Consider the following 112,128-nt stretch of genomic DNA (forward strand, 5'->3'; position numbering starts at 1 on the left):
AGCACATGAAGCTCCGGGCGGACAGGTTGATCTTGGTCGACAACCCATCTACCAGGAGCTTCACCCATCTCCGCATCCAGCCCTCACCCCAACCCCGCCTGCCCCCAACCAGGTTGGAAAAGGCCCACTGAGTATCAGGCCTGGCTTCCGAACTCACGGAATCCACACGGGTGGGAACCTGGACCTCGTTTCCGCGAGCAGGGACGCATGCATGGGGGTATGGCGCCGCCTCTGTTCTACCCGCGGGGAAGAGGACTCGCCTATCCGGCGACGCAAGTGCCCGAAAATATTCCACCGGGCTACCTGCCCTGAAGTAGAAGCGAGAAGTAAGTGGCTGAGAGAGATGAAGTCTTGCACATTCTGCAAAGGGCTTATCCGGAAGAGCGCTATGCCGATTCAGTGAGCTATGCGGGCGAGCTAGGTGACCCGGTGCAGGCCCTCATGTACTCGACATTTTTCTGGCCAAAGCTACTCGAAATTGAGGGCGCAGTTTTCGTGGCGCTGTGGGGTGAAGACGAGAAAAATATTTCCGAGCGAATTTATGTGCCCACTCGGAGTGAAAGTGCGCCCTTGACCTGGAAGCAGGCTGTGGATAGTTTCAATATTTTTGAGACTATGTATCTGTTTCGTCAGTCCAGGGGGTCCTTTGACTTGAGCCAAGATGCGGCGTGGGAGTTGGCGCAAGTTTTGGTTGAGACCTGGGGGTGGAGGCTTAAATCCGAATACCCGCAACGAAGTTTTGAGGTGTGCCTTAACGAGAGCGGTGACGCGCTCGGTTCGCATATCCAAGTAGTGCAGACGTATCCACAACTTGCCGTTCCAAGCCGATGGTGTCCAACGCGGCACGCTATTCTTGGCGATGCTGAGGGAGACGTCGTGGAGGATATTAATCCGAAACGGTAATTGTTCTGGCTCGTTGAGCGGTGTGTGAAGGATCTGGTTGGGGATGCGCGGCGGTTGTAGCCGCAGGCGCAGATGCCCTGATGATTCAACCCAAAAGTGTGGTCCGCAAACGATCCACGGCCGAGTACTCACACCTTCTCGAACGGCCGAATCCCCCCACCTGTCACGCCCGACCAGGACACTTCAGCAAGAGCGTGTTACGAGCTCTAAAACTGATCCGGCGAAGCCTTTCCTCGTGAGTGTCGAGGAGGGGTCCTTCACCGTTTGACGGCAACGTCAGTGGACGGCTGGTGTGGCCGATGGGGCATCGCCGTTGTCTGCGGCGCTGAGAGCAGTGCTCAGGGTGTTGATGGCCTGATGTTGGAGGCGGAGCCGGACGTGTGCATAGACGCCGGCCGTGACCCCTATGCCAGCATGTCCGAGGAGTCCTTTGATCACGGCGAGGTCGACGCCTTGTTCGAGGAGGAGGGTGGCGGTGGTGTGGCGTAGGTCCTGGAAGCGGATGCGCCGCAGTCCTGCTCGGTCGAGGAGTCGGTTGAATCGTCGGGTGAGGTTGGTTGGGTCGATGGGGGCGCCGGTCGGTGTGGTGAAGATGAGTCCGTTGACCTGCCTTTGTGTGCCGGCCGCGGAGCGTTCTTCGCTCGGGTGTTCTCGGTGGTTCTTCAGCGTTTGAACGCATTCGGTGGGGAGGGCGATGCGGCGTTCGGAGGCTCGGGTCTTGGTGGGCAGCGTGGTGAGCCCGCCTGCGCTGGTGCGCTGGAGGGTGCGGCGGATGGCGGCGGTGCCTGCGTCGAGGTCGAGGTCTTCCCAGCGCAGGCCGAGGAGTTCGCCTTTGTGGAGTCCGGTGCGTGGGGCGAGTTCGGGCGGTGCGTATAGGCGGTGTGAGGTGGTTGACGGGCCTCTGCCGCCGTGAGTGGTGGGATGGGGCGTGGGCGGGGTGTGGCTGTGTTGACGTTGCGGGGAGGTTGATCTTCTCGCTCGGCGTGCTTCCGTGGTCGCCGCCGCCCGCAGCTGGGCCGATGCCACCAACCTCCCCCCGGGCGCGCAACTGCACACGCCCGACGGCACCACAGCCACGGTGACCGCCACCCGTACCTACCACGCCACCGCCCGCACCTACGACCTCACGGTCGAGGGCACGCATACGTACTATGTGCAGGCGGGCGAGACGCCGGTACTCGTTCACAACGGCAACTGCTCGATCGATAGAGGTTCCCGTCTGGCCCTGCGGGACGTCAGGGCTGGAGGTTTTCCAGGTCGTCGAGGAGGCTGGGGTGGGTCGGCCGCCACCCGAGGGCTTTGCGGGTGTGGTCGCTGGAGGCGGGCTGGTCCATGGCGAAGATCGGGCCGAACGGGCCGAAGGTCTCCTGCGGGACCTGCTCCACCGGCAGGCCAAGGCGCCGGCCGATGACGGTGGCGATGTCCCGCACCGCGTCGCCCTCGTCGGCGACGGCGTGCCAGGACGTGCCGGCCGGCGCAGACTCCAGGACCAGGCGGAAGAGAACCGCCGCGTCCCGCGCGTGCACCGCCGGCCAGCGCTGGGTGCCGTCGCCGGGGTAGCCGGCCACCCCGGTGCGGCGCGCCGCGTCGGCCAGCAGGCCGGCGAACCCGCCCCGGCCCTCGTGGTGGACCGTACGCGGCATGCGGACCGCCATGCTGCGCAGGCCGCGCGAGGCGAGGTCAAGCAGCGTCTGGACCGAGCGGCCTCGGCCGCCCACCGGTCCTTCGGTCGCCGGCGGGTCGGCCTCGGTGGAGGCGCGTCCAGGCACCCAGGGCGTTCCCGAGACGGTGAGGAGCGGGCGGTCGCTTCCGAGGAGTTCCTGCCCCAGCGCGTCCAGGGCGGCGCCCTCCTCGGCGACGGCCCGCGCGAGCGCGTCCGGACTGCCGTAGTCGCGCCCGAACGCCAGACTGATCACGCCGTCGGACTGCGCGGCGCCGGACCGCAGGGCGTCGAGGTCCGCCAGGTCTCCGCGCAGCACCGTGGCACCCGCGCGCTGGAGGGCCTGCGCGGAGCCGTCCGAGCGGGCCAGCGCGAGCACGGTGTGCCCGTTGCCGAGCAGTTCGGCGACGACGGCGGAGCCGATGGTGCCGGTGCCGCCGGTGATGAAGACGTGCATGAGCCCTCCTCGCAAGTGATGGGACGATGGTCCCATCGCTGACTCTGCACGGTGATGGGACAATGGTCCCCTCGCCTATCCTGGTCCTATGGCCAGATGGCAACCAGGTGCCGCCCAGCGACTCGTCGCCGCAGCCGTCGACCTGTTCGCGGAGCAGGGTTACGACGCCACCACGGTGGCGCAGATCGCCGAGCGCGCCGGCGTGACCAAGAGCACCTTCTTCCGGCACTTCCCCGACAAGCGCGAGCTCCTGGTCGCCGGTCAGGAGACGCTCAGCAGGCTGCTTGCCGAGGGCATCGCCGAGGCTCCGGCGGACGCCACCCCGCTGCAGGCGGTGGCCGCCGGCCTCGAGCGGGCATCGAGCGCCATGGGGCCGGCGAACCGCGAACTCGGCCCCCGGCTCAAGGCGGCGGTGGCGGCCAGCACCGAACTTCAGGAGCGCGACGCCCTCAAGAGCGTCGGTCTCTCGGCCGCCATGACAGCCGCGCTCGTCGCCCGCGGTGTCCCGGAGCCGACCGCGCATCTCGCGGGCGAGTTGGGGGTCCTCGCGTTCAAGCGAGGCTATGCCCGGTGGTGCGAGAGCCGGGGTGACGACGCGGAAGGGCTCGCGTCACACGCGCTGGCGGCCCTGGAAGACCTGCGTGCGGCAACCGCATCGCTGGGCTGAGACGAATGCCGCCTGACTGTCGCCGGCCCCGGGCCCGGCGCCGGTGGGCTCTTCACCGCCCGTCCCCCGCGCGGCGCGGATGGCCCGGGTCCGGGGATGCAATCGGTGGTCACGCCCTTCGTCGAGTGAACCCACTGGTCGCCGGGTGAGTGGCGGTGCCCCCCTTGTAGGGGCGTTGAGGACCCGCGTCCGGCCTGCCCCGGCGGCTGTGGGGGCTCTTGGGGGCAGGGCGGCACGGTGCGCGCGCTCACCGGGTCGGTGGCGTCACCAGGGGGAGCGTTGCGGAGTTATCCGAGCGATGTCGGCCGCCGATGACCCGCGGCGGCCGCCCCCTCCCCGCACATGGAGTTCCGATGGACATCGCCGCACTGATCACCTGGGTGATCACCGCTCTCGGCGGCTCCTACCTGTTCGGCACCTGGCTCGCGCGCGGCGCGGCCCGCACCGGCAGCGGCACGCGGCTGCCGGTCCCCGTGGTCTTCGGGCACGTCGTGCTGGCGGTGGCCGGGCTTGCCGTGTGGATCGTCTACCTCGTCGTCGACAAGAGGGGGGTGGCGTGGACCGCCTTCCTCCTCCTCGTGCCCGTCGCCGTGCTCGGATTCGCCATGCTGGCCCGCTGGATTCCGCTGTACCGCGCCGGCACCGCCGCCGCCCCGGCGGAGGACGGGCCGGCCGCTCCGGCCGAGCGGCACTTCCCCGTCGCCGTGGTCGCCGTGCACGGGCTGCTGGCGGTGACCACCCTGACCCTGGTCTTCCTGTCCGCCCTCGGCGTCGGCAGCTGACGGGACAAGGGGCACGCCCGCGAGCGGCCACCCGCGCATGCCTGAGGACGGCTACGCGCGCACGCCCGCGAGCGGCCACCCGCGCATGCCTGAGGACGGCTACGCGCGCACGCCCGCGAGCGGCCACCCGCGTACGCCCGCGAGAGGCTGCGCGCCCACGGATGCCCGCGAGCGGCTGCGCGCCGGCCGCGCGGGAGGCCCGACGGCGATGGCGACGACCACGACGACGGCGGCGGCGACGACGACGGCGACGACGGCGCGGGTGGGCGTGGGGGTGGCGACGGGAGCGATGCGGACCGCGGAATCAGCCTGGGCTCAGGCCGTCGTCAGGTTCCCTCGCGGTGCGGGACCATCGTGAGGTGTCCAAGTCATGTGTGGTGTCCATATCCGCTGACGTCGTCCCCGCGCCGGACCGGTTCGACTGGTGGGCGCAGCTGGTCGGGCGGGAGGTCATGCCCGTGTCCGTCAGCAGTGAGCACCCGGAACGTTTCCGTGGGACGTGCGAGAGCGTCGCCCTTCCCGGCGCCAAGGTGTCGATGTTTGACTTCTCCGCGATGTCGGCGGTTCGGACGCTCGCCCACATCCGCCGCCACGACCCGGAGGACTTCTACCTGTTCGTGGTCCACGAGGGCTCGATCGGGCTGGAGCAGCGGCGCAGTCTCACCTGGCTCGGCGCCGGTGACATGGCGGTGTTCGACACCTCCCGCCCGCTGGAGTGCGCGTTCCGGGAACACCGGGAGCAGGGGCAGCCGATCCGGCTGACCCTGATGCAGTTACCCAGGGCCTCCCTGCCGCTGCCTTCCGACAAGGTGGACCGCCTGCTGGCCAGCCGTTTCTCCGGCCGGGCCGGGTCCGGGGCGCTCCTGACGCAGTATCTGGCCGGCCTGCTGGCGAACGCCGCCCACTGCGGACCGGCGGAGCTGCCCAGGCTGAGCGCCGTCGGGAGGGACCTGGCCGCGACGTTCCTGGCCGGGCGGCTGGACGCGCGGGACGCGCTTTCCCCGGAGACCCGGCGGCAGGCGCTGCTGGCGCGGATCGACGTCTTCATCGAACACCACCTGGGCGACCCGGAGTTGCGGCCGGCCACCATCGCCGCGCATCACCACGTCTCGGTGCGCCTCCTGCACCAGTTGTTCCGGGACCGGCCCGAGACCGTGGGGGCGACGATCCGCAGGCGCCGTCTCGAACGCTGCCGGGCCGACCTCGCCGACCCCCGGCTGCGGCACCGCACGATCGGGGAGATCGCCGCCCGGTGGGGGTTCCGGCACCCGGCGGACTTCAGCCGGGCGTTCCGCGCCGCCTACGGGGCAGCGCCCAGCGAGTTCCGATCCGGGAACGACGCGCGCATGCGCTGATTGTCAAAGATCTCTTCGCTCTGTGCCAACGACGTGACGGTCGTGCCCTGCCACGATGAACGCCCCTGGCACGGAGAGGACATACCGGATGGGGCAGGCTGAGCGGCGGCCTGGGGTGCCGTCGCGCCACCACGTGATCACGCCGAAGGACTGGTTCCGCATCCCGCTGCGGGTTCGGGAGCAACGGGAGCGGTCGTCGGGGCCCGCCGTCCGCTGCCGCCGGCAGGGGACGGCGGAGGACACCAGGGAGCTGGGGCAGGCCGCCGACCGCCCCAGCACCGTGCTCGACTTCTTTGTGCCGGTGCCGCGCTCGGGCGCCTGGCTGGTGCTGACGTTCAGCACGCCGCTGCCGGAAATCGCCGACGCGCAGGTGGAGTTGTTCGACGCCCTCACCCACACGCCGAGGTGGTCGTAGATGGCGGATCTTGTCGTCACGGTGGCCGACGTCCGGGAACTCGGGGACAAGCTGCGTTTCCTCGCGGCCGAGTTCGAGGATGCCGGGGGCACCGCGGAGGACTACGCGGACGAGGTCTGCCACGGCGATCTGAAGCACGAGCTGAATCAGTTCGCGGACAACTGGCGGGTGCACCGCGGCAGGCTGATGGAGAACCTCAGGAAGCTCGCCGAACAGGCGCATGCGGCCGGGGAGACCTACGAAGGGCTGGAGACCGAGCTGGTCAACGCCCTGGAGGGGGAGGGCTGAGCGTGAGCGCACGCCCAGGTGACTGGCATCCGCTGACCGAGGACGGCGACGACCCGTTCGACGGCGACTGGGAGCTGGTGAAGGAGGCGGCGGCCCGGTACCGGCGCACGGCCGACTTCATCCAGCGGGCCCAGGTCCTGCTGCGCGAGGTGACCGACAGCCGGGAGGGCTGGCGGTCGGAAGCGGGCGAGGCGTTCCGGGAGACGGCCGCCGACCTGTCGGGCAACGTCTTCAAGGCGTACGGCCGCTACGACGCCACCGCAGACGCGCTGGCCGGGTACTGGCCGGTGCTGCAGGACGTCCAGGAGGAGAGCCTGGACCTGCTGCGGCAGGCGCGGCAGGTCCAGGACGAGATCGACAGCGTGGGCCCGAGGGCGGAGGCGGCGGAGGACGAGGAGTCCGACACGCACGACCAGCACGCCGCGTTGCAGGGGCAGTTGGAGTCAGCCCGGGGGGAGCTGGAGCGGCTGCGGGCCCGGCTCGCCGAGCTGATCGAGGAGAAGGACGTCGCGGCGCAGCGCGCGGCGGACGCGATCGGGGACTTCATCGGCCACGACGGGCTCAAGGACAGCTGGTGGGACCGGCACGGCCACCTCCTGTCGTTGTCCCACTGGCTGGACGCCGTCGGGGAGGTCGCCGGCCAGATCGCGATGCTCGCGGGCCTGGCCTCGCTGGCGCTGTGCTGGGTCCCCGTCCTGGGGCAGGCCCTGGGCGCCATCGCCACGATCGCGACCGCCCTGTCCCTGATGGTGAACCTGCTCCGGGGCGACTGGCGGGGCGTCCTGCTGGACTCCGTCGGCCTGCTGACCTTCGGCCTCGGCCGCGCCGCCGGGGCCGCGGCCCGCACGGCGCGGGGCCGGGGGGCGTTCAGCGTGTTCCAGAACGCGAGGCGCAGCCTTCCGCCCGGCCTTTCCCCCGCGCAGAAGGTCGCGGAGCTCAGGCGTCTGGGGTTGACGCCGAGCGCCGCGCTTGGCGCCAGGAACGCCGCCCAGGAGGCCGCCGGGCTGGCCGGGCAGTCGGTGAGCATCTTCGGCCGCTCGGTCACGCCGGGGGCCCTGGGCTGGACCAGGTACGCCTTCCGCAATGTCGGCCCCGACCTGGCGAGCAGCCTGCGGGCGCCCTTCGGCGCGGGCAACTGGTCCCTCGCCACCACCCCTCGTCAGATGGCGGGCCTGACCGACATGGGCTCCGCGGCCTCCGCCGCCGCGGGCGCGGCGGGGCAGGCCGCCCAGCGCGCGGCCATGGCCGAGCTGGGCGGCGTGCTCGCGGGCACCGCCTCGACCCTGGCCACGCTGGACGACAACTGGATGCCCGACTTCAACGTGCCGGACAGCATCCCGTTCTCCGAACTGCCCGGCCTCTCCCTGAACATGGAGAGCCCCTGGCCGGCCGAGGCCGCCGAGGTCGGCGCCTTCTCCTACCAGGAGAGCGAGGCGGCCGCCCGGTGACCAGGTGGATTCGTTCGTTCGACCTTCCCGGAACCGGCTGGCTCCAGCTCGCGGTGAACGATCCGGACGGTGCCGAACGCGCCGCGCGGGAGATCGCCGAACGGGACGGCGAGGGCATGCCGGAGTACGCGGAGGCGGTGTACCCGGAGCTGAAGGCAATCCGGGAGAACATGGGCGAACGGGACGCCGCCCCCGTTGCGGTGTACGTGCCGCCCGTGCCGCCGGCCACCAGGCCCCTGATACCGGTCAGCGCCTATGTCGAGGGGCGCCGCTGGTCCCCGGCGGAGCGCTCGATGGAGACGGTCCTCGCCGAGGTGGGCCGCCCGCAGCCCTACCGGTTCGGCGAGCCGGGGATCACGGTCGTGGAGCTGCCCGCGGGTCCGGCCTGCCGGCTGCACGAGGTGGTGCTCCACGACCGGGGCGACGACGGACGGCGGTTCATGACCGAGCACCTCGACCACTTCGTCCTGCCTCCCGAGTGCCCCGAGGGTATCTTCATGTTCTCCGTGACCTGGTCCAGCCTGGCCATCGGCGCCGACATGGCGGCCACGGCCGACGCGATGGCCGCCTCGTTGCGGATCACAAGGGAGCCGAGATGACCGAGTGGGTGCCCACGTTCGACTACCCCGGCGGCGGGGAGTGGCAGTGGCTGGACGTGCGCGACCTGCCGGAGGCGGCCGAGCGGATCGCCCGGCGGGTGGCGGACCGGGGCGGCCGGCGGGGCAGACGGTACGCGCGGGAGATCTACCGGGAGCTGACGGACAGCTGGGCGCAGGCGGCGGAGGCCGGGACCGAGCCGGTGGTGGCGTATGTGCCGCAGGTGCGGCGCGAGGCGCCGCCGGCGGTGCCCGCCAGCATCCAGGTCCAGCGGTACGCCCCCGACCACGCACGCACGGTGGCGGCGGTGATGGAGCGGCAGCGGGTGCCGGTGGAAGGGCCGGGCATCTCCTACCTCCAGGCGGATCACCTCGCCGCCGTCGAACTGCCCGCGGGCCGCGCCTGCCGGCTGCACCAGGCCATCCTGGCCGACACGGGCTTCGGGGGGCAGACGGCGCTGGAGTCCGTGAACTACTGGGTGCTGCCCGGGGAGTTGGGCGAGGACATCCTCATGCTGACCGCCCTGTGGGCGCAGGACTCCGTGCCCGGGATGGTGGAGCTGGCCGATGCCGTGGCCGCGTCGCTGACGCTGGTGCCGCGCGGCTCGGGCGAGGAGGCACCGCGGCCGGTCCTGGACCCCGGGCGGCGCTGACCGCCCGCGGCACCTTCGCCGGCCCGCGCCGGCCTGCTCAGGCACGGCGGCAGCACGGCGGCGCCGAAACGTGGCCGCGCTCGCCGCCGGCCCCGTCGGAAACCAGCCGGGGTACGCCGCGGTCGCGGCCCGGGCGGGGGAGCCGTGGGCCGCACGGCGAGGGCGGCGCCGAGGCAGGCGCCCCGGCCCGGGCGGACGGGCCGGGGCTTGCGCCGCGCCGCAAGGGGCGTGCCCCTCAACGCGGCAGGCTGAGGGCGGGCTCGGGCCGGTGCACGCCTCGGGGACGGTAGCCGAGCGAGTCGGCCATGCCCAGGATGTCGGCCAGGTACCACAGAACGGCCAGCCACATCTCCGTGCCCTGCAGGCCGGGGCGCTGATCCTGGTGATCGGGGCCGCCCGGGGAGGGGAAGCGAAAGGGGAAGCCCTGCCCGTCGACCCACTGTTCGAGGATGCCGGCCAGCTGCGCCCGCGCCCACTCCTCCGCCTCGGCGCGCCGGTGGCCGGTCTGACGGCCGGCCAGCCACAGCGGGTGGGCGACGTCGAGCGCGTTGCAGGCCGTGGTCAGGCCAGGCCCGAAGTGCCGGACGTCCGCGGCGTGTTCCAGCACCGTGTCGATGGCCTGCTCGGGATGGGGGACGGGCAGGCCGAACTGCGCGAACGAGCCGCGGACCGCGCGGTAGTACCCGTTGACGACCTGGAGCAGCCCGTCCTGGGGGCGGGGACCCGTCCACATCGCGTTGTCGGGGCGGCAGTGGGTGTGGAGCCAGCCGAAGAGGGTGTCGCACTGGGTGAGCGTGTGCGGGGACGGATGGGGTTCCCGCAGCAGGTTCCACATCAGGGCGGTGCTCAGGGAGTCGACTCCGGCGCCTGCGGCCCAGCCCATGTCCTGCCATGGCTGGCCGTTCAGGGTGTCCACGATCTCCTGCGGGGTCATGTCCGCGACCGCGACGATCGGGTGGGCGAAGCGGGAGCCGAGGAGGTCGAGGGCGTAGCCGAGGCTGAGGATGTGGTAGTGGAGCGCGCCGTCCGCGTATCCGCTGGGCGCGGGGCCGTGGCGTCCTTCCTCGTCGAGGAGGGGCGTGAGCCCGGTGCGGGGGTCCTGGTTCTGGCGCAGGCGGCGGACGTGTTCCCTGGCCGGGAGTTCGGCGGGCGGCTCCCCGAGGAGCAGCTGGGAAATCTCGACGGCGTCCGCGTGGGCACGCAGCGTGGGACGCGCGCCGGGGGCGTCGACGTATCTGCCGGACGGGGTTCCGTCGGGGGCGAGGGCGTCCTGCTGCCAGCAGCGGGCGATGAGGGCGCGGGCCTGGGCCGTGGCGCGCCGGGCCAGGTCCGCCAGGCCGCGTGCCGCCTCCACGCTGCCGTCGCCGCGGGCGGCAGGCTTGGGAACGCGCCGGTCGCGCAGGACGCGCGCGGGATTCCCGCCGACCACCGCCCAGTCCGGCACGTCCCTGGTCACCACGGAGCCCGCCCCGATGACCGCGTGCGAACCCACGGTGACCCCGTCGAGGAGTACGGCGTTGGAGCCTATCCACACGTCGTCCCCGATGGTGATGCCGCGTTCGGTGCCCGCCTGCCGGAAGACGGGGCGGTCCGGGGCCATCGAGTGGTTGAAACCGAGGATGGAGGTGTGGGCGCCGATACGGACCGCGTTGCCCATGGTGACGGTGCCGCGGACCACGGAGAAGGCGTTGATGGTGCAGTCGTCGCCCGTGTGGACGGTGCCGGTGACGTAGGCGTGGGCGGCGATGTAGGAGTCGGCTCCCAGCCGCAGGCTGGTCGGAGCGACCATCGCGAGCTCCGAGATGAACGTGCGGGGGCCGATGGTCGCCTGGCACCGCCGCACGAGCGCATCCTGGCGTTCGCGCTGCGCCTGCCGTTGGCTCTCGTCGGCGTGTTCCTGGAACAGCCAGGCGTTGTAGTCGAGGAGTTTCGGGTCGTCGTCGGGATGGTGCATGTCGCTTCCTGGTGGGCAAAGGGGGAGTCAGGCGCTCGGCCGCCGGGCGGCCGGGGCCCGCCGGCCGGCGAGCGAGGCACGGGCCTGGGAGCAGGAATGGGGACGCGCCGGTCCCCACGCCGGGCTTCGACGCGGCGTGCGAGTGCGGAGTTCGCCTCTGTCCAGGGTCTTCGAACTTGAGCGGTGCGCCTGGTCGGGGCCTCTGGGATGCGTCACGTTCGGTGAGGGTATCCGGTGGCCGCTGCCGGGGCACGGGCGTTTTGAAGCCCGGCTCGGCACGCGGCCTAGGGGCGCAGCTTCTCGCCCTTCGCCAGCATCGCCACGTACTTCTCGATCCGGCGCGCCCGGGTATCGGCCTTCTTGGCATCCTGGACCCGGTACAGGATGGCGTAGCGGTTCTGCCGGTCCAGCGTCTCGAAGAACGCCGCCGCGGCCGGGTCGGCTGCCAGGGCAGCCGCGAGGTCGTCCGGCACCGTGGCGGTCTTCGCGCCGTCGTAGGCCGCCTCCCAGCGGCCGTCCGCCATGGCGCGGTCGACCTCGGCCTGCCCCGCTGGGCGCATCCGGCCCTGTTCCATCAGGGCAACCGCCTTGTCCCGGTTGATCTTTGACCACTTGCTGCGCGGCCTGCGCGGGGTGAACCGCTGGAGCCACCACCGGTCATCGAACGCGGCCTTCCGGCCGTCGATCCAGCCGTAGCAGAGGGCCACGTCGAGCGCCTGGGCGTAGTCCAGCGCGACGATTCCGGGAGCCTTTTTGCGGAGCTTGAGCCAGACGCCGGGCGAGACAGCATGGTTCTCGCCGAGCCACGCCTCGAAGGCCCCGGCGGTTTCGAATGTGACGATCTCCATGTCCTGGGTCACCCCGGCATCGAACCACACCCGGCCGATTGCCGGGCCCCTGAGCTCCGCGACGGTGAGTGGCGGCGGCGTTCCCGGGCTCGGCGGGGGCGACGCGGCCGGTGCGCGGGCGTCTTGACGGGGCCCGTCTTGACGGGGCCCGCCGGGGCTGCGAGCCTGGCGGCCTTCGCAAGGAGTCACCGGTTCAGGCCCGTTGGCGCCCCGGCGCCCCAGCCCACGAAGAAAGGCATGGAGCACATGGGCGACGTGCGCGTCTCGGTCACCGGCGGGTTTCCGCCCGCCGCCTTCGTCGGCGCCCTCACCGACTTCGGCCAGGACCGGGCGAAGGTCTGGGGCAACAGCACCGGGCGGGTGGTGGTCCACGACAGGGGCGACTCCTGGGCCGACGTCACGGAGGGAACCAGGGCCTCGGGGATCTGGCAGCGCTACCGGTACGAGTGGTCGCCGGAAGAGGTCCGCCTGGACGTGACCGACAGCAACGCGTTCGGCGCGGGGAGCTACTGGCTGTACCGGCTCACCGCCGAGGCGGACGGCGCACGCACCCGGATCGACCTGCACATCCATCGCGTTCCGACGACGTTCGTGGGCAGGCTCTTCGAGCCGCTGCTGCGCCTCTTCGGCGGCTTCTACTTCGGCCGGGACCTGCGCCGCTCCGTCCGGCGGGTCGAGCAGCTCTCCGCGGAGAAGGACGTGCGGTGACCACCGGCCGGCCGCGGAACCCGGCCGGCGCCGGCGTGCAGGGCTCCTGACGGGCGGGGCCCCGGGCCGGCGCGGTCAGATGTCGAGGAAGCGCACGTCCTTGGCGTTGCGCTGGATGAAGGAGCGCCTGGCCCCGACGTCCTCGCCCATCAGGACGGAGAAGAGGGCGCCGGGCCGACCCGCCCGCGCGCCAGGCGGCGTCAGGCGCGGAGTGCCGGCCCCTCAAGGGGGTGGTCCCGCAGCCAGGTCAGCACCTGCCAGGCGTGCTCGTGCGGCGGGAAGACGGGGTAGAAGACGTGCTCGACCACGCCGTCACGAATGATCAGGGTCAGCCGCTTGTAGAGCGTCAGCCCGCCGGCCTCGAACGTGGGCAGGCCGAGTTCTTGCACCAGGCTCCGCGCCGGGTCGGAGAGCATCTGGAACGGCAGGTGGAGCCGCTCGACGACCTCACGCTGGTAGTCGGTGTCCTGGCTCGACAGGCCGAACACGCCCTGCGCGCCGGCGGCGAGGAGATCCCGGTGGTGGTCGCGGAAGCCGCATGCCTCGGGGGTGCAGCCGCGCGCCCCCGGGATCGAGTCCCAGCCCTCGGGCAGGTCGATGCCCGGGCGCCGGGTGAGCGGGTAGACGTAGACGACCGTCCGGCCGCTGCCGAGCGCGTCGAGGCGGAAGGCCGTGCCGCCGGTGCTCCGGAGCGTCAGCCGCGGCAGCCTCGCGCCGGGCAGGTGAGCCGCGGCGCCGTCGTCCTCGGGGACGGGCAGGCCGGCGGGCACGCTCGTGTCGTCGGTCATCGGTTCTGCTCCTTCGCCGGCCGGTGGGACGTGGCTGCCGCGGTGGGCGGCGTGATGCAGCTGGGCGGCCGGCGCCGCCCGGCGGGCGGTCAGCCCCTCGATCCGCCGGGTGAGTTCGTCGATCGCGTCCCGGTACCCGGCCGGCGAGGCCGGACAGTCGTCCGCGTGCCGATGGCCGGCCGTGAGGCACTCCAGGAAGGGGCGGGTGCGCTCGACGGGAATGCCGAGGCGGCCGGGCGCCCGGATCTCCCGGGTGAGCCGGACGTCGTGCTCGCTGTAGTCCCGGTAGCCGTTGGGCAGCCGCCCGGGCGTGAGCAGGCCCAGCGATTCGCAGGAGCGCACCGCCTTCGTCGTCACGCCCGCCCGGCGCGCAAGCGCACTGATCCGCATGCCTCTCACCCCGGAGAACGCCGGACCTTGCCCTCGGGGGCAGGGTCAAGCCGGGACGGGGACGCCCCGCCGGGGGCGGCCTCTTCGCGGGGCGCGCGCAGGGGAGGGCTGTGGAGGACGAGCCGGACGAGGCGTTCGGCGAGGTCGGCGTCGAGGGGCGCGCCGGTCATCAGCCGCCGGTAGACGATGGTGCCGGCCCAGACGTCCTGGACGAGGTCGGTGTCCAGGTCGTCCGGCAGATCGCCGCGCCGAACCCCGCGGCGCAGCGCCGCGGCGATGTTCTCCCGCTTGCGGGACAGGAAGGACTCCCGGAACCTGGCCAGGAGTTCCGGGTGGTGGAGGAGACCGGCGGCGAGTGCGGGCAGCGAGGCCGCCATGTCCTCGTTGGCGTAGTTGTCGATGGTCATGTCGACGGCGTGGCGCAGTTCGGCGCGCGTATCGCCCAGGTCGGGAATCTCCTCGGCGCGGAAGATCTCGGCGAGTGCGTCGGCGACGAGTGCCTCCTTGCTGGGCCACCAGCGGTAGATGGTCGATTTCCCGACGCCCGCAGCCGCCGCGACGGCCTCGATGGTCAGCGCCGCGTATCCCTGCGCGGACAGGACCTCCCGCGCCGCGCCGAGGATCTGCGGGGCGGAACGCGGCCCGCCGGCCGGTGAGCCGGAGGAGAAGACGAGCGCCATGGGCGAGAACGATACGGACCGTTTCATTCGCGGGTCAAGGCGTGCTACTGTCGCGCGGCGCCGGTGAAACGCTACGTATCGTTTCGTTCTCTTCCGAAGGAGTTCGGACATGCAGGGCTACACCGTCCCGCTGTCTCCCCGCGGCATCGCGAACCTGGCGCCCGCCCCGCCGTGGCACTACGCCGGCACCGTGGTGGGCGTGGAGTTCTTCACCACTCCGGCCGCCGCAGCCGCGACCCTGCCCGAGGGCCTGACACCCGACCCGGACTCCGCCGGCCGCGGCGTCGCGATGTTCGTCGACTGGCAGTACTCCTCCACCGGCCAGGAGTACCTGGACCCGGCCCGCGCGCAGTACCGGGAGTTCCTGGTCAGCCTGGACGCGCGGCACCACGACACGCCGGTGGCCTGGTGCCCCTACATCTACGTCGACAACGACTCCGCCATGGCCCGCGGCTGGGTCCAGGGCTTCCCCAAGAAGTTCGGCGCCGTCCACCAGACCCGCGCCTACTCCGTGGGCGGCCCCGGCACCCCGGTCCTGGGCGCGGGTGGGCAGTTCGCCGCCACCGCCTCCGCCGCCGGGCAGCGCATCGCCGAGGCCAGGATCACCCTGGCGCAGCCCGTCCCCGACCCCGCCGCCCTGATGAACCGCCCCCTGGTCAACCTCCGCCACTTCCCCCGCCTGGCGGCCGGACAGCACGACAAGCCCGCCGTCCACGAGCTGGTCATGGCCGTCCTGGACGACGTCGCCGTCAGCGACGCCTGGGCCGGCATCGCCGACCTGGCCTTCTTCCCCGCCCACGGCGAGGAACTCGCCGATCTGGCCGTCCAGCGCACCGGCAGGGGATTCCACTTCGACCTCGCCTACACCGTCACCGACCTCAAGACCCTCGCCGACCACAGCAGTTGAGCACCGCGGCAGAGCCCAACGGCCGCCTGCCCGCTCGCCCTCCGGCCACCCGCGCCCCTGACGCCGCGCCGCCCGAGGCGACGGATGCGGCGTGGCGGCGTTCTGATGGGTTGACAGCTTCCTCACAGCAAGGCCCCCTACGGTCGTGGCGATCTCGACGGGGGGGACTCAGAGAGGAAGACGATGACGCCTTCGCACGACCGCCGTACGTTTCTGCGACGGGCCGGGCTGACCGCGGGAGCCGCCGTGACGCTGCCCATGGCGGGCTTGACGGGATCTGCCGCGGCGAGCACGGCGCCCACGGAGACCGACCCCGATCAGCTGTTCTGGGAAGGGAGGTTCGCCGAGGCGGATCGGGGCTACGCGGCCCTGCTGCGCGGCAATCCCGACGATGCTCACGCCCTGGCGCGGCGTGGCTGTGTCGCGCTGTTGTCCAACAGGTTCGGGAGCGCCGAGAGTTTCCTGACCCGGGCCCTCGAACTGGCGCCGGACGACGCGTTCTCCGTGCGGCAACTCGTCGACTGCTACGTGCGGCAGGACCAGTACGCCCGCGCGGTGCCGCTGCTGGGGGACGCGCCCACCGCCGTGCAGTACGGGGCGCTGACCGGCACGCCCTTCGAGATTCGGGGTCCTGAGGCGACCCGCATCCCGTTCCTGACCCTCGACCCCCTGCCCCAGATACCGGTTTCCCTCAACGGGGGGACGCCCAAGACGTTCCACGTCGACACCGGGGGATCGTTCGGCCTTTCCGCGGAGACGGCGGAAGAGGCCGGCCTGGAGGCGGTCGCCACCGGCCAGGCCACCCTGGGCGGCCGGGTGGTCACCACCTACCTGGGCGCGGTGGATTCGGTGCGGCTGGGCGAGATCGAACTGCGGAACGTGCCCGTCGCCTGGCACGACACCGGGGCCGGTGAGGACGCGGGCGTCATCGGCACCGCGATCTTCTACCACTTCCTGACCACCCTGGACTACGCGCATCAGGGGCTGGTGCTGCGGCGGAAGACCGGCGCCCAGGTGCGGGAGGTGCAGGCCGCGGCCGAGCGCGCCGGGACCCGCCCCCAGCCGTTGTGGCTCGCCGACGGGCACTTCCCGTTCACCTTGGGCAGCCTGGGCGGCTACGGGCCGCGCGTGGTGGAAATCGACACGGGAGTCCCGGACTTCGGCGTCACCACCACCGAGGAGAAGGCGAGGAAAGCGGGGGTCGCGATCGACTACGACCATCCCGTGTCGTTTCTCGGCGTCACGGGCTACTCCATCACCCCGGACACCGTGAGCATCGGCGATGCGGTCCGCGAAGACGTTCCGGGGGTCGTCGCGCCGGTGTCGCTCGACGAGCGTCTCGGATTCGAGATCCTGGCCAATGTCACCCACCAGTTCCTCAAGCCGTTCAGCTGCACCTTCGACTACGCCGGCATGCGGCTGTACCTGACGGGGGGGCAAGGCTGACCCGCGGGGCCGCCGCCTCCGGGTGCCCGGGGGCGGCGGCCCCGGCCGCCGGGCGAGGCGACCGGGGGGCGCGGAACCGGTTTCGGCGCGCCGGACCCGGCTCTTCTCCCGGCCCGGGGGGCGCTCAGCTCACCCAGATGTTGGAGTGCCCGCTGCTCTGGTAGCCCTCGGTCGCGACGATCATGTAGTAGCGGAAGCTCCCCAGGTTCATCCCGGCGCGCGCCCAGGCGTCGAAGTGCGCGCCCGTGTTGATGCTGCCGCTGGACCGGCGCCCGGTGTTGACGCTCCAGTACTGCGGGAAGGTCTGGGTGCCCTCGACGGAGGGGGCGTTGTACCGCATCGTGCGGTAGATGTCGTAGGTGGCGCCGTTGCTGGAGACCGTGCCGCGGTGGTCGCTCCCGGTGGGCCGGTAGGAGCCGTAGTTGTCGACGATGTAGTACTCGACGAGCGGGTTCGACGTCCACCCGTAGACGGCCAGGTAGCTGTTGCCCGAGGGGCTGTAGTTGCCCGACCAGTTCACGGTTCTGCGGCTGCCGTTGCTCCAGCCCTTGCCGCAGACGAAGTTTCCGCAGTTGGTCCAGTCGACCGTGTAGTTGCCGCCGGAGCCGAGCTGCATGTTGACCGAACCGCCGCCGTCGGTCCAGAACGAGTAGTAGTAGCCGTCGTGGGTGCCGGTCTGGTTCGTGTTGATGGCGTGGGCGGTGCCGGGCAGCATCAGTGAGCCCGCGCCGGCGGCCAGCGCCACGGTGCCGGTGCGGGCGAGGAACTTCCTGCGGCTGAGGCCGGGGAAGGGAAGGTTGTCCTGGGCGGGGGCGTCGTCCCTGTGCATGCGTCCTCCTTCGGTGAGGCTGGCCGGAAGCCAGACAAGCGCGGTGTGACCCGGCGGTCTTGACCGTGGCCGGGGCGCCGGCCACCGAGCGTCGAGCCGTCCCACGAGGCGATGAGGGGTGGCCGTGGTGCGGTCCACGGCCGGAGGATCAGGTCACAGCAGGTGACCGGAGTGACGGTATGAAGTCCCGTCACTGCCGAAAGTATTGGATTGGCTTCCCCGGCTGTCAACGGTTTCCGCAAACATCCCGGAAAGGGATTCTGGATACGCGGACTCGTGACGCGTTAAAGCCGCTGGTCGGTGAGTTATCGGTGCTCCGGCGACTTCCGCCTGACGGTGAAGATCCCGTAGCGGCGACTCAATTCGGGCACGCCTTTCCGAAACTTTTCGGAGTGCTTCCGGATGGTGTGCGCGGGGTGGGAGGAGGCTCCTCGGAAGCGCCGTCGTCGTCGTGGCGATGCCTGGCCAGTTCGCCCAGATGGGCGCGGCCCCAGCGCCGCGCGTGGTCGATGACGGGCAGCAGCGAGCGGCCGAGTTCGCTCAGCTCGTACTCCACGCCCCGGCGCGGCGCGCCCGCGACCGGTCTCCTGTGGACGAACCCGTCGCGTTCCATCGACCGCAGGGTCTCGGCCAGCACCTTGGCGCTGACCGGCGGCAGATGCCGACGCAGGACGCCGAATCGGCACGGCTGCGCTTGCAGGCACAGCAGAATCATCGCGCCCCACCGGCCGCCGATCTGGATCGGATAACCGCTGAGGGGGCACTCGGCGGGGAAGGCGGGAAGATCGTCACCGCGGGCGCTGGTTACGTTGAAGTCACCACCGGGGCTCGTCATAGCGTGACGGTATGCCCTCCTCTGACACACCGGGCCCCGCGGGCCCGGCCGTGCTCGGCGCCGGCGGCCGGGTCGGCTCCGCGGTCGTGAACGCGCTGCTGCGGCGCGGCCACGACGTCACCGCCATCGTCCGTAACCCGTCGCGCCACACGCTCCCCGACGCCCCCGGGCTCCGCATCAGGCAGGGCGACGCACAGCGCCCCGACCTGCTGTCCGAGACGCTGCGCGGCGCCGGCGCCGTCGTCCTGGCCGTCACCCCGTTCAGCGGGCCGCCGCAGACCTTCGACGGATTCGACCGCGACTACTACGCCACGATCGTCTCCGGCCTCGACCGCGCCATGACCGGACGGCGGCTGGTCTGCGTCGGGCTCACCGCCACGGCCCGACTCGACGACGGCACACGCTTCCTGGACCACCCCGATCGGTTCCCGCCGTTTCTCGCCCCCTTCGCCGACGCGCACCTGCGCGCGACCGCGGCACTGCGCGACACCACGCTGGACTGGGCGACGCTCATCCCGCCTGCCGGTTTCGGCACACTCCCACCCGCCGGCCGGCCGGCCGCCTCCGGCTACCGGCTCCGCCGCGAACCGGTCACCCTGGCCGACGCCACCTCGGCGCTCGACCACGCCACGTTCGCCGAAGCCGTCGCCGACGAGATCGCCTCACCCACCGTTCACCGGGAACGGGCGCTCGTCACCTCAGGCCACACCGCAGAAACGGCCGGCCGCCCCGGATGAGACGGGGCGCCGGACGCCACCGGGCGCGGGCGCGCCGGCGCGTGCGCCCGGCACTGCCGCACCCGCCGCGCCCGCCGCGCCCGCCGCGCCCCCAAGGGGGCCTCGTGGGGCAGAGGGTCACTAGGGTGAGCCGGTGATGACCGAACGATGGGCCATGGGCGGCGAGCTGAGCGTCGCGAGGATCGGGTACGGCGCGATGAAGCTGACCGGCTGGCCGCGCGGCGACCGGCCCGGCCGGGAGGCGGCACTGGCCATCCTGCGCCGGGCCGTGGAGCTCGGGGTGAACCACATCGACACCTCGCACTACTACGCCCGCGACGGGGTGGCGGCCAACGAGCTGATCCGGGAGGCCCTGCACCCCTACCCCGACGACCTGGTGATCGTCACCAAGGTGGGCGCCCTGGTCGAGGGTTCCGACCTCGCCCTGCCCGCGGCGCAGAAGACCGGCCTCACCCCCGGCAACCTGCGCCGGGGCGTCGAGGCGAACCTGCGCACCCTCGGCGTGGACCGCCTGGACGTGGTGAACCTGCGGATGGGCGACCTCGACCGGACCGGCACCCCCCTGGCGGAACCCCTGGAGACCCTGCTCGCGCTGCGCGACGAGGGCCTGATCCGCCATCTGGGCGTCTCCAACGTCACGGCCGCCGAGTTCGAAGAGGCCCGCAGGATCGCGCCGATCGCCTGCGTCCAGAACCTCTACAACCTCGCCAGGCGCGACGACGACCCGCTCGTCGACGCCTGCGCGAAGGCCGGCATCGCCTACGTCCCCTTCTTCCCGGTCGGCGGGTTCCAGCCGGTCACCGCCGCGCACCTGGAGGCCGTCGCCGCCCGTCACCGGGCGACCGTGCCGCAGGTCGCCCTGGCCTGGTTGCTGGCCCGGTCGCCGAACATCCTGCCCATCCCCGGCACCGGCTCCCTGGCCCACCTGGAGGAGAACGTCGCCGCGGGCACGCTGCGGCTGAGCGCGGAGGACCTCGCCGAACTCGGGTGAGGCCGAGCGGCCCGCGGCCCGCCTCCGCCGCCGGCGAGGCGCCGGGCTGCCGGCCGGGCGCGAGCGGACCGGGGGCACGGCGCCCTCCCCGTGCGCCGGTTCGCCCCGCGGGGAGCGAACGGCCGCTACCGGGCGGGGCCGTCGAGCCAGGCCGTCACCGCACGCAGGTCGGGTCCCTCCGGGGCGAGGGCGGGCTCGGGGGCGGCCCTCGTCTCACCGGCGGCACGAAGCCAGCGCTCCGCCTCCCGGACCCGGCCGGTGCGCAGCAGCACCTGGGCCAGGTTGAGCATGCCGGTGGCGTTGCCCGCCTGTGCCGACTCGCGGAACAGCTCCTCCGCCCGCGCCCAGTCGCCGCGCTCCGTGCTCAGGGCCCCGAGGCTGGCGAGTGCGTCCCCGTTGCCGGCCTCGGCAGACCGGCGCCACCAGTGCTCGGCGGCCGCCATGTCGCCACGCTGCCGCAGCAGGTTGCCGAGGTTGTTCATGGCGTCGGTGTCCCCGGCCTCGATCGCCTCCCGGCAGCACCGCTCCGCGCCGTCCAGGTCCCCGCGCTGCCGCAGCAGCACGCCCAGGTTGACCAGCGAGTCGGTGTGGCCGGACGCGGCCGCCGCACGGTAGTAGCGCTCCGCCTGGGCCGTTTCCCCGCGCTCGGCGAGCAGGAGCCCCCGTGGTCGTGGTCCCCTTCTGCGGTCGCCGCCGCGGCGGCGCGGGCCAGCCGCACCGCCTCCGTCAAGTCCTCCAGGGCGCCGGTGCGTTCGTGGCGTTCCCGCAACGCCACCCCGAGCGCGGAGACGACGGCCGGCCGGTCCGGGTGGCCGGCTCCGGCCTCGGCCTCGGCCCGGCGCAGCGCGGCGACGGCGTCGTTCAGGTCCCGGAGGCTGCCGGTCCGCTGGTGCCGCAGCCGCAGCGCGAGGCCCAACTGGCTCAGCACCGGGGCCCGTAAGGCGTGCGCCTGCGGCGGCAGGGCGTCAAGCGCCGCGCGGAGCGCGTGAAACGCCCGCTCCAGCAGCGCCGGCTCGGGGTCGCGCTCGGCCTCCTGGAGCCGGGCCAGGGCCCGATCGAGCAGGCCGTCGAGGCGCCGGCCGCTCCCACCGTCCTCCTCGCCCGGCTCCTGGGGGCCGGCGAACCGTTCCAGCGCGTCGGCCACCTCCCGATCCGCCCGGCCCTCCTCGCCCAGGAGCAGCCCGCGGCAGCGATGCAGGTCCGCGAGGGCCAGCACCGCCTCCGGATCGCGCGCCGGATCCGGCACCCGCCGCATCAGCTCCCGCGCCTGCCGCAGCGCCTCGTCGGCCAGCACGGCATCGCGGTCGAACGCCATGCGGAACAACCGCACGCGGGCCTGCAACGCGCGCACCAGTTGGTCACGGACCGGAGCTGTCATACTCATCACCGTACTGATCCGGCATCAGGCAGCGTGGGGGGAAGGCGTGACAGGGGCCGGCGCGGCCGGGCTTGCACGGCTGTGCGAGCAACTCGCCGTCATACGGGGCTTCGTGGACAGCCGGGGGCGGCTCCCGGAGCTGGAGCGGATACTGGAGGCGCTGCGCGCAGGCGGCGACGCGGCGCGGCTGACGGCCGAGGCCGACGAACTGTTGCGCCGCTGCGGGATCGCCCGCGGGCTCGGGGGCCTGCGCGGCGGCCACGCGGCGGCCCTTCCCCGCCTGGGGGCGGGCCACCCGGTGGAGGAGGCGCACGTCTGCCCGGCCGGCGGCTGCGACCGCGTGGAGCTCGACCCGGGAGGCACCTGCGCGATCCACGGCCGGCCGTTGCGCCTGCTGAGGCTCTGACCCGGTGACCGCGCTCCTCACCACGCTCGGCGGCAAGATCCCCGACCGATGGGTCTCGCTGCTGCTCCTTCCCGGCCTGCTCTTCGCCTCGGTGGCCGTCGGCGGCCGGCTGCTCGGCCACGGCCACCCCTTCGATCCCGGCCGGCTGCTCGGCCGGATCGACGACCTGGCCGATGCTCCCGCCGCCCAGGCCCCCGGCACGGCGGCCCTGGCGACGGCCCTGGTGCTGACCGCCTCCCCCGGCATCAGCCTCCTCGCCGCCACCCTCGGCCGTGCGGTCGAACGCCTCTGGCTCGGCGACTGGCCAAGGCCCCTGGCCGGATGCGCCCGGGCCCTGACCCGGCGCCGCGAGCGGCGCTGGGCAGCGGCACAGGAGCGCTACCGCGCGGCCCTGGCCGCCAGGGCACGCCACGCCCTCTCGGGCGACGCCGGCGACCCGCCCGACACCGTCGCCCTGAACGAGGCCCGCAACCGCATCGCGCTCGCCCGGCCGCGTCGCCCCACCTGGATGGGAGACCGGCTCACGGCGGTCGACACCCGGATACACGAGACCTACGACCTCGATCTCGGCTCGGCCTGGCCACGCCTGTGGCTCCTGCTTCCCGACACCCCGCGCGGCGACGTCCACGCCGCCCGCTCCGCCCTGACCGACGCCGCCCGGCGCGCCGCCTGGGGCGTGCTCTACGCGGTCCCCGCCCTGTGGTGGTGGCCGGCCGCCCTGGCCGCCGCCGTCGCCTGCGCCGGGGCCTGGCGCCAAGGCCGCCTCGCCGTCGCCGAGTTCGCCGAACTCGTCGAGGCCACGGTCGACGTCCACGGCCGCGACCTGGCCAGTGCCCTCGGCATCCCCTGCGAGGAGCGCCTGACCCGGGACGTCGGTCTTGAGATCACCCGGGCGTTGCGCAAGGGCACGTGAACGGGCACCCGGGGCCGGTGGCGCCGCCGGGCAGCTGAGTCCCCCGTCCCCGTCCCGGCGGCCCGTCCCGGCCCCTCGGCCCGCCCCGTCCCCACGGCCCGCACCCGGCGCTCGTGTGGTGCGCGTCACCGGAACCGCCCCCGAAGCGCGGACAGGTCATGGGCATGGAAACGAATCTCAGGGCGCGCGTACGGGACGGCGACGAAGAGGCTTTCGCGGAGCTCTTCGACGCGTACGCGCGCTCGGTGTACAACCACGCGTTCCGCCTGACCGGCGACTGGTCGACCGCCGAGGACCTGGTCTCCCTGACGTTCCTTGAGGCGTGGCGGCTGCGAAGGCGGGTGGACGCCGAGGGCGGATCGCTGCGGCCCTGGCTGCTGGGCATCGCGACGAACACCGCCCGCAACTCCCGGCGGGCCGCCCGCCGTCACGCCCAGGCGATGTCCCGGCTCCCGCCCGGGGAGAGCGTACGCGACTTCGCCGACGAGGTCGCGGGCCGGATCGACGACACGGAACTGCTGACGGCCGTCCGCCCGGCCCTGGACACGCTGCGGCACAACGAGCGCGAGGTGCTGGCCCTGTGCGTGTGGTCGGGCCTCGACTACGCGACGGCCGCGGCGGCGCTCGGGGTGCCCGTCGGCACCGTGCGGTCGCGGCTCTCCCGGGCCAGGAAAAAACTCGCGGCGTTCGCCGAAGGCGGGGAACCGGGCCGTCGGCCGCGACAGGTGAGAGGGGGCCGCACCCCGGCGGCCGGACACATGCAGGAGGGAAACCTGTGAACGAAACGTCTTCGCTTCCCGAAAGAGACCTGCCGGCGGACCGGCACGGGCAGCTCAGGGAACATCTCCTGCGGGAGATCCGGCAGAGCCTCGCCCAGGAGGAGTCCCCGTCCCGCGGCAGGCGGTGGCTGCGGCCGGCCGTCGCGATCCCGGCCACGGCCGGCGTGCTGACGCTCGCCGTGCTCGCCGGCGTCGTCCTGACGCCGGAGTCCCGCGGCGGCGGGGAGTCGGGAAGGCCGATCGGCGGGGACGGCACGGCCACCTACGCCTTCGCCCCCCACGTGAACGCGGACACCACCGGCGGCGCCGCGGAACTGCTCGACCGCATCGCGACGGCCACCGCCCGATCCGCCCCCGTGGAGGACATCCGGGACGACCAGTTCGTCTACGTCCGAAAGAGGGTCTCCTCCATGGGGGAGGAAAACGGCGTGGCGACGCCCGTCCCCCTGCACGACCTCGAGTGGTGGCAGTCGGTGGACGGCACCCGGCCGGGGCTGATCCGCGAGCCGGGCGGCGTGAGCGAGGAGGAGAGGCCCACGGGACCGGACCCGGCCCCCGGCGAGCGGGGCTACGAGTTCTCCACCAACTACCGCCACCTGCAGACCCTGCCCACCGACCCCGAGGCGATGCTGGAGTGGCTGCACGCCACCGTCGTGGCCGACGGCATGAGCGAGGACAGCAACCTGGACCAGGACACCTTCGTGCTGATCGGCGATCTGCTCCGGGACTCGCTGATGCCGCCGGAGGTCGGCGCCGCGCTCTACCGGGCGGCCGCCCGGATCCCGGACGTGGTCGTCGTGCCCGACGCGGTGAACGCCGCCGGGGTGCACGGGGTCGCGATCGCCCGCTACGACTCCTACAACCCCGGAATCCGCGACGAGCTGATCTTCGACAAGGACACCCTTGAGTACATCGGGTCGCGCAGCGTGGCGACCGAGGACGGCGGCCACGTCCGGGCGGGGGAGGTCCTGGAGACCTCGGCGGTCATGGAGCGCGCCGTCGTGGACGAGGCGGGCCGGCGCCCGTAGGCGCGCCGCCGGCCACGCGCGTGCCGGGGCGCGGCACGGAGGCCGCATCGGCGCGGCATCCGCGCCGCGCCCGTGCCCGCGCCGCGCCCGCGGTGAATCGGCGCCGCAGCCGTGCGAAATCGGCGCCGCGCCCGTGCCGCAGCCGCGCCGCATCTGCGCCCCGTCGGCGCCGCATCACAAGTACCCCAATGAATCGGAGAAGTTGTTGCGCAACGTCAGGAAAGTGATCACTCTGGCCGCCGCGTTGGCGGCCACGTCCCTGGCGGCCACCCCCGGCCACGCCGGGGAGCCCGCCGCCGCGGCCGCGCCCGGCACCCGGGCGGACGCCCGCCCGGCCGCCGCCCCGCGGCCCGTCACGCTGCCGACCGGCGAGCGCGTGCGGCTCGGCCCCGACGGCGAACTCGCCGGGATCGACTCGCCCCGCGGGCAAGAGGAGGGCGGGGGCGCGGTCATCACCGAGCGGGTCGACGGCCACGTCTACGTCATCCCGCTGGAGGCCGCGGCACGCGTCGAACACGGCGAGTGGGACCGCGAGCAGTTCGATGTGACGAGGCTCAGCGGCCTCGACCCCAGGCGGCCGGCGCCCGCGCAGAGGTACGCGCCGACGGACGAGGAGGCGCACACGCTCACCCTCAGCGCCCTGGACCGGTCGGGTACCCCGGACGCGGAGGCGGTTCTCGACGCCTACAACCTCGACACCGCGGAGCACGTCCACCTCGACTTCTCGGACGAGGGCGTTGCCACGGGCGAGGTACCGGCGGGCCGGTACCTCCTGACCGCGATGACCGGACTCGTCGAGGGCACCACCGCCATTGCCATGCAGGTGGAGGCGCTCGACGTCCACGGCGACGAGGAGGTCGCATTCGACGCCCGCGAGGCCGAGGCGGTGGACGTCTCGGTGTTCGACGCGGAAGCCGAGCCGACGTCCCTCACGATCGGAGTGCAGTACGCGACCGGCGAGAGCCTGGGCCTCTACAGCCACGATCAGAGCCACGTGACCCTGTACACCCAGGGCGAGGGGCTCGAACTCCCGGGCAACGAGCTCACGGCGGCGATCAGCGCCACCTGGGGGCTCGGCAGCACCCCGGCCTACAACGCGGAGTACACGCGCGCCGGCTCCTTCTTCACCGGCTTCGAGCACCGCGTCGAACGGTCGGAGCTGGCCGAGCTGCAGATCCGCCAGGGCAGCCCCGTCGCCGGCCGGCGGCGCGTCTTGCAGATCGATTCCGAGCACTCCGCCTTGGTGGAGGGGCCCGTTGACAGCCTGACTCGCACCGACACCGTGTATGTCACCGGCAACACGGCGTGGCGGTACACGCTGTGGGACATCGCCCCGGACGGCAGCGAGGAGGCGACGTACAGCTCGCCGGTCCAGGTCCACGAGCCCGGCACGGTCACCAGGCGCACCATCAACACCGGAGTGTACGGCCCCGGTTACAGCCGCCCGGCGCACATGCTCGGCCGCCTCGGAGACGAGCTCTACGGCGACGTGTCACTCTTCGCCGACGGCCAGGACCACGCGGGCGGCCCCTACGACACCGAGGGCACGACCATCCTTTACCAGGACGGGGAAGAGCTCGCCGCCCTCGGCAACAGCCTGCAGGACGGCATCCGCGTCCACGGTCTGCCGCCGCAGGAGGAGACGTACCGGCTGGTCACCACCGCCCGCCGACTCGACGGCGCGCCGGTGAGCACCGAGGTCAGCGCGTCGTTCGAGTTCACCTCGGCCGCCGCGGCCGACGGGGCCGCCCACGAGCTGCCCCTGTCGGTGATCAGGTTCACCCCGGACCTCGCCCTGGACAGCACGGCGCCCGCGGGCCGCCGCCTGCGGGTGCCGGTCCTGGTCGACGGGGCCGCCGCCGACGCGGGGGTCGCGTCGCTGTCCGTGGAGGTCTCCTTCGACCGCGGGGAGACCTGGGAGAACGCGCCCGTCGAGAACGGCGCGATCACCGTCCACAATCCGCCCGCCGGGGGCTCGGTGTCCCTGCGCGCCGAACTGACCGACGCCGACGGCCTCACCACCACCGTCACGATCAAGGACGCCTACCTCACCAGGTAGCGCCCCTCGCCGGGGGGCGGCGAGACCGCTCCCCGGCCGGGTGACGGCCCGGCGGCGCAGGCCACCGGGGCCGGCGGAACGGGCCGCCCGCCCTGGCTGCCCCCAGCCGCGCCGTACGCGGCTGCGCGCGGGCTCCCGGTGCGGGACGGGGCGGGTGCCCCTCCCGTGGGCACCCGCCCCGTGGGGCGCGGGGGCAGTGGCGGCCGGGCCCTTCGGGGTCAGCCCGCGGAGGTGGTGGCGATGTCGAGGCCGCGGGCCGCGACCAGGTCCGCGCGGCCGTCCGCCAGGCGGTAGCACAGGCCGACGACGGCGGCCTGCCCGGCGTCGACGCGCTGGGCGAGCAGCCGGGAGCGCTCCAGCAGCAGGTCGACCGTGTGCCGCACGTGCTCGGCGAGGATCTCGTCCGGGGTGAGGTGCCCGGTGGCCCGCGCCGCCAGCACGCTCGGGGTCACCCGCTCGACGACGTCGCGGATGTACCCGGCCGGCACCGTGCCGTCGTCCAGCGCGGCGCACGCGGCGGCGACCGCGCCGCAGGCGTCGTGACCGAGGACGACGACCAGCGGGCAGTCCAGCACGTTCGTCCCGTACTCGACGCTGCCGAGGACCTCGGTGCCCATGACGTGGCCGGCGGTGCGCACCACGAACAGGTCCCCGAGGCCGCGGTCGAAGATGATCTCGGCGGCCAGCCGGGAGTCGGAGCAGCCGAACAGCACGGCGAACGGGCGCTGGAGGGGGGCGATCTCGGCGCGGCGTGCCGCGTCCTGGTTGGGGTGCTCCGGGGCGCCGGCGACGAAGCGCCGGTTGCCGGCGAGAAGCAGCTCGAAGGCTTCTTTGGGAGTCGGGGGCGTCATCTCGGCCATGCCAGGCAGCCTAGGCCAAGCCCCTCGTGCGGCGCTGCCCCGTCCTCCGGGCGCTCCGCGGATGCCCCCGGTCGTGGCCCCGCGGCCGACCGCGGCGAGCCGGAACCGCGCCGGGCGCTCACCGCGGGCGCGGGGCGAACTCCTCCACGACGGCGGCGGTTGCCCTGGCGTACCGCTCCGGCTCGCCCACTCCAGGCCGCCGGCCCCACCGCGCGGCGTATTCCCGCCACCGGTGCCGCGCCTTCCGGCCGTCGGCGGCGCTCGTGGTCCCGAAGTCTGATGCGGCCCCTCCCATGTGCCGACTCAAGGCTGATGCCGGTGCCCCCCGCGGTCGGATGTGGCCGCCTGCCCGTGGGTGACAGCCTTCAGGCGTCTCACCGATTCCGCGCCGAGGAGCCGTCCTCATGGCCATCAGCCCTTCCCTGCCGACAACCTCGCCTCTCCCGACCGCGGCCCCCGTCCCGGCGTGGGCGAGGCGTGCGGCCGCCGCGGCCGTGTGGACGTCCGCGCCCTCCGCGCTGTGGCGGCTGGCCGTCGTCCTCGGAGTCCCGCTGGGGCTGGCGCAGTCCGAGTACGACTCGATGCTCCTGCCCGGCTGGGGGTATCTCGTCCTTCCCCTGCTGTCCGCACTGCAGGAGGGCCTGGCCTTCCTGACGCTGGGTCTGGTGCGGCCCTGGGGCGAGGTGTGGCCCCGCTGGATTCCCTTCCTGAAGGGCCGCCGGATTCCCGTCAACGCCGCGGTCATTCCCGCGGCGCTCGGCGCCCTGGCCTGCACCGTCTACGGAGTGCTCTTCGTCTGGACGACGCTGCACGCCGACATGGAGATCACGCGGTGGGGGGAGTGGGTGATGAACGCCTGCTACGTGCCGCTGGTTGCCTGGGGGCCACTGCTGGCCGTCGTCACCCTCCACTACCGCCGACGCCGCACGCGCCGCTGACCGGTCCCGGCCGGCGGGCCCCCTTCCTCCGGCGGCCGGAGAGGCCCGCTCACTGCCGCTTCAACTCGCCGGCGACGTCCCCGTCCTCGTCGGCGATGGACGCGGTGAAGGGGTCGACGGCCGTGAGCGTGATCTCCTCGTTGCTGCAGTTCTCCCGGCCCTGCGTGATGCGCTCGTACACCCGGATCGCCTCCTCGCCCTCCTCCTCCAGCCGCCAGGTCCCCTCGCACGCGTCCCGGTACCTGACCGTCGCCACGGTGTCGCCGATCCCACCGCCCGCGTAGTCCACCTCCACGTCGTACTCCGCGCCGAAGGCGCCGCCGACCACGATCGTGCCTGCCCACACGCCCTCGAAGTAGCCCTCCTCGCCCGGCTGCGGCACTTCCCCGGCCGTGGGCTCCTCCTCGGTCTCCTCCGCTCCCTCGCCGGTCTCGCCCGTTGCGTCTCCGGCCGGTTCCGTGGGCGGGCCGGACTGCGAGGTGGGCGGCGCGGAACTCCCGCCGGCGCTCCCGTCCTTGACGTCGTCCGCCGGGGAGGCGACGTCGCGCAGGAGGAAGAACGCCACGAGCAGCGCGCCGACCGCCCCCAGGACCCCGGCGGCGAGGGCGAGGGAACGTCCCCGGCGCCCGGCGGAGGGCCCCTGCACAGTCCGGGGTTCCGGCGCCGTCCGGGGTTCCGGCGGCGGGGTGGGATGTGGCGCGGGCGCCGCCGTCATGGTCGGTGCCGAGGAGTGACCGGGGCCAGGAAGAGGGGGCTCGGGGGGAGGCGCGGCGAGCTGCGTGAGGGCCGGCCCCTCAAGGGCGAGGAGTTCGGCGGCGTCCCGGGCCAGCCGGTGCGTCAGCTCCGGCGGCAGCCACGGGCCTTGGCCCGCCGCGTGCCCCGCGGCCAGCCGGGCGATCTCGGCGGGGCCTGGGCGTTCGGCCGGGTCCTTGGCGAGGCAGCGCGCCACCAGCGTGCGCAACGCCCCCTCCAGCGGGCCGAGTTCCGGCTCCTCGGAGACGACCCGGTACAGCAGGGAGTGGGCCGCGCCGTCCTCGGTGTCGAAGGGACCCGCGCCGCCGGCGGCGTACACCAGCACCGAGCCCAGGCTGAACACGTCGCCGGCGGGGCCGACCCGCTCGCCGCGCACCTGCTCGGGCGACATGAAGCCGGGCGAACCGATCACCGCCCCCGTGCGGGTGACGACGCTCGCGTCGGCGGCACGGGCGATGCCGAAGTCGATGACTTTCGGGCCGTCCACGGTGACCAGGACGTTGGACGGCTTGAGGTCGCGGTGGACCAGTCCGGCTTCGTGAACGGCGGTCAGCGCCTCGGCCAGGCCGCTCGTCAGCCGCCACACCGTGGCCTCGGGCAGGGGGCCGTGGAGTTCGTCCACGACCGTCCGGAGCGTCGGCCCGGCCACGTAGCCGGTGGCCACCCAGGGGAGTTCGCCGGTGGTGTCGGCGTCCAGCACGGGCGCCGTCCACCGCCCGCCCACCCGCCGGGCCGCGGCCACCTCCCGCTCGAAGCGGCGCCGGAACTCCGGCTCGGCGGCGAGCTGCGGGTGGACGAGTTTCACCGCGACCATGCGGCCGTGCGGCGACCGCCCCAGGAAGACGCGCCCCATGCCGCCGGCCCCCAGCACCCGCAGCAAGCGGTAGGGGCCGAGCACCTGTGGGTCCCCAGGACCGAGTAACTTCACGACGCTCCGCTCCCCTTCGCGTGGCCGCCGTTCGTCCGCGGCGGACGCCAGTATGTCCGAGGGCCGGGCTGGTGCCGTTTCGGGCGGCGAGCACGGCGCCCGGCTGTCTGGATGACGTGACACGGCGTGGATGCCGGCCGGTTCCCGGCTCGCCGCCGGAGGGCGGCCGGGGGTCAGCCGGTGGCCAACGGCGACCGGCTGTGGGGGGGAGCGGGGGCGCGGGGTGGTGTGGAGGGCGTCCAGCATGAGCTCCATGTGCCGGTGCCAGTGGGCGGGGTCCGCGCTCGCCCCGGCGACTCCGGCGTTGGCCAGGACGAGGAGGGCCAGGTCATCGAGGCCGAAGTCCCGGCGCAGGGCGCCCGCTTCCCGGGCGCGGCGGACGACGCTCGTCATCAGCTCCTGGATGCGGCGCCTGAGCGCCGCGGTGCCGGGGTTCGCGCCGGCCTCGTCGCGGCAGGCGACCTCGTTGAACGCCCTGTCCCGGGACTGGAGTTCGCACATGCTGCGCAGCAGGTGAACGAAGCCGTCCCAGGGGTCTTCCGCCGCCAGGGACCGCGTGCCGGCCGCGGCCCAGGTGCCGAGCTTCTCGGCGACGATGGCGTCGACGAGGGCGGCGCGGGCTCTCGGCGGTCCACCCGTTCCCCCCGCTGGGCAACGTGGGCGTCGCGATCGCCGGCCTGCGCAACTACGCGCTGGCGCTGGGCGAGTCCCTCGCCGGGCGGGGCGTCCCCGTCGGGCACCTGCCGATCGGCGCCCGCATCGAGCCGGGCTCCCCCGCCTCGCTTGAGGCGATCGCGGAGACCCACTGGCGCTTCCACACCGAGCGCGACGCCACGGAGGTGGTGCTCGGCAGCGTCGAGTTGGTGCGGGCCGCCCTCGCGGAGTTCCTGGCCGGGGAAGGCACGGCCGCGGCCCCGTCCGCCGGGCAGTGAGGAGCCCGCCGCGGGCGGGGTGGCGCGGCGGCGCTCCCGCCGCCTCGCCCGCGGCGGTGCGGGGGAGGCGGCGTGCGGGGGAGGGGTGGTGCGGGGCGCCGTGGCGAGGGTGCCGTGCGAGGGGGGGCCGTGGCGAAGGGGGGGCCGGTGCACCGGGCCCGGCCGCGCGGCAGGGCCTCATCCGACGGTCACGACGACCTTGCCGAACGGCCCACGGTCAAGATGGTCGAGGGCGGACGGCAGGTCGGGGAGCGGGTATGCGGCGGCGATGACCGGACTGATGCCGATCCGGTCGACGGCGCGGACGAGGTTCTCCAGGGCGCGGCGATGGCCGACCTGGATGCCTTCGATGGTCAGTTTCTTGCGGGCCAGGTGGGCCACGCCGCCCGAGATCTCCTGGCCGTTCAGAATGCCGATCAGCGAGATCCGGCCACCGACCGCGGCCGCCTGCGCGGTGGCCTCCCTCAGGATCACCGCGGGCCGCGACAGGAACGATCCCGAACTGGCCGAATTGATCGGTGAGCTGTCCCTGAACGGCCGGGTGACGGTGAAGCCCGGTCGCGCGGACGGCGACCGGGCGCGGGCGGGCTGAGGCGGGCGTCTATGCCTGGTCGGCGTTTGCCTCGGCCGGGCCGCCCCGGGGCGCCTCGGCCTTGGAGTAGAGCACCTCGCGGGCCTGTTCCGCGGCGCGGATGATGCTCTCGCCGACGAAGTCGAGGAAGCGGGCGACGTTGTCGAGGCGGGCGGCGGCCGGGGTGTCGCGGCCGAGGACGGCGACGCCCTGGCGCGCGGTCTCGGCGAGCCGGGCGTTGGCCCGGGCGCTGTCGAGCATCGACTGGTACCAGATGTCGTCGTCGACGACGTAGCGTTCGCGGCGCCGTTCGTCGCGTTCCCGGCGCACGAGGGTCATGCTCTCCAGCGTGGCGATCGTCTTGGAGACGGTCGCCGGGCTGACCTGGAGGCGCCGGACGAGCTCCGAGGCGGTGACGCTGCCCGTGTCGCTGGTGTACAGGCAGGTCAGCACCCGGGAGGGCATCTTGGGCAGGCCCGACTGCATCAGCACGGTGGTGAACAGCTCCTCGTACTCGCGCACCGCCTCGGCCTGGCCTCCCCGGCCCTGCGCCGGCGCGTGCGGGCCCCCGGGCGCGGCCTGCCTGCGCCGGTGCGCGCGGCGTTCGGTGGCGCGCTGGGCCAGGTCGGCGCGGTAGGCGGTGGGGCCGCCGTTGCGCATCACCTCGCGCGTAACGGTCGAGGTGGGGCGGTCGAGGCGTCTGGCGATCTCCGCGTAGGCCTCCCCTTCGGCCAGCCCCAGCGCGATCTGCCGACGTTCGGCCTGGGTGAGCCTGCCTTTCGGCATCGCGGCCTCCTTCCTGCTTCGGTGGCGCCTCCACCCTACTGTCCGCCCACCGGCAAGTGCAACGGAAGGCGCGGGGCGATTGCGTTAGCCGTCAGACCATTGCAATGATTCATGGCATTTGACGTGCAGGAATGCTCTTTCGACGCAACAAGCCAGTTGCCTGATCGGTGAACGCAACATAGCGTTTCTGGCGTCGGAAACAACGAGCACAGGAGCGCACGATGCAGAAGTTCGACACCCCCGCCCCGATCTCCGCCGTCCTTGACATCCCCGCCGGGCGCATCCGGTTCCTCGCCGCCGACCGGGCCGACACCACGGTCGAGGTCCTGCCCCTGAACGCCGCCAGGGGCCGCGACGTGAAGGCGGCGGAGCGCACCACGGTCGCGTACTCCGACGGCGTGCTGCGGATCGAGGCCCCCGCCGGGAGGAACCAGTACCTCGGCCCCTCCGGGTCCGTCGAGGTCACGATCCAGCTGCCCGCGGGCTCCGGCGTCGAGGCCACGTCCTCCTGCGCCGGATTCCGGGCCGTCGGCCGCCTCGGCGAGGTCGTCTTCGAGGGCGCGGACGGCGAGGTCAGGATCGACGAGGCCGCGAGCCTGCGGCTCACCGCCTTCGGCGAGGTCTCGGTCGGCCGCCTGGGCGGCCCGGCCCGGATCAGCACGCAGAAGGGCGACATCCGGATCGGCGAGGCGGCGGGCGGCACGGTCGTCCTGACCACGCAGCTGGGCGACGTGTCCATCGCCGCCGCACCCGGAGTCTCCGCCTCCCTGGACGCCGGCACCACCTACGGCCGCGTCCACAACACCCTCAGGAACGCGGACGGCGCCGCCGCGGCACTCACCATCCGCGCGACCACCTCGCACGGCGACATCACCGCCCGCAGCCTGTGACCGCGCAGCCAGGACAAGGAGCCCCCTCATGACCGAACCGGCCATCTCCGCCCGCGGACTGCGCAAGTCCTACGGCGACAAGACGGTCCTCGACGGCGTCGACCTCGCCGTCCCCGCCGGCACCGTCTTCTCCCTGCTCGGCCCCAACGGCGCCGGCAAGACCACCGTCGTCAAGATCCTCTCCACCCTGCTCGGCGCCGACGCGGGCACCGTCCGCGTCGGCGGCCACGACCTGGCCACCGACCCCCAGGCGATCCGCGCCGCGATCGGGGTCACCGGGCAGTTCTCCGCGGTGGACGGGCTGATCACCGGCGAGGAGAACATGCAGCTGATGGCGGATCTGCACCACCTGCCCCGGCGCAAGGGGCGGGAGGTGACCGCGGAACTGCTGGAGCGCTTCGACCTGGTGGAGGCGGCGAAGAAGCCGGCCTCGACCTACTCGGGCGGCATGAAGCGGCGTCTCGACATCGCCATGACGCTGGTCGGCGGCCCGCGGATCATCTTCCTCGACGAGCCGACCACCGGCCTTGACCCCCGCTCGCGGCACGGGATGTGGGAGATCATCCGGGAGCTGGTCTCCGGCGGCGTGACCGTCTTCCTCACCACGCAGTACCTGGAGGAGGCGGATCAGCTCGCCCACCGCATCGCGGTGCTCCACGGCGGCAGGATCGCGGCCGAGGGCACCGCGGAGAAGCTCAAGCGGCTGGTCCCCGGCGGGCACATCCGGCTGCGTTTCGCGCACCCGCAGGCGTACGAGGCCGCCGCCTCCGCCCTGCGCGCGGCCGGCCTCCCCCGTACCCGGCTTCCCGCGCGCGGGAGTTCGCCCGACGAGGAGGCGCTGACCCTGCGCATTCCCAGCGACGGCACGCAGCGCGAACTGCGCGCCCTCCTGGACTGGCTGGATGCCGAGGGCATCGAGGCCGACGAGTTCACCGTGCACACCCCCGACCTCGACGACGTCTTCTTCGCCCTGACCGCGGAAGGCGCCGTCCCCCACCAGCCCGAGGAGGCCGACCGATGAGTGCGATGTCCCTGGCCCTGCGCGATTCCGCCACGATGCTGCGGCGCAACCTGCTGCACGCCAGGCGCTACCCCTCCCTCACCCTGAACCTGCTGCTCACCCCGGTGATGCTGCTGCTGCTGTTCTCCTACGTCTTCGGCGACACCATGAGCGCGGGCATCGGCGGCGCCGACCGCTCGGAGTACCTCGCCTACCTGGTGCCGGGCCTCCTGCTGATGACGATCGGCAGCACCACCATCGGCACCGCGGTGTCGGTGGCCACCGACATGGCCGAGGGCATCATCGCGCGCTTCCGCACGATGGCCATCCACCGCGGGTCGGTGCTGGTGGGACACGTCCTCGGCAGCGTTCTGCAGGCGATCGCCGGCGTGGTGCTGGTGGGGGCGGTGGCCGTGGCCATCGGCTTCCGGTCCACGGAGGCCACCGCCCTGGAGTGGGTCGCCGCCCTCGGCCTGCTGACGCTGTTCGCGCTGGCGCTCACCTGGATCGCGGTCGGGATGGGCATGGTCAGCCCGAACGCCGAGGCGGCGAGCAACACCGCGATGCCGCTGATCTTCCTGCCGCTGATCTCCAGCGCCTTCGTGCCGGTCGACGCGATGCCGGGCTGGTTCCAGCCGATCGCCGAGTACCAGCCCTTCACCCCCGCCATCGAAACCCTGCGCGGCCTGCTGCTGGGCAGCGAGATCGGCCACGACGGCTGGTTCGCGATCGCCTGGAGCCTGGCGCTGACCGTCCTCGGCTACCTCTGGTCGACGGCCTCCTTCCACCGCGACCCCAGGTAGCCGGCGTGGCCACCCACCGGCCGCCCCCGCACCCCTCCCGACCCCCAGGGCGGCGTACCCCGGCCCCACGCCGGCGGAACGCCGCCCTGCCGGCGTTTTTCCGGCCGGTGCCGTCCGCGTGCCGTTTCCGGGCGGCCCGCGTCCGCCACGGCGCCGCACGCTCCCCGACGCGTTCCGCCACCGGCTGAAGGCGCGCGGCGGGCGTGCGCGGCCACCTTGCGGAAGGGGCCGGCCGGAAACGGCGGCGACCCGATCCGCACCTATCGGCGGATCCGTCACCGCCACGGCGTATGGATCTGATCCGCACCGTCCGCGCGCCGCTTCCGGGAGCCCGGGGGAGCGGGCAACTGCCCGGCGTGGTCTGCCAGGCGTGGCCTGCCGGGAGGGCTCAGCGGTGCGGTGGCGGGTCCCGGCGGGCCAGGGCGGCGGCCCGCTCCAGGTCGTCGACGCTGCCGGACATGATCGTGCGCAGGTGCGCGGTGACGAGGGGGAGCGGCCAGTCCCACCAGGCCAGGGCCAGCAGGCGGTCGATGTCGGCCTCGCTGTGGCGGCGCCGGACGAGGCGGGCGGGGTTGCCGCCGACGATGCCGTAGTCGGGGACGTCCTCGACGACCACGGAGGCGGCGGCGACGATCGCCCCGTGGCCGATGCGGACGCCCGGCATCACCATGGCCCGGTAACCGAGCCAGACGTCGTGGCCCACCACGGTGTCCCCCCGTCCCGGCAACCCGGTGATCAGGTCGGCGTGCTCGGCCCAGGAGCCGCCCATGATCGGGAAGGGGAAGGTGGAGAGGCCGTCCATGCGGTGGTTGGCGCCGTTCATGAGGAACCGCACGCCCTCGCCCAGCGCGCAGAACTTCCCGATCACCAGCCGTTCCGGCCCGTAGTGGTACAGCACGTTGCGGGTCTCGAAGGCGGTCGGATCGTCCGGGTCGTCGTAGTAGGAGAACTCGCCTGCCTCGATCAGCGGCGAGGTGATCAGCGGCTTCAGGAGCACCACCCGCGGCTGCCCCGGCACCGGGTGGAGCACGGTCGGGTCGGCGGGGAGGGCGGGAGGGGGCGGGGTCACGGAGTGCTTCCCTTCTGCGGGCGGTGCCGGGCCGGCCGCCCGTGGCGTGGTCCCGGCTCCCCGGCCCACTGTTAGTGCGACGGTTGCTGCTTTAAGATGCTGTCACGCCGTTGTCCCCCTGAGCAATCGGATACGCCAGTGACGACTCCCGCAGACGCCGCATCGGAGCAGGAACCGGAACGGCACCCGGACCAGGAACGGGCCTTCGAACCGTCCCCGGGCCCGGCCTTCGAACCGGCCCCGGAACCGCACGGTGCCCGGCCGGGGGCCAGGCGCCGCCCCGGGGGCCGCACCGCCCGCATCCGCAGGCAGGTGCTCGACGCGGTCCTCGCCGAGTTGGGCGAACACGGCTACGACGGGCTGACCACGGACGCCGTCGCCGCCCGCGCCGGCGTGCACCGCACCACGGTGTACCGGCGCTGGGGGGACGTCGGCGGCCTGCTCGCCGACGTCCTGGACGCGGCGGGCGACGACGACTGGCAGCCCCCGGACACCGGCTCGCTTGAGGGCGACCTCAGGGCGCTGAACGAGGAGATCCAGACGGCCCTGACCGCGCAGCCGCCGGTCGTCGCGGCCCTGATCGCCGCCTCGTTCCGCTCCGAGAAGGCCGCCCACGCCCAACGGCGGCTCTGGGAGGACCGGTACGCCCGCTGCGAGATCGTCGTCACCCGGGCCGTCCGGCGCGGCGAACTGCCGCCGCACACCGAGGCGTTGCCCCTGCTCATCGCCGCCACCGCGCCGCTCTACCACGAACTGCTGCTGCTGCGGACGCCGCCCGACCCGCGGCTGCCGGGCCGCGCGGCCCGCGCCGCCGCCCTGGCCGCGGCGGCCGGCGCCTTCCCCGGGGCCGCCGCGGCGGACGCGACCTGAGCGGGAGTTCCGCCGGGGCTTCGCCCGCGCCCTCGCCCGCGGGGGCGCGGGGGCGCCGGGGCACCGGGGGCGTTCTGGGGGCGCCCACCGGCCGGGGGTTGCCCAGCGGCAAGCGCCCTGCCGGGGGGTGTGACTGCGGTGTTCCGCAGGCCGGGGCGCGGTGGTTCTTACGGCCGGCCCCAGTCCCGGCCTGCGGCCACCCCCAGCGGAATTCGGGGGCTGGCATGATCGAAACCGGGGCCTGCCGCTTCGTAGGTTGGTGAACGCACCGCAGTCGCGAGGTGCACCACCACGAACGAGGAGACGAGCACGGCATGAGACCCGCCACGACAGCCAGGACGACGTCCCGCGTCGCCGCCACCGCGCTCGTGACCCTGCTGGCCGGGGTTGCGCTGGCCGCGACCCCGGCCGTGGCCCGGCCCGCCGGGCAGGACCCGCTGCGGCACCAGGCGGAGGCGATCCGGGACACCGGAGCGGTCGGCGTGGTCGCCGAGTCCGCCACCGCCGGCGGCAGGCGCCACCACGCGGCGGCCGGCCTGGCCGACACGGCCGGCGGGCGGGCGGCCCGCCCGGGAGACGTCTTCCGGATCGGGAGCTCCACCAAGACCTTCACCGCCACGGTGATGCTGCAGCTGGAGGCGGAGGGCCTGCTGTCCCTCGACGACACCGTGGAGAGCCACCTCCCCGGGGTGGTTTCGGGCAACGGCAACGACGGCCGCGCCATCTCCCTGCGCGACCTGCTGCAACGCACCAGCGGGCTCTACGACTACCTGAACGACCTGCCCACCCTCACCGGCCCCGAGGGCTTCGAGGAGAACCGCCTGCGGCACTTCGAGCCGCGGGAGCTCGTGGACATGGCGATGCGGCACGAGTCCACCGGCGAGCCGGGGACCTGGAAGTACTCCAACACCAACTACATCCTCGCCGGAATGATCATCGAGGAGACCACCGGCCGCAGCTGGCAGACGGAGGTGACCGAGCGCATCATCGAGCCGCTGCACCTGGAGCACACCTACGCCCCCGCCGACCAGCCCTTCCTGCCCACCCACCACCTGAACGGCTACTCCGCCTTCCACACCGAAGGCACCCCGCTCGACGTCACCGTCTGGAACCCCAGCGCGGCGGGTGCGGCCGGGGCGATGGTCAGCAACACCGAGGACCTGACCACCTTCTACCAGGCCCTGTTCGGCGGCGACCTGCTCCCCGCCCGGCAGCTCGCCGAGATGACGCGCACGACCCCCGCCCCCGGCACCGACGCGCCGGACCGCAGCTACGGGCTGGGCCTGTACCACGACACCCTTCCCTGCGGCGGCGGTTACTGGAGCCACCCGGGCGACGTCGTCGGCTATGCGACCAGAAACGGCATCAGCGAGGACGGGCAGCGCATCGTCGTCGTGGAGTTCACCGGCGACGGCGACTACCGCAACGACACCACGGAGCAGGCCACCGACGCCCTGATACGCGGACGACTCTGCGCCACGGAAGCGGAGCGCTGGCGGTCTTGACCTGGAGCGCTGTTGACGCGGCCGATGGGCGGTTGGCCGTCAAGTGCGGTATGGCACCGGAGGTGGTTCGCGAGGTGAAGGCGCCTGCCGTGGACGGTCAACCGCGCGTTGGGGTGAGACACGGGCACCTCGTCAGTCCATGACGGCGGCACCGATTCCGCCCCGGGCGGCCACGGCTGCCGATCCTGACGCCCCGTCACCTGAGTCGGCACGGCCCTCGCGCCCCGGGCCGTGGCGAGACGCGCGGCGTCGACGGGGCGCGCGGCGTTGCCGGGGCGCGTGCAGGGTGGCGGGGCGCGTGCCGGGTGGTGGGGGGCGGCACGCGGGGCGGGCGGGCCATGGGGGACCGTGGGGGATCGTGGGGGACTGCACCCACACCCCTGCGAGAAAGGCGGGCAACCGTGGACCGGCCCTCACGCCCGATGCCCGAACGGCGCCTGCGTCCGCCCATGGGCTGGAACAGCTGGGACTGCTACGGCACGACGGTGACGGAACAGGAGGTGCTCGCCAACGCGGAGTTCATGAGCACGCGCCTGCTGCCCCACGGCTGGGACACCGTGGTGGTGGACATCCAGTGGTACGAGCCGACCGCCCGCGCCCACGGCTACAACGCCGGCGCGCCTCTCGTGCTCGACGGGCACGGCCGCCAGCTCCCGGCGGAGAACCGGTTCCCCTCCGCGGCCGGCGGGGCGGGCTTCGGGCCGTTGGCCGACCGGGTGCACGCGCTCGGCCTGCGGTTCGGCCTGCACATCATGCGTGGCATCCCCCGCCGCGCGGTGGCCGCGCGCCTGCCGGTGGCCGGCACCTCGTTCACCGCCGACGAGATCGCCGACACCGCCTCGGTGTGCCCGTGGAACAGCGACAACTACGGCCTGAACCACGACCACCCAGGCGCCCAGGCCTACTACGACGCGCAGGTCGCCCAGTTCGCCGCCTGGGGCGTGGACTTCGTCAAGGCCGACGACATGCTCTTCCCCTACCACGAACGGGAGATCGCCGCCTACGCCCGCGCCCTCAGGCGCAGCGGCCGCCCGATCGAGCTGAGCCTCTCGCCCGGCACCGAGGTCTCCCTCGCCCACCTCGGCCACCTGCGGGCCCACGCCACCATGTGGCGCGTCTGCGACGACCTGTGGGACCGCTGGGAGGACGTCGAGGCGCAGTTCGCCCGCATGGCCCGCTGGGCGCCGTGGCAGGGCGAGGGCGGCTGGGCGGACGCCGACATGCTCCCCCTGGGCCGCATCGGCATCCGCGCCGAACGCGGCGAGGACCGCCTCAGCCGCCTCACCCGCCCCGAGCAGATCAGCCTGCTCACGCTGTGGATCATCTCCCGCTCCCCCCTGATGATGGGCGGCGACCTGCCCACCAGCCCCGCCGAAACCATCGGCCTGCTCACCAACGACGAGGCCCTGTCCGTGCTCCGGCAGGGCACGGAAGCCCGCGAGGTCCTGCGCGAGGACGGGCTCGTCCTGTGGACGGCCCGCGACAACGAGGAGGAACACACCCGCTACGCCGCCGTGTTCTCCCTCGCCGCCACCCCGCGGCACCTCGCGGTCCCGCTCGGCTCGGTGGGCGCCCGCCCCGGCGACCGCATACGGGAGTTGTGGACCCACACCGACATCCCGCACGACGGCCGCCACCTGACCCTCGACCTCCCCGCCCACGGCGCCGCCCTCTACCGCCTCACCCCCTGACGGCCGCATGCTGCTCGGGCCGGGAACGATGACGTGGGAGCCGGGCACCCGGGCCGGCGCCTCCGTCTTCCTTCCGGCCGGGCTGCGGCGGGTCGGCGTCCGAGCGCCCTCCTGGCGCGAAGCCCTGCGGATCAACGGCGGTTCCAGGATCGTCGAGTGCAGCTCCGCCGAAGGCGATGTCCACCGCGCCGTCATGCCGAACGAGTTGCCCCCTCCTGCTCGAAGCCCTGAGCCGGGGCCGGACCGCCCACTGAGCCCCCGCCGGCAGGCGCGGCAGCACCCCCCACCCACCGCGCCGCCCGGCGGCCCCGGCGCCGGCGGAATGCGCGGGGGCGCGCCCCGGGGCGCACATGTCGGCAGGTTCGGAGATTCGAGGGCGCGGAACAGGGGTGGAAGCCGTCCCGGCCTTTGGCCATTCATCGGGTCGTGGATGCACGTCGAGCTCGTTCGGGGTCGGTCGCCCCTTACGGCAGTGCAACCCGGTACCGGCTGGTGAGGCCGGCCTGTCTCTCGCTCAGCACGGCATCGACGTGTACTTCGTCCACGAAGGCTCTGAAGCGGCACAGGCAACGACGCATCCCACTCGTGCTGAAGACGGTGCTGACCAGGGCGAATACGAAAGGGGACCACGGTCTGGCCGCGCCGTTGCTCTCACCGGCGCGGTTGCCTGTGCGGCCTTCCATAGCGTGGGAGTGTGATCGAGCGAGCCCCACTTCCCCTGCGATTCCCAGGTCATATGGGGTGGTGGGGCTCGCCCGCTCGTGTCATCAGCCAGTGGATGGAGAGACACAGTGACCCATGGGAATGACCAAAGTCGCCCTGGTGCCTGGTGGGCGGTGATCCGCGGACTGGGCCGGTGGGTGCTGCGACGGCGTCACACTGCGGCTGACCAGCTTCTGCGCGGGGCCTGTCACGGTGCTGGTACTGCCGTGATCAGCCTCTGCGTGATCTGGGTCCAGACTCACTACTGATACGCACTGTGAAACGGCTCGCATGCCCTGCGCACAAGCGCAGAGCATGCGAGCAGCTCATCGGGGCGCTCAACGACATCGCCAACCTTCACCGTTGAGCCGGGGCGACGGGTTGGACGTCCGGCCACACGGTGGTCGAAGTAAGCACCGGCGATAGGCCCTTCCCGCGTCGGCCAGGAGGTCCGCCGTCGCCGATCACTTCGCCTTCCGTGTCTGGACGGTCAGGGAATACCGACGGCTCCGCCGCTTCATGTCCGGCGAGGTCTTCCGCAAAGCCACCCTGCTGTGCCGCCCCACTGACCATGCGGTGGACTTCATCGCGCTGGTTCACACCGATCCACGGCATCGGGCCGGAGCACGCGTTCAGGATCGGCGCGATCTCCACGGCTTCTCCGGTGCTCGGCGGCTGATTCCCCGCGCGGGGTAGTGGGCCCCGGCGCCCGCCGCCGTGTCCGCGCCTCCCGGGCCGGGGCCGGGGCGAGGCGGCGGGCCGCCTCCGGGAGCGGGCTCCCGGCGCCGGGTCACTCCTTCGCCGGGGAGGACGGACTCGTCCGGGCGCATGCGACGGGGAAATCCCCGGCCGGCCGCCGACCCGGGACGAGACTCCTACGCGGCCGGGGACTTCCCGAGCGGCCCGAAGGCGCCGCCGCCCTCGGCCGAGCCGACGAGAGGAATGCGCCCGATGAGGAAGCCGATGAGGAAACCGATGCGGAAACCGGTGAGGGCAACCAGGAAATCCGCGGCCCTCGCCCTGCTGCCCGCCGCGCTGCTCGCCACGGGCGCCCTGACCGGGCAGGCGGCGGCACAGTCAGGGCTGGTGCTGGAAAACGTCGCCCATCAGGGATTCGTCCTCGACAACGACGCGGGCGGCGGAGAGGATTCCGGCGTCCTGGCCTACGACCGCAACGGCGGCCCGAACCAGCTGTGGAAGGTGAGCCCGGAAGGCGGCAATCCGGTCCAGATCATCCAGCGGGTCGGCGGCCGGGAACTGTGTGCCGCCGCCGTGTTCAACGGCGTTGCCGACGTCTCCATGCAAGATTGTGAGAACAGCGGCGGCGTCACGCACTGGCAGGAAATCCAGGTGGCGGGCAATCGGTGGGTCTACCGGAACTCCGCCACCCAGACCTGCATCGCGGCCACCCGGCCGAATGCGCCCGTCGAACTCGTCGACTGCGTATTCGGGGACCAGGAACAGCAGTGGGTGAAAAGAGCCGGGTGAGAAGCCGGAGAAGCCGGAGAAGGAGGGGTAGCCGGTAGGTCCCGAAGGCGGAGCAAGCCGGTAGGTCCCGAGGCCGGGGAAGGCGGTACGTCCTGCCCGTCCGTGGGAAAAGGGGGGTGGCCGTTCCGGGGGCCCGAGCACGGGCCCCGGGACGGCACGGTCGCCTGAACGCCCTGCTCAGGCGGCCACGAGCAGGCTGCGGACCAGCCGGCAGGTCGTCGTCGACGGCGGGTGGACGTCGATGCGCTCGGCGGTGCGGCGTATGACCTCGTTCCTGGCCTGCTGCCGGGTGTACACGCCCGTGTCGAGAAGGGCGATGGCAAGGCGCATCGCCTTCAGCCGCCGATTGTGCGCGATGTACCACTCGCGCGGCATGCCCGCCGGAAGCGGCTTCCTGGGAAGAGACGTCGTGGAAAGAGACCTCGTGGTGAGTTTCGCTGGCATGGGCGACCTCCTCGACCTGGGATGAGCCCTCAACGCGTACGTCCAGAATACCGCCGGGCACTGACAATCGGCGCGGGCCGCAAGGTATTTCGAGGTGCCGCCCGGGGCGGTGGACGGCCTTTCCCGGGCGAGCGGGAGCGGAAAACCGTGACGGCCTTTTCGGCGCCCCCGGGGACGGGGACGGAAGGGGTCCCTCACGAAGAGGCGTCCCCCGCGTCCGCTCCCGTTCCGGACTCAGCGGGCCGCGGTCATGCCCCCGGCGATCCTCGTGGCGAGTTCGCGGGCGCGGTCGTGGGCGTCGGCCATGGATGCCTCGTGCTTGGGAAGCAGCGCGGCCAGCGCCGGCTCGTGCGGGGCCATGGTCAGCTCGGGGATCACCGTGGTGACGTCGAGGCCGAGCATGTCCTGGTGGCCGAGCAGCACCTGAAGGATGGGTATGACGTAGTCGAAGCCGTGCCGGGGAGCGCCGGGGCCGTAGCTGCCGCCCCGCGCCGAGATCACCACGGCCGGACGCCCGGCAACGCGCGAGGGCCCTTCGTGGCTGACGGTGCGGCCGAAGACGATGATCTGGTCGAGCCAGGCCTTGAACACCGACGGCATCGTCAGGTTGTACATCGGCACCGTGAAGAGGTAGGCGCCCGCGCCGAGGAATTCCTCGATCAGCGCGTCCTGCGTCGCGGCTGCGGCGGCCTGTTCCTCGGTGTACTCGGCGGGGTCGGTTTCGCGTGCCGTGATGCCGGCCGCGCTGATGTGGGGCACGGGCGCGGCGGCGAGGTCGCGGTGCACGACCTTGCCGTCCCAGCCTTCGAGGAAGGACCTGGCGACCTGGCGGGAGACCGAGACCTCGCCGAGCGAGGAGGAGTCGATGTGCAGCAGGTAGGACATGGGCTGGTTCCCTTCACAGTGGAGTGAGAGCGTGCTTCGCCGATCCCGGAGCGGGAGGTGGCCGTGGCCGCGGCCGGGTGGGCGGGCGCCCGTGGGCGTTACATACTGGTAGTGCGGTTGCACCCGGAGGAGAGGAATTCGAGATGGCGTCGGCGCGACGGATAAGCGGCCCGTGCCAGGCCTGGCCGGAGGACAGCGCCTTCATCCGTGAGGTGCTCGATCGCATCGGCGACAAGTGGACGGTGCTGACCATCGGCACCCTGAGCGCCGGCGCGATGCGCTACTCCGACCTGCAGGCGAGCATCCCGGGGATCTCCCAGCGGATGCTGACCCAGACGCTGAAGCATCTTGAGCGCGACGGCCTGATCACCAGGACCGCGTACGCCGAGGTTCCGCCGCGGGTGGAGTACGCGTTGACGGACCTAGGCAGGTCGCTGAGGGACGCGGTGGTGGCGCTGGCCGGCTGGGCCGCCGCCCACCACGGCGAGATCGCCCGCAACCGGGCCGCCAGCGAGCTGACCGGGGTCGGCCGGGGCAAGGCCGCGCTCAGGGCGTCGGCAGACTGAGGCGCCGGTGGCGCTCGTCGGGCCACGGCGCCGGGCGCATCGCCCGCGGCCACCTGCTCCGGCAGCCGGCCGTGAACCGGGACCTCCCGGATGCCCGGGTCGGCCCCCCGGCGGTCCGGTCGCCGCGCGCTCGCGGTCCGGGCTCGCCCGCTCAACCATCGTCCTCACCACCTCACTCGGAGTGCGTAACACCATCATGAGTGAGTAAGGGAGGGCCTGCAAAAGGCACTTTCATGTGCGTGTGCGCCGCCCGGCGGGCACGGCATGCCCTGCCGGGAACCCGTCACGGGCTCTCCGACACCCGAGGGATCGCAGGTGCAGCGGCACCTGTGGCGTCGTCAGCGCCGATCCTGAACCCGTTCTCGAAGTCGTCCGCATACGGGTTGGGGCCGAGCACGCTGTTCGCGTACTGGTTGAGGTTGGTCCACCTGGCGGGGTTGCGCGTCGGGCCGGGACGCCCGTCCGGAGGATCGTCGATGTCCTCGGCTCCGGCGGTGCGCGCGGCATCGGCTATCAGGAGCTTGGCGGGGAGCCGGTCCCAGTTTTTCAAGCCCCTGAGTTCCTCGTCCTGCGCGGCGCTGATCTGTTCTTGCACGTGCCCTGCGTACATCTCGGCCCCGGTCTTGAACGGCCATGTCACGGGGCCGATCGCGTCATGCCACGGAAGCGTCCCCACGAAGTCGAACGTGAGCTTCGCCGCGTTGGCCAAGGCCAGCCGCCCCTCAAGTTCCCCGGTGTCCGCGGAGCTCTGCGCGTGGGCCGCGGTTCCCGCGATGAGCCCGATCCCGTGGAGGTCGGCCCCAATGCCGCCGCCTCGCGCGAAAGCGCTGCGTGCGGTGTCGTATTCCCATTGCGAGAGATTTTGGAAGAAGTTGTCCCTGATGTCTGTCGGCGTGTTGCTCATGAGGGAGAAAAGGCTATTCCGGTCCTCCGACGAGAGATCGAACCCGTAGCGGTAATCCGTGCCGTTAATCCTGTGGCGCTCGCCAGGGTCCCATGGGGTGGTGTCGCTCCCCGACCCTGCCCTTGAAATAAAGTCCTGGTGCCTGGCGATGGTGTCGCCGATGACGCGTTCGAGGTGGGAGTGGGATTCCGAGGGCTCGCCGGTAACGAGGATGCCTCGGATGCCGTCCGGGTTGTCGGCGGCGTACGTCAGTACGTTGTATGCAGCATGGACGTACTTCTCCATCTCCGGACTGTCCTCATCGAGTCCGTCGGGGGGAAGGGTTCCGTTCTCGACCAGGCTTGCCACGCCTCGGCTGTCATCCCAGCGCAGCCCGAGCAGTTCGCCGGGAAACCCGCCGTCGCTCAGCAGTTCCACCGAGGCCGCCCGGTTCAGCGCCGCGGCCATGAGCATGCCGCTGGCGCCGGTGTTGGGCAGATTCGTGTGTTCCTGGAGTTGTTCCTGGCTGAAGACGGCCGCATGGGCCAGGCTCTTGGAGAACTCCTCGCCCGACGCCACTGTGGCCTCTTCCATGAGCCCGCCGAAACCGTTGAACATTTCGACGCTCTTGAGGAACGCCGGGCTGAAGGCCCTGCCCTGCCAGCTCTCCCGGTAGTCCTGTACGAAGAAGCCGATCGAGTCGGGCAGGTCGACCTGCCTGTTTCCCAGGACGGGGGAGTATCCGCCGATGTCCGGGTTGCACATCATCATGACGCCGTTGGCGACGTTCCGTTTCGCGTTCGTGAGCGGCGCCAAGCCGGTCAGCTGCCCCAGCCGGGCCAGGGACGTGTGGTCCAGGGCGCCGTAGAACGCATCCAGGTAGGCGAGTTCCGCGGGCGACAGGTTCCGGTCCGCGTCGCCGCCTGCGACCGGGTCGCCGTAGATTCCCCCGGCGATCGAGGCCAGGCCCTGGGTGTACAGCTCCAGCAGTTCGATGTCCGGGGTCTTCTTCCCGAGTTCTGCCCGGAGTTCCGTGGCGGCGAACCGTGCCATCGCCGGGGTGGCGAACAAGGTGAACGGGCCCTCGCCCAGTTCGTAGCCCAGCTCGGCCAGCTCGGCCGCCTCTGCCGACAGCCGGCGGCGGTAGGCGAGGATCTCCTCGTCGATCTCCGCGCAGGCGCGGTTGGCGTCGTCCGCCGCGTTCCGCAGGTGCGTGGCCCGTATCGACTCGTAGAGGCTCGAAGGGAGCCAGTAGACCGCGGTGCCGGGCGTGCCGTGGGAAACCTCCGCGGCGACGGACCGGTTGCCGTAGTCGACGAACAGCGGGACGCGGCTCGCGGCCGGGTTGTCCTGCCGCGCGGCGACGGCCGTCTCCAGCGCGGAGTTCCACCCCTCATACTCGGCGGCGTACGCCTGAAGGTGCCGGCCGTATTGCCAGTCCAGCCACCGGATGTGCTCCAGGGCCTTCTTGTCTGCGTCGATGGCGAGGTTCATGCCGTTGACGATGTGGCGGACCACGCGGTCGATGTCCGTGCCGCCGCGCCGCAGGCCGCGGTAGGTCTCGTCGATGCGGCCGTTCTCGTCGACGAGGGGCGCGCCGTTCCGGCCTCCCGCGCCGGCGGACGCCCGGGTGGCGGCCTCGGCGAGGTCGCCTGCGCTCTCGGCCTCACCGGCGGCCCGGGCGTAGCGGGCGGCGATGTCGGCCATGTGCTCGGTGTCGAGCTCGGCGGAGAACGCGCGCTGCGTCTCCCAAGGCCGCTTGCCGGCTCTGGCTTCCACCTCGGCCTTGGTAAAGGGGCGATAGGACACCGGGATCACTCCTCCCCGTCGGCTCGCAGGCGCTACATACTGTCCGCGATGGCCCGATCCGCGAGCGTGGACGCCGAGCCCAGCGCCTCGGTGGCCGTCGCGTCCATCTCCTCGCCGGTGGCCGCGACGGCCGAATCCGCGGCCGCCATGGAGTCTCGTCCCTGTGCGGCCTGGGCGAGACTTCTCGCCTGAGTGTCACGCACCGTCGCCAGCGCCGCGGGAAAGGCGCCGGCGCCCGCGTACGCCGCATCGTCGATCCGGACCCTGCGCAGGCTGTCCCCGGCCTCCTCGGCAGCATCGGCGGTGATGCCGTTGCGCCGCGCCCCTTCGCGGAAGCCCTCGGGAAGGTAGTACAGGCCGTCTGCCGACATGGTGCTTGCCCCTTCCCCCGGTGTCCCCCAACACTCCCCGCTCTTACCCGGTTTCCCGGTACCGAGTGCCGATACGACCGTAGCCCCGGACCGGCCGCGGCACACGGTCTTCGTCGCACATCCGCGGCGCGGCCCGGCGGGTTTCGGCCAGGGGCCCGGCGGTGGCCGGGCCGGGCGGGGGCGGGTCAGTGGTGGTGGCCGTGGCGGCCGAGGGTTGCCACCGGGGTGGCGCCGGGGCGGGTCCACTGGGGAACGGGACGGCTGGTCGGGCCCCAGGTGGCGTTGCCCTCGGCGTCCGAGCGCCAGTACCAGCAGGCGTGGCGCCCCTCGGGCCAGCCCTCGGGCTTGTCCTCCCAGTCCTCGCCGCGGCCGTAGGGCGTCATGTCGAGCAGGGCCAGGGCGATGTTGGCCGGCTCGTTGCCGCGGCCCGTCGTGGAGTAGGTGAGGAACACCCGGTCCCCCTCGCGCAGGAAGCAGGTGAGGTAGCCCATCGCCCCGCCGACCGGCTCGTCCAGGCCGCGCACCGAGTACCAGGGCTGGGTGTAGCCCATGAACTCCACGAAGGGGGCGACCTCCGCCCAGGCGCCCGTGGTCAGGATGGCGAACGAGACGCCGCGGGCGTTGAGGTAGACCGCGTCCCGCAGGTGCCAGGCCGCGGTGGTGCAGCCCTCGCACTGGCCCTGGTGGGGCGCGCCGTCGTGCCACATGTGCTTGTAGACCAGCAGCTCGTCCCGGCCCTGGAACAGGTCGAGGAACGGGACCGGTCCTTCGGCCCCGACGACCTCCACCGTTCCGTCGAACTCCACCATCGGCAGCCGGCGGCGGGCCGCGGCGAGGGCGTCGCCCTGGCGGGTGTGGGCCTTCTCGCGGACCAGGAGCTCCTCGCGGGCGGCCCGCCAGGTGGCCAGGTCGACGATGGGCGGGCGGCCGGGCAGCGCGGTGCCGGAAGCCTGCGGCTCCTGCGGCGTCCTCGTCATGATGTTCCTCCGGTGTCTCGGGCCGGGCGGCGTCGTGCGGCGCCCCACGGCGGTCACCAGAGCAGACTCGCGTCCGCGCCGGAACTCATCGCGGCGGGAAACGCCTGGAAACGCCCGCGGCGGTGCCACCGGGCCCGCGCGCCCGGCCGGGCCCGCGCGCCCCGGCCCGGTCCCGCGTCGCCCCGGCCCGGTCCCGCGTCGCCCCGGCCGGGCCCCGCGCCCCGGCCCGGTCTCGCGGCCGGGCGCGGGCGTTGACGGGTCAGGACCAGGCGATCTCGCCCGTTCGGCCGACGAAGCGGCCGGAGCCGGCGCCCGGGGGCTCGGTGGCGAGGGCGACGATCGCGTCCGTTCCCTCGGTGACGGTCTGCGGACCGGTGTGGCCGTTGAGGTCGGTCGCCGTGTAGCCGGGGTCGGCGACGTTGACCCGGATGTCGCGAAGTGCCTTGGCGTACTGGGTGGTCAGCATGGTGAGCGCCGCCTTGGAGGCGGTGTACAGCGGGGCGATGACGGCGGATTCCGGCCGCCCCGGGTCGTGGGTGAAGGCGAGCGAGCCCATGCCGCTGCCGACGTTGACGATGACCGGGTCGGCCGAGCGGCGCAGCAGCGGCAGGAAGGCCGTGGTCGTGCGGACCACGCCGGCGAGGTTGACGTCCAGGACGCGGAGGGCGTCGGCGCCGGTCAGCGAGCCGGGGTCGCCGGTGGGGCCGTGGATGCCGGCGTTGTTGACCAGGACGTCGACCCTGCCCTCGTGTGCGGCGACGTCCGCGGCCGCGGCGGTGACCGACGCCTCGTCCGTCACGTCGATGGGCACGAACCGCGCCCCGAGCGCGGCGGCGGCCTCCGCGCCGCGCTCCGGGCTGCGGGCTCCCAGCAGCACGGTGTGGCCGAGGGCGAGGAGACGACGGGCGGTCTCGCGGCCGAGGCCCTTGTTGGCCCCGGTGATGAAGGTGATCGTCATGCGGTCGATGGTCGTGCGGCCCGGGGCGCCCGGCCAGGGAAGCGCCGGCGGTAGGAACGGCCGTACCACCCTCGCCGCCGTCCGGGCGGAGGCACATGGGGGAGGATGAGGGCATGACGAGCACACCCGGGGCGGGGCTGGGGGCGACGATCCGCGCGTGGCGCGATCGGCTGCCTCCCTCGGCCGCGGGGCTGCCGGTGAGCCGGACGCGCCGCGCGGCCGGGCTGCGCCGCGAGGAACTCGCCGAACTCGCCGGCGTCTCGGTCGACTACGTGGTGCGCCTGGAGCAGGGCCGGGCCACGACGCCCTCGGCCCCGGTGGTGGCGGCTCTGGCGCGCGCCCTGCGCCTGTCCCCGGCGGAGCGGGACCACCTGTACCGGCTGGCCCGCCTCGCCCCGCCGGCGGACGGCGCGATCCCCGGCCACCTCACCCCCGGCGTGCACCGCGTGCTCAGCCGGCTCGGGGACGCCGCGGCGGCCGTGTTCGCCGCGGACTGGGAGCTGATCTGGTGGAACCGCGGCTGGGCCGCGCTGCTCGGCGATCCCTCCGCCTCGCCCCCGCGGCTGCGCAACTTCGCCCGCGACCGGTTCCCGGTGGACGCGGGCCCCGCGCGACTGGCGCGGTGGCCGGTGACCGAACGCGACCCGGGCGCGACCGACGCGGCCGTCGTGTCGGACCTGCGCCGCGCCACCGGCCGCTTCCCCCGGGACCCGCGCCTGGCCGGGCTGATCCGCGAACTGCGCGCGGGCAACCGGCGGTTCGCGGAACTGTGGGCGACCGGGGCGGTGGCCGCCCACCGCGAGGACCACAAGACGATCCGGCATCCGGCCGTGGGTCCTGTCACCGTGGACTGCGACGTGCTGACCGAGGGCGAGGCCGAGCTGAAGATCGTGATCATGACGGCCGTGCCCGGCAGCGCGGACGAGACCAGGCTGCGGCTCGCCGCGCTCGCCGGCCCTCCGGCCGCCCCCGCGGGGCGGGGCGGAGTGCACCCGCCCGCAAGGGGAACTCGTTCCCCCTGAGGCGAGTCACTGCCCGCCTGCGGAGTTCACTCCCCATAGACCGAGTAAGAGGTTTCCGCGTAATCCTGGCCGTCACTTCCGGCGGCGACGATGGATTCCGCATAGGGATAGCCGGGGTCGCTTTCCGCGGGCACCTGGAGGGTGAGCGAGAACCCGCCGGTCTCGTCCACGAGGACCGTCTCCGTGTTCATCTGCAGCCACTCCCCGTACCAGCCGCCACCGGCCTCGTCGTACCGGTTGCTGTACCAGTACACGTCGATCAGTTCTCCCGGGGTGAATCCCGTGGCGGTGAGGGTGGTCAGCGAGCCCGGGCTTCCGTTGCCGGGGGCGAGACTCAACGCGGGAGCGCTCTCGCCCTCGTCCTCCTGGCTGTCCCACTCGCCCACCATGAACGCCCGCTGGGCCCGGTTCGCCCCGTCGTTGTACTGGGCGAACAGCATGTAGGGCTCCGCGCGGACCTCCGCCGAATCCGGCACGGTGGGGCTGAACGACACATTGCCTTCCGCGTCTGCGGTGTCGGTGCCGAGGATGATGTCCTCCGCGGCGCCGCCCGGCCAGTACAGCTCGACCTTTTCCCCGGGCGCGAAGGCGGAGCCGGTGACCTCGAAGGGCTGGCCGGCCTCGCCGGCGCCGGGGTCGACCGATATCTCCGGCGCGTCGGCCGAGTTCTTCTGTTCCCCGGATTCCTGCTGAATGGCGTTCGTCACCCATACCCCGACCGCAGTGGTGATCACCGCGCTGACGACGAGACCCGTCAGCCAGGCCATCAGCCTGCGGAAGGCGGTCCCACCCGAGCCTTCTGAAGCCACCGTGACCTCTCTCGTGCGTGCGTACGGAACAGCCGATGAAACGCGAACTCCCCACCGCCGCCGCGCCGGCCGCTTTCCCGGACCGTTTCCCCACCCGGTTTCCGGTAATGCCGCGAACCCGCCGCGCGGCGGTCGTGCCGGCCTCCGCCGGGCACCGGCGCCGCGCGTTGCCCGCGGTGGAGGACGCCTGGCGCGGCCGCCCGGTTGCGGCCTCGCCCGCGGCCCGGCTGCGGTCTCGCCGGCGGCCCCGCTGCGGTCTCGCCCGCGACCAGAACGCGGGGGCGTTTGGTGAAGACGGTGAAGGCGCCGTGCGGCTTCCGTCCGGATTTTTCCTCCGGAAGGATTCCGATAATTATCGGTCTCGTCCGCTTGGGACGCGACCGTGAGGAGGGGGTTCACGGGCTCGATGCCGGGGCTGGGAGCCGCGGTGGGCGTGTTGAACAGGGACTATGCGAGACAAGGGAGTTGAGGCCCGGAGCGGGGTTCCCGGAATGCTTGCGGAAACTGTTGACACCCGACGGGGCCGGACCCACACTTCCGGCATCGAGAGGCCGTAAGCACCGTTGACTCGGGTCTTCCGCGCGACCCGGTCGGCTCCGGGCGCCGCCCGCCCGGCGTCCTGACCCGGCCTCCCCGTGTCGCACGAGCCGACGCGCGGTCGGCGTCCCCACGGGCACCCACAGGCCCGCCGAGTCGGATCACGCTGCCTGGCCTCCGCCAGCCATCACCAGGAGGAAGCATGAACATGGACGACAGTGCCCCCCACAGCGCGCCCAGGAACGGCATCAGCCGCAGGGGCTTCATCGGCGGCGCCGGCACGCTGGCGCTGGCCTCGTCCGCGCTGATACTGCCCGGCACCGCGCACGCGGACACGACCATCACGAACAACCAGACCGGCACCGACAACGGCTACTACTACTCGTTCTGGACGGCGGGCGGCGGGTCGGTCTCCATGACCCTGCGCTCCGGAGGCAGTTACAGCACCTCCTGGTCGAACTGCAACAACTTCGTCTGCGGGAAGGGCTGGAGCAACGGGAGCCGCCGGACCGTCAGCTACTCGGGCAGCTTCAACCCCTCGGGCAACGGCTACCTGGCGCTGTACGGCTGGACCTCCAACCCGCTGGTCGAGTACTACATCGTCGACAACTGGGGCTCCTACCGGCCCACCGGCACCTACAAGGGCACGGTCTCCAGCGACGGCGGCACGTACGACGTGTACCAGACGACCCGCTACAACGCCCCCTCGGTCGAGGGCACCAGGACGTTCAACCAGTACTGGAGCGTCCGGCAGTCGAAGAAGACCGGCGGCACCATCACCACCGGCAACCACTTCGACGCCTGGTCCAGGTACGGCATGCCCCTGGGCAGCTTCGTCTACTACATGATCCTCGCGACCGAGGGCTACCAGAGCAGCGGCAGCTCCAACCTCACCGTGAGCTGAGCCTCCCCACCCGGCGGGCCCCCGGCCGGGGTGCCGACCCCTCCCCGGCCGGGGCGCCGCCCGCCGCGGGCCGGTTCACGGGCGGGAGCACCGCACCCGGCGCGGCGGCCCCCAGCCGCCGCGCCACGGGCCGCCGGATGCCGCCGGATGCCGCCCGGGCCGCCCGAATGCGGTTGCCCGCCGTTCGGGCGCCGCACTACCGTGCCGCGGTGGAACTCTTCTCACGCTCGTGGACGGCGCTGCGCGCGGCGGTCGGCGCGCTGTCCGGCGAGGACTGGGAGCGGCCCTCGGGCTGCCGCGGCTGGCTGGTGCGGGACCTGGTGTGCCACCTGATCATCGACGCCCAGGACGTCCTGATCACGCTGGTCACCCCCGTCGAGGCGGAACCGACCGCGGACGCGGTCACCTACTGGAAGGTCGTCGAGCCGCCCACCGGCGAAGACCCGCTCGACGCGCTGATTCCCCGGCTCGCCGCCGCCTACGGCGACATGGAACTGCTCAGGTTCCACTTCGACGACGTCGGCTCCGCCGCCGGGCGCGCCGCCGAACTCGCCGACCCGCACGCCCGCGTCGGCACCCAGGAGATGGTGCTGACCGCAGGGGACTACCTGAGGGCGTACGTCCTGGAGTGGACCCTGCACCACCTCGACCTGATCGCGCACCTGCCCGCGGCGGCGGAACCGCCCGCCGAGACCCTCGCCGCGGCCCGCGCGGCGCTGGAGGAGATCGCCGGGGCGCCGATCCCGGCCGCGATCGCCGACCGGGACGCGCTGCTGATCGGCACCGGGCGCCGCGCGCCCACCGGCGAGGAGACGGCCGCGCTGGGCGCGTTCGCCGCGAGACTCCCGCTCCCCCTCGGCTGACCGGCCGCGGCCCGCCCGCCCCGAACGCCGCCTGTCCGGGAGGAAGGGCCCACGCCCGGGCGGGGACGCGGCTGCTAGGCCGGTCCGGTGCCCCCGTCGCCGTCCCTGGCGTCGGCGCCGATGCCGAACGACGCGTCGACGCGGGCCTTTTCCGCCTCAAGCAGGGACCGCACCACCCGGTCCACCGTGCGGTGCGACAACTCGGCGTACCCGCTGAGCCACTCGGCGAGCGACGCGGGCAGGGTCACGGTGATGCGGCGCGTGCCGGGCGGCCGGGTCATGCCGGAAGCGTAGCCGCCGCCGGTGGCCCGCCCGCCCCGAACGCCGCCCGCCGCCCCGGGTGGGCGGGGCGGCGGGGGCCGGGTGCCGGGGCCGCGGTCCTAGCCGCGGTCCGCGGGCCCGGTGCCCGGGTAGGCGCCGAGGGCCGTGACCTCCTCCCTGACGGGGTCGCCGTCCAGGCGGTCCACGAGGGTGCGCTGGAACTCCCCGAATGCGGCCAGCTTCTGCAGGCCCTCGCCGTCGACGACGTGGACGAAGGTGACGCCGTCCGCCAGCCGGAAGGCGCTGTACCGCAGTCCGGCCGGGGCCGTGGCCGCCAGTTCCGCGAAGACCCGCCCGATCAGCCGCTGGTTCTCCTCGGCCGCTTCCGGCCTGGTCCGGTAGCGGATCACCGCCGTGCCCATGAGGCTCTCCTCGCTGTGGTGCCGTCGCCGGCGTCCGCCGCCGGCGTCTGTCGCCGATGCCGACAAGGCGGGAGGCGTTTTCTCATCGCCGATGAATGGGGCGGCCCCCCGCTGTCCGTATCCGTGACAGTGACGCCTCCCGAAGGACCTCTCGTGGGCAGCAAGGAACGGACGACCGCAGAACAGCGCTGGGTGCTGAGCCTGGCCTCGATCGGCGCGGTGATGGTGGCGCTCGACGCGCTGGTGGTGGCGGCGGCGCTCGGCACCGTCAAGGAGGAGCTCGGCGCCTCGATCGAGCAGCTGGAGTGGGCGGTGAACGCGTACACCCTCAGCTTCGCGATGCTGCTGCTGATCGCGGCGGCGCTGGGCGAACGGTGGGGCAGGCGGCGGATCTTCGCGGCGGGCCTCGGGGTGTTCTCGGCCGCCTCGGCCGGCTGCGCGCTGGCCCCTTCCATCCAGTGGCTGATCGCCGCCAGGGCCGCCCAGGGGGTGGGGGCGGCGGCCGTGATGCCGCTGGCGATGAGCCTGCTGGGCGCGGCCTTCCCGCCCGAGCGCCGGGGCTGGGCGACCGGCGTCTTCAGCGGCCTGAGCGGCCTCGGCGTGCTGGGCGGCCCGGTGGTGGGCGGCGCCGTGACCGAGGGGCTCGCCTGGCAGTGGATCTTCTGGATCAACGTGCCCGTGGGGGCGGTGGCGATCTGGCTGGTGCTGCTGCGGATCGGCGAGAGCAGCGGGACGGCCCGCCGCCTCGACCCGGCCGGGGCCGCCCTCGTCTCGCTGGCGGTCCTCGGCCTGGTGTGGGGGGTCGTCCGCGGCGAGCCGGCCGGCTGGGGGAGCGCCGAGGTGCTCGGCGCGTTCCTGGCCGGCGGGCTGCTGCTGGCGGCGTTCTGGGTCTGGGAGAACCACGCGCCGCAGCCGATGGTGCCGCCCGCCTTCTTCAGGTCGCGGGCGTTCTCGGCGGGCAACGCGGCGGGCTTCTTCCTCACCGCCGCGCTGTTCGGCGCCGTGTTCTTCATGGCGCAGTACCTGCAGGTGGCCTTCGGCGCCGGCCCCCTGGAGGCCGGGCTGCGGCTGCTGCCGTGGACCGCGACGCTCTTCGTGGTGGCGCCGGTGGCCGGGCGACTTGTGGACCGGGTCGGCGAACGCCCGCTGATCGTGACGGGCTTGGGGCTGAAGGCCGTCGGCATGTGGTGGATCGGGCAGGCCGCCGGCGGCTCGGTGCGGTACGCCGAGCTCGTGGTGCCGCTGGTCGTGGCCGGGTGCGGCGTCTCGATGGCGCTGCCGGCGACGCAGAGCGCGACCGTCGGGGCGCTGCCCCGCGAGGCCGTCGGCATCGCCTCCGGGGTCTACGGCATGACCAGGCAACTCGGGGGAGCCGTCGGCGTGGCCGTGCTGGGTGCGGTGTTCGCCGCCGCCGGGGGATACGGGGACTTCACGACCGGATTCGGCAGGGCCCTGACCGTCTGCGCCCTGCTGTCCCTGCTCGGGGCGCTCGCCGGGCTGGCCGTCGGGCGCGGGGCGGCAGCGCCCTCGGGCGCCCCGGCCGCGCGCCCCGGGCGGGTGGGGGTGCGGCGGTGAGCCTGGAGGCCGAGTTCGCGCGGTACCGGGGGGAGTTGATCGCGCACTGCTACCGGATGCTGGGCTCGCTGCACGACGCGGAGGACGTGGTGCAGGAGACGTACCTGCGGGCCTGGCGGGGGTTCGCGGACTTCGAGGGGCGTTCCTCGGTCAGGACCTGGCTCTACCGGATCGCCACCCGGCTCAGCCTGAACGCCCTCAAGCACAGCAGCCGCCGGCTTGTGCCCTCCGCGCTGGGCGCGCCGGGCGGCGATCCGGGCGCACTTGAGGCGCCGTTGCTTGAGTCGGGCTGGCTGGAGCCGTTCCCCGACCGGCTGCTCGGCGGCGACCCGGCCCTGGTGGTGGGGGCCAGGCAGAGCCTGCGGCTCGCGCTGATCGCCGCATTGCAGCATCTGCCGCCGCGGCAGCGGGCCGTGCTGATCTTCCGGGACGTGCTGGCCTGGCCGGCCGCCGAGGTGGCCGCGCTGCTCGGCACGACGACCGCGGCGGTCAACAGCTCGCTCCAGCGCGCCCGCTCCCGGCTCGCCGAACTCGCGCCCGCGGAGGAGGAGTTCGGCGAGCCCGAGGAGCCCGGGCGCCGCGCGCTCCTGGACCGGTACGCCAGGGCGTTCGAACGGGCGGACCTGGCGGCCCTGGAGGGCCTGCTGACCGAGGACGTGCGCTGGGAGATGCCGCCCGTGCCCACCTGGTTCCGCGGGCGCCGGGAGGTCATGCGGCTGCTCGCGGCCAAGCTCAGGCCGGGGGAGGGGCTGCGGTTCCTGGTGGAGAGCTCGGCCAACGGGCGGCCCGCCTTCGCCCTGTACGGCCGTGCGGGGGACGGGAGTTACCGCGCGCGCTACCTCCAGGTGCTGACGCTGACCGGGGAGGGGCTGGCCGGGGTGCTCGCCTTCCACCGGCCCGGCCTCTTCCCCTTCTTCGGCCTGCCGGCCGAGCTCCCGGCCCCCGCGCCCGCGTCCCGCCGCGGGGCCGCGCGCTGAACCCGTCCGATGCGGCCGCCCGTTGCGGCGGCCCGCCGAGCCGGTCTGCCGAGCCGGCCCGGTGCGGCCGGGCCCGCGCGTGGCGCGCCGGCCCGGCCCGGAAGACTGCGGGCGGGGCGCGGCGGCCGGTTTGACGCCCCAATGGATAACCGTTAAGTATGGTGGGCGTGCGTGGAGGGGTCGGTCGGGCGTGCAAGACGTGGTGCTGGCGCTGCTGGTCAAGGAGCCGTCACATGGGTACGACCTGCGCAGACGGCTGGCGGCTGCGCTCGGGCCGCTGGGCGGGACGCTGAACGCGGGGCAGATCTACGTGACGCTCACCCGGCTGGAGAAGGCCGGTCTCGTCGTCCGCGAGCGCGAGGAGACGCCGGTGCGCGGCCCGCGGCGCAAGGTGTACGCGCTGACCGCGGCCGGACGGGAACGGGTGGCCGCGTGGCTGGCCGAAAGCCCGGGGCCCGGCGCGGAGGTGACGGCGGTTCACCTGAAGCTGGTGGCCGCCGCCGAGTCGGGCCTGGCCGATCCGCTCGCGCTCGTGGACGCGCGGCGGCGGGAGCTGCTCCGCAGCCTCGCCGAGGCCCAGCGCGCCGCCCTCGCCCACGACACGGACTCGGAGGCCGGACTGCTCCTGGAGGGCATCGCCCTGCGCCTGCAGGCCGATCTGCGCTGGCTGGAGGCGTGCCGGCGGACCTGGTCCGCCCGAACGCCGCGGGGAAGAGGCGGAGGAGACGGATGAGCGGAGAGAGGCGGCGGGCCACGGGCCGGTCGCGGCGCAGGGGCGCGGAGGGGACGCCGGGCCCGGGAGGGCTGCCGCGCGCGGGTGCGGGCCGCCGGGCGGCCGGGACGCCGGGGCCGGTGCTGCGGGCGGTCGGCCTGGCGCGCAGCTTCGGGCAGGACGAGAGCCTGGTGTGGGCCGTCGGCGGGATGGACCTCGACGTTCCCGCCGGGCAGACCCTCGCCGTGACCGGCCCGAGCGGCTGCGGCAAGTCGACGCTGCTGCAACTCCTCGGCGGCCTCGACCGGCCCACCGAGGGCGAGGTGTGGCTCGGCGGGCGGCGCATCGACCGGCTCCGGGAACGGGCGCTGGCGAGGCTGCGGCGCCGCGCGGTGGGCTTCGTCTTCCAGGACTTCCACCTGATGGACGAGTTGAGCGCGGCGCAGAACGTCGAGCTGCCCGCGCTGCTCGCCGGCGCCTCACCGCCCGCCGCCCGCCGCCGCGCCGCCGCGCTCCTGGACCGGGTCGGGCTCGCCGCCCGGGCCCGGCACCTGCCCGCTCAGCTGTCCGGGGGGCAGCGGCAGCGGGTCGCCATCGCCCGCGCCCTGGTCAACGAGCCGCTGGTGGTGCTCGCGGACGAGCCCACGGGAAACCTGGACAGCGCCGCGACCCACGACATCCTCCGGCTCTTCGACGAACTGCGGGCCGCCGGCCAGACCCTGGTCCTGGTCACCCATGACGAGCGCGTCGCCGCCACCGCCGACCGCGTCGTCTCCCTGCGCGACGGGCTGCCGGCCGACGACACCCGCCTGGACGGCGTGGGCAACGGGGGCGGGGCGGGCAACCTGGACGGCCCGGGCGGCCCGGACGGCCCGGACGGCGTGGACGGGATGCCGGACGTGGACGGCGGCGCGGGGCGGGGCAACGGCGCGGGCTTCGGGCTCGACGCGCTGCTGCACTGGGAGGACTGACCGTGGGACACCTGCTGCTGACCTGGCGACTGCTCCTCCACGACCTGCGCCGCCGCCCCGGCGAGACCCTCGTCTTCCTGCTCGCCGTCACCGTGGCCACCGGCTCGCTGACCCTCGGGCTGGCGGTCGGCGACGCGGTGACCACCGCCTACACGAAGACCCGCGAGGCCACCGCAGGCCCCGACCTCACCGCCATCACGACGGCCGATGACCCCTCCGGCCTGGCCGAACGCCTCGCCCACGCGCCCGGGGTGGAGGAGGTGACCGGGCCGGTCCTCGCGTTCGACACCACCGTCCTCGCGCACGGCAGGTCCGCACGCTCCTCGGTCGAGGGCCGGGAGGAGGAGCCGTCCGCCGTGGACCGGCCGCTGGTGACCTCGGGGACCTGGGTGCGTCCCGGCGGCGCGGTCGTGGAACGCGGCTTCGCCCGGGCCCTCGGGGTGCGCGTCGGCGACCGCGTCACCATCGGCGGGCGCGACTACCAGGTCGCCGGGATCGCGATCAGCGCGGCCACCCCGGTGTACCCCCACAGCGACTGGGCCCAGGGACCGGGCCCCTCGGAACGCGGCGGCCGGATCTGGCTCACCACCGCCGACACCCGCGCGGCGGCGGGCGACGCGCCCACCGTCCACCTGATCCACCTGAGGCTGGCCGACCCGGAGGCGGCGGCCTCCTGGAGCGACGCCGTCCTCACCGCGGAGCTCAGGGGCGAGGACTGGGTCAACACCCACCCCTGGCAGGGCGTCCTCCGGTCGGACCGCACCATGATCGGGGCCGTTCAGCCCACCCTGGTGGTCGGCGGCTGGCTGCTGGCCGTCGCCGCGGTCGTGACCCTCGCGGCGCTCGCCGCCGTGCGCGTCACCCGCGACAGCCGGCGCGCCGCCCGGCTCAAGGCCGCCGGCGCCGGCCCGGGCGCCGTCACCCTCGTCCTGCTGGCGCAGCCCCTGCTGCTGACCCTGCTGGCCACCGCGCTCGGGCTGACCGCGGGCACGCTGGCCGCGCCCCACCTGGTCGATCCCGGCGCCGGGCTTCTCCACCCGGTGGTCCCCCCGGGCTCCGGCGCCGTCCTTGCCGCGGTCCTCCTCGCCGCCGTGGTCGCCCTGACGGGCGCGCTCGCCCCCGCCGTGCGCGCCGCCCGCGCGAGCACCGCCCAGGCCCTGGCCGAGCCGGGGCGCGCGTTCACCCACCACCCGCGCCTGAATGCGGCGACGGCGTACCTGCCGACGCCGCTGCTGCTCGGCGTCCGGCTGCTCGCCAGGCGGCCGGGACGCGCCGCCCTGGCCTCCGCCGGCACGGCCGCCACCACGATCATGGTCACCGCGCTGCTCGCCTTCCACGCCGAACTCGGCACCGCCCCGACGGCCCTGACCTCGGGCCCGATGGAGGCGCGGACCGACCAGACCGGCCGGGTACTGCTCGGGGTCACCCTCGTGCTGGTGGCGCTCTCCACGCTCAACACCGTGCTCCTGGGCCGGAGCACCGCCGTGCAGGCCCGGCGTTCCCTGACCGTCGCCCGCACCCTCGGCGCCACCCCGGGACAGGTCGTCGCGGCGCTGTGCGTGGCGCAACTCCTGCCCGCGGCACCCGGGGTGGCGTTCGGCATCCCCACCGGGCTCGGCCTGTACTGGTTCTTCGGCACCCAGGTCACGCCTCCCGGCCTGTGGCTGCTCGCCGCGGCGTGCGCCATCCTGCTCGCCGTCGCGGCGCTGACCGCGCTCCCCGCGTGGCTGCACACCCGCGAGCCCGCCGGGCGCGTGCTCGGCGCCGCCGCCGTCTGACGGCCTCCGCGGCCGGGGCCGAAGGCCGGTTCCCGCCCCGCGCGTTGCCGAGGGGAGGGCGTCCGGTGCGCCAGGCGCGCCTGGCGCGTTCGGTGCGGCTCGGGCGTCCGGTGCCGCCCGGTCTCGTCCGGCGCCGCCCGATGCCGCCCGGCTCCGGCCGGTGCGCCGGGGCGTCACGGCGCCGGGGCGTCACGGCGGCGGGGCGAGCCGCACCTCCCCCGCCCCGGCGTAGTCGCGGGCGAAGTCCACGGCGCGCGGGCCGGGTTCGGCCAGGCCACGCAGGTGCGCCAGGCGCAGTCGCAGCCCGAACTCCCGCTCCGCCGGCTCCGCGGCCTCCCGCGGCAGGTGCAGCAGGCCGAGCAGCCGGTCGGAGAACTCCTGCATCCGCCAGGTCTCCCGCAGCCGCCGCGCCTCGTACCCGTCGAGCGCGGAGGGGTCGCCCCGCCGGAGGGCGCGGATCAGCGCGTCGGCCAGGTCGGCGGCGTCGGCGACCGCGAGGTTGAGCCCCTTGGCCCCCGAGGGGGTGAGCAGGTGCGCCGCGTCCCCGGCCAGGAACACCCGCCCGTGCCGCAGCCGCCCGCGGACCCGGGCGTGCAGCCGAACCACGCCGGTCTCCAGCAGCCGCAGCACCCGCGGGTCGCCGGGGGCGGGCCGCAGGCGGGCGGCCAGCTCCGCCTGGACGCGTTCCGCCGGCCAGCGCGCCGGGTCGTCCTCGGGCGGAACCTGCAGGTAGAGCCGGCCGACCGTGCCCGCCCGCGGCATCATCCCGGCGAAGCCGGACTCGTGCAGGGCGTAGCGCACGCCCTCGACCGGCCGCGACACCTCCGCCAGGACGGTCAGCCAGTCGTAGGGATAACGGCGGCGCACCACCCGGCGCGCCTGCGGGGGAAAGCACTCCGCGACGATTCCGTGCGCCCCGTCGCACCCCACGAGGTACTCGCACCCGTACGTGCGCTCCGCGCCCCCTTCCGCGACGCGCAGCACCGGCCGCCCCGTGCCGTCCCGGCCGACGCCGAGGACGGGGGACTCCAGGCGCGCCGGGCCGCCCGCGCGCGCCAGCTCCGCGAGCAGGTCGCCCACCAGCTCCTGCTGCGGGTACACCCAGTGGCCCGCCCCGCCCGTCAGCGCCCGGTAGTCGACCCTGACCAGCCGGCCGAGGCAGGCGAACTCGCACCAGCCGTGCCGGCTTCCGCGCGCGTCGAGGCCGGTGGCGAGGCCCTGGGCGCGCAGGTAGCCGGCTATCCGGTGCTCCAGCAGGCCCGCCCTGGCGCGCCGTTCGAGGTGGGCGGCGGAGAAGCGTTCCCAGACGGCCACCTCGATGCCGGCCCGGCGCAGGACGTTCGCCAGCACCAGCCCCGCGGGCCCCGCCCCGGCGACGGCCACCTCGACGCGGCGCCCCGCCCCGCTCACCCGGCGTCCCCGGCCGGGCGCGCGGCGAGTTCCGCGGGCACCACCCGCGGGTGGAACAGCTCGCTGATCGCCACCAGCGGCGTCTCGCCGTGCCAGAGCACGTAGGTCTTGTACGCGGCCGGCGCGTCGCCCGCGGCGTCCCAGGGGCGGCGTCCCGCGTCGAGGACGGAACGCCGGTGGCCGGTGCCCGCGGCGTGCAGGGTCTCGCCGAGGAGCGCCGAGGGGTCGGCCAGGCAGCGGTCGGCGGCCCCGAGGAGGCCCGCCCTGGCGACCACCACGTTGCGGGACAGGTCACGCCCGTCCCCGGCCGCGAGCACGGAGCGCCGCACGAGGAACTCGTCGGCTTCGCCCGCGCGCAGCAGGGCCGTCGCCCCGAGCGGCGCCTGGGGGGCGCGGACCAGCCGGTGGTGCGCCCTGCGTACCCGCACGGTCGTGCCCAGCCAGGCGGCGAGCAGCGTGCTGGTCAGGCCGTCGCTGCTCAGCAGCATTCTGGTGGCGGGACAGGCGAATCGGGCGATGCGCGCGGCAGTGACGGCCGAGGGCCGGTCGGCGAAGTCCGCCGCGGCGGCGGACGGCAGGGGCAGCAGCATGGTTCCTCGCGGTCTGCGTCGGTGCCGGCCGGCCGGGCGGCGGCCCGGCCGGGGCACCTCGCGGAAATCGGGGGGCGGTTCAGCAGGGGCTCGGGCGGTGCGCCGAAGGCATGGCCCCAGCGTGACCCGCGGGCCCCGCGGCCGTGGCCGCCCGCCGCCCGCTTCACCCCATCGGGGGAGTTTGCCGCCGGGGAGCCTCAACTGGCCGCCGCTCGCGCCGGGTTGCGTCCGGCGGCCGGACGGGCGCCTTTCCCGGCCGCCCACCGGCCGCGCCGAACCCGGCGGATTCCGGAAGGGGTTCCGGAAAAAAATACACAACTACCGAGAGTTGTCCGAAAGGTTTCGGAGCCTCGCGGACCGCGTCCCGCTCTTCCGGGTGCTTCATGACCGTTTGTGCGGAAAAGGCGCGTCCGGTGTCTGCCGACGGCGGTGGGAGAACGGACAACCTGAGGAGGTTCCTGTCACGCGTGTTGTCATGTCCTCGGCGTGTTCCTACTCTGAAGGCGCTCCCAGGCCGGCTCCGGCACCCCGCAACCCCCCGCACCACCCCCCGGGTCTCCCTCGGTCTCCCGGGGCTCCCCGGTCCTGCCGGTCCTTCCGGTCCTTCCGGGGTTCCGCATGTCCGTGCATCCTCCCCGCCCGCCACCACGCCCGCGGCGCCCACCTCCGCCAGCCGAACCGGCCTGTTTCCCACCATCCTGCGCGCACCGGCAGGTACCCGGCCGACGCCTCGGCAGGGCCGTGCCCGCCGGCCGCGCGCCACCCTCAGGAGGTCCCCCATGCGCTTCCACCGATATCGCCCCCGGGTGTGGCTGGCCACGATCTTCGTGGCCCTGGCGAGCCTGGCCTTCGCGAGCCTCGTGCCCGAGGCGGGCGCCGCAGGCAGCCTCAGGACGGCCGCGGCCACCCCGTTCGCCGACGAGGACGACGGCGCCGACTGCAACGTGCAGCTCCCGGGCTCCACGCCGTCCAGCTCCCTGCTGCCCGACCCCTTCACCAGGATCGACGGCACCCGCATCACCTCGCGTTCCGACTGGCGGTGCCGGCGGGCGGAGATCAGGGAACTCGCCGAGAGGTACGTCTACGGCGAGAAGCACAGCGCGCCGCAGAGCGTCACGGGCACGGTCTCCAGGACCGGCATCACCGTCAACGTGTCGGACCAGGGCCGCAGCGCCACCTTCTCCGCGACGGTCGACCTGCCCAGCGGCACCGGACCCTTCCCGGCCGTCATCGTCTACGGCGGGTTCGGCGCCGACACGGCCGCCATCAAGGCCGCGGGCGCGGCGGTCATCAGCTACGACCCCTACGCGGTCGGGGCGGAGGGCACCCCGCGGACCAGCAAGCAGGGCGCCTACTACAGCATCTACGGCTCCTCGAGCAGCACCGGCCTGCTCATGGCCTGGGCCTGGGGCGTGAGCCGGATCATCGACGTCATCGAGCAGTCGGACGGCAGCATCCTGCGGGCGAACGCCACCGGCGTCACGGGCTGTTCGCGGTTCGGCAAGGGCGCCTTCGTGGCGGGCGCCTTCGACCAGCGCATCGCCCTCACCATGCCGATCGAGTCGGGCACCGGCGGCGCCCCGATCTTCCGCGGGGTTCCCGGGGAGAGCGGCTCCCAGCCCCTGAGCAGCGCCTACAGCGAACAGCCCTGGCTGGGCGACGCGTTCGGCTCGTACACGGGCAACCCGGCCGGGCTGCCGGTGGACACGCACGAGATGGTGGCCATGATCGCGCCACGCGGGCTGTTCATGATGGAGAACCCGCACGTCGACTGGCTGGGCGCCAGGTCGGGGAGCGTGGCCGCGCTCGGCGGCGCCGAGGTCTACAAGGCGCTGGGGGTGCCCTCCAACATCTCCTACTGGTCCGACGTCCAGGACGGAACCCACTGCGCCTCCAGGTCGGAGTGGCGCGCGCCCCTCCAGCAGAGCATCCAGACGTTCCTGCTGGGGACGGGCAACCCGCCCGGCGTCTTCCGGATCTCCTCCGCCAAGGCAGGCAACCTCTCCCAGTGGCGCGACTGGCAGACGCCGACGCTGACCGACGACGGCGGCACGGCCGGCGGCACCGGCGGCGAGGAAGGTGACGACGGCGGCGAGGAAGGTGACGACGGCGGCGACGAGGGCGCCGTCGGAGGCGGGGAGGGCGACAGCGGCGGCGACAGCGGGGGCGAGGGCAACGAGGGCGCCTGCACCGCCAGTTTCCGGACGGTCAGCAGCTGGTCCGGCGGCTATCAGGGCGAGGTGTCGGTACGCAACAACGGCACCAGCGCGCTGCGCAGCTGGACCGTCGGCATGACCCTGGCCTCCTGGCAGTCCCTCACCAACCTCTGGAACGGGGTGAACACCGGAACGGGCGGGGCCGTCACGGTCCGAAACACCGCCTGGAACGGCACGGTCGCGGCCGGCGGCAGCGTCAGCTTCGGGTTCGTCGTCGGCGGCAGCCCCACCACCGCGCCGGGCGACCTGACCTGTACCGCCACCTGATTCCCTCCCGCCGTCCGCGTCCGGACGGTCCCCGCCCCGGCGCCGACCGGCCGCCGGGGCGGGAGCCGGGACAGGAGCCGGGCGCCCGGGGGTTCCCGGTGGCGCGCGGATTCACCCCACCGGGTGGTTTTCGGCATCCGGCCGTGGTCCCCGGGCATCCCGTCCGAGGCGAAGCGTGGTCTTCCGGGTGAGCAGGAAGCCAGCAGGCGAATCGCGAAGGACGGTCGGAATGAAGCAGCAAGCAGCCGGGGGCGAGAGGCAGCCGGGCACGCGCCGCGAGCCCGGGGGGCGTGATCCGGGGGGCCGCGGCCCTGGGGCCACCGGACTGGTGGAGGGGCGCGGTCGGAAGGGGAGCGGTCCGGAGGGACGCGAGCCCGGGGGGCGTGATCCCGGGCGCGAGCCGCCCCTGAGGTCCCGGGCGGAACGGCACCCGCCGGGCGGGGGGTCGGGGAGAGCCGGGCCGCGACGGCCGCGCGCCGCGGCCACCGGGCGCCCGGCCGGGAAGGACCGGGGCCGATGAGCCAGATCCTCGACGCCGGCGGCCCCCGGCCCCCGCTGCGCCGCCGCCTCGCCGCCCGCGCCGCCGTCGCCGCCGCCTGCCTGATCGCCCACCTGCCCCCGCGCCGCATCCGCGCCCTGCTGTGCCTCCTGCGGCGCGGCGCCACCGCCGCCACGTACGCGCAGGCCCTGGCCGCCCGGCAGGACGTCACCGCCACCTCGGTCCGCTGTGCGGGCAACTACTGCCTGCAACGCTCCCTCGCCGCCGCCCTGTTGTGTCGGCTGCGCGGCAGCTGGCCCACCTGGCGCACCGGCGTCCGCATGCCCCCCTTCGCCGCGCACGCCTGGATCGAGGCCGAGGAGAGACCCGTCGGCGAGCCCGAGGACACCATCACCTACCGCCCCCTCATCACCGTCCCGCCCCCACCCGCCGTCTGACTGCCCGGCTCCGGCGGGCGGTTGCGGCCCGAGGACCGACGGGCCGTGCCGATGCCCGGGCGTGGCTCCCCGCGGCGCCGGCCGCCCCGGCGGCTCGGCCCCGTCGGGTGAGATGAGGCGGCAAGAGATACTGGCCTTTGGCCGGAGGCAGAGGAGGAGGACGGCTCGTGACCGAAGACCACCGCACGGGGCCGCCCAGCCGCGGCACCGAACGCGACACGCTGCGGGCCTTCCTCGACTACCACCGCGCGACCCTCGCCATGAAGTGCGAGGGCCTGACCGACGAGGAGCTGCGGCGGCGGTCCATGCCCCCCTCCACGCTGACGCTGCTCGGCCTGGTCCGGCACATGGCAGAGGTGGAACGCGCCTGGTTCCGCCGGGTGTTCGAGGACAACGACGCGCCCTTGGTCTGGTCCGACGAGGTCGACTTCCAGGCCGCGTACGAGGTCGGCGCGTCGACCAGGGCGGAGGCGTTCGCGGCCTGGGAGGCCGAGGTGGAGCACTCGCGGCGCATCGAGCGGGCGGCGGAGTCCCTGGACCGGACCGGGTACCAGCCGCGGTGGGGCGAGGAGGTGTCGCTGCGGATGGTGATGGTGCACGTGCTTCTGGAGTACGGCCGCCACAACGGGCACGCGGATTTCCTGCGCGAGGGCATCGACGGCACCGTGGGCGCCTGAGCCCGCTGAGCCCGTTCGAGCCCGCCGGAGCCGCCGTCCGGGCGCCGCGATCAGCCGGTGGGGGGTTCGGCGAAGCGGAGGCCGAGGCCGAGGTGGTCGGCCTCGAACAGGCGGCCCCGCTCGATGCGTACCGGGGACGGCCCGGCCAGGACGCCGAGGTCGGCGAACCGCGCGTCCTCCACGTCCTCCACCAGCGCGTCGGCCTCCAGCGCGAGCGCCAGCTGCCCGGAGAGTTCGGGCAGCAGGTGCGGGTGCAAGGCGGCGCCGTGCTCGCGGGCGAGCCCGGCGATGCGCAGGAACGGCGTGATCCCGCCGACCCGTACGACGTTCGGCTGGACGACGCGGGCCGCGCCCGCCCGCAGGTACTCGGCGAAGCGGTACTCGGTGTGCAGGTTCTCGCCCACGGCCAGCGGGATGTCGCAGCGCCGGGCGAGTTCCGCGTGGCCCGCCAGGTCCTCGGCCCGCAGCGGTTCCTCCAGCCAGGCCGGCGCGAAGGCGGACAGCGCGGACGCGGCCGCGAGGGCGCGTTCCAGGTCCCAGCGCTGGTTCGCGTCGATCATCAGCCGGCGCGCGGGCCCGATGATCTCGCGTACGGCGGCCACCCGTTCCACGTCCTCGGCCGGCTCCGGCTTGCCCACCTTCACCTTCACGGCGCGGCAGCCCGCCGCCACCCACCGCCGCGCCTGCTCCCGCAACTCGTCGAGGGAGTAGTGCAGGTTGACCCCGCTGCCGTAGACCTCGGCGCTCTTCCGCCGGGCCCCGAGCAGCCCGGTGAGCGAGCGGCCGGCGCGGCGGGCTGCGGCGTCCCAGAGGGCCAGGTCCAGGCCGGCGAGCGCGATGGTGGTCAGGCCGCCGCCGCCCGCCTCGTGCAGGTGCTCCCACAGGGGCCGCCAGACCGCCCGCGGGTCGGCCGGCCGGCCGGCGGCGGCCCCGGCGATGTCGTGTTCGAGCAGCGCGAGCACGGCCCGCGCCCCGATGCTCGGCGTCCAGGACAGGCCGTGTCCCTCGGTGCCGTCCGAGAGGGTCACGGTGGTCGCGATCACGTGGACCTCGGGAACGTCCGGGCCCCACGGCCGGGTGAGCGGCACCCGCACCGGGCGCGCACTCAGCCCGGCGACGACCGGCGAACCGGCGCGGGAGGCCGTGGTGGTGGGGGACACGCGAGCCCCTTCCTCGGCGGGCCGGGCCCGTGGCGCGGGGCGGCCGGCGGTTCGTGAATCGATTCATGAGTCGGTCGGTGCGAGTGTGACAACGCCCCTCCGCCCGGTCAAGACGCCGGTCGCCGCGCCTCCACACGGTGCCGCCTGCGCGCGGTGCCGCCCTCTCCGCCGCCCGCGCCGCCTCCCCGGGGGCGGGGGCGGCGGCGGTCGGCGTGCCCGTGGGTCAGGAGGCCGGCCAGGTGATCCAGGACTCGGGGATCTCCTCGTCGAGCCGCCTGGTGTCCCGGTTGCCGAGGACCCCCTGCGCCAGGAGCTGCCGGGCGACCAGGCGGGCCACCTCGATCGCGCCCGGCGGGTTGAAGTGGGTGTTGTCCTCCTCGGTGTCCGTCCAGTTGAAGTAGCGCTTCGTCGCCTCGGCCCCGAGTTTCTGCCACAGGTCGAGCGAGAGCGCCTGGATGTCGAGCAGCGGCACCCCCTCCGCCGCCGCCAGGGCACGCATCGCCGCCGGGTACTCGCCGTGGGTCGGCTGGGCGTTGCCCTCGGCGTCGAACCTGCGGCGTTCCACCGGGGTCGCGAGCACCGGCACCGCCCCGCGCTCCCGCGCCCCGGCCACGTACCGGCGCAGGTAGTCCTGGTAGGTGCTCCACGGCTCGGTGTAGCGGGTGGGGTCCTCGCTCTTCTCGTCGTTGTGGGCGAACTGGACGAGGAGCAGGTCGCCGCGGCCGATCGACGCCCCGATCTCCGCGAGGTGGCCCTCGTCGGCGAAGCTCTTCGAACTGCGGCCGTTCAGCGCCCGGTTGTCCACGGTCAGGCGAGGGCCGAGGAAGAAGGGCAACGCCATGCCCCAGCCGGTCTCGGGGGCGGCGTCGGCGTACTTCCGGGCGGCGGTCGAGTCGCCGGCGAGGTAGAGGGTGCGGGGCACCGGGGCGGTCTCCTCTCGGTCGTGGGCCAGGGCTGCGGGCGCCGCGGCCAGGCCGAGCGGCAGGCCGGCCAGGGCCGCGAGCAGGAGGCGGCGGCCCGGTAAGGCGGGGGCGCGGGGGCCGGAAGGGGCGGGAGAGGCGGGGGTGCCGGCGGCGTCGGGGGCGGCGGTCATGGGGTGGTGCCTCCGGGTGGGGACGGGGGTGGGGACGGGCGGAAGCGGGGCGCGGAGGGGTGCGCCGGGCGGGGTCAGTTCCGCCGGGCGCGTGCGCGGGGGGCGCGGCGCGCCGCCGCGCGGGAGGGGACGGCCTCGGGCTGGGCGGTGGCCACCGCCGTCTCGGGGGCCGGGGCGCCCGCCCGGTGCGTGGGCCGGCCGGCGTGCCACGGCAGGCCCAGGGTGGGCTGCGGCCCGGAGAACCGGGTCACCAGCGCGGGCACGGCCGCGGCCGGGTCCAGCCGGTAGGCGTAGAAGTCCCGCGGATCGAAGGCGGCGCCCCGGGCGTCGGTGCGGCCCGTCGTGTTCCGCAGGATCGAGCCGCGCTGCACCAACTCCGCCGTCTCGTCGGCCTGGTAGGGGTGCTGGACGTCCTCGTAGTAGCTGTTCTCGATGACCATCCTGGTGTGGCCGCGGGCCCAGTTGCCGTACGTCCACACCGGGTCGCCGTCCGCGACCTGGGCCGAGAGGTAGTTGTTGTACAGGTGCGCGTAGGCGCAGTTGTCGGCCGAGGGGTTGCGCTGCTTGGTGCCGGTGAACCAGTTGTGGTCCATGGTGATCTGCGTGACCACGTTGTCGGTCCAGCCGATGCCCAGCGCCTTGTTGTGGGTGTCGAAGCGGTTGTAGGAGACGGTGAGGTACTGGCTGTCCTTGCGGATGTCGAGGAGCCCGTCGCCCATGTGGGTCAGCCGGTTGTGGTCGATCCACACGTGGTCGGCGGTGTCCAGCTGGATGCCGTCGAAGTCCTGGGTCTTGCCGTCCCAGTCGCCCTCGACGTAGGAGTCGCGGATCGTCAGGTTGCGGATGACGACGTTGTGCGTGCCGGGGGCGAGGTGCAGCTCGCCGTGGACGATCTCGCCCGAGGTGCCCACGCCGATGAGGGTCTTGTCGGAGGCCACCGCGATCTCGGAGCCGAACGGTTCGACGGCGACGCTGCCCTGGACGCGGATGACGTAGGGGCCGGGGGCCGCCGCGTACCTGGCGAGCGCGGCCTGGTCGGTGACGGTGACCACGGGGCCGCCCGCGCCCCCGGTGGTGCCGCCCGCGAGCGAGGCGAAGCCGTGCGGGGTGCCGGACCAGCCGCCGGAGGCAAGGCCGGGCCCGGACGACCCGAGCGGCCCGGACGATTCCAACGGCCCGGACGACCCGGGCGCCCCCGGCGGATCGAGGGAGCCGGAGGGGGCGAACGCGGCGCCGCCCGCGGCGGGTTCGGCCGGGCCGTGCGGCGCGGCGGCCTGGGCGGTGGCGAGGGAGGCGGCGCCGAGGAGCGTCGCCAGGGCGGCGAACAGGGCGGTCAGGCGGGCGCAAAACCGAGCGAGAAAGCGCTTGCTATGCGGGTGTGCTGTCATCACCTGTCCTCGGGGGTTGGGGGAGGCCGATGCGAGGTGGTGCGGGGGTTGGGCGGAGGGCGGCGCGGAGGTGGTGCGGGGGCGGGTCCGGGGGTGGTGCGGGTGGTGCGGGTGGTGCGGCGTGGGGCGGTTGCGGGGGCGCGCGTCGGACGGCCGTGCGGCCGGGCCCTCGGCGGCGCGATCGTATGACGTATGAAGCGCGGTTGAAGGTAGGGGCGGCCGGGCGTTCCGTCAATGCCCCGTGCGGTCCCGGCCGAGGGGCGGCGGAGCGAGCCTCAGCTCTTGAGGTGGGCCAGGACGGCGAGAACGCGGTGGTTGGTCGCCCGGGGTGCCGGGGAGGTTGCGGGGCCGTCCGCATCCTAGGCGACCCCTTTTCCCGCCCGATGCCCTGCCCGGGCAGCCCCAGGGCAGGGCGACCGCCAGGCAGGCCGTGCCGAAGAGCACCATCGGCAGGGCGGCGCCCGTCTCCTCGTCCATGCAGAGCAACATGCCGAGGTTCACCAGGGCGTGGAAGCCTCCCGCCAGCGGCAGCCGCCAGGGCCCCGCCGTGTCGAGGGGCACGCCGAGCACGAGCGACATGGACACCGTCGCCAGGAGGAAGCCCGCCGCGTACGCTGGCGTCTCGGCGAGGACCCCGATGTGCCACAGGCCCCACGGCAGACCGACCGTTGCCGAGGCGGCGAGCGTGCCGAACCGGCCGCGCAGCAGCGGCTGCAGGAAGCAGCGCCAGCCGATCTCCTCGGCTCAGGCGCCGGCCAGCCGGGCCGGGGCGATCAGCGCGAGGGGGTGGTCGAGTGTGCCGGGACGGGTGAGGTGGGCGTCGCCCTCCAGGAGGGCGTACGCGCCCGCGGACGCCGCGATGATCAGCGGGGCGCAGGCCGGCAGCGCCAGGCCGTGCACCGTTCTCCACCCCCGGCCACCGGGAGAAGGGGAGGAGCGGGGGAGGGGGCCACCGGGAGGATCGGATGAACGGCGCGGGGGCAAAATGTGAACGAACGCGACCCGGGGCGCCGGGACGCGCTCGGCCGGGGCCGCGGGGCCCGGGATGGCGGCGGGAAGGGGCGAGGGGAATGGCGGACACGGCGGGGAGGCCGGGGTCGCCGAGCCCGTGGTGGGGCGCGGGACTTGGCCTGCTCCTCCTGCTGGCCGCGGCCTGGGCGTTCGCGCTGCTGCCGGGCAGGCTGGCCGACCGGGACGCGTACGCGAGCGCCGCCCCCTGCCCCGCCGCGGCGCCCTCCGCGGAGTGCCTCGGCACCTCCCCGGCGACGGTTGCGGGCACGGAGGACGACCCGCACGGCAAGTCCGTCCGGTATTGGCTGCTGTTCACCGAGCCCGGCACGGACACCGTGCGGCGCGTCCGGATGACCGGGGACAACGTGGTGTACGACGCCGTGCGCCCCGGCGACGAGGTGACGCTGACCCGCTGGCGGGGCGAGGTCCGCGCGGTGCGGTTCGGCGAGGCCGTGCAGGAGACCGCCGCCGCGCCCTCCGACGACTGGCGGCTGCCGCTGGGCATCGGCCTCGGCCTGCTGCCGTTCGGGCTGCTGGTGTGCGGGCTCGCGGGCTGGTCCTGGTACCGGCGGCGCCACGGGCCGCCGGGGCCGGCCGACGCCCGGTGGGTGACGGTGGGGAGCGCGGCGGGCGCCGTGGAGAGCTGCGTCGGCGTTCCCGCGGGCATGGGCAGCGCGGACGTCGGGCAGGCGTGCGTGGTCATGGCGGCGGCCGTGCCGTTTGCGGTCGCGGTGGGTCTGGCGGCCGGGTGGTGGCTGCGGCGGCGCACGCGGGCCGCCGCCGACGTCGGCGGCCTCGTCCCGGTGACGCCCACGGAGCGGCGGAACGTGCCGGCGACGGTGTACGGGGAGGTGCCCTACAGCGTCGACGGCTACGGCTACCTCGTGGTGGGGGACGGGCCGGTGGCGGCGACGCCCGACCCGCAGGGCGGCTTCGCCGCCAGGCCGCTGCCCGGGACGCTGACCGTGCGGCGGGCGCGGGCACTTGAGCCGGGCGACCCCGCATCCTGGGCCGGCACCTACCGGTTCGACGCCATCGTCCTCGAATGTGGCGACGGCGAACGGCCGGTGCGCGTCGTCTGCCGCCGCCGCGACGCGCCGCTGCTCCTCGGCGCGCTGACGGCCGCCGCCGCGCCGGGCGCCGCGGGCCCCGGCCGGGGCGGGGCGCGGGGGCCGCGGGGAGCGGCCGGGTAGCGGCCAGGGCCGTTGGCGGCCCGGGCACGTGCGGCGTGCGTTGCCTGCGGGGCGTGGCGCGGCGGGGTTGCGCGTGCGGCGGGAGCTGCCGCACGACGGCGGGGGCCTGTGCCGCGGGGCGGTCCCTCGGGCGGCGGCGCGTCGGCGAGATCGGGCGGCGGGGGCGGGGCGGGGATCGCGTTCCTGTGGGACGGCAGGCGGGGGAAGGCAAGCGGGGCCGCCGCGCCCGTGCGCCCGGCTGCCCGCGTTCCGGTGGCCGGCCTCCCGATGCCATCCCCGGCACACCTCCATCGCGCTTGAAGTTAGGTAAGGCTAAGCTAACCTCTGCTCGTTCGTCTCGTCCATCGAGCCGTGCCGCAAAGGAGATTGACGCCCATGCCCTCCCTGATCCGCCGCGCCGCCGCCCTGCCCTGCGCCCTGCTCCTGGCCGCCGGTGGCCTGCTCGCCGCCTCGGACGCGGCGACCGCCGCCCCCGCCGGGCACCGTGCCGGAACCGACCACGGCACCGAAACGACCTCGGCCCCCCTGGTCCCCGGCCTCTACCAGTCCGCCTACTCCGAGCGGAACGACGCCCTGTGGGTGACCTCGGCCGTCGGCAGGCCCCCCGTCACCCAGTCCGCGCTGCTGAGGGTGGACCCCCGCACGCTGGAGATCGAGCAGACGATCGTCCCGCCGGTCACCGACGCGGAGACCGGGGCCGTCGAGGCCGTCTACGGCGTCGCCGTGGACGACGAGCACGACACCGTCTGGACGACCAACACCCGCGACAACAGCGTCGCCGTCTACAGCCAGCGGACCGGCGCGCACCTGGCCACCCTGCCCGGCGTCGCGCACGCGCGGGAGGTCGTCGTGGACGAGCGCCACGACACCGTGTGGGCCAGCGGCTTCTCCGACGGGACGCTGGTGGCGTTCGACAGCCGCACCTTCGAGGAGAAGGACCGCGTCACCGTCGAGGGCGCCGGTCCCACCGGGCTGGCCGTCGACGAGCGCAGCGGCACCGTCTACGCCGCCGACCTCAACAACGACCGCATCATCGCGGCCCACGTGGGGGAGGACGGCGCTCCCCGCCTGATCCCGGCAGGCGAGGGGCCCCTCTCGATCGCCCTGTCCCGCGACGGCCGCACCGCCTACACCGCGAACCAGACCGCGGGCACCGTCTCCGCCGTCGACCTGCGCAGCGGCACGGTCACCGGCACCGTGGCCACCGGCGCGGGCCCGCTCTCGGTGGGTGTGGACCCCGGCACCGGCCTGGTGCTCGTCGCCGATCGCACCGACGCCGAGGTCGCGGTGGTCGACCCGCGCCGCGGCGAGGTCGTCGAGCGCATCGCCACCGGCGCCAACCCGAACCACGTGGAGACGGCGGGCGGCGCGGCGTACGTGGTGGACAAGTCGGGGGCCGGTGCCGCCGACGACCTGCTGCACCGCATCCGCCTCGGTCGCTGACCGGCCCCGCGGCGCGGACCGCGCCGCCGGACCCGGCGGGCCCCTCCCCACCGGCCTGGCCCGCCGGGCCGTTCGGGCCGGCCCGCCGGGCCGCCCGGGAGGAACGCGCCGCTCCCTCGGGGCGCGCCCGGTCGTTGGCGCGGGGGGCGTGAGGCGCGCCCGGTCGTTTGCGCGGGCGCGCCCGGCGTGCGGGGCGCCGGCCTCAGGCCGGGCGGGGGCGGGTGGGGGCGAGTCCCGGGGTGAGGACGGCGTTCTCGGCGGGGGCGATGTCCGGCCGCAGCACGTACCCCGCGCCGCCGCGGATCAGCAGGATCTCGCCCGGCGCGAGGGCGCCGGTGGCCCTGGCCGCCTCCGCGCCGAGCAGGCGGCCCGCCGCGGCGGCGAGTTGGGCGTCCAGGACGACGACCGCGTCCGGCTCGGTCCAGAACGGGGAACGCGGCGGGGCGGTGCTCACGTGCACCACCGTGCGCCAGGGGCCCGCGGCCAGGGCGGCGGCGGGCGGCCGGGGCAGCTCGCTGACCAGCGCCTGCGGGGCGCCACCCGGGCCGGGCGGCGCCGCCGGAAGCGGGGGCCAGTCCCCGTGGCCGCCGGTCACCCGCAGCCGCTCGCCGGCCACGGCCCGCAGGCCCTGCCACGCGGCCGGGGCACGGGTGGCGGCGGTCACGGCGGCGCCGACGGCCAGCAGCCGCAGCGCGAACAGGCGGCCGAAGAGGGTGTCCCCCAGCACGCCGACCCTGGCGCCCCCCGGCCCCGGTCCCGGCAGGGCGAGGGCCTGCCCCGCCCGGTCGGTGCCCAGGTGGATACCGGCGGCGGCGAACCGCAGGGGGCAGGCCGCCGAGGAGGCCCGATCCTCCCAGCGGGCGGCCCGCCAGGACACCCGCTCCGCCGCGCGGCGGCCGCGCCCCCGGCGCCGGGGCGCCGCGGCGGCCCGCCCCGGAGCCTCGGCGCCCGGGCCCGCGCCGGGGAGCGCGCGGAGGCCGAGCGCCAGGGTGCCCCCCGGCCTCCCGGCGCCCGAACCGGCGCTCGCGTCCGTGCTCACGCCCGCGTTCGCGCCCGCCCCCGTGCCCGCGCCCGCCCCCGTGCCCGCGTCGGCGCCCGCCCCCGTGCCCGTGCGGCGGGCGCGTGGCCGCCAGACTCGGCCCCCGGCGTCCCGCACCCCGTTGCGGCTCATCGGCCCGCCCTCCCCTTCCCGTCCCCGCTCGTGTCTTCCCGGCCCGCTCGGAGTTCGCCAAGTCCTCGGAGTCCTCGGAGTTCTCGGAGTTCTCGGCCCTTTCGGCTCTCTCCCGGCTCGCCCACCGGCTGCCTCGCGACGTCCCGGCGGCCACCCGGCGTCGGCGCCGGCGCCCCCCGGCTCCCGCCGCCCGAGGCCCAAGCCCAGGCCCACGACCCGGCCCGGGCCCCGGCCTCGGCGCCCGACCCGGCCCCGGCTCGGGTCCCGGTCCAACGGGGCGGGGCCGCCGCCCGCGGAGCGGTCACCGCTCCGCCGCCAGGACGAAGCCCGCCGCCTCCGCCACCGAACGCACGGGGTGCGCCAGCGGCAGGGTGGCCAGCAGGGCGGCGCGCTGGTCGGGGGCGGGCGGGCCCACGGCGCCCGCCCGCAGCAGCCGGTCCCGTTCGGCCGCCGCCTGCTGGGCGACGGCGCCGACCAGCCGCAGCGCGGCGCGCACCCTGGGCGTTCCCTCCTCCAGGCTGAGGGTGGCCGCGGCGATCGCCCGGTCCGCGGCGCTGGAAGACAGGGCGCCCAGCAGCCGGTACCAGTCGGCCTGGGTGCGCACCTCGGCGGTCAGCGAGCAGTGCGTGGCGGCGCTGCCCGCCCAACTGCCGGGCAGCGCACGGCCCTCGCCGCTGGCGTCCCCCATCTCCCGTAGCAGCGCCCGGAGTTCCACCGCGCCCAGCGTGACGGTCGGCGCGCCCCCGGCGGCCAGCCGGGCGCGCAGGCGCGCGGTGGCGGCGACCACGGCGGCCCGCGCCCCCGCCGCACCACCCCCGCGCCGCTCGGCGGCCTCGGGCGCGTCGAAGGGCTCGTAGCGCGCGACGAGGAAGGCCCGCACGGCGACCGGCCGCCCGGCGGTGGGGAGTTGACGGTAGGCCACGGTCGGCTGGTAGCGGTGCAGGAAGTCCCAGGGCGGCACGCCGAACTGCTCCACGAGGAGCTGTGCGACGGCCGGCCGCGCCGGGTCCCCGGCCAGCCAGTCGGCGACCAGCTCCACCGGCAGCGCGGGCAGGGTCCCGCCGGGGAAGGCGAGCACCGCGGCGTACCCGCGGCCGTCGGCCAGCACCCCGGGCTCCGGGCCGTTCCGGTCGGGGCAGGAGGTGACGTCGAGGGCGGGCAGCAGGCGGTGGACCAGGCCCAAGTCCTCGCCCGGCGGGCGCCCCGCCTCCGTGGCGGCCACCGGGCGCCCGGGTCCGGCCTCCCCCGCCTCGCCGGCGGCGGGGGAGTGCGCCGGGCCGGGCAGGGCACCGGGCGCCAGCGGGTCGGCCGGGGGGCCGAGCCGGCCGGCGAGACGGCGGTCGAGGAACGCGAGGGCGCCCGCCGTGACCGCGGCCCCGGCTCCGGCGAGGGCCCAGCCCCCCGGGCCCTGCCAGGCGGTCCCGGCCGCGAGGCAGCCGAGTCCGGTCTCGGCGACGAGCAGCCGGCCCCTCACCGCTCCACCCCCGCCAGCTCGCGCGCCGCGGCATCCGGATCGAGCACGGGCCCCGCGGGCAGCAGCCCGACGAAGGCCCGCGGCATCGCCGGCGCCTCCCGCGGGTCGTAGCCGAGGCGCTGCACGGCCTCGGCGGACGCGATCGGGTAGGCCATGCCGCTGTCGGTGACCAGGGTGTCCGTGCCGCCGGTGCCGGCGGAGGCGGTGGCGCGGACCAGGGCGCCGCGGCCGGCCGGCACGTAGACCGCGTCGAGCAGGCCCAGGCGCTGCCCGCCCGCGCTGCGCACCGCCGTCACCTCCGCGGGCTCCGGCATGGTGGCGGGCAGGTGGACGGTCGCCCGCCAGGGGGCGTCGCCCGGGTGGCCGCCGGGCCGGGTGCTGACGCACACCGGCTGGTCGCGGTCCGGGTCGTGCACCCGGGGCGGTGCCGCGGGCCAGGCCGGGTCGCCCGGCGGCGTCCCGGCCGAGTGCGGGGCCCGGGCCGCCTGGGTGGCGTCGAGGGCGTGGTCCTCGCCCGCCTCGGCGGTCAGCAGGGCGTACACCAGCGGGGTGACCGCCACCAGGCCGTCGGAACGCACCAGGTAGTAGCGCGGGTTGGGGCCGTCGGTGCCGGTGTGGGCGAGGTCGCCGACGCGGGCGGGAAAGCCGAGCCCCGTCACCTCCGCGCCCTCGTCCCCCGCGCCTTCCCCCTCCTGGTTTCCCTCCCCGCCGGCGTCCGGCAGTGCGAGGGCCGGGGCCTCGGGCACGGTGGCCAGCACCTCGGGCGGCAGGTCCACCGGGCGCGCCCGCTGGAGCCCGAGAAGTTCGGCGACCGCGGGCTCCAGGGCGTACCGCCGCCCCTGGGTCAGCAGCCACAGGCCGCCGTCCGGTTCGCGCACCAGCACGCTCGCCCCGGCCTCGTCCTCGGGCGGCGCCACGCCGGGCACCGACAGGTACAGCGCGGTCTCGGTCGGCGCCCCGCCGGTCTCCGAGGGCGTGGCGCACAGCGTCCAGGCGCCCGTGAGCAGGTCGTCGGCCTCCGGCAGCGCGTCGGGCGCGCCGGGAATGCCGACCGGCAGGCCGCGCGGCGCGTCGTCCAGGACGGACTGCCTGACCTCGGTCAGCCGCCCGCCGCCCACCAGCAGGGCGGAGGCCAGGTTGAGCGCCGGGTGCACCACGCCGTCGGCGACGACGTACCGGTCGCCGCTGCCGCCCGCGACCACGGCGCCCTCCTCCGGCAGGTCGGGGCCGCGCCCGCCGCCGAGCCAGCCCGCGATGCCGAAGCCGGCCATGATCAGGATGCCGAGGGCGAGGCCGCCGCCCAGCGCCCGGTTCAGCCGGCGGCGCGGGTCGCGGCCCGCCTCGTCCGTGCCCCGGAACAGGCTGGTGGTCCGGCGCCGTTGCTCGTAGGCGTACGCCTCGGCCTGCTCACGCGTGGTCGCCATGGGTCGCTCCGCCGCTTGTCGTCGTTGGCCTTTGGTGCATCGGGTGGGGCGCCGGCCCGTCCCGGCCGCCCTGCCGCGGCCCGCCGCCGAGCCAGGCGAGGGCGAGGGCCGCCGGGGCGGGCGGCGCGGGCGGGGGCGCGCCCTCGCCCGGCGCGGGCCCGGCCCGCCAGCGGCGGCGGGCGGCGCGGCGCACGGCGGGCGCGCCGAGCAGGCCGAGCACCACGGCGAGCAGCAGGCCCCCGCTCCAGCCGAGCGCGCGGGCCGCCCGGCCGCCGAGCGGCGGCTCGGCGGCCGGCAGCGGCTGCACGGCGAGACGTCCCCCGGCGCCCGTGGCCGCCCGGTCCTGGGCCTGCCCGCCGGTGCCCGGCAGGTGGGTCAGCGCCGCGAACGGGTCCACGATGCCCGCGCCCGTGTGGTCGTTGCGCCGCCCGCCGACCACGGAGGCCGAGGCGGTGAGCCGTTCGGCCACCTCCTGCGCGGACAGGCCGGGGAAGCGCTCACGGACCAGGGCCGCGGCGCCCGCGACCTGCGCGGCGGCGAAGCTGGTGCCCGACTCCACCCGGTAGCCCGAGCCGCCGGGGGCGATGACGGTCAGCTTGTCGCCGTAGGCGGCGAGGTCGACCCACGGGCCGAAGTTCGACCAGCTCGCCGGCTCGCCCGCCTCGTCGACCGCGGCCACCGCGAGCACCCCCTCGTAGGCGGCCGGGTAACTCGGCCGGCCCGTGCCTCCTTGTCCCTCGCCGCCCTGGAGGTTCCCGGCCGCCGCGACCACCAGGACGTCCTGCTGCTGCGCCCTGCGGATCGCCTCGTGGATCGCGTCGTAGTCGTGGGGGATGTCCAGGGACATGTTGATGACGCGCGCGCCCGAGTCCGCCGCGTCGTCGATGGCGGCGGCCAGGGCCCCGGTGGTGGTCTGGTCCACCGAGTCGGCCATGCGCACGGGATAGATCCGGGCGCCCGGCGCCACCCCGGCGATGCGGTCGCCCTCGCCGCGGGCCGCGGCGATCAGCCCGGCCACGGCGGTGCCGTGCCCCTCGCAGTCCTGGACGGGGCGCGGCCTGGTCAGCTCGTGGTCGCGGGCGTCGGCCACCACCGCGATGTCGCTGCCGCGCCGCACCGCGCCCGCCAGGTCCGGATGGCGGGCGTCCACCCCGGAGTCGATCACCGCCACGTCCACCCCGGCGCCGGTGGCCAGGTCCCAGGCCTGGCGCAGCCCGAGGCGTTCGATCAGCGGGTAGGGGCCGGCGCCGTCCGGCAGTTCCTCGCCGGTCACCTGGGTGCGGCAGGGCTCGGCGGCGGCCTGCGGCCCGCAGGCGAGCCCGGCCACCGTCAGCGCCGCCGTCAGCGCGGCGGCGAGCCCCGCGCGGCGCCGCCCGCCGCCGGTCCCCGGGCCCGCGGCCCGCGGGCGCGTGGTGTGCCCGCGGCTCATGCCCGCAGGTCCAGCAGCGCGGTGTACACCTGGAAGACGGCGAGGACCAGCGGCACCACCGCCAGCAGGAGCAGCGTCTCCAGCACGTCCAGGGAGCGGGCGAGCCGCGGGTTGGCCCGCGTCCGGCCGGCGAACAGCGCGACGGCGCCCGCGACCAGCGCCGCGGTCAGCGCCGCAGGGAGGGTGACGCCGAGCAACGCCAGGGTGTCGCCGTGGTGGTGGGCCACCAGCAGGGCCACGGCGCCCGCCGCGGAGGCGAGGGCCGCCACCAGGGGCACGACGGCCTGCGGCGCCTCCCGGAACAGCCGGACCCGCAGCAGCATCAGCACGATCAGCGCGGCCCCGAGCAGCGACTCCCACGGCGCGTCCGCGGCGAAGAGCAGCAGCGTGCCCCCGGCCGCCACCAGGTGCGCCCCCGTCAGCATCCCCGTCAGCAGGCGGCGGGCGCGGGCCACCCGGGCCCGCAGCCGCTCGTGCGCCGGCTGACTCGGCAGCGCCGCCAGGTCCTCGGCGGTCGCGGCGACCTCGGGGGCGGGCAGCCGCGCGGCGCGCAGGGCCGCGGCGGGCCACAGCGGGGTGAGGGCCAGCGCGAGCGGCGCGGCCACGGCCGCCGCCCGGCCCGGCTCCACCTCCCAGAGCACGCACAGCGCGGCGCCCGGGGCGGCGAGCACGCCCGCGGTGACCAGGCAGGTGAACGTGCCGTCGCCGCCTCCCGCGAGGACCGGGCCCAGCGCCCCGGCCGCCGCGAGCACCGCGCAGGCCAGCAGCAGGTGTTCCGCGCCCCAGCCGTCCCCGGTGCCGAGCAGCCGGACGGCGCCGGTCATCGCGGGCGGGGCGGCCAGCACGCAGGCGAACGTGCCGGCGCGCACGTCCGCGAAGCCGCGGGCGGCGAGCGCCCCCACGGCCAGCGCGAGCACCGCCGTGCCCAGGCCGAGCCAGCCGGGGGTGCGGCCGGGGGCCACGGCAAGGGCGGCGCAGGCCGCGAGGACGGCGAGCGCGGTGAGGGCGGCGGCGGCCCGCCGGGTCCCGGCCGCCGACCAGGGGCTGCGCACGCCCTGCTCGCCGATGACCTCCACCACGTCGTCGTACAGCGGGGGCGTGGCGTCCTGATCGCCGTGGCCGAGGAACAGCAGGTCGCCCTCGCGCACCCCCTGGGCGTGCAGGGAGAGGGCCGGGTCGAGCAGGGTGCCGTCGGTGCGGCGCACCACCCAGCCGCCGTGCCGGGTGCCGCCGTCCTGGCCCGGCTGCTGCCCGGCGTGCCGCAGCAGCGCCGGCAGCAGCCGCGCCAGCGGCACGGCGGCGGGCACGGCGAGGTCGGCGCGGCCGGTGGGGCCGGCCAGGCCGATGCGGAGGAAACCGTCGGCGGCGGAGTCGAGGGCGGCCGGGCCGCCTGCGGTCGCGGTGGCCGGGGCGCCCGCGGCCTGCGCCGCGGTGACCGCGGTGCCGAAGGACGGGCTGCCGGCGGGATCGGTGACGGTCATCAGGCGTCGTTCCCTGGGGATGGGGCGGCTGGGGGAGAGGGGGGCGCGGCCTCGGCGGCGAGCGGCGAGTCGGCGCGGACGAGCTGGAGGGGGACGGTGCCGAGGCGGCGGTGCATCAGCACGCCGCGGCCCTTGGCGCGGCGCGCCGGCCTGACGCCCCAGATCGGCATCTCCTCGTCCGGAACGCTCAACACCACGGCCGGGACGTTGAGTTCCTTCAGGCGGCCGAGCACCGGCTCGGCGACCGCGCGGGCCGCGCCGCCCGCCTGCCGGGTCAGGAACAGGTGCAGGCCGATGGCCCGCGCCTGCGGCAGGAATTCGAGCAGCGGGCGCAGCGGGTTGCCCTGCGAGGTGGTGAGCAGGTCGTAGTCGTCGACGAGGAGGTAGATCTCGGGCCCGTGCCACCAGGAGCGGTCGCGCAGCTGCTCCGGGGTCACATCCGTGCCGGGCAGCCGTTTCCGCAGGCCGGCGGCGACCCCGCCGACGACCTCGACGGACCGTTCGTGGGTGGTCGAGTAGCCCAGCAGGTGCGGCCCGTCGAACTCCCGCAGCAGCGTCATCCGGTGGTCGAGGACCACCAGCCTGGCCTCCTCGGGGCTGCGGGTCTCCACCAGCTGCCTGCCGACGGCCCGCAGCAGCGAGGTCTTGCCGGACTCGGTGTCGCCGATGACGACCAGCCCGGCGTCCTCGCCCGGGGTGAGGAGGACCGGTTCGAGGCGGTTGGCCTCGACGCCGACCACGACGCCCCCGGGCGCGGCGCCCCGCCTCCCGGCCCGCGGCGAACCGCCCTGGCCCGTACCGCCCTGGCCCGTACCGGCCTGGCCCGAACCGCCCTGCCCGGCCGCGGCCTGTTCCGTGCCGCCCTGGCCCGCCGCGGCCTCCCGGAGCGCGGCCAGCGCCTCGGACAGCGGGTAGCTCAGCGGCAGCAGCCGCACCGCCGGCGCGCGCGGGCCCTGCCAGGCGGCGTCGATCCGCTCGGTCAGGTCGGCCACCGCGGCGGCGAGGTTGCTGTCGGAGTGCACCCCGTCCACCCTGGGCACGGCGGTCAGGAAGTGCAGCGTCTCCTCGGTGATGCCGCGGCCCGGGCGCCCGGCCGGGATGGCGCGCTGCGCCTTGCGGTCCATCTCGGAGTCCAGCGAGTCGCCGAGCTTCAGCTCCACCTTGGTGCCGATGAGGTCCCGCAGGCCCATGCGCATGTCCAGCCAGCGGTTGCCGGTGACCACCAGGTGGATGCCGTAGGTGAGCATCCGGCCGGCCAGCGCCATCAGCAGCTGCTCCAGGTCCGGGTAGCTCTGCCGCAGCACCGCCCACCCGTCCACCACGAGGAACACATCCCCCTGGGGCCGGCCCCGGCCGACGGCCCGGTGGGGGCCCTCGCCGGGGGCGCCGGCCCCCTCGCCCCGGGCCTGGGCGGCGGCCCCGGCCGCCCGGTAGTCGGCCATCGACTCCACGCCCAGCTCCCGGAACAACGCCTCCCGGCTCTCCATCACCTCAAGTACCTCGGCGACGGTCCGGTTGACCAGCTCCGGGTCCAGGCGCCCCGCCACCCCGCCGACGTGCGGCAGCCGGGCGAAGGGGAAGAGGGTGCCGCTGAAGTCCAGGCAGTAGAACTGCACCTCGGCCGGGGTGTGGCGCAGCGCAAGCGAGGCGATCAGCGCCCGCACCGCCGTGGACTTGCCGCTGCGCGGCGCGCCGACCACCGCCACGTGGCCGCCGGCCCCCGCCAGGTCCAGCTCCAGCGGATCGCGCCGCTGGTGGAAGGGCCGGTCCACGATCCCGACGACGGCGGTGAGGGGCGGGCGCCGCGGCGAGCAGCCGAAGCCGCGCCCCGGGCGTTCGGCCGGCTTCCCGAGCAGGGCGTCCAGCGGGGCCGGGTTCTCCAGCGGCGGCAGCCACACCTGGTGCGCCCGGGGCCCCAGGTCCGTCATCTGCTCCACCATGACGCCGAGCACCGTGCTGCCCAGGTCCTCCGCCTCCCCGAACTCGTCGGCCTTCGGCTCGGGTTCCGGCTCCGGCGCCCGCTGCTCCGCGGGCACCGGCAGGTAGCCGGCGGGGAAGGGCCGCACGTCGAGGCCGCCGCCGGGCAGCCGCCCGCCGCCCGCCTCGCCGCTGCGGTAGGGCCCGGAGACGTACGCGGCGCGGAAGCGTTTCAGCGTCCTGGTGTCGGTGCGCAGGTAGCCGTGTCCCGGAACGCTGGGCAGGTGGTGGGCGTCGGGCAGGCCGATGGCCGACCTGGACTCGGCCTCCGAGAAGGTCCGCAGGCCGATGCGGTAGGACAGGTGGGCCTCAAGTCCCCGCAGCCGCCCCTCGTCCAGCCGCTGCGAGGCCAGCAGCAGGTGCAGCCCAAGCGAACGCCCCAGCCGCCCGATCTGCACGAACAGCTCCGCGAAGTCCGGCTTCTGCGCGAGGAGTTCGGAGAACTCGTCGACGACGATGAACAGGCTGGGCAGCGGCGGCAGGTCCGCGCCGCGCTGCCTGGCCCGCTCGTAGTCCCGCACCGACACCAGGTTCCCCGCGTCCCGCAGCACCTCCTGGCGGCGGTTGATCTCCCCGGAGAGCGCCTCCTGCATCCGGTCGACCAGGGACAGGTCGTCCTCCAGGTTGGTGATCACGGCCGCCACGTGCGGCAGGGCGGCCATGCCGGCGAACGTCGCGCCGCCCTTGAAGTCCACCAGCACGAAGTTCAGCTGGTCGGGCGGATGGGTGACGGCCATGCCCGCCACCAGGGTCCGCAGCAGCTCCGACTTGCCCGAGCCGGTGGCGCCCACCAGCAGGCCGTGCGGGCCCATCCCGTTCTGCGCCGACTCCTTGATGTCCAGTTCGAGCAGCCCCCCGTCGGCCGCCACCCCGATCGGCACCGCCAGCCGGTCCCGCAGCGGGCGCGGCCGCCACAGCGCCGCCAGGTCCAGGCTGCCCACGTCCCGCAGGCCGAGCAGGGCGGGCAGGGTGTTGACCGCCGTGGTCCTGTCCTCCGAGCCGGCCGCGCCCGCGGTGTCCACCCGGTGCGGCGCGAGCGCCGCCGCCAGCGCCTCCGCCTCGGGCACGGACAGGGCGTCCGCCTCGCCGAGTTCCTCCCGCAGCTCCCCGGCCAGCACCGCGAGCCGGCCCTGCGTCACCTGAAGGCTCACCCCGCGCGCCTCGGCCAGGGCGGCGGCGTGCCCGTCCAGGTCGAGCACCGTCACCCCGTGCAGCCCTGCGGCGTCAAGCAGCGTCTCCGTGCCGGTGACCAGGCCGCCGTCCAGCACGATCAGCAGGTGCGGCACGTCGGGTTCGGGCTCCGCGTCGCGCTGGAAGCGGGCGCGCCGGGCCAGTTCCGCGCCCAGCCACTCCTCCAGCATCGCCAGCCCGGGGAACAGCATCCGCACCGGCCCCGCGTGATCGAACTCCTCCGGATGCCGGGCGTGCGGCAGCCACTTCAGCCACTCCCAGTCCCGGCCCGGCGCCTCCGGCACGCAGGCCGCCACCCGCAGGTCCCGCGGCGAGTGGAAGGTCACGGCCTGGGCGAGCACCGCCCGCAGCAGCGCCCGCGCCGCCTCCCGCTCCCCGGTCAGGCGCACGGCCGCGAACCGGCGCAGCGCCACCTGCACCGGCAGCCCGGGCACCACCGCGTGGGTGTCGATGAAGCGCTTCAGCGCCACGCTGCACAGCGGGTCGAGGTCCTCCACCGGCGCCGAATCCCCGGGCACCAGCCGGGTGGCGAGGTACCGCGGCCCGGTGCCGAACCTGACCGTGCCGAAGTCCTCGTCGCCGCTGCGCCGCTCCCACAGCCGGCGGCTGGCCGCCACCGTCCACAGCGTCCCCGGGGCGGGGAAGTCCCAGCGCAGCGCCTCCCGTTGGGCCTGGGCGGTGCGCCGCACCTCGGCCCTGACCCGCTCCAGGTAGCGCAGGTACTCGCGGCGGTCGGCGCGGGCCGCGCTCTTGGCCGAGCCCCGCTGGCGCACGATCGACCCGGCCATCATCGCCAGGCAGGACACCAGGAACATGCCGCCGACGACGTAGCCGAGCGGGCCGCGGCCCATGGTGAGCATGTAGAGCACCGAGCCGAGGCCGCTGAGCGCGGGCAGGGCGGTCATCCACAGGTTGCCGTCCTCGGGCCGCGGCAGCTCCGGCGGCGCCTTCAGCACCAGCTCCTGGTCCGGAACGGCCGGACGCGCGGCGCGCGGCGGGCGCCGGAAGACGGTCGGGGGGCTGCTCACGGCGGGACCCTTCGTGCGGCGTGCGGGTGGGGGACGGGGAAGTACGCCCGGCGGGGCGGGGCGTCAGGTGTGGTTGGCGTCGTTGTAGGCCTCGGTCAGGTACTTGATGTCGTAGTTGTTCTCCATCGTCTCGACCCGTGCCCTGATGTCGGCCTCGGTCGCGCCGGGGGTGCTGGGGTCGAGCAACGACTGGTGGCCCGGCATCCGCACCCCGGCCATCCGCGCGGCCTGGGCGACGGCGGTCCTGGCGGGCATGTCGCCGTGCTCCAGGGCGACCTGCTGCCTGGCGTCGATCTCGGCGGCCGTCGGAATCTGCGAGCGGATCATCTCGCCCAGCCCGTAACTGCCCGCGGTGAGCGCGAGTTTGGCCGGGGTGGGCGGCACGAACAGGCTGACGGCCGAGGTGGCGGAGGAGACGGAGCTCATGGAGCGGAACGAGGCCCAGCCGGGTCCCTCGGTGTCCGCGACGACGCCCACGTGCTGCACGGTGCCCGCGATGCGCCCGATGTGGTCGAGTGCCGTGTTCAGGTGGGGCCGCCCCGGCTCGGCGAACGCGTTGTAGGCGGTCTTCGTCTCCCAGGTGGTCACCCCGTCGAGGAACTCGTTCCGCACGGTGGAGCCGCTCTCGTTCATCAGCGAGAACAGGGCCTCCCGGTCGGGGGTGGAGAGCTCGAACAGGTTGCGGAAGCCGCCGGGGTGGTCCGGGTCGTGCGGATCGCGCAAGCCGCTGGTCTCGCTGGGCCTGGCGATGAGGTCCATGTACTCCAGTGCGGTGTTGCCGATGGCCCGCTGGAGGGCGGACTGGTCGACGTAGCCCAGCGCCTTGGCGTTCGGCGGCACCAGGTCGCCGGTGATGACGCCCTTGCTGTCGGGGGCGTCGTGCAGCAGGTTGTAGGCGGCCTGCACGTACGGCCTGGCCGCGGCGCTGTTCGGGTCGACGCCCTGCGGGACGTGGGTGCCGCTGTGGATCAGGGCCGCGGCGCCGTTGCTGTTCTCCCAGAAGGTGCCGAGGAAGGTGCTGCGGAAGTCCCCGTCGTTCAGCAGCCCGGCGGACGCCTCGTGGTTCAGCGCGGTGGCGGTCAGCAGGCCGGTGCCGAACCTGTTCGGCGTGTACTCGTGGCTGCCGGTGTACTGCATGTTCGTCTGCCGCTGCACCTCGACGGCGGCGTGCCCCATGTCCGTGGCGAAGCGGTCGCCCGGCGCGATGCTCGCGGTGGCCATCAGGTCGCCGAAGCCGTTGAACCGCTCCATCTCGTGCCGGAACGGCGAGGTGCCGAAGGGCTGCTGGGCGAAGAGGTCCGTGTGCTCGTAGTCGTACACGAAGTGCCGCAGGCTCGCCGGGAGCTGGTTGCCCTGGGTGGCCGGGTCGAAGCCGCCGGCGTCCGGGTTGGTGAGCATCATCAGGCCGTTCGCCACCCGGCGGGCGGCGGCGAGGCCGGGCGAGGCCTGCCCCGGGTGGTCCCGGTCCCCGGCCAGCTCGCCGAGCTCGGCCAGGTCGTCGATGCCCAGCTGCCCGTAGAAGGTCTGGAGGAAGGCCCGCTCCTGCGCGGTCATGGGGCGCGAGGGCGTGCCCCCGTCGCGCATGTCCTCGTAGATGCCGCGGGCGATGGCCTCCAGGCCCTCGGTCCACATGAGGATCAGGTTCTTGTCCGGGTGCGCCTTGGCCAGCTCGGCGGCCAGCTGCCTGCCCTCGTACGCCGCCTGCTGCTGCGTCATGAACAGGCCGAAGGGCCCCTCGGACAGGTCGTAGCCGAGGTCGCCGAGCTCCTGCCCGTACTGCGCCAGCTGGTAACGGTAGGAGTTGATCGCCTCGTTGACGTGGCTGTGGGAGCTCTTCGCCGAGTCGACGACGACCTCCAGGTGCTCCTTGCGGATCTCCTCGGCGATGCTCTCGGGGATCTGGAAGATCGGGCCGCCCTGGGCGTTGGTGCCGCTGGAGGGGATGCTGCGGGTGGTCGGGTTGCTCATGATCTCGCCGTGCACCTCAAGCGGCATGAGGTGGTTGACCTGGTTGCCCGCGGCATTGCGCTCGTTCACGGCGGCCTGGAGGCCCCTGCCCCAGGTCGCCCAGTCGTTCCACGCCCCCTGCTCCTCCTGCCCGCGCACCACCTCGACGCCGGGGTCGCCGGTGGGCAGGTCCACGTTGTAGACGATCTCGTGCACGTTGTGCTCGGTCTCGATCGCCTCGTTCATGGCCCGGACCAGGTAGCGCACCACCCCGTCCATGTCGCGGCCGTTGCCCTGGAGGCCCCGGGCGGTCTCCTTGATCGTGCCGTCCTCGTCCAGCAGGGTCCTGCCGTCCACCCCGCCGGAGCGGGCGCCCAACCGGCTGGCCACCTGGGCGAGTTCGCCGGCGCTCTCGGCCTCGCCGGCCGCCCTGGCGTAGAGGGCGGCGGTGTTCCCCATGTCCTCGGGCTTGATCTCGGCCGTGAACTGCTCCTGGAGCGTCCAGGGCTTCACGCCGGCCTTCGCCTCGACTTCCTGCCTGGTGAACGAGAAGTTCGGCATGTCGGGTCCTTCTGCGGGTGGGTGGTCCTGGCGGGTGCGGGTGCGGACGGGCGGGTGCGGGGCGTGCCGGGTGCGGGTCAGATCCCGTCGGCGACCTGCCGGGAGACGGGCGTCACCGTGACGGCGCCCACCACGGTGTGCGCGGCGCCGTCCATCTCCTCGCCGGTGGCGGCGACATAGCTGCTCGCCGCGGCCATGTTCTCCCGGCCCTCGGCCGCCTTGGCCACGCCCCTGGCCTGGGTGTCGCGGGTGCCGGTGACCGCGGAGACGAACTCGGTGGCGCCCGCGTAGCTGCCGGGGTCGGGGGTGGCCCGGCCCAGGTAGTGCCGGGTGCTCTCGGCCGCGTCCGCGGTCTGGCCGCTGAGCCGGGCCGAGCCGCGGAACCCCTCGGGCAGGTAGTAGAGGCCGTCGTGTCCCATCGCCTTCTCCTTCCTTCGCGTTCCTCGCGGTTCCCTTGTGTTCCTCGCGGTTCCTCTGTGTTCCTCGCGTTCCCCGCGCTGCCCTGGTGCCCCTGGTGCCCCGGGTGCCCCGGGCACGGCCGCCCCGCCGGGTGCGGGGCGGCCGTGCCGCGGCGGTGCGGGTGCCGCACGGCGGCGCCCCGGCCAAGGGGAGAGACGCCGGAACGCCGCCGGTCAGTCGGCCGGCAGGCCGTCGACGGCCCGCCTGGCGGGCGCCCACACGGCCGGGTCCTCGGTCAGCCCGGTGGGGCGCCGGCGCCGCGCCTCCTCCTCGCCGCGGCCGGGGCGGCCCCGGAGTGCGCCGCCTGGCGGCGGCACGGCCGGCGCGGCGCGGCGCGCCCCGGCGAGCTGGTGGCGGGCGGCCGGGTCCTGGCGCCTGCTCTGCCAGATCCCGGAGGTGCGCTCCCGCGGCCTGCCCCGGCCGCCGCCCTGGCCGCGGGCGGCCTGCCCGGCCGCGCCCGGCGGCGGCACGAAGGGCCGTCCGCCCTGTGCCGCCTCGTGCAGGGCGAACCGGGTCGCCACCCTGGCCCGCAGGGCGAGGTTCCGGTTGGCCTGCCCGAGCATCTGGCCGCGCGCGGGACCGGGATAGCCGACGCTCGGCGGCATGATTCCGCCGTAGAGCGCGGCCAGGGAACTGCCGCCGCCCGGCGGGCCGCCGGTGCCGGCCAGGCCCGTGGCGCCCAGGGAGGACACGAGCGTCACCGGCTGGTTCGGGGACGCCACCGAGCCGGGGGAACCCACGGAGCCGGGGCCGCCGCCGAGGCCGGACAGCCTGGTCGCGTACTCGGCCACCTCGCCGAAGGGCCGCCCGGTCACCGGGTCGATCCACCGGCCGGTGGCCGGGTCGAACTCCCGGCCGGTCGCCGGGTCGACCAGGTGGCCGGTGTTCGGGCTCTGCACCCAGCCCGCGAAGTCCCCCTCCTCGGGCCCCAGCACGCTCGCGCCCGGGTACTCGCCCGCGCCGACCCGGCTTCCGTTGGCCGCCGGGACCAGCTCGGCGCCCGGCGGCGCCGTGGCCGCCCCCGCCTCGGCGAAGGAGCCGGTGGCGGCGCCGCCCCCCACGCCGGCGCCGCCCCCGGCGAGGGCCGCCGCGGCGACCCCGCCTCCCGCCGCGGCCCCGGCCCCCGCGGCGCCCGCGGCCCCCGCCCCCGCGGCCCCGGCCGGGCCGCCGCTGTCCGGGGCGGGGGGCGCGTTGCCGCCGATCACCTGGGCGAACACGGCCCCGAGCCCGTCGAGCAGGCCCTCGGCCTGCCCGGCGAGCTGCTGCCGCTGCTGCAGGCCGAGTTCCCCGGCCCGCACCTCGGCCATGCCCGGCTGGATGTGGGCCATCCGCTCGCTCGTCTCGGTCTTGACCCGCTCGTACTCCGCCTGGAGCTGGATGGCGCGCTCGCTGGCCCGCGCGGACTGCTGGGCGGCCCGCGTGAGCTGATCGGAGATCACGCCGGCGACCCGGCCCGCCCCCTCGGCCCAGCCGCCGGCCGCCTCCAGGCGGTCGGCCAGCTCCATCAGGCCCACGCCCGGCTGCCCGGCCGCGGCGCCGGCCGAGCCGGAGAGCGCGGTGCTCTCGGTGCCTGCGGCGCGGGCCAGCGCCAGCCAGGCACCGGCCGCCGCCTGCATCGACAGGTGCTGGGCGCTGAGGATCTTTGCGATCACCGCCGCAAAGTGCCCGTCGGTGTCCGTCACGGACCGGTCACCTCCCCGTGTCGATGGCGGAGACGAACGCCTGCAGATTCGCGACCTGTACCGCCGACAGCGCGCTCCTGGCGTGGGCGTCCGAGTCCTGGCCGATGACCGCCGCGCGGTTCGCGCTGTTCTTGATGTCCTCGACCGTGTGGCCGGCCCGGGCGAGCTCGGTGAGCATCGACTGGGCCGCCGCCTTCAGCGCGGCGGAGGCCGCGTGCGCGTGGGGCACCTGGCCGAACATGGCGGGATCGGAGGCGATCGCGGCGAAGGTGGACTTCATCCCGGCGAGCCCGTTGCGGGCCCCCGCCTCCTGTCCGAGGCGCTGCAGGGCGCCGATGTTCATCGTGACCATGGTTCGGATCTCCGTCCCGGGTCAGCGAGCCCCGCCCGCGGCGGCCCGCACCATGGCCGCGCCGCCCTCGTTGCCGATGTCCTGCACATTGCGCATCGCGAGGTTCTGCGCGGTGACGCTCTCGTCGAAGCCCGCGGCCTCGCGCCGGAACTGCTGGTCGCGCTCGGTCAGCACCTGGCCGATCTGCGGGTCGACCTGCCCGGTCTCGACGAGCTGGCCGAGCTGGGTGCGGACGTTGTTCCAGATCTCGATGTACCGCTCCTGCTGGGCGCGGGTCTGCGACTGGATGGTGTCCAGACCCTCGTTCCTGAACTGGATCAGACCGTCGTAGGTCACGCTGTCTCCTTGGTCGGGTGAGCCCGGCGGGCTCGTCCCCGGGCCGTGCGCGGGGCCGGCCGGCCCGCTCGCGCGGGGCCGCGGGGTGCGGATGGGTGCACGGGTGCCGCCTGGCCGGATCGCGGGAACGCCGGATCTGCGCGGCGGCCGGATCTGCCGGCAGACCTGCGCGGCGAGGTCAGATCTGTGCGGCGATGGTCAGGTCGGCCGGGATGTTCGGGGTGGTGACCTGGTTGAGGGCGCCGTGCGCGTCGGCGTCCGTCTCGCGGCCGGTGTTCGCGGTCAGGCCGAGGTCGCGCGACAGTCCGTCGAGCGCGTGGGCCAGGGCCGCTCCCGCCTTGCCGAGGTCCTCGTAGGTCTCCACCGCGCGGCTGGTGCCCGAGCCGTGGTACGCGGTGCTCACGATCCCGGCGTGGCCGCCGATGCCGGAGGCGACCTCGTCCATCTCCGTGTAGGCGCCGTTGATGACGCCCATCACGCGGTCGACCTCTTCCGGGGCGAGCTTGATCACTTCGGCCATGGAGTCCTCACTCTCACGGTGCGAAAAGGTGGTGCCTGGCGATGCCGTCCGTGGTGCCGTGGTGCCGTGGTGCGCTTGGTGCGGTGGTGCCGTTGGTGCCGTGGGCCGTTTCGGCGACGCGGTGGCCCGCGCCCCCGGGGCCGGCGGGCGGCGCGTCCGCCCCCGGCCCGCCGAGCCTCGCCGCGCCCCCACGTATGTTTGCGGCAGCAATGATGCCGGTGGTGCGCCGGGAGGCTGACGATAGCTCAGCACTTACTGAGATGCCATAGGGTGCAAGAAAAGTTGCATCAATATTGGCGCTACCGTCGGGTAATCGTGAACTCGCGCCGGACGGACGGCTGTTGCCTGCCTGAGGCCACTCTTCTGGTCAGGTGTGCCGGGTTTCCGGCGCCCGTCGCCGGCGAGGGCGCACCGGGGCCGTCCGCGGGCCCCCGGGGCGGGCGGCAGGCGGGGGTGCCGGGGGCCTGCCGCGCCAGGAAGGGCCGCCGAAGAGGGCGGTCCCGCGCCTCCGGCCCCTGAAGGGAACCGGGACGCGATCCTGTCTCTTCGCTTTAGCCAACGAAACGAGGCGACGCGGGACGGCCCGCCGCGGCGGTGCTGTTTCCCCCTGTTTCCCCCCTGTCTCCCGCGGTTCCCCCCTGTAGCCCCGATCCCGCCCGGGGCTACACTCGCCGCCCATGACCCGACTGGACGCACAGGGCCGCCCGGAGCCGCCCCTCGCCGAAGACGAGGCGAGCACGCTGCTCGGCTTCCTCGACTACCAGCGCGCGACCCTGGAGTGGAAGTGCGCGGGGCTGGACGCCGCCGGGCTCGCCGCGCGGGTCGGCCCCTCCTCGATGACCCTGGGCGGGATGCTCAAGCACCTGGCCTACGTGGAGGACTCGTGGTGCTCGGTGTTCCTGCACGGCAACGCCCCCGGCGCGCCGTGGGACACCGTCGACTGGAAGGCCGACCCCGACTGGGACTGGCACTCCGCCGCCGGGGAGGACCCCGAGCGGCTGCGGGCGCTGTGGCGCGCGTCCGTCGCACGCTCCCGGGAGCTCGTCGCCGCCGCCCTCGCGGAGGAAGGCCCTGGCCGGCTCGCCCGCCGCTCCTGGCCCGACGGGAACACCCCGAGCCTGCGCTGGATCCTGTGCCACCTGATCGAGGAGTACGCCCGGCACAACGGGCACGCCGACCTGCTCAGGGAGTCGGTGGACGGGAGCACCGGCGAGTAGCCGGGCGGGCCCACGCGCCCCGCCGTTCCCGACCGGCAAACCCTCCGGTCCGGTCCCGGCTCACGGACGCCGCAGCGGTCCCCAGGATCGGGGCTGCCTGCCCAGCTCGTGGCGCGCCTCCGCGATGACCTCGTCGGCGATCCAGGCCAGCGGCTCCACGCGGTCCACCAGTGGCTCGTTGTCCGGGCCGCGGGCGATCTCGCGGGCGTGCAGCAGCCAGGGCGCGACGCCCGGCGCCTTCTCGTGCTGGAGGTGGGAGTAGTCCCACAGGCGGCGGGCCACCCAGAGCCTGACGCTGCCCGGCCACCAGTGCTCGATGTGCAGCGGGCTGACGGACAGTCCCGGCATCGGGGCGCCGGTGAGTTCGTCCGCGCTGCCCGCCGGGCCGTGCAGGTCGAAGCGCGGGCCCTTGGACCAGCGCACGAAGAGCCCCTCCCGCTCCCGAACGCGCCGGGCAAGCTCGTCGAGGGTACGCACCCGCGCCATCCCGTCGTCCGTCATCCCGCCTCTCCTCTCCGCCGTTCCGCCCCCGTCCCTTCGCCGGGTCCCGCAACCGTTCCACAACCGTTCCGCAACCGTTTCCGCTGCCGGTCGTGCCCCGGTGCGTCCCGTCCGGTGCGTCCCGGCCGCCGGGACCCACCGGTACCCGATCACGGGCGTGCGGTCACCGCCGTCAGCCGCGCGGGCCGGGTTCCCGTGCGCCGCTCCGGCGGCATCCGCGGCGCCCGTGGCCCGGGGGCGGCCGCCCGGCCGGGCGTTACCCGCGGGCCGGGCGGGCGCGGCGCGGCAGCAGCGGCTCGGCCAGGGCGAGGGCGAGGGCCGCGGCGGCCAGCAGCGCCCCGGCGAGGGCGATGCCGCGGACGTGGCCCGCGTCCACCAGCGCGCCGCCGAGCAGCGCCCCGGAGGCGATGCCCACGTTGAACGCGGCCGAGTTGCCCGCCGAGGCCAGGTCGGTGCTGCCGGGGGCCACCCGCATGATGCGGTTCTGCGAGGCGATCGGCACGCAGGCGCAGGCGAAGCCGGTGAGGCCGACGCCGAGGACCAGCGCGAACCGGTGCGTGCCCAGGGCGGCGAGCAGGCAGAGCGCCGCCACCACCAGCGCGCTCGGCACGGTGAACGCCTGCCGCGGGTACCGGTCGCAGACCGCGCCCGCGGACAGCCCGCCCACCACCCCCGCCGCGCCGTAGAGCAGCAGCATCGGGGTGACGGCCCCCTCGGCCAGGCCCCCCACCTCGTCGAGGAAGGCGGCGAGGTAGGTGTAGGCCGTGAACACCCCCGCGACCAGCAGGGCGTTGGCCGTGACGACGGCGCGGTACGCGACGCGGTCGGGGTGGGTGCCGGTGGCGGCGTGGCTCTCTTCGGGGCGGGTGTCCGGGAGGCTGCGGGCGGCGGCGAAGAGGACGCAGGCCGTCAGGGCGCTCAGCGCGAGGAACGCGGCCCGCCAGTTGGCGGCCTGCCCGAGCCAGGTCGCGGCGGGGACGCCGAGGACCCCGCCGATGGAGCCGCCGGAGAAGGTCAGGGCGAGGACCCGCCCGCGCACCTCCTCGGGGAAGAGCCCGGCGACGGTCGGGCCGACCACGGCCCAGAAGACCGCCTGGCACAGCGAGGTGACCAGGCGGGCCGCCAGCAGCAGCCAGTAGGCGGGGGCGAGGGCGGAGAGCCAGGTGGCGAGCAGGAAGGCCACGAGCACCCGCCTCAGCAGCACCCGCCGCGGCAGGCCGAGCGTGAGGCGGGCGGCCGGCACCGAGACCACCGCGACCGTGAGGCCGTAGCCGGTGACCAGCAGGCCGACCGCGGCCTCGGAGGCGCCGAGGTCCTCGGCGATCGGCGACAGCAGGCCGATGGGGAGGTTCTCCGTGGTCACGAAGCAGAAGGCGGCCACCGCCATCGACACCACCACGGCCGCCGCGGCCCGGGGGCCGAGGTCCCCGAGCGGGGCCGGCAGCGTGCGGGAACGGCGCGCCCCACGAGGCGCGTTCGTGGAACCTCGCGGCATGCGGCTTCCCCCCAACCCGGTCGGCATCGTCCCGCGCGGCGCCCCGGAACGGCGGCGTGCCCGGGGACGGCGGGAGCGGCCGGGCGGCGGAGGGGCGTCCCCGGATCGGGACGCCGAGGGGCGCCAGGAGACGTTAAGGGACGCCGGGGGCCGCTGCCAAGAGCCGGCAGGCCATGCCGGAGCACCACGGGACCACCGCGGGAGCACCACGGGACCACCGCGGGACCACCGCAGGGCCACTGCTGCGGGGCCACGGCCGCGGAGCCGTTGCCGCGCTCCGCTAGGGAATGTCGCCGCTCCAGCGCCAGACGCCCTCCAGCTCCGGGTCCGGGGTGTAGAGCGCACGGCCGCCGGGATAGGCACAGCGCTCCGCGGGCAGCGCCACGCCGGTCTTCGCTTCCTCCCGGGACAGAGCGGACAGGTCGAGCACCTCGCCGTCGAGGGGGCCGCCGTACAGCTGCACCATTGAAGCCATGGCGCCCAGAGTGGCACGACACCACCGGGATGTCAGGACTTCGGCGCTTCCGCCCCGCACACCAGGCACCGCTCGATCCTGGGCCCGTGCTCGGCCAGCAACTCCCGTACCTGCGCGGCGCGCAGGTTCGGGGAGCCCGGGCACCAGCAGCCCTCCCGGTGCAGGATCCCGCGGCGCGGCTCGCCGCGCGGGGTGCGCATCCACTGCACCCACCACCGGGGTCGCGCCGCCTCCTCGGCCGCCCTCACCTCCGCCTCGGCGATCGCCTTCCGCACCCTGGCCTGCGTCAGCTCCAGCCATCTGGCGATCGCGCGCAGCCTGGGCAGGTCGGGAGGAAGCTCGCTCATGTGTTCGAGTCTAAGTCGGGTGGCGGCCCAGGCCGGGAACCCCCCGCCCCCGCGCGCCCCGCCCCCGCCCGTCTGTCCCCCGGGGGCGGCGAACGTTTCCCACCCCTTCTCCGTCGTAGGGGAAACGACGAAGGAGCTGCGGATGGTCCGTTGGCGCACAGCCGTGGGGTCGGGGGAGGCGCACGCGCGGGCCTCGGGCGTGCCGCTCGCCGAGGGCATGGACGCCGGCCGGGTACGGGCGGTGCTCGCGCTGGGCGGGGTGCCCTGGGACGAACTGGAGGACGGCGTCCAGCAGGTCAGGCTGAAACTGCTGGAGCAGGACGCGAAACCGGCCGGGAAGCCGATCAGGGAGCCGGGGGCGTTCGTCTCCGTGGTGGCCTCCCGGGTGGCGATCGACTGGCACCGGGCCCGCAGCAGGGACGCGGGCCTGCGGGAGCGGCTCGCCGCACGGTGGGGGGCCACGCCCCCGCCGGAACACCCGCAGGAGCACCGGGACCTGGCCCTGACCGTGGCCGCGGGGCTGGACGAACTCCCGCCGGGGCAGCGGCAGGTCCTCGTCCTGCGCTACTACGCCGACCTGCCGGTGCGCAAGATCGCCGAGCTGCTCGACGTCCCCGAGGGCACGGTCAAGAGCCGCCTGCACGCGGCCGTTTCCGCCCTGCGTACCCGGCTCGGCGAGAGGGAGAGCTGACATGTCCACCAGCCATGAGGCGCCCGGTTCCGCGGACGCCCGCGATCCGGTGGAGGCGCGCCTGCGCCTCGCCCTCGCCCTGATCGGCGAGGAGGCGGCCAAGGGAGCGCCGGCCGCCGCCTCCTCCGCGCACCCTCCCGCCGGGGAAGGGGCGCCGGCCCCGGGCACCCGCCCGGCCACCCGCCCCCGCCCGGCCACCCGCCCCCGCCCGCGCAGGTGGCGGAGCCTGGTCGCCCCGGCGATCGCCCTCGGGAGCAGCGCCTGCCTACTGGGCCTCCTGCTGCTCCTCGTCCCCGAGCGCCCCGTCTCCGAGGACAACAGCGAAGGAGGCGGAGCGGCGGCCGACCTGTCCTACGAGGGGTGGGTCGCCTGCATGAGCACCATCCTGGAGGGCGAGGTCGTCGGCGTCGCGGACGAGACGCCGGGGGAGGGGTGGGTCACCGTCACCGTCGACGTCCAGGACTGGATCAAGCCGGCCGAAGGCCCGCGCCGCGTCGACCTCCGCCTCTACAAGGAGAACGTCGGCTACCGGACGCTCAGCCCCGGCGAGCGCCTGCTGTTCACCCTGCCCGTGGAGAGCCAGGAGACGAGCTGGGACTGGGACTACGCCATCGGCGGCGAGGAGGCCGAGACGCAACGCGCCCTGATCGAAAGCGCACTCCCCGGCTCCGCCGGCCTGGGCTGCGTGCTCGACGACGTCCCCGAGGACGCCGCCCTGTGACGCCCGGGGCCCGGGCCCGCGCCGGGCCCGGGCGCCGGTTCGCTGGGCCGTTGGAAGGAGCGGCGCCCGGCGGGTGATTGCGCGGACCGGGCCCGGAGTGTGGGGTGACGTGGAGGGGGACCGAGCCCGACGAGCACGAGGAGACCAGGCGTGGCCAAGGAGCCGGATCGCGCAGCCCCCGAAGCCCCCGACCTGCCGACGCTGGGGGAGCACCTCGACCTCATCGCCGAGCACGTCAAGCAGCTCGGCCGGGCCCACGACCAGATGCAGGGACTGCTGCGGGCGGTGCTCGCCATCAGCCGCGAGCTGAAGCTGCCCGTGGTGCTGCGGAACATCATCGTCACCGCGATGGAGCTGGTCGGCGCGCGGTACGGGGCGCTCGGCGTGCTCGACGAGAAGGGCGAGGGCCTGGCCGAGTTCATCCCCGTCGGCCTGAACGACGAGGAGTACCAGGACCTGTCGGGCGTCGAGCTGCCGCACGGCCGCGGACTGCTCGGCAGCCTCATCCGCCACCCCGAGCCGCTGCGAGTCGACGACATCCCCTCCCACCCGGACTCGGTGGGCTTCCCGCCCCGGCACATGCCGCTGCGCACCCTGCTCGGCGTCGCGATCAGCGTCCGCGGCCGGGTCTACGGCAACCTCTACCTCTCCGAGCGGCAGGACGGGCGGCCCTTCGACGAGGAGGACGAGACGATCGTCAAGGCCCTGGCCGGGGCCGCCGGCATCGCCGTGGAGAACGCCAGGCTGCTGGAGCGCGAGCGGCGCAACGCCGAGTGGTTCCAGCGGATGCTGCTGCCCACCCTGCCCGACCTCTCCCCCTTCGGCGCGGCGGCCGTCTACCGCCCGGCCCAGGGGCGAGAGGCCAGGCAGGGCCACGTCGGCGGCGACTGGTACGACGCCGTGCCGCTGCCGGGCGGCGCCGTCGGCCTGGTGATCGGGGACGTCATCGGGCACGACCTCCTGTCCGCCGCCGTGATGTCCGAGTTGCGCAACATGCTGCGCGCCCTGCTCTTCGCCTACCGGGAGCCCCCGAGCGCCGTCCTCACCGAACTCGACCGCGCGATGGCCGTCCTCACCGAGGCACCCCTGACCACGGCGACCCTGGCGCTGGTCCAGCCCGCGGAGGACGGCTGGCTGCTCAGGTGGAGCAGCGCCGGGCACCCGCCGCCCCTGGTGCTGCCCGCCGGGGGCGAGCCGTTCTACCCGCGCACCGACCCGGGCGTGCCGCTGGGCGTGAACCACCACGTGGCGCGGCCCGACCAGCAGCTGCGGCTGAGCGCGGGCACCAGTCTGCTGCTGTTCACCGACGGCCTGGTCGAGCACCATCAGCGCCCGCTGGACGCCGGCCTGTCCCGGCTGGCGTCGCTGGCCGCGGCGCATGCGGACGACGACCTCGACGCGCTGTGCCGGACCCTGGCGGAGCAACGGCCGAGCGACGGCCACGACGACCTCGCCCTGGTGTCCCTCCGGCTTCCCCACCACCCGCAGCCCGCCTGAGGCGCCGCCCCGGGCGCCCCGCGGCGCGCTCTCGGGGGTGCGGCCCGGCGGTTCTCGGCCCGGGGCGCGTTCCCCGGTGCGTGTTCCCCGGGGCGCGTTCCGGCGCCGGCCCCGGGGGCGTTCAGGCCGTGGCCGTCGCCTGCCGGCAGTCCTTCTCCACGCCGCCCTGGTAGGAACACACCCGGACCACGGCCGAGTCCGCCGTCCCCGCGGGCGCGGCGGCCGAGCCGCAGCGGTCGGCGTAGGCGGCGTCCGCCGCGGTCAGCAGGGCCGGGCCGCCCGCGGCGGCCGAGACGTAGGCGCGTACGCCCCAGCCGTCGGCGCGGTTGTCGCACACCCGCAGCCGCAGGCCGCCGTCCGCGTAGGCCGTCACGTGCGCCGCGCCCGCGAGTTCGGTGGCCGTGAGGGCCGCGCCCGCGGCGGCCACGGGCGTGGCGTGGACGGTCAGTTCCGCCACCACCGGCAGGTGGTCGGAGGCGGTGGTCGGGACGGTGTGGGCGGCGGACACGTCGAAGGCGGGCGTGGCGTACACGTAGTCGATGCGGGCGTCCTCGCCGTCGCCCGGGTGGGTCAGGGCCTCCTCGCCGGTGTTGGCGTTGACCTGCGTCCAGGCGTCGAGCCACCCGGCCGCGGCGAACCAGGGGCGGATGGCGTCGTCGGGGCGGACGTTGAGGTCGCCGGTGAGCAGCATCGGCGTGGTCATCAGCGAGGCCGGCAGCTTGTCGATCACCGCCCTCGCCTGCCGCGCGCGTCGTTCGGTGGCCTCGGTGCCGAGCCCGGGCGACAGGTGGGTGGTGTAGACCCGCAGGTCCGCCCCGCCGACGCTGAGCCTGACCCCGCCGAGGCTGCGCCTGACCGCGGTCGTGTCCTGCGGGTACTGCGGCAGCAGGTAGGTCAGCCGCTCCAGGATGGGGTACCTGCTGAGGATCAGATTGCCGGCCGAGCCGCCGAGCGCGTTCTCGTCGCTGCGGGCGAAGTGGGCGTAGTAGCCGGGGAGTTCGTCGAGGAGCACCTGCCACTGGTTCTCCCCGCCGACGGCGCTGTTGTCGTGCAGCTCCTGGAGCGTCACGAGGTCGGGGGACTCCTGCCGGATCGCCTCGACCACCCGCCCGAAGTCGGTGACGCCGTCGGCGCCCTGGCCGCCCTGCACATTCCAGTCCATGACCTTCAGCGAGGTCGCCGCGGCGGCAGAACCGGCCGCGGCGGGGTCGGCGGTACCGGCCGCGGCGGAGGCGGCGGGGGCGGGGGCGGCGGCGAACCCGAGGAGCACCAGGGCCGGCGCGGCGGCGAGCGCCGTGGCCCGCGCCCACAGGCGGGGGACGGCCGGGGCGGCGCCCCGGGCCCTGGCCGTGACCGAGCCGCGTACACCGTCCATGGGGACCGTCCTCCCGCGCGTCGTGCGCCCGTTCGCACCTCCGGCCCTGGCAGGGTGGCCGCACCCGCCCGCGTGGTCAAGACCGCCCCGGGTTAACGTGCCTGCCGTGAGGCATCTCGGCGGAGTGGCCGCGCGCGGCGCGGCGGCGATCCTGCTCGGCGCGTGGGCACTTCTCGGCTGCTCAGGCGGCGACGCGCACGACGACGCGGCGGGCGACGGCACACCCGCGGCCACCCCGGACGAGGCTGCTCCGGACGAGGGCGCCCCGGAGGAGACCGCCCCGGACGAGGGCGAGTCCGGCTGGACGGTGACCGTGTACTACACGGCCGTCGAGTCCCACCACGACGGGGAGCCGGTGGCCGTCACCGGCTGCCCGGTCCTCGACTGCACGCACGGCGACAGCGAACTCGGCAGCTACCCCGAGGACTTCGTCACCGCGGTCCAGCAGGAGGGCACGGGCCGCATCGTGCACGGGCCGCACGCGGGCGAGTACCTCAACTGGTCCTGGGACGTGGGCTACTGGCTGGACTCCGCGCCCCGCGACAGCTACGGCGCCCCCCTCGAACCCTTCGTCTCGGCGGCGGCCGACGCCGGCGTCCTCGCCCGCGGCGACCACGTCCGCATCGAGGACTGCGGCACGACCGAGGAGGGCGAGCCCATCGAACCCGAGGTGTGCGAGACGCTCTCCGCGGCCTCCTGGGTCGTCACCGACGAGTTCACCCCGGGCTTCGGCGGCGACCACCACATGGACGCCTACATCGGCGAGGAAACCGGCCCCGGCTTCACCGACTCCCCCCTCTACACCACCCTCAACGACGCCACCCTCACGGTGACCCACGCCTGACCGGCCGCCGCCACCACCCGTGGAACGCCCGCCGGCCGGCGGGCGGGCGTTCCCGACGACCCGGTCTCAGCCGGCCCGACCTTTCGCGGATTTCTCCATGGTGTCGACCATGCACACAGCGGGGCGTGTGGCGACGCGCTCCGCAGCCGATGCGCGCGGGGCGAGGAGGATCGCACCGGCAGCGGACAGCGTGAGCGCGGCCACGAGTGCGAGCGGTGGGACCCCGGCTATTCGGGCGCGCCGGTGCAGCACATGAACTCCTGTGACAGGTGAGGCGGATGTGTCTCAACGTCATTCGAGGGACGAGAGATGACATCCTAGCGGAGAACGATCATGATATGGCGATCATGATAAAGGGAACCTACTCGTGGTCCCCGCTCGCCAGTTCGCCCGCCCCCAGCGCGGCGATGACCTGCCCGATCGCCTCGATCTCCCCCTGTGCGCCCGCCTGTTCCGCGATCGCCAGGCTCTCCCGCAGGTGTCCTTCCGCCTCGGTGCGCCTGCCGAGTGCCAACGCCGCGCTGCCGAGGCCCCGCAGGGCCTGCGCCTCCTCGTTGGCCGCATGGATGTGGCGGGCCAGGTGCAGCGCCTGCCGGTGGAACTCGGCCGCCTCGGCGGGACGGCCCGCACCGGTGAGGACCGATCCCACGCCGTTCAGGGCGATGGCCTCGTGCCGCTTGTCGCCCGCGCTGCGGAAGGCGAGGACCGCGTGCCGGTAGTGCAGGAGCGCGGCCTGTCCCTCGCCCAGGGGTACGAGCGACTCGGCCAGGTTCATCCGAATCGTCGCCAGGAACACGGCGGAGCCCACGTCCCTGGCGATCGGCATGGCCTTCTCGTAGTAGCGGATCGCGCCCTCGTGGTCGCCGGCGGCCTTGGCGAGCTCTCCCAGGTTGTTTACGGCGAAGAGCAATCCGCTCATGTACCCGCTCGCGCGGAAGCCGTCGAGGGCGGCCTGGAAGAGCCCGCTTGCCTCCTTCGAGTTCCCGAGTCCCAGGAGGATCGAGGCGAGGAGATTCCCCGTCCTGGCCTGCTGCAGGCGCCCGGAGTGCCGCATCCGCAGCCGCAGCGCCTCCTGCGCGTGGGCCCGTGCCCGTACGTTGTCGCCGCGGTGGAAGTGGAGCGCACCGAGCCGGTGCAGGCACTCCGCCTCCGCCTCGGCGTCCCCCGCGGCCCGGGCCGGCCGCAGACCCTCCGCGACGGCCCGTTCCGCCTCGGCGTAGTCGCCGGCCCGGAGGCGGACGGCCGCCAGGTCGAGCAGCGCCCGGACCAGGGCGGGCCCGTCGCCGGCCCAGCGCCAGTAGTCGACGGCGCGGCCGAGGTGGGAGGTGGCGGCGACGAGATAGCCCTCCGTGTCGAGGAAGTGGGCGAGGGTGTGGCTGAACAGCGCGGCGGTGCGCGGCGGTCCGTGCAGCCAGGAGTGGTCGAGGAGGGCGAGCAGGCTCGGGCCCTCGGTCACGAACCAGGTCCTCGGCCCGGTGGCGGCGAGCCAGTGCGCGGCAAGGGGCGGCGGAGGGCCGTCCACACTGATGCGCAGCCGTTGGGGGTGGAGTTGCCGGTCCGCCTGGTCGGCCGTGTGCAGGCAGAGGGCGACGAGCCGGCCCATCGCCTCCCGCACGCTCTCCTCTCCTTCCCGCTCGGCCAGGGACCTGGCGTACGAGGCCACCAGGTCGTGCATGGAGAAGCGGTCGGGGCCGGGTTCGGTGAGCAGGTGGAAGTCGTGCAGCTCCTCGACCGCCCGTGCCGCCTCGTCGAGCGGCAGGTCGGCGAGCGCGGCCGCGGTGTACGGCCCGAAGGTCGAGCCGAGATGCAGGCCCAGGCGGCGGAAGACCCGCTGCCGCACGGGGCCCAGAGCCTGGTAGCCGTGCCCGAGGATGCCTTCGAACCGTCGGGTGGGGTCGCGGATTTCCTGGATGCGCGGGTGGCCGAGCCGGAGCCGGTCGAGCAACTCCCCGGCGCTCCAGGAGGGATGAGCGAGAAGGCGGCTGGCCATGATGTCCACGGCCAGAGGCAGGAAGTCGCACAGCCGGACGATCTCCGCGGTGTCGGTGTCGCTCGGCGCGCGCTCGGCTCCCACCCGGTCCTTGAACATGGCAACGCAGTCGCCCTCGGGCAGCGGGGCGAGGGAGACCGGCCGCACTCCGCCGAGCCCGCTGAGCCGGTGCCGGCTGGTGATCAGCAGGAAGCTCGGGCCTGAGCCGAGCAGGAGCGGGCCCACCTGGTCGGGGCCTGTGGCGTTGTCGAGAATCACCAGTACGCGCCTGTCCCGTGTCACCGTGCGCCACAGGGTGGTCAACCGCTCCGCGTCCCGGGGGATTTCGCCGGGATGGCCGATCAGCCGCAGCAGCTCGGTGAGGGCTTCGGCCGGGCTCAGGGGGTGCCTGGCGGGACCGTTGGCCCCGAGGTCGAGCAGGAGCCGGCCGTCGGGGAAGCGGCCTCTGAGCCGGTGGGCCACGTGGATGGCCAGGGCGGTCTTGCCGACCCCCGCCATGCCGTCGATCGTCGCCAGGGCGGGCGCGCCAGGCGCCGGTTCCCCCGCGGCGGCCCCCGCGGAAAGGAGCCGCTCCACCTCCGCCGCCCGGCCGATCCACGCCACGTCGGGCGGCAGGTTGTCCGGGGCGCCTGCGAGAACCACCGCCGGGGCCGCCTCCCCTCCGGGCGAGGCGGTCAGACCGTGGGAGGCGAGGAGCTCCGGCGGGGGCACGCGGCGGAAGATGCCCTCCTGGGTGCGCAGCAGCTGGGCGTTGGGGTCCTGGCCGAACGTGCGGCTCAGGTGGTACTGCGTGCGCTGGAGGATGCGTTCCGCATCGCTCACCCGGCCCTGTGCGTACAGGGCGAGCGCCAAGTGCACGGAGAGCGACTCGTCGCCCGGGCGCCGGGCGGCCAGCGGCCTGAGCCCGGCCGCCGCCTCGGTGAAGTTGCCGAGCCGCAGCAGGAGTCCCGCCTGGAAGGTCGCGGTCGCGAGCCGTTCCTCGGACAGCTCCTCCCGCACGTACTCCGCCCACGCCCCGGTGAGCCCGGGCAGCGGATCTCCCCGCCACAGCCCGGATGCGTCCTCCAGCAGGGCGAGCGCGCCGCGCAGGTCGCCGGCCTCGGCCAGCACGCGGGCGCGTTCGGTCAGGGCCAGGTACTCCCGGGCGTCCACCGCCTCGCGTGCGATGTCGAGGCGGTAGGCGTTGCGGCAGCTGACGAGCTGGTCGGCGTGGCCGACCAGCTCCCGGAGCCGGTCGCGGATGTGGGAGAGGTAGGTGTGGAGACTCGCGCGCCGCCGGTCGGGCACCTCCTCGTCCCAGATCCGCCGGAGCAGCGTCTCCACGCTCACCTGCCGGCCCGCGTCCCAGGCGAGCACGGCGAGCGCGAGGCGCTCCAGCGGGGTCCCTACGGAGCTGTGGCGTTCGCCGGCGTGCAGTTCCACGCCTCCCAGGAGCCGAATGCGCAGTCGCACGAGCGCCCCCACCCTCGATGCCTGGAAATGAGCATGACACAAGCGGGTGCCGGGCTGTATGGCGGCAGCTCAGGACGGCCGAAATCCATCCCGACAGGGAGAGGGGACCGGTGCGCCATTGTGTTGCTTCCCGTCGTTGGGCAGGTATGTGGTGTCCGACTTCGGTGATTCCGCGAGGAGCGCCGCCGCGTTCGACTCGTGCTTGGGGGAAGCGTGCTGCAGAAGGTGCTGAACGACGCGCTGTTATCGGCCATCGGGCGGGGCGATCAGGTGCACCTCACCCGGCTGCGTGACCTCGTCGGAACGGCCCTGGAGGAGGATGCCGAGCTGTCGCGGGCCTGGTCGTACGCGCTCGCCGCGCCGGGGCAGGCGGCCGCCGGACGGCTCGCGGACGCGCTCGCGCGGCTGAGCGAGGGCAACTCCGGCCTGCGCGAGGCGCTGACTCATTGGCTGGCCGAACCTCCCGCCGCACCGCCACCGCAGGCCAACGTGCTCTCCGGCTCGGCGCAGATCTGGGGCCCCGCCCTCCAGGCCGGGCAGGTACACGGCAACATCCACCTGCACGGCGCCGCCCCGCCGCCCCGGCCCGTGCCCAGGCAACTGCCTCCGGTGTCCGCGCACTTCGTCGACCGGAAGGAGGATCTGGCCGCACTCGATCACAGCCGCAGGCTCCACAGTGGCCCCGCGCCGAAGCTCGTCGTGGTCAGCGGTCCTGCGGGGGTGGGAAAGAGCGCGCTCGCGACGCGGTGGATCGGCGGGCTGGCGGACGAGTTCCCCGACGGACAACTCTATGCGGACCTCGGAGGCTATGCGGCCACCGGCCCGGTGAGGCCGAGGGAGGTGCTCGAAGGCTTCCTCCGGGCGATCGGCGCCCCCGACATCCCGGCCCAGATGGCCGAGATGGTCGCGCTGTGGCGCTCCCTCACGGCCGCGCTGCGCATCGCCCTGCTGCTGGACAACGCCTTCACCGCCGCCCAAGTGCGGCCCCTGCTGCCCTCGGCGGCCGGCAGCCTGGTGGTCGTCACCAGCAGGCGGCAGCTGACCGGGCTGGTCGTCGACGGCGCCGACCTGCACCGCGTCGACGTCCTCGACACCGGTTCCGCGGTGGAACTCCTCGACCGTGCCAGCGGGGGCAGCCGGGTCGGGAACGACCTCGACGCCGCCCGTCACCTCGTGGGACTGTGTGCCTTCCTGCCGCTCGCCGTCTGCCTGGCCGCCGCCCAGCTGGCGGCCCGCCCGCGGCAGGCCGTCTCCGCCATCGCCGACACGCTCTCCAAGGGCGAGGGGCCGGTGGAGTTGCTGCGCGTCGAGGGGGAGGCGGCGATCCGGACGGCGCTGGACGAGTCCTACCGCACGCTGGCTCCGGAACTCGCAGGCGTCTACCGGCGTTTGGGCCTCCTGCCGGTGGCCCGCTTCGACGTGCCGCTGGTGGCCGCCACCTGCGGAACCACCCGCGCGTCCGCCCAGGAGGCGCTGAGCGCACTCGCCGAGATCAACCTCCTCGAAGAACTCGGGGAGGAATACCGCTTCCACGACCTCGTGGGCCAGCACGCCAGGCTGCAAGCCCAGTCGGAGGAGCCGGCGGAGGCGGCCGGGGAAGCCCTTCGGCGCTTCGTCGACTGGTGTCTGGCCGGGGCGAGTGCCGCCGAGGCGCTGCTGTCCTCCCGGTATCAGGACCTGACCCGCGACTACGTCCACGAGCCCGAGGCGCCCCCCGCCTTCGACGGCCCGGCGGCGGCCCTTCGCTGGCTCGCGGGCCACCTGCCCACCGTCATGGCCGCGGTACGGCACTGCCGGGACGTCGGCTGGGACGCCGCCTGCTGGCAGCTTGTGGACGCGTTGTGGCCCGCCTTTCTGCGGCTGCGGCCGGCGGAACTCTGGGTAGAGGCCCACGAGATCGGGCTTGAGGCGGCCAGGCGAGAGGGCAACCGGCGAGCCGTCAGCCGCATGCTCACCTCGGGAGGCAACGGGCTGCGCAACATCGGCCGGGACGCAGAGGCCGCCCAGTGGTACCTCCAGGCCCTTCGGCAAGCCGAGGAGGACGGCGACTCCAGGCAGCGTGCCCAGGCCCTGCAGGGCCTGGGCAACGTGCGGCTGGCCACCGGGAATCTGAGCGAGGCCGAGGACTTCTTCCGCCAGGCGCTCGCCCTGCGTGAGGAGGTCGGCTACCACCGCGGGGCCGCCCTGTCGCGACTGTGCCTTGGCCAGGTCTCGCTGGAGCGCGGCGACCACCACGCCGCCGCGGACCGCCTCGGCCGGGCCCACGGGGACCTTCTCGCGGCGGGCGACGTCTACGACGCCATGCGGTCACTGGCGTTCCTCGGTCTGGCCACCGCCCTCGGCGGCGACCCGGAGGCCGGCCGCAGCCGCCTCAGGCAGGCCCTGAGTGGCATGGAAGCCGCCGGCTCGCCGCAGTGGCAGGCGAGAATCCTGGAGATGCTCGGCCGCGTCGCCCAACACGCCGGCGCGACCACGGAGGCCCGGGACTGGTACGAGCGGTCCGTGGCGCTCTACCGCGACCTGAGGCCGGCCGAGGCCCGGCGCATCGAGGACCGGCTCGGGGCACTGTGACCCCGGCCGGTCCTCGCGCCGGCCTACTCGCGCGAGGCCGTCTCGCGCGGGGCCGTCTCGCGTGAGGCCGCGAGCCGCACCGCGCCCTCGGCCGAGCGGACGCGTGCCCCGTCGAGCTCCGCCGGCGAGCGGCCGAGGACCAGCCACCCGTGCAGCAGCGAGGCGAGAGCCGCCCCCGCCGCCCGGTCGGCGTGGGCCGCCGGGCCCTCCGGCGCCGCCCACAGCCGCGAGCCGTCCCGCGTCCCCACCAGGCAGCCGCCCTCCGCGAGCGTGGAGGCGGCGACCAGGCAGCCGGGGTAGCGGCGGAACAGGAAGGTCAGCCGCCGCTCGGCGGCCTGTGCCCCGAGTGGCGCGGAGGCCACCAGCACGTCGGCGAATTCCGCCCACCCGGCCTCGGGCGGGGCATCCGGGTACGCCCGCAGATGCGCGTCCAGGCGTCCCGCGCGCCGAGGGGCGGTCACCTCGGGACCTCGGCGCCCGCAGCCATCCAGTGGGACAGCGGTGGGGGCAGCGGAGCCGGGCCCATCACGGGCTCGTAGGCCGGTTCGCTCAGGCCGAGCAGCCGATACATCAACGTCCGCATCCTTGGGGGGAAGCGGCCCGGCTCGGAAGAGAGCAGAGCACATACTTCCCGGTACCTGTCCGGGCCGAACCCGGCCGCGGCGTAGTCGAGTTGTTCGGCCAGCGGCATGGCGGGCGAGAGGATCGGGGCCCGGCGCGCCAGGGCGGCGGCCGGCGAGTCGGGCGCCACCTCGTCCTCCGGATGCGAGGTCAGCAGGATCGGCACGCCCGCGAGGGTCGCGTACGAGGTCAGCGAACCATGGTCCCCCAAAACCCAATCGGCGGCCACCAGCAGGGAGGGCCAATCCGTCGTGGGCGGGGCCACGGCCACCCCCCGGCGCAGGTAGCTCGCCAGCCAGCTGCGGACCTGGTACGTGCCGTGCCCGGCCGCGACGTTCGGGTGCACGAGTACCGCGATCACGAACCGGTCGCGCGGCAACTCGCTCAGCAGGCGCGGCAGCAGGGCGTCGAGGCGGCTGAAGAAGGCCGACCTCCCCCACGTGGAGGAGAGAACCAGCAGGCGCTGTCCCTCCTCGATGCCCAGGGCCCGCCGGTAGACCGCACGGTGCGGGAGGCTGGCCAGGAGGCAGTCGTGGCTGGGATCGCCGACGACCGTGGCCCGCGACAGCGCCTCGGGACAGGACCACGCCAGGGTGTCCAGGTCCCGCGAGTGCGGCAGCGCGATCGCGGCCGGAACCACTCTCCCCTCGCGCATCAGGTACGAGCGGTTGAGCATCGCCGCCGCGCGGCGGTGTGTCCCGGACGGGTCCTCCGTCCTGCGGAGCAGTTTGATGTGGCCCGCGCCGTGCGGCATACGGATGATCGGCGCGCGCACCTCGTGGATTCCCCGTGAGCCGGCCGCCAGTGCGAGGTCGAACTCCATGCCGAGCGCCTGCCGCCAGGGGATCACCGAGATCCCGAGGGCGCGCAGGTAGGGCACGACGCCGTCGCCGAAGGCGTGCGGCGCGACCGTGAAGACGGCCTGAGCCCTCAGGTCGGACTCGAGCAGTGAGACCGCGTAGCGCAGTTGCTTCGCGTAGGCGATGGTGTGCGCCACGACCAGCACGCGCTTGCATCCGGAAACCGTGAGCCACTCACCGCTTTGAACCAGCGCAGGCTCCGTGAGCCTGCTCTCCGTCAACATGACATCCCCCAGACAGAGAGGTACTTCCCGTTGTCGGAGACCTGGTTGCCTCGGGCTCTGAAGAGAACGCTTGGGGAAGTCTTGGGCTTCGCTTGGAGGGAATGGCACCGGGGGCACGCCCGGGCCTCAGGGGCGCGTGCGGGGGGCGCGTGGGGGCGTGCGGGAGGGGGCGGGCGCCGGGGTGGGCGCCAGTTGGGACGGGCGGGGCGCATCAAGGCGCCGGTCCCTGGCGAGGATGCACACGAGCCCCGCGTGCCCCGGCCGGCTCCACCGGCACACGCGCCACCGTTTCCGTTCCCCTCACCACCCGAGGTGATGCGATGCGCCCCCTGCCCGCCCCGCTGCCGCGGCAGCCCCTGATGTCGAACGCCGACTACGCCGCCTCCAGGCACACCGTCTGGATCAGCGCCTCCGCCCTCATCACCGACCCCTTCGGCCGGGTCCTCCTGGTCGAACCCACCTACCGCGACACGCTGTTGCTGCCGGGCGGCGCCGTGGAGGCGGGGGAGCACCCGGCCGAGGCCTGCCGCCGCGAGGTGGCGGAGGAGACCGGCCTCGCCATCGGCCCCGAGCGCGCCCTGGCGATCGACCACGTCGTGCCCGGGGTCGCCGAACTGCCGCCCGACCTGCCGTTTCCCGGGGACATCCACATCGTCTTCGACGGCGGCACCCTGCCGAGCGACGCGGTCGCCGGCCTCAGGCTGCCCCCCGAGGAACTGGCCGGGGCGCGCTTCCTGCCGCCGGGCGAGGCGGCCGCGGCGATGACCGCGCTCGAGGCCCGCCGGATGCTGGCCGCGCTGCGCGCCCGGTGGGGTGCGACCGGACCGGTCTACCTCCAGGACGGCCGCCACCTCGGGCCGCCGCCCCCGCTCGACGCGCACGGCGTCCTCGTCCGGCCGGGCGAGGGGCTGCCCCGCAGGTGGCACCCGGGCGCCCACCCGCCCGCCGGCCCGGGCGCGGCCGGGGCGGACGGCTGGCTGATCGCCCCGGACGGCCGCGTCCTGCTGCTGGTCGAGGACGGCCGGCCGTTGCCCGCCCTCCCCGGCGGCCGGGTACGGAAGGACGAGGGCGAGGACCCGGCGGGGTGCGTCACGCGCCTGGCCGCGCAGCGGGCCGGGGCCGCGGTCGAGGACGCCTGCCCGCTCGGGTTCGAGCAGCCGGACGGCGGCCGGCCCGACGCGGACGCCCCGGGCGCGGACGCCCCGGGCGCGGACGCCCCGGGCGCGGACGCCCCGGGCGCGGACGCCCCGGGCGCGGGGGCCGTGGGTGTGGGGGCCGCGGCGGCGGGCGGCGTGGCGGCGGGCGGTGCGGGGCGGGGCCCCTCCGGGGGGATCGGGGAGGGCGAGCGGCGCGGCGCGGCGGGCGTCAGGGTGCACGTGGCGGCCCGCCTCACCGGGCTCGGCCCGGCGGCCGCCGTCCCCGGGACCGGCCGCCCGCGCGTCCGGCTGCTCGCCACCCCGGAACAGGCCGCGGCCCTGCTCGGCTCGGGACCGGCCGCCACCGCCCAGGCCCGGGAGGCCGCCCGCGTCGCGGCAGCCCGCTGGGGCATCGCGCCCGCGCCCCCCACCCCGGTCGCCGAGGTCCCCGCCGGGGGCATGCGCTGGTAACGCCCCCGCCCCCGCCCGCCCCCGGGCGCCGTCGGTCCTCACCCGCCGTCCGCCGCCCGGGCGTTGGGGTCCTCCCGCCCGTCCTCGCGATCGCGGTGCCCGTGGTGACCGTCCGGCCCGGGGCGGGAGGCGCCCGGGGCGATCAGGCCCGTCTCGTAGGCGAGGATGACGGCCTGCACCCGATCCCGCAGGCCGAGCTTCGACAGGATGCGGCCGACGTGCGTCTTGACCGTGGTCGGGCTGAGGAACAGGCGGTCGGCGAGCTCGGCGTTGCTGAGGCCCGTCGCGAGCAGGCGCAGCACCTCAAGCTCGCGCGGGGTCAGCCCCCGCAGGTCGCGGTGCGGCACGGCGGCCGCGGGCTCCTCCCGGTGGGCGAAGCGCTCGATCAGCCGGCGGGTGATCGTGGGCGCCAGCAGGGCATCCCCCGACCGCACCAGGCGCACCGCGGCGACCAGGTGCTCGGGGGTGACGTCCTTGAGCAGGAAGCCGCTGGCCCCCGCGGCGAGCGCCGCGTACACGTAGTGGTCGAGGTCGTAGGTGGTGAGGATGACGACGCGGGGGGCGGTGCCGCCGTTCTCGGCGAGGATGCGCCCGGTCGCCTCGATGCCGTCCATCCGCGGCATCCTGATGTCCATCAGGACGACGTCCGGCCTGGTGCGGCGCACCGCCGCCACCGCCTCGGCCCCGTCCGCCGCCTCCGCCGCCACCTCGATGCCGTCCGCGGCCAGGATCATGCCGAAGCCGGTGCGCACCAGCGCCTGGTCGTCGGCGATGACCGCGCGCAGCGGCGGCCCGTTCACGCCGTCCGCCACGGGACGCACGCCTCGATGCGGTAGCCGCCGGCCGGCGTCGGGCCCGCCGACAACTCGCCCCCGTACACGGCCAGCCGCTCGCGGAGGCCGATCAGCCCGCGGCGGTTGCCCGGCGCAGGCGCGGCCGGGCGCACGCCGCCGGTGTCGGCGACCACGATCTCCAGCCGGTCCCCGGCGTGCCCGATCGCGACGGAGGCAGCGGCGCCCGGGGCGTGCTTGAGCGTGTTGGTCAGCGCCTCCTGCACCACCCGGTACGCCGTCAGGTCCACGCCGGGCGGCAAGGGTTCCTGCGGCAGCGACACCTCGGCGCGCACCGGGGTTCCGGCCGCCCGCACCCGCTCCACCAGGGCGCCGAGCCGGGCGAGTCCCGGCTGGGGTTCGAGGCCGTCGGGCCGCTCGTTGTCCGGGGCGGCCAGCAGGCCCATGACGTGCCGGAGTTCCGCCATGGCCGCCCGCCCGCCGGCCTCGACCGCGAGCAGCGCCTCCTTCGAACGCTCGGGCGCCGCGTCCATCACCTTCCGCGCCGCGCCGGCCTGGATCACCATGACGCTCACGTTGTGGGTCACGACATCGTGCAACTCGGCCGCGATGCGGGAACGTTCCTCCGCGACCGCGCGCCTGGTGGCCTCCTCCTGGTCGCGTTGCAGGCGCGCGTACCTGTCGCGGCTCGCGGCGAGCTGCCGCCGCCAGGACTGGAACACCCCGGCCAGCACGCCCGCGGAGAGCAGCACGACCGCGGGGCTCGACCACCCGGGCAGCTCCGGGGCCGTGTCGCGGAAGGCGACCGCGGCCAGGACGGCCGCGAGGAGGAGAACGGCCGCCGCCCGCCCGCGGTAACGGCTGTGGGCGATGGCGCTGCACGCGCCGATGACGCAGGTGAGCACGTTGATCCAGCTCGCGCGGTCCTCGCCGATGGCCAGCGCCGCGCCGAGCACCACGGCGAACGCCGTCAGCGGGTACCTGCGCCGGGCGGCGAGGGGCATCGCGGAGAGCACGACGAGCCCCCAGGGAGGGCCGGGGCGGGGCTCTTCCCTCACCAGGCCGTGCGTGGGAGGCAGCGGGCGGACGACGTCCTGGTGCACCGCCACCGGCCCGCTGTCGGGATAGCGCGCCGCCACCACCAGCGCCACGGCGGTCAGCGCGAGCGCGAACAGCGTGTCGGCGCGCACCGCGGCGGGCGACACCGGGGCGGGGCTCGCCTCCTGGCGCCACGCGGCCCGCAGCCGCTGCCACGGCCCTGCGCCAGGGCCCTCCTGCGTATCCACCGGGACATTGTGCGGGCCGGCCGGCCGCGGGCGCATCCGCCTGCGCGCGAGGGGCGGGGTCCTTGCGGCGTACTCCTCGGGGAGGACCCCGCCGCACGTCGCCCGCCGGGACGAGGGGAAGTCGGCAGCCCGGCGGACGCGGCCCAACCGGCGCTGCTCTTACGTTCGTTGGCCTCAACCCGGACGTGAGGATGGAACCGGATGACCCATGTGATCGAACTCGACGGCGTGGTCAGGCGCTACGGCGGCGCGGGCGCGCCCGCCCTCGGCCCCCTGGACCTGCGCGTCGCCCAGGGCGAGGCGCTCGCCGTGACGGGCCCCTCGGGCAGCGGCAAGTCCACGCTGCTCAACCTGGTCGCCGGACTGGACAAGCCGAGCGAGGGCACCGTGACCGTGGACGGCCGGCGGATCGACCGGCTCGGCGAGCACGCCCTGGCCAGGTTCCGCCGCGAACGCATCGGCATGGTCTTCCAGTTCTTCAACCTGCTCGACGACCTCACCGTCGCCGACAACATCCAGCTGCCCGCCCAGCTGACCGGAACCGCGCGGCGCGGCACGGCCGCCCGCGCCGGCGAGCTGATGGACCTGCTCGGCATCGGCAGGCACGCCCGCGCCTACCCCGGCCGGCTCTCCGGCGGCGAACGCCAGCGGGTCGCCGTGGCCAGGGCGCTGATCAACCGGCCCGCGCTGCTGCTCGCCGACGAGCCGACCGGCGCGCTCGACACCGCCTCGGGCCA

At 74.7% G+C, this 112,128-nt stretch carries 102 protein-coding genes and 2 pseudogenes (1 of these 104 only partly in view); 51 read left to right on the forward strand and 53 right to left on the reverse strand.

Annotated features, from left to right (window positions below; all coding sequences use genetic code 11):
- Nucleotides 1–330: 330 nt before the first annotated feature.
- A complete protein-coding gene (locus D7294_RS31510; RefSeq protein WP_147450763.1) occupies nt 331–903 on the forward strand; it encodes a hypothetical protein in 573 nt (190 codons plus the stop codon).
- A gap of 276 nt (nt 904–1,179) precedes the next feature.
- Here D7294_RS31510 and D7294_RS03415 read toward each other — a convergent pair.
- Nucleotides 1,180–1,892, reverse strand: a pseudogene (locus D7294_RS03415) (site-specific integrase); the annotation flags it as partial.
- 2 nt (nt 1,893–1,894) lie between these two features.
- On the opposite strand from D7294_RS03415, the pseudogene D7294_RS32810 reads away from it, so the two are divergent.
- Nucleotides 1,895–2,086, forward strand: a pseudogene (locus D7294_RS32810) (hypothetical protein); the annotation flags it as partial.
- Between the two features lie 52 nt (nt 2,087–2,138).
- Here D7294_RS32810 and D7294_RS03425 read toward each other — a convergent pair.
- Nucleotides 2,139–3,020 (reverse strand): SDR family oxidoreductase, encoded by an 882-nt coding sequence (locus D7294_RS03425; RefSeq protein ID WP_120675358.1) that lies wholly within the window; start codon nt 3,018–3,020, stop codon nt 2,139–2,141.
- 88 nt (nt 3,021–3,108) lie between these two features.
- Here D7294_RS03425 and D7294_RS03430 point away from each other — a divergent pair, with 88 nt between their 5' ends.
- The 8 genes from D7294_RS03430 (at nt 3,109) to D7294_RS03470 (ending at nt 9,224) form a co-directional block, all read left to right on the forward strand.
- Nucleotides 3,109–3,687, forward strand: coding sequence for a TetR/AcrR family transcriptional regulator (locus D7294_RS03430; RefSeq protein WP_120675360.1), 579 nt, complete (start codon nt 3,109–3,111; stop codon nt 3,685–3,687).
- 353 nt (nt 3,688–4,040) lie between these two features.
- On the forward strand, nt 4,041–4,469 hold the full coding sequence (locus tag D7294_RS03435) for a hypothetical protein (RefSeq protein ID WP_120675362.1): 429 nt from the start codon (nt 4,041–4,043) through the stop codon (nt 4,467–4,469).
- A 359-nt stretch (nt 4,470–4,828) separates the two neighbouring features.
- Nucleotides 4,829–5,824, forward strand: coding sequence for an AraC-like ligand-binding domain-containing protein (locus D7294_RS03445; RefSeq protein ID WP_174248258.1), 996 nt, complete (start codon nt 4,829–4,831; stop codon nt 5,822–5,824).
- Nucleotides 5,825–5,912: 88 nt separating this feature from the next.
- Nucleotides 5,913–6,239 carry a hypothetical protein gene (locus D7294_RS03450; RefSeq protein WP_120675368.1) on the forward strand — a complete coding sequence of 109 codons (327 nt, stop codon included), beginning with the start codon at nt 5,913–5,915 and terminating at the stop codon, nt 6,237–6,239.
- Complete coding sequence (locus D7294_RS03455; protein WP_120675369.1) at nt 6,240–6,527, forward strand: hypothetical protein; 288 nt, start codon at nt 6,240–6,242, stop codon at nt 6,525–6,527.
- Nucleotides 6,528–6,529: 2 nt separating this feature from the next.
- On the forward strand, nt 6,530–7,975 hold the full coding sequence (locus D7294_RS03460; RefSeq protein ID WP_120675370.1) for a hypothetical protein: 1,446 nt from the start codon (nt 6,530–6,532) through the stop codon (nt 7,973–7,975).
- Nucleotides 7,972–8,574, forward strand: a complete 603-nt coding sequence (locus tag D7294_RS03465) for a hypothetical protein (RefSeq protein ID WP_120675372.1) — start codon at nt 7,972–7,974, stop codon at nt 8,572–8,574. The genes D7294_RS03460 and D7294_RS03465 overlap by 4 nt, the downstream gene beginning before the upstream one ends.
- Nucleotides 8,571–9,224: a hypothetical protein gene (locus D7294_RS03470; protein ID WP_120675374.1), complete on the forward strand. Its 654-nt coding sequence runs from the start codon at nt 8,571–8,573 to the stop codon at nt 9,222–9,224. Before D7294_RS03465 ends, D7294_RS03470 begins: the two co-directional genes overlap by 4 nt.
- A gap of 235 nt (nt 9,225–9,459) precedes the next feature.
- Here D7294_RS03470 and D7294_RS03475 read toward each other — a convergent pair whose 3' ends face one another.
- Together D7294_RS03475 and D7294_RS03480 are read right to left on the reverse strand one after the other, a co-directional pair.
- A complete protein-coding gene (locus D7294_RS03475; RefSeq protein ID WP_120675376.1) occupies nt 9,460–11,178 on the reverse strand; it encodes an acyltransferase in 1,719 nt (572 codons plus the stop codon).
- A gap of 284 nt (nt 11,179–11,462) precedes the next feature.
- Nucleotides 11,463–12,026: a YdeI/OmpD-associated family protein gene (locus D7294_RS03480; protein WP_174248273.1), complete on the reverse strand. Its 564-nt coding sequence runs from the start codon at nt 12,024–12,026 to the stop codon at nt 11,463–11,465.
- A gap of 237 nt (nt 12,027–12,263) precedes the next feature.
- Between D7294_RS03480 and D7294_RS03485 the strand changes: the two genes are divergently transcribed.
- Nucleotides 12,264–12,734 (forward strand): hypothetical protein, encoded by a 471-nt coding sequence (locus D7294_RS03485; protein WP_120675380.1) that lies wholly within the window; start codon nt 12,264–12,266, stop codon nt 12,732–12,734.
- Between the two features lie 200 nt (nt 12,735–12,934).
- Here the strand turns inward: D7294_RS03485 and D7294_RS03490 are convergent, their stop codons facing one another.
- On the reverse strand, nt 12,935–13,912 hold the full coding sequence (locus D7294_RS03490; protein ID WP_120675382.1) for a redoxin family protein: 978 nt from the start codon (nt 13,910–13,912) through the stop codon (nt 12,935–12,937).
- Nucleotides 13,913–13,917: 5 nt separating this feature from the next.
- Nucleotides 13,918–14,592: a TetR/AcrR family transcriptional regulator gene (locus tag D7294_RS03495; protein ID WP_120675384.1), complete on the reverse strand. Its 675-nt coding sequence runs from the start codon at nt 14,590–14,592 to the stop codon at nt 13,918–13,920.
- A 109-nt stretch (nt 14,593–14,701) separates the two neighbouring features.
- Between D7294_RS03495 and D7294_RS03500 the strand changes: the two genes are divergently transcribed.
- Nucleotides 14,702–15,499: an acetoacetate decarboxylase family protein gene (locus D7294_RS03500; RefSeq protein WP_120675386.1), complete on the forward strand. Its 798-nt coding sequence runs from the start codon at nt 14,702–14,704 to the stop codon at nt 15,497–15,499.
- Nucleotides 15,500–15,745: 246 nt separating this feature from the next.
- Nucleotides 15,746–16,945 (forward strand): pepsin/retropepsin-like aspartic protease family protein, encoded by a 1,200-nt coding sequence (locus D7294_RS03505; protein ID WP_206619456.1) that lies wholly within the window; start codon nt 15,746–15,748, stop codon nt 16,943–16,945.
- A 124-nt stretch (nt 16,946–17,069) separates the two neighbouring features.
- Here the strand turns inward: D7294_RS03505 and D7294_RS03510 are convergent, their stop codons facing one another.
- Both D7294_RS03510 and D7294_RS03515 read right to left on the reverse strand, forming a co-directional pair.
- Entirely contained in the window at nt 17,070–17,774 is a 705-nt protein-coding gene (locus D7294_RS03510) for a glycoside hydrolase family 11 protein (RefSeq protein WP_120675390.1), read from the reverse strand.
- A gap of 358 nt (nt 17,775–18,132) precedes the next feature.
- Nucleotides 18,133–18,609, reverse strand: coding sequence for a winged helix-turn-helix transcriptional regulator (locus tag D7294_RS03515; RefSeq protein ID WP_120675392.1), 477 nt, complete (start codon nt 18,607–18,609; stop codon nt 18,133–18,135).
- An 11-nt stretch (nt 18,610–18,620) separates the two neighbouring features.
- Here D7294_RS03515 and D7294_RS03520 point away from each other — a divergent pair, with 11 nt between their 5' ends.
- Both D7294_RS03520 and D7294_RS03525 read left to right on the forward strand, forming a co-directional pair.
- Nucleotides 18,621–19,346, forward strand: coding sequence for an NAD(P)-dependent oxidoreductase (locus D7294_RS03520; protein ID WP_120675394.1), 726 nt, complete (start codon nt 18,621–18,623; stop codon nt 19,344–19,346).
- A 136-nt stretch (nt 19,347–19,482) separates the two neighbouring features.
- The gene (locus D7294_RS03525) at nt 19,483–20,337 is read left to right on the forward strand and encodes an oxidoreductase (protein WP_241562074.1); all 855 of its coding nucleotides are present in this window, start codon (nt 19,483–19,485) and stop codon (nt 20,335–20,337) included.
- Nucleotides 20,338–20,462: 125 nt separating this feature from the next.
- On the opposite strand, the gene D7294_RS03530 is transcribed toward D7294_RS03525, so the two are convergent.
- On the reverse strand, nt 20,463–20,993 hold the full coding sequence (locus D7294_RS03530) for a tetratricopeptide repeat protein (protein ID WP_120675396.1): 531 nt from the start codon (nt 20,991–20,993) through the stop codon (nt 20,463–20,465).
- 768 nt (nt 20,994–21,761) lie between these two features.
- On the opposite strand from D7294_RS03530, the gene D7294_RS03535 reads away from it, so the two are divergent.
- The 5 genes from D7294_RS03535 (at nt 21,762) to D7294_RS03555 (ending at nt 26,900) form a co-directional block, all read left to right on the forward strand.
- Nucleotides 21,762–22,121 (forward strand): hypothetical protein, encoded by a 360-nt coding sequence (locus D7294_RS03535; RefSeq protein WP_120675398.1) that lies wholly within the window; start codon nt 21,762–21,764, stop codon nt 22,119–22,121.
- 4 nt (nt 22,122–22,125) lie between these two features.
- On the forward strand, nt 22,126–23,034 hold the full coding sequence (locus D7294_RS03540) for a hypothetical protein (protein ID WP_120675400.1): 909 nt from the start codon (nt 22,126–22,128) through the stop codon (nt 23,032–23,034).
- 164 nt (nt 23,035–23,198) lie between these two features.
- Complete coding sequence (locus tag D7294_RS03545) at nt 23,199–23,813, forward strand: RNA polymerase sigma factor (protein WP_120676156.1); 615 nt, start codon at nt 23,199–23,201, stop codon at nt 23,811–23,813.
- Nucleotides 23,810–24,841, forward strand: a complete 1,032-nt coding sequence (locus D7294_RS03550) for a CU044_5270 family protein (RefSeq protein ID WP_120675402.1) — start codon at nt 23,810–23,812, stop codon at nt 24,839–24,841. The genes D7294_RS03545 and D7294_RS03550 overlap by 4 nt, the downstream gene beginning before the upstream one ends.
- Nucleotides 24,842–25,064: 223 nt before the next feature.
- Nucleotides 25,065–26,900: a hypothetical protein gene (locus D7294_RS03555; RefSeq protein ID WP_147450764.1), complete on the forward strand. Its 1,836-nt coding sequence runs from the start codon at nt 25,065–25,067 to the stop codon at nt 26,898–26,900.
- 218 nt (nt 26,901–27,118) lie between these two features.
- Here the strand turns inward: D7294_RS03555 and D7294_RS03560 are convergent, their stop codons facing one another.
- The gene (locus D7294_RS03560; protein WP_120675406.1) at nt 27,119–27,760 is read right to left on the reverse strand and encodes a carbonic anhydrase; all 642 of its coding nucleotides are present in this window, start codon (nt 27,758–27,760) and stop codon (nt 27,119–27,121) included.
- A gap of 404 nt (nt 27,761–28,164) precedes the next feature.
- Here D7294_RS03560 and D7294_RS03565 point away from each other — a divergent pair, with 404 nt between their 5' ends.
- The gene (locus D7294_RS03565; protein WP_174248259.1) at nt 28,165–28,698 is read left to right on the forward strand and encodes a hypothetical protein; all 534 of its coding nucleotides are present in this window, start codon (nt 28,165–28,167) and stop codon (nt 28,696–28,698) included.
- Nucleotides 28,699–28,747: 49 nt separating this feature from the next.
- Here the strand turns inward: D7294_RS03565 and D7294_RS32185 are convergent, their stop codons facing one another.
- Complete coding sequence (locus tag D7294_RS32185; protein WP_338325612.1) at nt 28,748–30,976, reverse strand: protein kinase domain-containing protein; 2,229 nt, start codon at nt 30,974–30,976, stop codon at nt 28,748–28,750.
- Between the two features lie 59 nt (nt 30,977–31,035).
- On the opposite strand from D7294_RS32185, the gene D7294_RS03575 reads away from it, so the two are divergent.
- A complete protein-coding gene (locus D7294_RS03575; RefSeq protein ID WP_120675408.1) occupies nt 31,036–31,311 on the forward strand; it encodes a hypothetical protein in 276 nt (91 codons plus the stop codon).
- Nucleotides 31,312–31,488: 177 nt separating this feature from the next.
- On the opposite strand, the gene D7294_RS03580 is transcribed toward D7294_RS03575, so the two are convergent.
- Both D7294_RS03580 and D7294_RS03585 read right to left on the reverse strand, forming a co-directional pair.
- The gene (locus D7294_RS03580; protein ID WP_120675410.1) at nt 31,489–31,785 is read right to left on the reverse strand and encodes an MDR/zinc-dependent alcohol dehydrogenase-like family protein; all 297 of its coding nucleotides are present in this window, start codon (nt 31,783–31,785) and stop codon (nt 31,489–31,491) included.
- Nucleotides 31,786–31,912: 127 nt separating this feature from the next.
- Complete coding sequence (locus D7294_RS03585) at nt 31,913–32,668, reverse strand: helix-turn-helix domain-containing protein (RefSeq protein WP_120675412.1); 756 nt, start codon at nt 32,666–32,668, stop codon at nt 31,913–31,915.
- Nucleotides 32,669–32,889: 221 nt separating this feature from the next.
- On the opposite strand from D7294_RS03585, the gene D7294_RS03590 reads away from it, so the two are divergent.
- The 3 genes from D7294_RS03590 to D7294_RS03600 are packed head-to-tail and all read left to right on the forward strand — an operon-like array spanning nt 32,890 to nt 35,361.
- Complete coding sequence (locus tag D7294_RS03590) at nt 32,890–33,558, forward strand: DUF4097 family beta strand repeat-containing protein (RefSeq protein WP_120675414.1); 669 nt, start codon at nt 32,890–32,892, stop codon at nt 33,556–33,558.
- Between the two features lie 28 nt (nt 33,559–33,586).
- Nucleotides 33,587–34,579 carry an ATP-binding cassette domain-containing protein gene (locus tag D7294_RS03595; protein ID WP_120675416.1) on the forward strand — a complete coding sequence of 331 codons (993 nt, stop codon included), beginning with the start codon at nt 33,587–33,589 and terminating at the stop codon, nt 34,577–34,579.
- Nucleotides 34,576–35,361 (forward strand): ABC transporter permease, encoded by a 786-nt coding sequence (locus tag D7294_RS03600; RefSeq protein WP_120675418.1) that lies wholly within the window; start codon nt 34,576–34,578, stop codon nt 35,359–35,361. The genes D7294_RS03595 and D7294_RS03600 overlap by 4 nt, the downstream gene beginning before the upstream one ends.
- Before the next feature lie 388 nt (nt 35,362–35,749).
- Here D7294_RS03600 and D7294_RS03605 read toward each other — a convergent pair whose 3' ends face one another.
- Nucleotides 35,750–36,430, reverse strand: a complete 681-nt coding sequence (locus D7294_RS03605) for a CatB-related O-acetyltransferase (RefSeq protein WP_120675420.1) — start codon at nt 36,428–36,430, stop codon at nt 35,750–35,752.
- A 138-nt stretch (nt 36,431–36,568) separates the two neighbouring features.
- On the opposite strand from D7294_RS03605, the gene D7294_RS03610 reads away from it, so the two are divergent.
- The 3 genes from D7294_RS03610 (at nt 36,569) to D7294_RS03625 (ending at nt 40,496) form a co-directional block, all read left to right on the forward strand.
- Nucleotides 36,569–37,300, forward strand: coding sequence for a TetR/AcrR family transcriptional regulator (locus D7294_RS03610; protein WP_422070650.1), 732 nt, complete (start codon nt 36,569–36,571; stop codon nt 37,298–37,300).
- Nucleotides 37,301–37,614: 314 nt separating this feature from the next.
- Nucleotides 37,615–38,805 carry a serine hydrolase domain-containing protein gene (locus D7294_RS03615; protein ID WP_120675424.1) on the forward strand — a complete coding sequence of 397 codons (1,191 nt, stop codon included), beginning with the start codon at nt 37,615–37,617 and terminating at the stop codon, nt 38,803–38,805.
- Nucleotides 38,806–39,227: 422 nt separating this feature from the next.
- The gene (locus tag D7294_RS03625; RefSeq protein ID WP_241562076.1) at nt 39,228–40,496 is read left to right on the forward strand and encodes a glycoside hydrolase family 27 protein; all 1,269 of its coding nucleotides are present in this window, start codon (nt 39,228–39,230) and stop codon (nt 40,494–40,496) included.
- 1,059 nt (nt 40,497–41,555) lie between these two features.
- On the opposite strand, the gene D7294_RS31790 is transcribed toward D7294_RS03625, so the two are convergent.
- On the reverse strand, nt 41,556–41,852 hold the full coding sequence (locus D7294_RS31790; protein WP_158674557.1) for a hypothetical protein: 297 nt from the start codon (nt 41,850–41,852) through the stop codon (nt 41,556–41,558).
- A 297-nt stretch (nt 41,853–42,149) separates the two neighbouring features.
- Here D7294_RS31790 and D7294_RS03635 point away from each other — a divergent pair, with 297 nt between their 5' ends.
- The gene (locus D7294_RS03635; RefSeq protein WP_158674558.1) at nt 42,150–42,686 is read left to right on the forward strand and encodes an RICIN domain-containing protein; all 537 of its coding nucleotides are present in this window, start codon (nt 42,150–42,152) and stop codon (nt 42,684–42,686) included.
- A 177-nt stretch (nt 42,687–42,863) separates the two neighbouring features.
- Here the strand turns inward: D7294_RS03635 and D7294_RS03640 are convergent, their stop codons facing one another.
- Complete coding sequence (locus tag D7294_RS03640) at nt 42,864–43,130, reverse strand: hypothetical protein (RefSeq protein ID WP_120675432.1); 267 nt, start codon at nt 43,128–43,130, stop codon at nt 42,864–42,866.
- A gap of 234 nt (nt 43,131–43,364) precedes the next feature.
- Nucleotides 43,365–44,015 carry an FMN-dependent NADH-azoreductase gene (locus D7294_RS03645; RefSeq protein ID WP_120675434.1) on the reverse strand — a complete coding sequence of 217 codons (651 nt, stop codon included), beginning with the start codon at nt 44,013–44,015 and terminating at the stop codon, nt 43,365–43,367.
- A 143-nt stretch (nt 44,016–44,158) separates the two neighbouring features.
- Between D7294_RS03645 and D7294_RS03650 the strand changes: the two genes are divergently transcribed.
- The gene (locus D7294_RS03650; RefSeq protein ID WP_120675436.1) at nt 44,159–44,581 is read left to right on the forward strand and encodes a winged helix-turn-helix transcriptional regulator; all 423 of its coding nucleotides are present in this window, start codon (nt 44,159–44,161) and stop codon (nt 44,579–44,581) included.
- Between the two features lie 283 nt (nt 44,582–44,864).
- On the opposite strand, the gene D7294_RS03655 is transcribed toward D7294_RS03650, so the two are convergent.
- From D7294_RS03655 to D7294_RS03670, 4 genes are all read right to left on the reverse strand, one after another.
- Entirely contained in the window at nt 44,865–47,273 is a 2,409-nt protein-coding gene (locus tag D7294_RS03655) for a TPR repeat domain-containing protein (RefSeq protein WP_120675438.1), read from the reverse strand.
- Between the two features lie 32 nt (nt 47,274–47,305).
- Nucleotides 47,306–47,644: a hypothetical protein gene (locus tag D7294_RS03660; RefSeq protein ID WP_120675440.1), complete on the reverse strand. Its 339-nt coding sequence runs from the start codon at nt 47,642–47,644 to the stop codon at nt 47,306–47,308.
- Nucleotides 47,645–47,829: 185 nt separating this feature from the next.
- A complete protein-coding gene (locus D7294_RS03665) occupies nt 47,830–48,621 on the reverse strand; it encodes a DUF899 family protein (protein ID WP_120675442.1) in 792 nt (263 codons plus the stop codon).
- 259 nt (nt 48,622–48,880) lie between these two features.
- Nucleotides 48,881–49,579: an SDR family NAD(P)-dependent oxidoreductase gene (locus D7294_RS03670; RefSeq protein WP_120675444.1), complete on the reverse strand. Its 699-nt coding sequence runs from the start codon at nt 49,577–49,579 to the stop codon at nt 48,881–48,883.
- A 113-nt stretch (nt 49,580–49,692) separates the two neighbouring features.
- On the opposite strand from D7294_RS03670, the gene D7294_RS03675 reads away from it, so the two are divergent.
- Entirely contained in the window at nt 49,693–50,601 is a 909-nt protein-coding gene (locus D7294_RS03675) for a helix-turn-helix transcriptional regulator (RefSeq protein ID WP_120676162.1), read from the forward strand.
- A gap of 26 nt (nt 50,602–50,627) precedes the next feature.
- Here D7294_RS03675 and D7294_RS03680 read toward each other — a convergent pair whose 3' ends face one another.
- On the reverse strand, nt 50,628–51,410 hold the full coding sequence (locus tag D7294_RS03680; protein ID WP_147450767.1) for a hypothetical protein: 783 nt from the start codon (nt 51,408–51,410) through the stop codon (nt 50,628–50,630).
- 745 nt (nt 51,411–52,155) lie between these two features.
- Here D7294_RS03680 and D7294_RS03685 point away from each other — a divergent pair.
- Together D7294_RS03685 and D7294_RS03690 are read left to right on the forward strand one after the other, a co-directional pair.
- Nucleotides 52,156–52,851, forward strand: coding sequence for a glycoside hydrolase family 11 protein (locus D7294_RS03685; protein WP_422070657.1), 696 nt, complete (start codon nt 52,156–52,158; stop codon nt 52,849–52,851).
- Between the two features lie 209 nt (nt 52,852–53,060).
- Nucleotides 53,061–53,714 carry a maleylpyruvate isomerase N-terminal domain-containing protein gene (locus D7294_RS03690; protein ID WP_120676164.1) on the forward strand — a complete coding sequence of 218 codons (654 nt, stop codon included), beginning with the start codon at nt 53,061–53,063 and terminating at the stop codon, nt 53,712–53,714.
- A gap of 74 nt (nt 53,715–53,788) precedes the next feature.
- Here the strand turns inward: D7294_RS03690 and D7294_RS03695 are convergent, their stop codons facing one another.
- The gene (locus tag D7294_RS03695) at nt 53,789–53,995 is read right to left on the reverse strand and encodes a hypothetical protein (RefSeq protein ID WP_120675450.1); all 207 of its coding nucleotides are present in this window, start codon (nt 53,993–53,995) and stop codon (nt 53,789–53,791) included.
- A 99-nt stretch (nt 53,996–54,094) separates the two neighbouring features.
- A complete protein-coding gene (locus D7294_RS03700) occupies nt 54,095–54,397 on the reverse strand; it encodes a hypothetical protein (protein ID WP_120675452.1) in 303 nt (100 codons plus the stop codon).
- A 153-nt stretch (nt 54,398–54,550) separates the two neighbouring features.
- Between D7294_RS03700 and D7294_RS03705 the strand changes: the two genes are divergently transcribed.
- The 5 genes from D7294_RS03705 (at nt 54,551) to D7294_RS03725 (ending at nt 60,410) form a co-directional block, all read left to right on the forward strand.
- The gene (locus D7294_RS03705) at nt 54,551–55,972 is read left to right on the forward strand and encodes a DHA2 family efflux MFS transporter permease subunit (RefSeq protein ID WP_120675454.1); all 1,422 of its coding nucleotides are present in this window, start codon (nt 54,551–54,553) and stop codon (nt 55,970–55,972) included.
- Nucleotides 55,969–56,949, forward strand: coding sequence for an RNA polymerase subunit sigma-70 (locus D7294_RS03710; protein WP_120675456.1), 981 nt, complete (start codon nt 55,969–55,971; stop codon nt 56,947–56,949). Before D7294_RS03705 ends, D7294_RS03710 begins: the two co-directional genes overlap by 4 nt.
- A gap of 190 nt (nt 56,950–57,139) precedes the next feature.
- Entirely contained in the window at nt 57,140–57,682 is a 543-nt protein-coding gene (locus D7294_RS03715; RefSeq protein ID WP_120675458.1) for a PadR family transcriptional regulator, read from the forward strand.
- Nucleotides 57,679–58,632 carry an ABC transporter ATP-binding protein gene (locus D7294_RS03720; RefSeq protein WP_174248260.1) on the forward strand — a complete coding sequence of 318 codons (954 nt, stop codon included), beginning with the start codon at nt 57,679–57,681 and terminating at the stop codon, nt 58,630–58,632. Before D7294_RS03715 ends, D7294_RS03720 begins: the two co-directional genes overlap by 4 nt.
- A gap of 2 nt (nt 58,633–58,634) precedes the next feature.
- Nucleotides 58,635–60,410, forward strand: a complete 1,776-nt coding sequence (locus D7294_RS03725; protein WP_120675460.1) for an ABC transporter permease — start codon at nt 58,635–58,637, stop codon at nt 60,408–60,410.
- A 189-nt stretch (nt 60,411–60,599) separates the two neighbouring features.
- Here the strand turns inward: D7294_RS03725 and D7294_RS03730 are convergent, their stop codons facing one another.
- The gene (locus tag D7294_RS03730; RefSeq protein WP_120675462.1) at nt 60,600–61,820 is read right to left on the reverse strand and encodes an FAD-dependent monooxygenase; all 1,221 of its coding nucleotides are present in this window, start codon (nt 61,818–61,820) and stop codon (nt 60,600–60,602) included.
- The gene (locus tag D7294_RS03735) at nt 61,817–62,410 is read right to left on the reverse strand and encodes a hypothetical protein (RefSeq protein WP_120675464.1); all 594 of its coding nucleotides are present in this window, start codon (nt 62,408–62,410) and stop codon (nt 61,817–61,819) included. Before D7294_RS03735 ends, D7294_RS03730 begins: the two co-directional genes overlap by 4 nt.
- Before the next feature lie 779 nt (nt 62,411–63,189).
- Between D7294_RS03735 and D7294_RS03745 the strand changes: the two genes are divergently transcribed.
- From D7294_RS03745 to D7294_RS03755, 3 genes are all read left to right on the forward strand, one after another.
- Complete coding sequence (locus D7294_RS03745; RefSeq protein ID WP_120675468.1) at nt 63,190–64,893, forward strand: glucuronyl esterase domain-containing protein; 1,704 nt, start codon at nt 63,190–63,192, stop codon at nt 64,891–64,893.
- 516 nt (nt 64,894–65,409) lie between these two features.
- The gene (locus D7294_RS03750) at nt 65,410–65,829 is read left to right on the forward strand and encodes a lasso peptide biosynthesis B2 protein (RefSeq protein ID WP_120675470.1); all 420 of its coding nucleotides are present in this window, start codon (nt 65,410–65,412) and stop codon (nt 65,827–65,829) included.
- 167 nt (nt 65,830–65,996) lie between these two features.
- On the forward strand, nt 65,997–66,506 hold the full coding sequence (locus D7294_RS03755; protein WP_120675472.1) for a DinB family protein: 510 nt from the start codon (nt 65,997–65,999) through the stop codon (nt 66,504–66,506).
- Between the two features lie 50 nt (nt 66,507–66,556).
- Here the strand turns inward: D7294_RS03755 and D7294_RS03760 are convergent, their stop codons facing one another.
- The 5 genes from D7294_RS03760 to D7294_RS32820 form a co-directional block, all read right to left on the reverse strand.
- Nucleotides 66,557–67,666, reverse strand: a complete 1,110-nt coding sequence (locus tag D7294_RS03760) for a mandelate racemase/muconate lactonizing enzyme family protein (protein WP_206619457.1) — start codon at nt 67,664–67,666, stop codon at nt 66,557–66,559.
- Between the two features lie 223 nt (nt 67,667–67,889).
- Nucleotides 67,890–68,759 carry a rhamnogalacturonan acetylesterase gene (locus tag D7294_RS03765; RefSeq protein WP_120675474.1) on the reverse strand — a complete coding sequence of 290 codons (870 nt, stop codon included), beginning with the start codon at nt 68,757–68,759 and terminating at the stop codon, nt 67,890–67,892.
- A 74-nt stretch (nt 68,760–68,833) separates the two neighbouring features.
- Nucleotides 68,834–70,147: a pectate lyase family protein gene (locus tag D7294_RS03770; protein ID WP_479681725.1), complete on the reverse strand. Its 1,314-nt coding sequence runs from the start codon at nt 70,145–70,147 to the stop codon at nt 68,834–68,836.
- A 231-nt stretch (nt 70,148–70,378) separates the two neighbouring features.
- Nucleotides 70,379–70,882, reverse strand: coding sequence for a CPBP family intramembrane glutamic endopeptidase (locus tag D7294_RS32815; protein ID WP_277751069.1), 504 nt, complete (start codon nt 70,880–70,882; stop codon nt 70,379–70,381).
- A gap of 9 nt (nt 70,883–70,891) precedes the next feature.
- On the reverse strand, nt 70,892–71,047 hold the full coding sequence (locus tag D7294_RS32820; protein WP_241562077.1) for a hypothetical protein: 156 nt from the start codon (nt 71,045–71,047) through the stop codon (nt 70,892–70,894).
- 170 nt (nt 71,048–71,217) lie between these two features.
- On the opposite strand from D7294_RS32820, the gene D7294_RS03780 reads away from it, so the two are divergent.
- Nucleotides 71,218–72,351, forward strand: a complete 1,134-nt coding sequence (locus tag D7294_RS03780) for a hypothetical protein (protein WP_194117725.1) — start codon at nt 71,218–71,220, stop codon at nt 72,349–72,351.
- Between the two features lie 366 nt (nt 72,352–72,717).
- On the forward strand, nt 72,718–73,794 hold the full coding sequence (locus D7294_RS03785) for a YncE family protein (protein ID WP_422070651.1): 1,077 nt from the start codon (nt 72,718–72,720) through the stop codon (nt 73,792–73,794).
- 202 nt (nt 73,795–73,996) lie between these two features.
- Here the strand turns inward: D7294_RS03785 and D7294_RS32825 are convergent, their stop codons facing one another.
- The 12 genes from D7294_RS32825 to D7294_RS03850 all read right to left on the reverse strand — a co-directional run bounded on the left by D7294_RS32825 (nt 73,997) and on the right by D7294_RS03850 (nt 90,826).
- Entirely contained in the window at nt 73,997–74,965 is a 969-nt protein-coding gene (locus D7294_RS32825) for a hypothetical protein (protein ID WP_241562078.1), read from the reverse strand.
- Between the two features lie 301 nt (nt 74,966–75,266).
- Nucleotides 75,267–76,439: a type VII secretion protein EccE gene (locus D7294_RS33605; RefSeq protein ID WP_120675478.1), complete on the reverse strand. Its 1,173-nt coding sequence runs from the start codon at nt 76,437–76,439 to the stop codon at nt 75,267–75,269.
- Entirely contained in the window at nt 76,436–77,863 is a 1,428-nt protein-coding gene (eccB, locus tag D7294_RS03800; RefSeq protein WP_120675480.1) for a type VII secretion protein EccB, read from the reverse strand. The genes D7294_RS33605 and eccB overlap by 4 nt, the downstream gene beginning before the upstream one ends.
- Nucleotides 77,847–79,292, reverse strand: a complete 1,446-nt coding sequence (gene mycP, locus D7294_RS03805; protein ID WP_120675483.1) for a type VII secretion-associated serine protease mycosin — start codon at nt 79,290–79,292, stop codon at nt 77,847–77,849. The genes eccB and mycP overlap by 17 nt, the downstream gene beginning before the upstream one ends.
- The gene (gene eccD / locus D7294_RS03810; RefSeq protein WP_120675485.1) at nt 79,289–80,773 is read right to left on the reverse strand and encodes a type VII secretion integral membrane protein EccD; all 1,485 of its coding nucleotides are present in this window, start codon (nt 80,771–80,773) and stop codon (nt 79,289–79,291) included. The genes mycP and eccD overlap by 4 nt, the downstream gene beginning before the upstream one ends.
- The gene (eccCa, locus tag D7294_RS03815) at nt 80,773–84,969 is read right to left on the reverse strand and encodes a type VII secretion protein EccCa (protein ID WP_120675487.1); all 4,197 of its coding nucleotides are present in this window, start codon (nt 84,967–84,969) and stop codon (nt 80,773–80,775) included. The genes eccD and eccCa overlap by 1 nt, the downstream gene beginning before the upstream one ends.
- A gap of 63 nt (nt 84,970–85,032) precedes the next feature.
- On the reverse strand, nt 85,033–87,477 hold the full coding sequence (locus D7294_RS03820) for a TPR repeat domain-containing protein (RefSeq protein WP_120675489.1): 2,445 nt from the start codon (nt 87,475–87,477) through the stop codon (nt 85,033–85,035).
- Nucleotides 87,478–87,554: 77 nt separating this feature from the next.
- Nucleotides 87,555–87,896, reverse strand: coding sequence for a hypothetical protein (locus D7294_RS03825; RefSeq protein ID WP_120675491.1), 342 nt, complete (start codon nt 87,894–87,896; stop codon nt 87,555–87,557).
- A 213-nt stretch (nt 87,897–88,109) separates the two neighbouring features.
- On the reverse strand, nt 88,110–89,618 hold the full coding sequence (locus D7294_RS31520; RefSeq protein WP_147450768.1) for a hypothetical protein: 1,509 nt from the start codon (nt 89,616–89,618) through the stop codon (nt 88,110–88,112).
- Between the two features lie 7 nt (nt 89,619–89,625).
- The gene (locus D7294_RS03840) at nt 89,626–89,970 is read right to left on the reverse strand and encodes a hypothetical protein (RefSeq protein ID WP_120675497.1); all 345 of its coding nucleotides are present in this window, start codon (nt 89,968–89,970) and stop codon (nt 89,626–89,628) included.
- A gap of 21 nt (nt 89,971–89,991) precedes the next feature.
- Nucleotides 89,992–90,306, reverse strand: coding sequence for a hypothetical protein (locus tag D7294_RS03845; RefSeq protein WP_120675499.1), 315 nt, complete (start codon nt 90,304–90,306; stop codon nt 89,992–89,994).
- Nucleotides 90,307–90,484: 178 nt separating this feature from the next.
- The gene (locus D7294_RS03850; RefSeq protein WP_120675501.1) at nt 90,485–90,826 is read right to left on the reverse strand and encodes a hypothetical protein; all 342 of its coding nucleotides are present in this window, start codon (nt 90,824–90,826) and stop codon (nt 90,485–90,487) included.
- A 677-nt stretch (nt 90,827–91,503) separates the two neighbouring features.
- Between D7294_RS03850 and D7294_RS03855 the strand changes: the two genes are divergently transcribed.
- Nucleotides 91,504–92,043 (forward strand): DinB family protein, encoded by a 540-nt coding sequence (locus D7294_RS03855; RefSeq protein WP_120675503.1) that lies wholly within the window; start codon nt 91,504–91,506, stop codon nt 92,041–92,043.
- 60 nt (nt 92,044–92,103) lie between these two features.
- Here the strand turns inward: D7294_RS03855 and D7294_RS03860 are convergent, their stop codons facing one another.
- The 4 genes from D7294_RS03860 to D7294_RS03875 form a co-directional block, all read right to left on the reverse strand.
- Nucleotides 92,104–92,544 carry a DUF6098 family protein gene (locus D7294_RS03860; RefSeq protein WP_120675505.1) on the reverse strand — a complete coding sequence of 147 codons (441 nt, stop codon included), beginning with the start codon at nt 92,542–92,544 and terminating at the stop codon, nt 92,104–92,106.
- 256 nt (nt 92,545–92,800) lie between these two features.
- Nucleotides 92,801–94,039 (reverse strand): MFS transporter, encoded by a 1,239-nt coding sequence (locus D7294_RS03865; protein WP_120675507.1) that lies wholly within the window; start codon nt 94,037–94,039, stop codon nt 92,801–92,803.
- Between the two features lie 280 nt (nt 94,040–94,319).
- Nucleotides 94,320–94,514: a hypothetical protein gene (locus tag D7294_RS03870; RefSeq protein ID WP_120675509.1), complete on the reverse strand. Its 195-nt coding sequence runs from the start codon at nt 94,512–94,514 to the stop codon at nt 94,320–94,322.
- A gap of 32 nt (nt 94,515–94,546) precedes the next feature.
- Entirely contained in the window at nt 94,547–94,861 is a 315-nt protein-coding gene (locus D7294_RS03875) for a hypothetical protein (RefSeq protein ID WP_147450769.1), read from the reverse strand.
- Between the two features lie 142 nt (nt 94,862–95,003).
- Here D7294_RS03875 and D7294_RS03880 point away from each other — a divergent pair, with 142 nt between their 5' ends.
- The 3 genes from D7294_RS03880 (at nt 95,004) to D7294_RS03895 (ending at nt 97,770) form a co-directional block, all read left to right on the forward strand.
- Nucleotides 95,004–95,552, forward strand: coding sequence for an RNA polymerase sigma factor (locus D7294_RS03880; protein ID WP_120675512.1), 549 nt, complete (start codon nt 95,004–95,006; stop codon nt 95,550–95,552).
- Between the two features lies 1 nt (nt 95,553).
- Nucleotides 95,554–96,273 carry a hypothetical protein gene (locus D7294_RS31795; RefSeq protein WP_158674559.1) on the forward strand — a complete coding sequence of 240 codons (720 nt, stop codon included), beginning with the start codon at nt 95,554–95,556 and terminating at the stop codon, nt 96,271–96,273.
- A 150-nt stretch (nt 96,274–96,423) separates the two neighbouring features.
- Complete coding sequence (locus D7294_RS03895; protein ID WP_241562079.1) at nt 96,424–97,770, forward strand: PP2C family protein-serine/threonine phosphatase; 1,347 nt, start codon at nt 96,424–96,426, stop codon at nt 97,768–97,770.
- A gap of 121 nt (nt 97,771–97,891) precedes the next feature.
- Here D7294_RS03895 and D7294_RS03900 read toward each other — a convergent pair whose 3' ends face one another.
- Nucleotides 97,892–99,145, reverse strand: a complete 1,254-nt coding sequence (locus tag D7294_RS03900; RefSeq protein WP_158674560.1) for an endonuclease/exonuclease/phosphatase family protein — start codon at nt 99,143–99,145, stop codon at nt 97,892–97,894.
- Nucleotides 99,146–99,251: 106 nt separating this feature from the next.
- Here D7294_RS03900 and D7294_RS03910 point away from each other — a divergent pair, with 106 nt between their 5' ends.
- Nucleotides 99,252–99,989: a hypothetical protein gene (locus D7294_RS03910; protein WP_206619458.1), complete on the forward strand. Its 738-nt coding sequence runs from the start codon at nt 99,252–99,254 to the stop codon at nt 99,987–99,989.
- Between the two features lie 361 nt (nt 99,990–100,350).
- On the opposite strand, the gene D7294_RS03915 is transcribed toward D7294_RS03910, so the two are convergent.
- Nucleotides 100,351–103,431, reverse strand: a complete 3,081-nt coding sequence (locus tag D7294_RS03915) for an AfsR/SARP family transcriptional regulator (RefSeq protein WP_147450770.1) — start codon at nt 103,429–103,431, stop codon at nt 100,351–100,353.
- A gap of 213 nt (nt 103,432–103,644) precedes the next feature.
- On the opposite strand from D7294_RS03915, the gene D7294_RS03920 reads away from it, so the two are divergent.
- A complete protein-coding gene (locus D7294_RS03920; protein ID WP_241562080.1) occupies nt 103,645–106,002 on the forward strand; it encodes a tetratricopeptide repeat protein in 2,358 nt (785 codons plus the stop codon).
- Between the two features lie 23 nt (nt 106,003–106,025).
- Here D7294_RS03920 and D7294_RS03925 read toward each other — a convergent pair whose 3' ends face one another.
- Entirely contained in the window at nt 106,026–106,463 is a 438-nt protein-coding gene (locus D7294_RS03925) for a hypothetical protein (protein ID WP_120675523.1), read from the reverse strand.
- Nucleotides 106,460–107,629 carry a hypothetical protein gene (locus D7294_RS03930; RefSeq protein WP_241562081.1) on the reverse strand — a complete coding sequence of 390 codons (1,170 nt, stop codon included), beginning with the start codon at nt 107,627–107,629 and terminating at the stop codon, nt 106,460–106,462. The genes D7294_RS03925 and D7294_RS03930 overlap by 4 nt, the downstream gene beginning before the upstream one ends.
- Nucleotides 107,630–108,027: 398 nt before the next feature.
- Here D7294_RS03930 and D7294_RS03935 point away from each other — a divergent pair, with 398 nt between their 5' ends.
- Nucleotides 108,028–109,314: an NUDIX domain-containing protein gene (locus D7294_RS03935; RefSeq protein ID WP_158674561.1), complete on the forward strand. Its 1,287-nt coding sequence runs from the start codon at nt 108,028–108,030 to the stop codon at nt 109,312–109,314.
- Between the two features lie 38 nt (nt 109,315–109,352).
- On the opposite strand, the gene D7294_RS03940 is transcribed toward D7294_RS03935, so the two are convergent.
- Complete coding sequence (locus D7294_RS03940; protein ID WP_120675529.1) at nt 109,353–110,126, reverse strand: response regulator; 774 nt, start codon at nt 110,124–110,126, stop codon at nt 109,353–109,355.
- Nucleotides 110,111–111,391, reverse strand: coding sequence for a sensor histidine kinase (locus tag D7294_RS33610; protein WP_277751064.1), 1,281 nt, complete (start codon nt 111,389–111,391; stop codon nt 110,111–110,113). The genes D7294_RS03940 and D7294_RS33610 overlap by 16 nt, the downstream gene beginning before the upstream one ends.
- A 201-nt stretch (nt 111,392–111,592) precedes the next feature.
- On the opposite strand from D7294_RS33610, the gene D7294_RS03950 reads away from it, so the two are divergent.
- A protein-coding gene (locus D7294_RS03950; RefSeq protein ID WP_120675532.1) for an ABC transporter ATP-binding protein crosses the window boundary here: on the forward strand, nt 111,593–112,128 show its 5' portion. It continues 157 nt past the right edge of the window; 536 of the gene's 693 nt are visible here — the first part of the coding sequence; the start codon lies at nt 111,593–111,595; its stop codon lies off the right edge, out of view.

This window comes from Streptomyces hoynatensis, from assembly GCF_003626535.1.
Lineage (GTDB): Bacteria > Actinomycetota > Actinomycetes > Streptomycetales > Streptomycetaceae > Streptomyces > Streptomyces hoynatensis.

Bases quoted from the DNA above. Each gene is read 5' to 3' on its own strand.
- D7294_RS03425 (WP_120675358.1), bottom strand. From the start codon at position 3,020: ATGCACGTCTTCATCACCGGCGGCACCGGCACCATCGGCTCCGCCGTC.
- D7294_RS03430 (WP_120675360.1), top strand. From the start codon at position 3,109: ATGGCCAGATGGCAACCAGGTGCCGCCCAGCGACTCGTCGCCGCAGCC.
- D7294_RS03435 (WP_120675362.1), top strand. From the start codon at position 4,041: ATGGACATCGCCGCACTGATCACCTGGGTGATCACCGCTCTCGGCGGC.
- D7294_RS03450 (WP_120675368.1), top strand. From the start codon at position 5,913: ATGGGGCAGGCTGAGCGGCGGCCTGGGGTGCCGTCGCGCCACCACGTG.
- D7294_RS03455 (WP_120675369.1), top strand. From the start codon at position 6,240: ATGGCGGATCTTGTCGTCACGGTGGCCGACGTCCGGGAACTCGGGGAC.
- D7294_RS03470 (WP_120675374.1), top strand. From the start codon at position 8,571: ATGACCGAGTGGGTGCCCACGTTCGACTACCCCGGCGGCGGGGAGTGG.
- D7294_RS03475 (WP_120675376.1), bottom strand. From the start codon at position 11,178: ATGCACCATCCCGACGACGACCCGAAACTCCTCGACTACAACGCCTGG.
- D7294_RS03480 (WP_174248273.1), bottom strand. From the start codon at position 12,026: ATGGAGATCGTCACATTCGAAACCGCCGGGGCCTTCGAGGCGTGGCTC.
- D7294_RS03485 (WP_120675380.1), top strand. From the start codon at position 12,264: ATGGAGCACATGGGCGACGTGCGCGTCTCGGTCACCGGCGGGTTTCCG.
- D7294_RS03490 (WP_120675382.1), bottom strand. From the start codon at position 13,912: ATGCGGATCAGTGCGCTTGCGCGCCGGGCGGGCGTGACGACGAAGGCG.
- D7294_RS03495 (WP_120675384.1), bottom strand. From the start codon at position 14,592: ATGGCGCTCGTCTTCTCCTCCGGCTCACCGGCCGGCGGGCCGCGTTCC.
- D7294_RS03500 (WP_120675386.1), top strand. From the start codon at position 14,702: ATGCAGGGCTACACCGTCCCGCTGTCTCCCCGCGGCATCGCGAACCTG.
- D7294_RS03510 (WP_120675390.1), bottom strand. From the start codon at position 17,774: ATGCACAGGGACGACGCCCCCGCCCAGGACAACCTTCCCTTCCCCGGC.
- D7294_RS03515 (WP_120675392.1), bottom strand. From the start codon at position 18,609: ATGACGAGCCCCGGTGGTGACTTCAACGTAACCAGCGCCCGCGGTGAC.
- D7294_RS03520 (WP_120675394.1), top strand. From the start codon at position 18,621: ATGCCCTCCTCTGACACACCGGGCCCCGCGGGCCCGGCCGTGCTCGGC.
- D7294_RS03525 (WP_241562074.1), top strand. From the start codon at position 19,483: ATGACCGAACGATGGGCCATGGGCGGCGAGCTGAGCGTCGCGAGGATC.
- D7294_RS03545 (WP_120676156.1), top strand. From the start codon at position 23,199: ATGGAAACGAATCTCAGGGCGCGCGTACGGGACGGCGACGAAGAGGCT.
- D7294_RS03560 (WP_120675406.1), bottom strand. From the start codon at position 27,760: ATGGCCGAGATGACGCCCCCGACTCCCAAAGAAGCCTTCGAGCTGCTT.
- D7294_RS03565 (WP_174248259.1), top strand. From the start codon at position 28,165: ATGGCCATCAGCCCTTCCCTGCCGACAACCTCGCCTCTCCCGACCGCG.
- D7294_RS03585 (WP_120675412.1), bottom strand. From the start codon at position 32,668: ATGCCGAAAGGCAGGCTCACCCAGGCCGAACGTCGGCAGATCGCGCTG.
- D7294_RS03590 (WP_120675414.1), top strand. From the start codon at position 32,890: ATGCAGAAGTTCGACACCCCCGCCCCGATCTCCGCCGTCCTTGACATC.
- D7294_RS03595 (WP_120675416.1), top strand. From the start codon at position 33,587: ATGACCGAACCGGCCATCTCCGCCCGCGGACTGCGCAAGTCCTACGGC.
- D7294_RS03600 (WP_120675418.1), top strand. From the start codon at position 34,576: ATGAGTGCGATGTCCCTGGCCCTGCGCGATTCCGCCACGATGCTGCGG.
- D7294_RS03615 (WP_120675424.1), top strand. From the start codon at position 37,615: ATGAGACCCGCCACGACAGCCAGGACGACGTCCCGCGTCGCCGCCACC.
- D7294_RS03625 (WP_241562076.1), top strand. From the start codon at position 39,228: ATGCCCGAACGGCGCCTGCGTCCGCCCATGGGCTGGAACAGCTGGGAC.
- D7294_RS03635 (WP_158674558.1), top strand. From the start codon at position 42,150: ATGAGGAAGCCGATGAGGAAACCGATGCGGAAACCGGTGAGGGCAACC.
- D7294_RS03640 (WP_120675432.1), bottom strand. From the start codon at position 43,130: ATGCCAGCGAAACTCACCACGAGGTCTCTTTCCACGACGTCTCTTCCC.
- D7294_RS03645 (WP_120675434.1), bottom strand. From the start codon at position 44,015: ATGTCCTACCTGCTGCACATCGACTCCTCCTCGCTCGGCGAGGTCTCG.
- D7294_RS03650 (WP_120675436.1), top strand. From the start codon at position 44,159: ATGGCGTCGGCGCGACGGATAAGCGGCCCGTGCCAGGCCTGGCCGGAG.
- D7294_RS03660 (WP_120675440.1), bottom strand. From the start codon at position 47,644: ATGTCGGCAGACGGCCTGTACTACCTTCCCGAGGGCTTCCGCGAAGGG.
- D7294_RS03665 (WP_120675442.1), bottom strand. From the start codon at position 48,621: ATGACGAGGACGCCGCAGGAGCCGCAGGCTTCCGGCACCGCGCTGCCC.
- D7294_RS03670 (WP_120675444.1), bottom strand. From the start codon at position 49,579: ATGACGATCACCTTCATCACCGGGGCCAACAAGGGCCTCGGCCGCGAG.
- D7294_RS03675 (WP_120676162.1), top strand. From the start codon at position 49,693: ATGACGAGCACACCCGGGGCGGGGCTGGGGGCGACGATCCGCGCGTGG.
- D7294_RS03685 (WP_422070657.1), top strand. From the start codon at position 52,156: ATGGACGACAGTGCCCCCCACAGCGCGCCCAGGAACGGCATCAGCCGC.
- D7294_RS03695 (WP_120675450.1), bottom strand. From the start codon at position 53,995: ATGACCCGGCCGCCCGGCACGCGCCGCATCACCGTGACCCTGCCCGCG.
- D7294_RS03700 (WP_120675452.1), bottom strand. From the start codon at position 54,397: ATGGGCACGGCGGTGATCCGCTACCGGACCAGGCCGGAAGCGGCCGAG.
- D7294_RS03720 (WP_174248260.1), top strand. From the start codon at position 57,679: ATGAGCGGAGAGAGGCGGCGGGCCACGGGCCGGTCGCGGCGCAGGGGC.
- D7294_RS03735 (WP_120675464.1), bottom strand. From the start codon at position 62,410: ATGCTGCTGCCCCTGCCGTCCGCCGCCGCGGCGGACTTCGCCGACCGG.
- D7294_RS03745 (WP_120675468.1), top strand. From the start codon at position 63,190: ATGCGCTTCCACCGATATCGCCCCCGGGTGTGGCTGGCCACGATCTTC.
- D7294_RS03750 (WP_120675470.1), top strand. From the start codon at position 65,410: ATGAGCCAGATCCTCGACGCCGGCGGCCCCCGGCCCCCGCTGCGCCGC.
- D7294_RS03765 (WP_120675474.1), bottom strand. From the start codon at position 68,759: ATGACCGCCGCCCCCGACGCCGCCGGCACCCCCGCCTCTCCCGCCCCT.
- D7294_RS03770 (WP_479681725.1), bottom strand. From the start codon at position 70,147: ATGACAGCACACCCGCATAGCAAGCGCTTTCTCGCTCGGTTTTGCGCC.
- D7294_RS03780 (WP_194117725.1), top strand. From the start codon at position 71,218: ATGGCGGACACGGCGGGGAGGCCGGGGTCGCCGAGCCCGTGGTGGGGC.
- D7294_RS32825 (WP_241562078.1), bottom strand. From the start codon at position 74,965: ATGAGCCGCAACGGGGTGCGGGACGCCGGGGGCCGAGTCTGGCGGCCA.
- eccB (WP_120675480.1), bottom strand. From the start codon at position 77,863: ATGGCGACCACGCGTGAGCAGGCCGAGGCGTACGCCTACGAGCAACGG.
- mycP (WP_120675483.1), bottom strand. From the start codon at position 79,292: ATGAGCCGCGGGCACACCACGCGCCCGCGGGCCGCGGGCCCGGGGACC.
- eccD (WP_120675485.1), bottom strand. From the start codon at position 80,773: ATGACCGTCACCGATCCCGCCGGCAGCCCGTCCTTCGGCACCGCGGTC.
- D7294_RS03820 (WP_120675489.1), bottom strand. From the start codon at position 87,477: ATGCCGAACTTCTCGTTCACCAGGCAGGAAGTCGAGGCGAAGGCCGGC.
- D7294_RS03825 (WP_120675491.1), bottom strand. From the start codon at position 87,896: ATGGGACACGACGGCCTCTACTACCTGCCCGAGGGGTTCCGCGGCTCG.
- D7294_RS03840 (WP_120675497.1), bottom strand. From the start codon at position 89,970: ATGGTCACGATGAACATCGGCGCCCTGCAGCGCCTCGGACAGGAGGCG.
- D7294_RS03850 (WP_120675501.1), bottom strand. From the start codon at position 90,826: ATGGCCGAAGTGATCAAGCTCGCCCCGGAAGAGGTCGACCGCGTGATG.
- D7294_RS03855 (WP_120675503.1), top strand. From the start codon at position 91,504: ATGACCCGACTGGACGCACAGGGCCGCCCGGAGCCGCCCCTCGCCGAA.
- D7294_RS03860 (WP_120675505.1), bottom strand. From the start codon at position 92,544: ATGACGGACGACGGGATGGCGCGGGTGCGTACCCTCGACGAGCTTGCC.
- D7294_RS03865 (WP_120675507.1), bottom strand. From the start codon at position 94,039: ATGCCGCGAGGTTCCACGAACGCGCCTCGTGGGGCGCGCCGTTCCCGC.
- D7294_RS03870 (WP_120675509.1), bottom strand. From the start codon at position 94,514: ATGGCTTCAATGGTGCAGCTGTACGGCGGCCCCCTCGACGGCGAGGTG.
- D7294_RS03875 (WP_147450769.1), bottom strand. From the start codon at position 94,861: ATGAGCGAGCTTCCTCCCGACCTGCCCAGGCTGCGCGCGATCGCCAGA.
- D7294_RS03880 (WP_120675512.1), top strand. From the start codon at position 95,004: ATGGTCCGTTGGCGCACAGCCGTGGGGTCGGGGGAGGCGCACGCGCGG.
- D7294_RS31795 (WP_158674559.1), top strand. From the start codon at position 95,554: ATGTCCACCAGCCATGAGGCGCCCGGTTCCGCGGACGCCCGCGATCCG.
- D7294_RS03900 (WP_158674560.1), bottom strand. From the start codon at position 99,145: ATGGACGGTGTACGCGGCTCGGTCACGGCCAGGGCCCGGGGCGCCGCC.
- D7294_RS03935 (WP_158674561.1), top strand. From the start codon at position 108,028: ATGCGCCCCCTGCCCGCCCCGCTGCCGCGGCAGCCCCTGATGTCGAAC.